The 113545-nt window shown below is 61.6% G+C and carries 111 protein-coding genes, 1 tRNA gene and 1 pseudogene (1 of these 113 cut by a window edge); 43 read left to right on the top strand and 70 right to left on the bottom strand.

Annotated features, from left to right (window positions below; all coding sequences use genetic code 11):
• Both NH195_RS13505 and NH195_RS13500 read left to right on the top strand, forming a co-directional pair.
• Positions 1–660 carry the 3' portion of an amino acid aminotransferase gene (locus NH195_RS13505; protein ID WP_066707833.1) on the top strand. 525 nt of this gene lie to the left of the window's left edge, so only the last 660 of its 1185 coding nucleotides appear in the window; its start codon lies beyond the left edge, outside the window; the stop codon is at positions 658–660.
• A 162-nt stretch (positions 661–822) separates the two neighbouring features.
• Entirely contained in the window at positions 823–1203 is a 381-nt protein-coding gene (locus tag NH195_RS13500; protein WP_066707830.1) for a rhodanese-like domain-containing protein, read from the top strand.
• A gap of 53 nt (positions 1204–1256) precedes the next feature.
• Here the strand turns inward: NH195_RS13500 and NH195_RS13495 are convergent, their stop codons facing one another.
• The 3 genes from NH195_RS13495 to NH195_RS13485 form a co-directional block, all read right to left on the bottom strand.
• A complete protein-coding gene (locus NH195_RS13495; RefSeq protein ID WP_066707827.1) occupies positions 1257–2012 on the bottom strand; it encodes a lysozyme family protein in 756 nt (251 codons plus the stop codon).
• Between the two features lie 151 nt (positions 2013–2163).
• Positions 2164–3498: an ammonium transporter gene (locus tag NH195_RS13490; protein WP_066707824.1), complete on the bottom strand. Its 1335-nt coding sequence runs from the start codon at positions 3496–3498 to the stop codon at positions 2164–2166.
• A gap of 35 nt (positions 3499–3533) precedes the next feature.
• Positions 3534–3872, bottom strand: coding sequence for a P-II family nitrogen regulator (locus tag NH195_RS13485; RefSeq protein WP_066708050.1), 339 nt, complete (start codon positions 3870–3872; stop codon positions 3534–3536).
• A 280-nt stretch (positions 3873–4152) separates the two neighbouring features.
• On the opposite strand from NH195_RS13485, the gene NH195_RS13480 reads away from it, so the two are divergent.
• Entirely contained in the window at positions 4153–6321 is a 2169-nt protein-coding gene (locus NH195_RS13480; RefSeq protein ID WP_066707820.1) for a transglycosylase domain-containing protein, read from the top strand.
• 53 nt (positions 6322–6374) lie between these two features.
• Here the strand turns inward: NH195_RS13480 and NH195_RS13475 are convergent, their stop codons facing one another.
• Both NH195_RS13475 and NH195_RS13470 read right to left on the bottom strand, forming a co-directional pair.
• Positions 6375–6959 (bottom strand): MlaC/ttg2D family ABC transporter substrate-binding protein, encoded by a 585-nt coding sequence (locus tag NH195_RS13475; RefSeq protein ID WP_066707817.1) that lies wholly within the window; start codon positions 6957–6959, stop codon positions 6375–6377.
• Positions 6952–7722 carry an MlaA family lipoprotein gene (locus NH195_RS13470; RefSeq protein WP_238379761.1) on the bottom strand — a complete coding sequence of 257 codons (771 nt, stop codon included), beginning with the start codon at positions 7720–7722 and terminating at the stop codon, positions 6952–6954. Before NH195_RS13470 ends, NH195_RS13475 begins: the two co-directional genes overlap by 8 nt.
• Before the next feature lie 196 nt (positions 7723–7918).
• Between NH195_RS13470 and NH195_RS13465 the strand changes: the two genes are divergently transcribed.
• The 7 genes from NH195_RS13465 to NH195_RS13435 are packed head-to-tail and all read left to right on the top strand — an operon-like array spanning position 7919 to position 14624.
• On the top strand, positions 7919–9685 hold the full coding sequence (locus NH195_RS13465; RefSeq protein WP_066707815.1) for a type I secretion system permease/ATPase: 1767 nt from the start codon (positions 7919–7921) through the stop codon (positions 9683–9685).
• Complete coding sequence (locus tag NH195_RS13460; RefSeq protein ID WP_066707813.1) at positions 9682–10986, top strand: HlyD family type I secretion periplasmic adaptor subunit; 1305 nt, start codon at positions 9682–9684, stop codon at positions 10984–10986. Before NH195_RS13465 ends, NH195_RS13460 begins: the two co-directional genes overlap by 4 nt.
• A gap of 45 nt (positions 10987–11031) precedes the next feature.
• Positions 11032–11490, top strand: a complete 459-nt coding sequence (locus NH195_RS13455; RefSeq protein WP_066707810.1) for a RidA family protein — start codon at positions 11032–11034, stop codon at positions 11488–11490.
• Positions 11490–12248 (top strand): glycerophosphodiester phosphodiesterase family protein, encoded by a 759-nt coding sequence (locus tag NH195_RS13450; RefSeq protein WP_066707808.1) that lies wholly within the window; start codon positions 11490–11492, stop codon positions 12246–12248. The genes NH195_RS13455 and NH195_RS13450 overlap by 1 nt, the downstream gene beginning before the upstream one ends.
• 52 nt (positions 12249–12300) lie before the next feature.
• Complete coding sequence (locus NH195_RS13445) at positions 12301–13479, top strand: GNAT family N-acetyltransferase (protein WP_066707806.1); 1179 nt, start codon at positions 12301–12303, stop codon at positions 13477–13479.
• Positions 13472–13774: a 4a-hydroxytetrahydrobiopterin dehydratase gene (locus NH195_RS13440; protein ID WP_066707804.1), complete on the top strand. Its 303-nt coding sequence runs from the start codon at positions 13472–13474 to the stop codon at positions 13772–13774. The genes NH195_RS13445 and NH195_RS13440 overlap by 8 nt, the downstream gene beginning before the upstream one ends.
• On the top strand, positions 13767–14624 hold the full coding sequence (locus tag NH195_RS13435) for a mechanosensitive ion channel family protein (protein ID WP_066707801.1): 858 nt from the start codon (positions 13767–13769) through the stop codon (positions 14622–14624). The genes NH195_RS13440 and NH195_RS13435 overlap by 8 nt, the downstream gene beginning before the upstream one ends.
• Positions 14625–14661: 37 nt before the next feature.
• Here NH195_RS13435 and NH195_RS13430 read toward each other — a convergent pair whose 3' ends face one another.
• Complete coding sequence (locus NH195_RS13430) at positions 14662–15150, bottom strand: peroxiredoxin (protein ID WP_066707798.1); 489 nt, start codon at positions 15148–15150, stop codon at positions 14662–14664.
• A 78-nt stretch (positions 15151–15228) separates the two neighbouring features.
• On the opposite strand from NH195_RS13430, the gene NH195_RS13425 reads away from it, so the two are divergent.
• Genes NH195_RS13425 through NH195_RS13415 form a run of 3 tightly spaced genes read left to right on the top strand, consistent with a single transcriptional unit; the run spans position 15229 to position 17638 of the window.
• A complete protein-coding gene (locus NH195_RS13425) occupies positions 15229–16434 on the top strand; it encodes an NAD(P)/FAD-dependent oxidoreductase (protein WP_066707795.1) in 1206 nt (401 codons plus the stop codon).
• Positions 16434–16994: a 16S rRNA (guanine(966)-N(2))-methyltransferase RsmD gene (gene rsmD / locus NH195_RS13420; RefSeq protein WP_066707792.1), complete on the top strand. Its 561-nt coding sequence runs from the start codon at positions 16434–16436 to the stop codon at positions 16992–16994. The genes NH195_RS13425 and rsmD overlap by 1 nt, the downstream gene beginning before the upstream one ends.
• Complete coding sequence (locus NH195_RS13415) at positions 16991–17638, top strand: HAD family hydrolase (protein ID WP_066707789.1); 648 nt, start codon at positions 16991–16993, stop codon at positions 17636–17638. The genes rsmD and NH195_RS13415 overlap by 4 nt, the downstream gene beginning before the upstream one ends.
• Positions 17639–17710: 72 nt before the next feature.
• On the opposite strand, the gene NH195_RS13410 is transcribed toward NH195_RS13415, so the two are convergent.
• The 3 genes from NH195_RS13410 to sfsA all read right to left on the bottom strand — a co-directional run bounded on the left by NH195_RS13410 (position 17711) and on the right by sfsA (position 20646).
• Positions 17711–18796: a TRAP transporter substrate-binding protein gene (locus NH195_RS13410; RefSeq protein WP_066707786.1), complete on the bottom strand. Its 1086-nt coding sequence runs from the start codon at positions 18794–18796 to the stop codon at positions 17711–17713.
• A gap of 213 nt (positions 18797–19009) precedes the next feature.
• Positions 19010–19885: a type I methionyl aminopeptidase gene (gene map, locus NH195_RS13405; protein ID WP_066707783.1), complete on the bottom strand. Its 876-nt coding sequence runs from the start codon at positions 19883–19885 to the stop codon at positions 19010–19012.
• 68 nt (positions 19886–19953) lie between these two features.
• A complete protein-coding gene (gene sfsA / locus NH195_RS13400; RefSeq protein ID WP_066707780.1) occupies positions 19954–20646 on the bottom strand; it encodes a DNA/RNA nuclease SfsA in 693 nt (230 codons plus the stop codon).
• A 46-nt stretch (positions 20647–20692) separates the two neighbouring features.
• On the opposite strand from sfsA, the gene NH195_RS13395 reads away from it, so the two are divergent.
• From NH195_RS13395 to NH195_RS13385, 3 genes are read left to right on the top strand one after another with little or no spacing between them, the layout of a single operon-like run.
• On the top strand, positions 20693–21430 hold the full coding sequence (locus NH195_RS13395; RefSeq protein ID WP_066707777.1) for a competence/damage-inducible protein A: 738 nt from the start codon (positions 20693–20695) through the stop codon (positions 21428–21430).
• The gene (locus tag NH195_RS13390) at positions 21430–22155 is read left to right on the top strand and encodes a GNAT family N-acetyltransferase (RefSeq protein ID WP_066707768.1); all 726 of its coding nucleotides are present in this window, start codon (positions 21430–21432) and stop codon (positions 22153–22155) included. The genes NH195_RS13395 and NH195_RS13390 overlap by 1 nt, the downstream gene beginning before the upstream one ends.
• A complete protein-coding gene (locus tag NH195_RS13385) occupies positions 22152–23072 on the top strand; it encodes an OmpA family protein (RefSeq protein ID WP_066707766.1) in 921 nt (306 codons plus the stop codon). Before NH195_RS13390 ends, NH195_RS13385 begins: the two co-directional genes overlap by 4 nt.
• A 33-nt stretch (positions 23073–23105) precedes the next feature.
• Here NH195_RS13385 and NH195_RS13380 read toward each other — a convergent pair whose 3' ends face one another.
• The 5 genes from NH195_RS13380 to NH195_RS13360 all read right to left on the bottom strand — a co-directional run bounded on the left by NH195_RS13380 (position 23106) and on the right by NH195_RS13360 (position 28262).
• Complete coding sequence (locus NH195_RS13380; protein WP_066707764.1) at positions 23106–24011, bottom strand: LysR family transcriptional regulator; 906 nt, start codon at positions 24009–24011, stop codon at positions 23106–23108.
• Between the two features lie 201 nt (positions 24012–24212).
• Positions 24213–26231, bottom strand: coding sequence for an NADPH-dependent 2,4-dienoyl-CoA reductase (locus NH195_RS13375; protein ID WP_066707762.1), 2019 nt, complete (start codon positions 26229–26231; stop codon positions 24213–24215).
• A 71-nt stretch (positions 26232–26302) separates the two neighbouring features.
• Positions 26303–26689 carry a hypothetical protein gene (locus tag NH195_RS13370; RefSeq protein WP_066707760.1) on the bottom strand — a complete coding sequence of 129 codons (387 nt, stop codon included), beginning with the start codon at positions 26687–26689 and terminating at the stop codon, positions 26303–26305.
• 24 nt (positions 26690–26713) lie between these two features.
• Positions 26714–27487, bottom strand: coding sequence for a DUF6478 family protein (locus NH195_RS13365; protein WP_066707757.1), 774 nt, complete (start codon positions 27485–27487; stop codon positions 26714–26716).
• A 112-nt stretch (positions 27488–27599) separates the two neighbouring features.
• Positions 27600–28262 carry a hypothetical protein gene (locus tag NH195_RS13360; protein WP_066707755.1) on the bottom strand — a complete coding sequence of 221 codons (663 nt, stop codon included), beginning with the start codon at positions 28260–28262 and terminating at the stop codon, positions 27600–27602.
• A 160-nt stretch (positions 28263–28422) separates the two neighbouring features.
• Here NH195_RS13360 and NH195_RS13355 point away from each other — a divergent pair, with 160 nt between their 5' ends.
• The 4 genes from NH195_RS13355 to NH195_RS13340 all read left to right on the top strand — a co-directional run bounded on the left by NH195_RS13355 (position 28423) and on the right by NH195_RS13340 (position 32730).
• Complete coding sequence (locus NH195_RS13355; RefSeq protein WP_066707753.1) at positions 28423–29319, top strand: CPBP family intramembrane glutamic endopeptidase; 897 nt, start codon at positions 28423–28425, stop codon at positions 29317–29319.
• 64 nt (positions 29320–29383) lie between these two features.
• Positions 29384–30349 (top strand): acetyl-CoA carboxylase, carboxyltransferase subunit beta, encoded by a 966-nt coding sequence (accD, locus tag NH195_RS13350; protein WP_066707750.1) that lies wholly within the window; start codon positions 29384–29386, stop codon positions 30347–30349.
• Positions 30346–31620 carry a bifunctional folylpolyglutamate synthase/dihydrofolate synthase gene (locus NH195_RS13345; RefSeq protein WP_238379760.1) on the top strand — a complete coding sequence of 425 codons (1275 nt, stop codon included), beginning with the start codon at positions 30346–30348 and terminating at the stop codon, positions 31618–31620. The genes accD and NH195_RS13345 overlap by 4 nt, the downstream gene beginning before the upstream one ends.
• 81 nt (positions 31621–31701) lie before the next feature.
• Complete coding sequence (locus NH195_RS13340; protein ID WP_066707748.1) at positions 31702–32730, top strand: LLM class flavin-dependent oxidoreductase; 1029 nt, start codon at positions 31702–31704, stop codon at positions 32728–32730.
• Positions 32731–32863: 133 nt separating this feature from the next.
• Here the strand turns inward: NH195_RS13340 and zapE are convergent, their stop codons facing one another.
• Positions 32864–33946: a cell division protein ZapE gene (gene zapE, locus NH195_RS13335; RefSeq protein ID WP_066707747.1), complete on the bottom strand. Its 1083-nt coding sequence runs from the start codon at positions 33944–33946 to the stop codon at positions 32864–32866.
• Positions 33947–34056: 110 nt separating this feature from the next.
• On the opposite strand from zapE, the gene NH195_RS13330 reads away from it, so the two are divergent.
• Positions 34057–35301 carry an MFS transporter gene (locus NH195_RS13330; RefSeq protein ID WP_066707746.1) on the top strand — a complete coding sequence of 415 codons (1245 nt, stop codon included), beginning with the start codon at positions 34057–34059 and terminating at the stop codon, positions 35299–35301.
• On the opposite strand, the gene NH195_RS13325 is transcribed toward NH195_RS13330, so the two are convergent.
• Genes NH195_RS13325 through mbfA form a run of 3 tightly spaced genes read right to left on the bottom strand, consistent with a single transcriptional unit; the run spans position 35293 to position 37382 of the window.
• Positions 35293–35916 carry an HAD family hydrolase gene (locus tag NH195_RS13325; RefSeq protein ID WP_066707744.1) on the bottom strand — a complete coding sequence of 208 codons (624 nt, stop codon included), beginning with the start codon at positions 35914–35916 and terminating at the stop codon, positions 35293–35295. The two genes, NH195_RS13330 and NH195_RS13325, sit on opposite strands and share 9 nt — an antisense overlap.
• Positions 35913–36371 carry a YaiI/YqxD family protein gene (locus NH195_RS13320; protein ID WP_066707743.1) on the bottom strand — a complete coding sequence of 153 codons (459 nt, stop codon included), beginning with the start codon at positions 36369–36371 and terminating at the stop codon, positions 35913–35915. The genes NH195_RS13325 and NH195_RS13320 overlap by 4 nt, the downstream gene beginning before the upstream one ends.
• Before the next feature lie 33 nt (positions 36372–36404).
• Positions 36405–37382, bottom strand: a complete 978-nt coding sequence (gene mbfA / locus NH195_RS13315) for an iron exporter MbfA (protein WP_066707741.1) — start codon at positions 37380–37382, stop codon at positions 36405–36407.
• A gap of 259 nt (positions 37383–37641) precedes the next feature.
• Between mbfA and NH195_RS13310 the strand changes: the two genes are divergently transcribed.
• The 3 genes from NH195_RS13310 (at position 37642) to NH195_RS13300 (ending at position 39181) form a co-directional block, all read left to right on the top strand.
• Positions 37642–38265 carry a TetR/AcrR family transcriptional regulator gene (locus tag NH195_RS13310; protein WP_066707739.1) on the top strand — a complete coding sequence of 208 codons (624 nt, stop codon included), beginning with the start codon at positions 37642–37644 and terminating at the stop codon, positions 38263–38265.
• Positions 38262–38549 carry an I78 family peptidase inhibitor gene (locus NH195_RS13305; protein ID WP_081423928.1) on the top strand — a complete coding sequence of 96 codons (288 nt, stop codon included), beginning with the start codon at positions 38262–38264 and terminating at the stop codon, positions 38547–38549. The genes NH195_RS13310 and NH195_RS13305 overlap by 4 nt, the downstream gene beginning before the upstream one ends.
• A gap of 278 nt (positions 38550–38827) precedes the next feature.
• Positions 38828–39181, top strand: a complete 354-nt coding sequence (locus NH195_RS13300; protein WP_066707736.1) for a DUF2794 domain-containing protein — start codon at positions 38828–38830, stop codon at positions 39179–39181.
• Here NH195_RS13300 and NH195_RS13295 read toward each other — a convergent pair whose 3' ends face one another.
• From NH195_RS13295 to NH195_RS13285, 3 genes are all read right to left on the bottom strand, one after another.
• On the bottom strand, positions 39182–39994 hold the full coding sequence (locus NH195_RS13295) for a C40 family peptidase (protein ID WP_066707734.1): 813 nt from the start codon (positions 39992–39994) through the stop codon (positions 39182–39184).
• Positions 39991–41373: a leucyl aminopeptidase family protein gene (locus NH195_RS13290; RefSeq protein ID WP_066707732.1), complete on the bottom strand. Its 1383-nt coding sequence runs from the start codon at positions 41371–41373 to the stop codon at positions 39991–39993. Before NH195_RS13290 ends, NH195_RS13295 begins: the two co-directional genes overlap by 4 nt.
• Before the next feature lie 126 nt (positions 41374–41499).
• Entirely contained in the window at positions 41500–41877 is a 378-nt protein-coding gene (locus NH195_RS13285; RefSeq protein WP_238379759.1) for a hypothetical protein, read from the bottom strand.
• Between the two features lie 170 nt (positions 41878–42047).
• Between NH195_RS13285 and NH195_RS13280 the strand changes: the two genes are divergently transcribed.
• Positions 42048–42695 (top strand): carbonic anhydrase, encoded by a 648-nt coding sequence (locus NH195_RS13280; protein WP_066707728.1) that lies wholly within the window; start codon positions 42048–42050, stop codon positions 42693–42695.
• A gap of 22 nt (positions 42696–42717) precedes the next feature.
• Here NH195_RS13280 and NH195_RS13275 read toward each other — a convergent pair whose 3' ends face one another.
• From NH195_RS13275 to NH195_RS13195, 17 genes are all read right to left on the bottom strand, one after another.
• Complete coding sequence (locus NH195_RS13275) at positions 42718–43005, bottom strand: hypothetical protein (RefSeq protein ID WP_066707726.1); 288 nt, start codon at positions 43003–43005, stop codon at positions 42718–42720.
• A gap of 28 nt (positions 43006–43033) precedes the next feature.
• Positions 43034–43249 carry a hypothetical protein gene (locus NH195_RS13270; protein ID WP_066707723.1) on the bottom strand — a complete coding sequence of 72 codons (216 nt, stop codon included), beginning with the start codon at positions 43247–43249 and terminating at the stop codon, positions 43034–43036.
• Positions 43250–43612: 363 nt separating this feature from the next.
• On the bottom strand, positions 43613–45265 hold the full coding sequence (locus NH195_RS13265; protein WP_066707720.1) for a DUF4139 domain-containing protein: 1653 nt from the start codon (positions 45263–45265) through the stop codon (positions 43613–43615).
• Between the two features lie 123 nt (positions 45266–45388).
• Positions 45389–45601 carry a hypothetical protein gene (locus NH195_RS13260; protein ID WP_066707717.1) on the bottom strand — a complete coding sequence of 71 codons (213 nt, stop codon included), beginning with the start codon at positions 45599–45601 and terminating at the stop codon, positions 45389–45391.
• Positions 45602–45942: 341 nt separating this feature from the next.
• Entirely contained in the window at positions 45943–46965 is a 1023-nt protein-coding gene (locus tag NH195_RS13255) for an aspartate-semialdehyde dehydrogenase (protein ID WP_066707714.1), read from the bottom strand.
• Positions 46966–47037: 72 nt separating this feature from the next.
• Positions 47038–48177 (bottom strand): capsular polysaccharide export protein, LipB/KpsS family, encoded by a 1140-nt coding sequence (locus tag NH195_RS13250; RefSeq protein ID WP_066707711.1) that lies wholly within the window; start codon positions 48175–48177, stop codon positions 47038–47040.
• Between the two features lie 256 nt (positions 48178–48433).
• Entirely contained in the window at positions 48434–50323 is a 1890-nt protein-coding gene (locus NH195_RS13245) for a polysaccharide biosynthesis protein (RefSeq protein ID WP_238379758.1), read from the bottom strand.
• A gap of 132 nt (positions 50324–50455) precedes the next feature.
• On the bottom strand, positions 50456–51061 hold the full coding sequence (locus NH195_RS13240) for a sugar transferase (protein WP_066707705.1): 606 nt from the start codon (positions 51059–51061) through the stop codon (positions 50456–50458).
• On the bottom strand, positions 51058–51936 hold the full coding sequence (locus NH195_RS13235; RefSeq protein ID WP_162265876.1) for an NAD-dependent epimerase/dehydratase family protein: 879 nt from the start codon (positions 51934–51936) through the stop codon (positions 51058–51060). The genes NH195_RS13240 and NH195_RS13235 overlap by 4 nt, the downstream gene beginning before the upstream one ends.
• A gap of 68 nt (positions 51937–52004) precedes the next feature.
• Entirely contained in the window at positions 52005–52826 is an 822-nt protein-coding gene (locus tag NH195_RS13230; RefSeq protein ID WP_066707701.1) for an energy transducer TonB family protein, read from the bottom strand.
• Positions 52823–53251 (bottom strand): ExbD/TolR family protein, encoded by a 429-nt coding sequence (locus NH195_RS13225; RefSeq protein WP_066707699.1) that lies wholly within the window; start codon positions 53249–53251, stop codon positions 52823–52825. The genes NH195_RS13230 and NH195_RS13225 overlap by 4 nt, the downstream gene beginning before the upstream one ends.
• Before the next feature lie 3 nt (positions 53252–53254).
• Positions 53255–53635, bottom strand: a complete 381-nt coding sequence (locus NH195_RS13220) for an ExbD/TolR family protein (RefSeq protein ID WP_066707698.1) — start codon at positions 53633–53635, stop codon at positions 53255–53257.
• A gap of 3 nt (positions 53636–53638) precedes the next feature.
• Positions 53639–54319, bottom strand: coding sequence for a MotA/TolQ/ExbB proton channel family protein (locus tag NH195_RS13215; protein ID WP_238379757.1), 681 nt, complete (start codon positions 54317–54319; stop codon positions 53639–53641).
• A 96-nt stretch (positions 54320–54415) separates the two neighbouring features.
• On the bottom strand, positions 54416–56362 hold the full coding sequence (locus NH195_RS13210) for a MacB family efflux pump subunit (protein WP_066707695.1): 1947 nt from the start codon (positions 56360–56362) through the stop codon (positions 54416–54418).
• Position 56363: 1 nt separating this feature from the next.
• Entirely contained in the window at positions 56364–57527 is a 1164-nt protein-coding gene (locus NH195_RS13205; RefSeq protein WP_066707692.1) for an efflux RND transporter periplasmic adaptor subunit, read from the bottom strand.
• A 159-nt stretch (positions 57528–57686) separates the two neighbouring features.
• Entirely contained in the window at positions 57687–59603 is a 1917-nt protein-coding gene (locus NH195_RS13200) for an elongation factor G (protein ID WP_066707689.1), read from the bottom strand.
• Between the two features lie 101 nt (positions 59604–59704).
• Entirely contained in the window at positions 59705–60631 is a 927-nt protein-coding gene (locus NH195_RS13195; RefSeq protein WP_066707685.1) for a LysR family transcriptional regulator, read from the bottom strand.
• Between the two features lie 145 nt (positions 60632–60776).
• Here NH195_RS13195 and ygiD point away from each other — a divergent pair, with 145 nt between their 5' ends.
• Together ygiD and NH195_RS13185 are read left to right on the top strand one after the other, a co-directional pair.
• Positions 60777–61595, top strand: coding sequence for a 4,5-DOPA-extradiol-dioxygenase (gene ygiD / locus NH195_RS13190; RefSeq protein ID WP_066707682.1), 819 nt, complete (start codon positions 60777–60779; stop codon positions 61593–61595).
• Positions 61596–61606: 11 nt separating this feature from the next.
• Positions 61607–62572: a glutathione S-transferase family protein gene (locus NH195_RS13185; RefSeq protein WP_066707680.1), complete on the top strand. Its 966-nt coding sequence runs from the start codon at positions 61607–61609 to the stop codon at positions 62570–62572.
• On the opposite strand, the gene NH195_RS13180 is transcribed toward NH195_RS13185, so the two are convergent.
• The 14 genes from NH195_RS13180 to atpD form a co-directional block, all read right to left on the bottom strand.
• On the bottom strand, positions 62569–63459 hold the full coding sequence (locus NH195_RS13180; RefSeq protein ID WP_066707678.1) for a transglutaminase family protein: 891 nt from the start codon (positions 63457–63459) through the stop codon (positions 62569–62571). The two genes, NH195_RS13185 and NH195_RS13180, sit on opposite strands and share 4 nt — an antisense overlap.
• Before the next feature lie 3 nt (positions 63460–63462).
• Positions 63463–65883 carry a circularly permuted type 2 ATP-grasp protein gene (locus NH195_RS13175; RefSeq protein ID WP_066707675.1) on the bottom strand — a complete coding sequence of 807 codons (2421 nt, stop codon included), beginning with the start codon at positions 65881–65883 and terminating at the stop codon, positions 63463–63465.
• A 30-nt stretch (positions 65884–65913) separates the two neighbouring features.
• The gene (locus NH195_RS13170) at positions 65914–69369 is read right to left on the bottom strand and encodes a transglutaminase family protein (RefSeq protein WP_066707672.1); all 3456 of its coding nucleotides are present in this window, start codon (positions 69367–69369) and stop codon (positions 65914–65916) included.
• 154 nt (positions 69370–69523) lie between these two features.
• A complete protein-coding gene (locus NH195_RS13165; RefSeq protein ID WP_066707669.1) occupies positions 69524–70903 on the bottom strand; it encodes an MBL fold metallo-hydrolase RNA specificity domain-containing protein in 1380 nt (459 codons plus the stop codon).
• On the bottom strand, positions 70900–71874 hold the full coding sequence (locus tag NH195_RS13160) for an LOG family protein (RefSeq protein WP_066707666.1): 975 nt from the start codon (positions 71872–71874) through the stop codon (positions 70900–70902). The genes NH195_RS13165 and NH195_RS13160 overlap by 4 nt, the downstream gene beginning before the upstream one ends.
• A gap of 12 nt (positions 71875–71886) precedes the next feature.
• Positions 71887–72726 (bottom strand): F0F1 ATP synthase subunit gamma, encoded by an 840-nt coding sequence (locus tag NH195_RS13155; protein ID WP_066707663.1) that lies wholly within the window; start codon positions 72724–72726, stop codon positions 71887–71889.
• Complete coding sequence (locus NH195_RS13150) at positions 72723–74237, bottom strand: F0F1 ATP synthase subunit alpha (protein ID WP_066707662.1); 1515 nt, start codon at positions 74235–74237, stop codon at positions 72723–72725. Before NH195_RS13150 ends, NH195_RS13155 begins: the two co-directional genes overlap by 4 nt.
• Positions 74230–74964 carry a F0F1 ATP synthase subunit B family protein gene (locus NH195_RS13145; RefSeq protein ID WP_066707660.1) on the bottom strand — a complete coding sequence of 245 codons (735 nt, stop codon included), beginning with the start codon at positions 74962–74964 and terminating at the stop codon, positions 74230–74232. Before NH195_RS13145 ends, NH195_RS13150 begins: the two co-directional genes overlap by 8 nt.
• Before the next feature lie 10 nt (positions 74965–74974).
• A complete protein-coding gene (locus NH195_RS13140) occupies positions 74975–75223 on the bottom strand; it encodes a F0F1 ATP synthase subunit C (protein ID WP_066707659.1) in 249 nt (82 codons plus the stop codon).
• Complete coding sequence (locus tag NH195_RS13135; RefSeq protein WP_202906506.1) at positions 75220–75915, bottom strand: F0F1 ATP synthase subunit A; 696 nt, start codon at positions 75913–75915, stop codon at positions 75220–75222. Before NH195_RS13135 ends, NH195_RS13140 begins: the two co-directional genes overlap by 4 nt.
• The gene (locus NH195_RS13130) at positions 75912–76181 is read right to left on the bottom strand and encodes an N-ATPase subunit AtpR (RefSeq protein WP_066707657.1); all 270 of its coding nucleotides are present in this window, start codon (positions 76179–76181) and stop codon (positions 75912–75914) included. Before NH195_RS13130 ends, NH195_RS13135 begins: the two co-directional genes overlap by 4 nt.
• A complete protein-coding gene (locus tag NH195_RS13125) occupies positions 76178–76462 on the bottom strand; it encodes an AtpZ/AtpI family protein (protein ID WP_066707656.1) in 285 nt (94 codons plus the stop codon). The genes NH195_RS13130 and NH195_RS13125 overlap by 4 nt, the downstream gene beginning before the upstream one ends.
• A complete protein-coding gene (locus NH195_RS13120) occupies positions 76459–76914 on the bottom strand; it encodes a F0F1 ATP synthase subunit epsilon (RefSeq protein WP_066707654.1) in 456 nt (151 codons plus the stop codon). Before NH195_RS13120 ends, NH195_RS13125 begins: the two co-directional genes overlap by 4 nt.
• Complete coding sequence (atpD, locus tag NH195_RS13115) at positions 76911–78344, bottom strand: F0F1 ATP synthase subunit beta (protein WP_066707652.1); 1434 nt, start codon at positions 78342–78344, stop codon at positions 76911–76913. Before atpD ends, NH195_RS13120 begins: the two co-directional genes overlap by 4 nt.
• Positions 78345–78533: 189 nt before the next feature.
• On the opposite strand from atpD, the gene ppsA reads away from it, so the two are divergent.
• On the top strand, positions 78534–80951 hold the full coding sequence (gene ppsA / locus NH195_RS13110; RefSeq protein WP_066707649.1) for a phosphoenolpyruvate synthase: 2418 nt from the start codon (positions 78534–78536) through the stop codon (positions 80949–80951).
• A 142-nt stretch (positions 80952–81093) separates the two neighbouring features.
• Here the strand turns inward: ppsA and NH195_RS13105 are convergent, their stop codons facing one another.
• The 8 genes from NH195_RS13105 to NH195_RS13070 form a co-directional block, all read right to left on the bottom strand.
• Positions 81094–82518 carry a gamma-aminobutyraldehyde dehydrogenase gene (locus tag NH195_RS13105; RefSeq protein WP_066708037.1) on the bottom strand — a complete coding sequence of 475 codons (1425 nt, stop codon included), beginning with the start codon at positions 82516–82518 and terminating at the stop codon, positions 81094–81096.
• A 30-nt stretch (positions 82519–82548) separates the two neighbouring features.
• Complete coding sequence (locus tag NH195_RS13100) at positions 82549–83358, bottom strand: ABC transporter permease (RefSeq protein WP_066707647.1); 810 nt, start codon at positions 83356–83358, stop codon at positions 82549–82551.
• Complete coding sequence (locus NH195_RS13095; protein WP_066707644.1) at positions 83348–84301, bottom strand: ABC transporter permease; 954 nt, start codon at positions 84299–84301, stop codon at positions 83348–83350. The genes NH195_RS13100 and NH195_RS13095 overlap by 11 nt, the downstream gene beginning before the upstream one ends.
• The gene (locus tag NH195_RS13090) at positions 84298–85281 is read right to left on the bottom strand and encodes an ABC transporter ATP-binding protein (protein ID WP_066707641.1); all 984 of its coding nucleotides are present in this window, start codon (positions 85279–85281) and stop codon (positions 84298–84300) included. Before NH195_RS13090 ends, NH195_RS13095 begins: the two co-directional genes overlap by 4 nt.
• A 56-nt stretch (positions 85282–85337) precedes the next feature.
• Positions 85338–86504, bottom strand: coding sequence for an ABC transporter substrate-binding protein (locus NH195_RS13085; RefSeq protein WP_238379756.1), 1167 nt, complete (start codon positions 86502–86504; stop codon positions 85338–85340).
• Positions 86505–86622: 118 nt separating this feature from the next.
• A complete protein-coding gene (locus tag NH195_RS13080) occupies positions 86623–87525 on the bottom strand; it encodes a LysR family transcriptional regulator (protein WP_066707638.1) in 903 nt (300 codons plus the stop codon).
• 121 nt (positions 87526–87646) lie between these two features.
• Positions 87647–89329 (bottom strand): flotillin family protein, encoded by a 1683-nt coding sequence (locus NH195_RS13075; RefSeq protein ID WP_066707635.1) that lies wholly within the window; start codon positions 89327–89329, stop codon positions 87647–87649.
• A 50-nt stretch (positions 89330–89379) separates the two neighbouring features.
• Positions 89380–90120, bottom strand: coding sequence for an OB-fold-containig protein (locus tag NH195_RS13070; protein ID WP_162265875.1), 741 nt, complete (start codon positions 90118–90120; stop codon positions 89380–89382).
• A gap of 188 nt (positions 90121–90308) precedes the next feature.
• Between NH195_RS13070 and NH195_RS13065 the strand changes: the two genes are divergently transcribed.
• A complete protein-coding gene (locus NH195_RS13065; protein ID WP_157779867.1) occupies positions 90309–91295 on the top strand; it encodes an AI-2E family transporter in 987 nt (328 codons plus the stop codon).
• Between the two features lie 31 nt (positions 91296–91326).
• Here NH195_RS13065 and NH195_RS13060 read toward each other — a convergent pair whose 3' ends face one another.
• From NH195_RS13060 to NH195_RS21240, 3 genes are read right to left on the bottom strand one after another with little or no spacing between them, the layout of a single operon-like run.
• Complete coding sequence (locus tag NH195_RS13060; protein WP_066707629.1) at positions 91327–93075, bottom strand: sensor histidine kinase; 1749 nt, start codon at positions 93073–93075, stop codon at positions 91327–91329.
• Positions 93072–93680: an RNA polymerase sigma factor gene (locus NH195_RS13055; protein ID WP_066707626.1), complete on the bottom strand. Its 609-nt coding sequence runs from the start codon at positions 93678–93680 to the stop codon at positions 93072–93074. Before NH195_RS13055 ends, NH195_RS13060 begins: the two co-directional genes overlap by 4 nt.
• Positions 93670–93822 (bottom strand): NepR family anti-sigma factor, encoded by a 153-nt coding sequence (locus tag NH195_RS21240; protein WP_155846176.1) that lies wholly within the window; start codon positions 93820–93822, stop codon positions 93670–93672. The genes NH195_RS13055 and NH195_RS21240 overlap by 11 nt, the downstream gene beginning before the upstream one ends.
• 121 nt (positions 93823–93943) lie before the next feature.
• Between NH195_RS21240 and NH195_RS13050 the strand changes: the two genes are divergently transcribed.
• Positions 93944–94756 carry a response regulator gene (locus NH195_RS13050; protein ID WP_066707623.1) on the top strand — a complete coding sequence of 271 codons (813 nt, stop codon included), beginning with the start codon at positions 93944–93946 and terminating at the stop codon, positions 94754–94756.
• 78 nt (positions 94757–94834) lie between these two features.
• Here NH195_RS13050 and NH195_RS13045 read toward each other — a convergent pair whose 3' ends face one another.
• On the bottom strand, positions 94835–95332 hold the full coding sequence (locus tag NH195_RS13045) for a Dps family protein (protein ID WP_066707620.1): 498 nt from the start codon (positions 95330–95332) through the stop codon (positions 94835–94837).
• Positions 95333–95385: 53 nt separating this feature from the next.
• Positions 95386–95559: a DUF1328 domain-containing protein gene (locus NH195_RS20905; RefSeq protein ID WP_081423923.1), complete on the bottom strand. Its 174-nt coding sequence runs from the start codon at positions 95557–95559 to the stop codon at positions 95386–95388.
• A 156-nt stretch (positions 95560–95715) separates the two neighbouring features.
• Here NH195_RS20905 and NH195_RS13040 point away from each other — a divergent pair, with 156 nt between their 5' ends.
• Both NH195_RS13040 and NH195_RS13035 read left to right on the top strand, forming a co-directional pair.
• Complete coding sequence (locus NH195_RS13040) at positions 95716–96042, top strand: ElaB/YgaM/YqjD family protein (protein WP_066707617.1); 327 nt, start codon at positions 95716–95718, stop codon at positions 96040–96042.
• Between the two features lie 8 nt (positions 96043–96050).
• A complete protein-coding gene (locus tag NH195_RS13035; RefSeq protein ID WP_066707612.1) occupies positions 96051–96383 on the top strand; it encodes a hypothetical protein in 333 nt (110 codons plus the stop codon).
• A gap of 22 nt (positions 96384–96405) precedes the next feature.
• Here the strand turns inward: NH195_RS13035 and NH195_RS13030 are convergent, their stop codons facing one another.
• Positions 96406–97152: a metallophosphoesterase family protein gene (locus NH195_RS13030; RefSeq protein WP_066707609.1), complete on the bottom strand. Its 747-nt coding sequence runs from the start codon at positions 97150–97152 to the stop codon at positions 96406–96408.
• 383 nt (positions 97153–97535) lie between these two features.
• On the opposite strand from NH195_RS13030, the gene NH195_RS13025 reads away from it, so the two are divergent.
• The 6 genes from NH195_RS13025 to NH195_RS13000 all read left to right on the top strand — a co-directional run bounded on the left by NH195_RS13025 (position 97536) and on the right by NH195_RS13000 (position 105048).
• On the top strand, positions 97536–99602 hold the full coding sequence (locus NH195_RS13025) for a YjbH domain-containing protein (RefSeq protein ID WP_066708032.1): 2067 nt from the start codon (positions 97536–97538) through the stop codon (positions 99600–99602).
• On the top strand, positions 99599–100252 hold the full coding sequence (locus NH195_RS13020; RefSeq protein ID WP_066707607.1) for a YjbF family lipoprotein: 654 nt from the start codon (positions 99599–99601) through the stop codon (positions 100250–100252). The genes NH195_RS13025 and NH195_RS13020 overlap by 4 nt, the downstream gene beginning before the upstream one ends.
• A 104-nt stretch (positions 100253–100356) precedes the next feature.
• Positions 100357–102432, top strand: coding sequence for a GumC family protein (locus tag NH195_RS13015; RefSeq protein WP_066707605.1), 2076 nt, complete (start codon positions 100357–100359; stop codon positions 102430–102432).
• A 147-nt stretch (positions 102433–102579) separates the two neighbouring features.
• The gene (locus NH195_RS13010) at positions 102580–103935 is read left to right on the top strand and encodes a polysaccharide biosynthesis/export family protein (protein ID WP_238379755.1); all 1356 of its coding nucleotides are present in this window, start codon (positions 102580–102582) and stop codon (positions 103933–103935) included.
• A 185-nt stretch (positions 103936–104120) separates the two neighbouring features.
• Positions 104121–104345, top strand: coding sequence for a hypothetical protein (locus NH195_RS13005; protein ID WP_066707603.1), 225 nt, complete (start codon positions 104121–104123; stop codon positions 104343–104345).
• 247 nt (positions 104346–104592) lie between these two features.
• On the top strand, positions 104593–105048 hold the full coding sequence (locus NH195_RS13000; protein ID WP_066707600.1) for a hypothetical protein: 456 nt from the start codon (positions 104593–104595) through the stop codon (positions 105046–105048).
• A gap of 116 nt (positions 105049–105164) precedes the next feature.
• Here the strand turns inward: NH195_RS13000 and NH195_RS12995 are convergent.
• Positions 105165–105241: transfer RNA gene (locus tag NH195_RS12995), tRNA-Arg, on the bottom strand.
• Positions 105242–105542: 301 nt separating this feature from the next.
• Here NH195_RS12995 and NH195_RS12990 point away from each other — a divergent pair.
• Both NH195_RS12990 and ilvD read left to right on the top strand, forming a co-directional pair.
• Entirely contained in the window at positions 105543–106601 is a 1059-nt protein-coding gene (locus NH195_RS12990; RefSeq protein WP_066707597.1) for a LacI family DNA-binding transcriptional regulator, read from the top strand.
• Positions 106602–106737: 136 nt separating this feature from the next.
• A complete protein-coding gene (gene ilvD, locus NH195_RS12985; protein ID WP_066707595.1) occupies positions 106738–108582 on the top strand; it encodes a dihydroxy-acid dehydratase in 1845 nt (614 codons plus the stop codon).
• Between the two features lie 58 nt (positions 108583–108640).
• On the opposite strand, the gene NH195_RS12980 is transcribed toward ilvD, so the two are convergent.
• Positions 108641–109552: an META domain-containing protein gene (locus tag NH195_RS12980; protein ID WP_066707592.1), complete on the bottom strand. Its 912-nt coding sequence runs from the start codon at positions 109550–109552 to the stop codon at positions 108641–108643.
• Between the two features lie 97 nt (positions 109553–109649).
• Positions 109650–109763, bottom strand: a pseudogene (locus NH195_RS21890) (hypothetical protein); the annotation flags it as partial.
• Positions 109764–110648: 885 nt separating this feature from the next.
• On the opposite strand from NH195_RS21890, the gene NH195_RS21700 reads away from it, so the two are divergent.
• From NH195_RS21700 to NH195_RS21230, 3 genes are all read left to right on the top strand, one after another.
• The gene (locus NH195_RS21700; protein ID WP_238379764.1) at positions 110649–111068 is read left to right on the top strand and encodes a metallophosphoesterase family protein; all 420 of its coding nucleotides are present in this window, start codon (positions 110649–110651) and stop codon (positions 111066–111068) included.
• 130 nt (positions 111069–111198) lie between these two features.
• Positions 111199–111765 (top strand): hypothetical protein, encoded by a 567-nt coding sequence (locus NH195_RS12970; protein WP_066707589.1) that lies wholly within the window; start codon positions 111199–111201, stop codon positions 111763–111765.
• Between the two features lie 27 nt (positions 111766–111792).
• Positions 111793–112119 carry a hypothetical protein gene (locus NH195_RS21230; RefSeq protein ID WP_066707586.1) on the top strand — a complete coding sequence of 109 codons (327 nt, stop codon included), beginning with the start codon at positions 111793–111795 and terminating at the stop codon, positions 112117–112119.
• A 789-nt stretch (positions 112120–112908) separates the two neighbouring features.
• Here NH195_RS21230 and NH195_RS12955 read toward each other — a convergent pair.
• A partial coding sequence (locus NH195_RS12955) for an IS3 family transposase (RefSeq protein WP_066701789.1) occupies positions 112909–113545 on the bottom strand: 637 nt, incomplete at its 5' end.

Below are 113545 nucleotides of genomic sequence, written 5' to 3'. Positions count from 1 at the left end.
GGCTGCTGTCACAACCCGACGGGCGCGAACCTGACGCTCGAACAATACGGTCTGGTGGCCGATCTGATCGCCGAGAAAGGCGCGACCGCGCTTGTGGACATCGCCTATCAGGGCTTTGGCGACGGGCTTGAGGAGGACGCGGCGGCGACCCGTCTTCTGGCCTCCAAACTGCCGGAACTTCTGGTGGCGTCTTCCTGTTCGAAAAACTTCGGCATCTACCGCGAGCGCACCGGCTGCCTGATGGCGATCTCCGAGACAGCCGAGCAGACCCCGGTGACCCAAGGGACGCTCAACTACCTGAACCGTCAGAACTATTCCTTCCCGCCGGATCACGGCGCGCGTCTGGTGTCGATGATCCTCACCGACGAAGCGCTCAAGGCCGACTGGATGGCAGAACTCGAAGAAGTCCGCCTCGGGATGCTGGGGCTGCGCCAACAGCTCGCCGACGAGCTGAAACGCCTGACCAACAGCGACCGGTTCGATTTCATCGCCCGTCACCGCGGCATGTTCTCCCGCATCGGCGCTTCCCCGGAAGAGGTTCTCAAAATGCGCGAAGACTTCGGCATCTACATGGTCGGCGATTCGCGGATGAACATCGCGGGCCTCAATGCCGAGACCGTGCCGCTTCTGGCCGCTGCGATCGCCAAGACCTGCAAATAAGCACATGCAAAAATTTACGGTCAAAAGCGCGCTTCGGCGCGCTTTTTTCATATCTTCCGTGCTAAATTAAATGTGTCGCATCGCGTCACGATAAGATGACTTTTAAATGCAACTTATTCGCATATGTCTGGATACCGGACAGAACCACCAAAAGGAAACGCTATGAAAACCGAAACCAACGATGGGCTGACCTTCGAGACCTGGACCGTGGACGAGGTCGCCAAGGCTTTCGACGCCAACGAGATTGCCGTGATCGACGTGCGCACCCCGCAGGAATATGCCTTCGAACATATCGAAGGCGCGCTGCTGATGCCGCTGTCTTTCTTCTCCGCCGAGAAATTGCCGTCGCAGGAAGGCAAACGCATCATCTTCCATTGCGGCTCCGGCGTCCGCTCCGGCAAGGTCGCCATGGCCTGTGCCGCCGCAGGCATCAGCCCGGTCGGCCACATGGAAGGCGGCTTCGGCGCCTGGAAAGCGGCGGGCAAGGCCTACACCGGCACCGACATGGCAACCGGCGCGCCGAAAAAGGTCCCGGCCCAGTAAGAACCTCCCCCCCTGTCATTCAGACGAGCGCTCTCCGGGGCGCTCGTTTTCGTTTAACCGGGAAAAGCCTCCGCCATGGCCCGATCGAACTCTGCCCAGGAAATCGTCGCCTTGTTGCCTGCGTAGCCATGGTAATGCGACTTGCCCGACGTGGTCGGCAACCCGGCCCAGATCCGCGCCAGATTGTTCATGAAGCGCTGCCGGGTGATCTCGCCCGCGCGCAGTTCGTAAATCCCGGCATCGGCCAGCAGGATATCGGCCAGACGGTCCTGCACGGCAGGGGTAAAGATCACCTCCGGCCCGAGATCCAGTTCGGTGACCAGTGACGCCAGTGTCGAAGGAATGAACTGGTAGTAACCGATAGCATGAGGCTGGCCGGGCGTGGCGTCGATCCAGGCGAAAATCTCACCCAGCGTCATTTGCGTCGGTTTCTTCGCAGGCCTGCGCGTCGCCCCGTGCTGCACCGCATCGTAGCCGTCACGTGGACTTTCCGCCCGCCCGATCAAGGCGCGGATGCGAAGAATATCCGCAGACGCATGCATGACACCGCGAATGCGCGCACGGTCATCCGGGCGCGGCGGCAGAGGCTCGAAGAAACTGCCCTCCGCCCGTCCGGCAAACAGGCTCGGCCCAAAACTCTCCGCGCCGTTCAAAGGCGTGGACAGCGGCTGCGGCAGGCTGGCGACAAGAGGCTGGCGCTCGAGATCCCAGGCCTGCCCGCTGGGCCGCAACAGGGACACCGGCTCGGCCAGCAACGTATGCGGCCAGAGCAGAATGATCACCAGCAGAACGCACGTTTTGCGCGACATCGGGTCCTCGACGTTTTGAAAGGGTCGACGACCGGTCTAGGTCAGCTTGGTTGAGAAATCGTTAGGACCAAACTCCGGGCCTGAAAGAGGAGACATGAAAAAGCCCGGGCGCTTGTGACGCCCGGGCCTGTTTTTCAGACTGAGGAAGGGATCAGCCTTTGTAGAACTCCGGATAGGCTTCCATGCCAAGCTCGCCTTTGTCGAGACCCATGATCTCTTCTTCTTCGGAGACGCGGATGCCCATGACCATTTTCAGGATGAACCAGACGATGGCGGACACCACGAAGGTGAAGACACCGACGATCGCGATGGAGATCAACTGACCGCCAAGGGTGGCATCGGGGTTGGTGAAGACCACGGCGATGGTGCCGTAGATACCGCAGAAGAGGTGGACCGGAATGGCGCCGACGACATCGTCGATTTTCAGCTTGTCGAGCAGCGGCACGGCGAAGACCACGATGATACCGCCCACGGCACCGATCAGGGTAGCTGCACCCAGGGTCGGGGTCAGCGGTTCGGCGGTGATGGACACGAGACCGGCCAGCGAGCCGTTGAGCACCATGGTGAGGTCGACCTTGCCGTAGACAAGCTGGGTCACGATCAGAGCGGCAATCGCACCACCGGCAGCCGCGGTGTTGGTGTTCGCGAAGATGCGAGAGATGTCAGCCACGTTGCCAGCAGTGTCCATGTAGAGTTGGGAACCGCCGTTGAAACCGAACCAGCCGAGCCACAGGATGAACGTACCGAGCGTTGCGAGCGGCAGGTTGGAACCCGGGAAAGCGGTGACTTTGCCGTCTTTGTACTTGCCGATACGCGGACCGAGGATGAGGGCACCGGCCAGAGCGGCCCAGCCACCCACGGAGTGCACGACGGTGGAGCCAGCGAAATCGAGGAAGCCGTAGTTCGCATCGAGGAAACCGCCGCCCCATTTCCAGGAGGCCTGGATCGGGTAGATGAAGCCGGTGAGAACCACGGTGAAGACCAGGAACGGCCACAGTTTGATGCGCTCAGCGAGGGTCCCGGACACGATGGACGCGGTGGTGGCACAGAACATCAACTGGAAGAAGAAGTCGGAACCGACGGAGGCATAGGTCAGGTCGGTGTCGGGGGAACCGCCCACCGGCTCAAGCACGGTCATCGAGAAGGCGCCGAGCACGTTGGTGATGGACCAGGCATCGCCCGGGTACATCAGGTTGTAACCGATGATGTAGTACATCACGGCGGCGATCGCGAAGAGCGCGATGTTCTTGGTCAGCTGCATCGCCACGTTCTTGGAACGCACGAGCCCGGCTTCGAGCATGGAGAAGCCCGCGCCCATCCACATCACCAGGAAACCGGTGACGAGGAACATGAAAGTGGTGAAGATATAGCCGATTTCTTCGTTCGGCGGCGTCATGTCGGCCGCCATTTCGGCCTCTTGCGCAAACCCCATGGCCGGCAGCGCGACGAGCGCGGCGGCAAGGGGAAGATATTTGGTGAGTTTCATCTGTCTCAAGTCCCTTTCGTTTCGGGTAAGCGCGATTAGATCGCGTCGTCGTTGGTCTCGCCGGTACGGACGCGGGTCGCGCCTTCCACGTCGAGGACAAAAATCTTGCCGTCGCCGATCTTGTCGGTCTTGGCGGTGGTTGCGATGGTCTCCACCACCTGATCGGCCATGGCGTCGGCCACGACGATTTCGAGCTTCACCTTCGGCACGAAGTTCACGGCATATTCTGCGCCGCGATAAATCTCGGTGTGACCGGACTGCGAGCCAAAGCCCTTGATCTCCGTCACCATCATGCCGCGCACACCGATACCGGTGAGTGCTTCGCGGACTTCTTCAAGCTTGAACGGCTTGATTGCAGCAATAATGAGTTTCACGTTTTTCCCCTTCCGTTTGAGCGGGCGGCGTCCGAAAGACAGCCACGGGGTCAGCAAAACGGTGTTCAGAGTTGCTTCACAAGGAATCCGCGCTGGAATCCTGTGTCATTTTCAGGAGCTCCTGCTCAAAGATTATACATTTTGTGCGCGCAGATTAAAAAATGGGCGCAAAATAAAGAGGCAAAGGCGACTCATTTCGTCTTAACTTTCCCCTCAACATCCAGAGGCCAAGTCTTTACACTCACCGCAACCAAGAACGGATCGAGATCGAGCAAGAGACATGACCGGACCAAACCGGGGAAAGCCCAGGCTGGTGGCGGATAGACGCTATCCCGCGACCCAGAAGGCCCAGAAAAAACAGACAAAGCCCAAGGGACCGCAAAAGCCCAGGGCACCGAAAAAACCGCGCGCCAACCGCACGCGCAAGCGGTCGTCCAATATCTTCCTGCGCCTTATCGGCGGCCTCTGGCGGCTGATCTGGATCACCCTCACGCGGGCCGGAATCGCGCTTGCCGTGATCATCGGCATCGCGGTGTTCTACCTTTACTCGAGCCTGCCCCCCTATGACTCGCTTCTGGACGGGCGGGCGCGCGGCTCGGTCACCCTCCTGGATCGCGACGGATCGGTCTTTGCCTGGCGTGGCGAACAATTCGGCGGGCAAATCACCGCCGACACCGTGTCGCCCTATCTGAAAGAGGCGATCGTCGCCACGGAGGACAAACGCTTCTATCGCCATTTCGGCGTCAGCCCGCGCGGCATCGCCTCCGCCATCCGCATCAACCTCTCTGAGGGGCGCGGGCCACTGTCCGGGCACGGGGGATCGACCCTGACCCAGCAGACCGCGAAGCTTCTCTGTCTCGGCGTGCCCTACGATCCGAAGAAGTGGAAGACCCAAACCGAATACGAGGACGACTGCCGGGAAACCACGATTGCGCGCAAGCTCAAGGAAATGGTCTTCGCCATGGCGATGGAGGCGCGCTATTCCAAGAACGAGATCCTGTCGATCTACATGAACCGCGCCTATCTCGGCGCCGGCGCGAACGGCTTCGAAGCCGCCGCCCAGCGCTATTTCGGCAAATCCGCCGCCGAGGTGAACATCTCCGAGGCCGCCATGCTCGCGGGTCTGTTGCAGGCCCCCACGCGTTATGCCCCGACGAACAACCTGCAACGCTCGCAGGAACGGGCGGGGATCGTGCTCCTGCTGATGAACCAGCAGGGCTACATCACGGACGAGGAACGTGCCTATGCCAAGGCCCATCCCGCCGAACTGTCTGAAACGGCGGAAAAACGCGCGGGCGGCTATTTCGCCGATTGGGTGATGGGCGCGGGGCCGGATTTTCTCACCCGCGACACGACCGAGGACGTGGTGATTGAAACCACCTTCGACCAACGCATTCAGGCCGCGGCCGAAGAGGCGCTGATCTGGATTTTCGAGAACAAGGTCCGCGAAGGATCGGAGGCACAGGCCGCCATCGTGGTGATGTCCGCCGACGGCGCGGTCCGCGCCATGGTGGGCGGACGCAAACTCAAGGTTTCGGGCGCCTTCAACCGGGCGACACAGGCGAAACGCCAGCCCGGCTCCTCGTTCAAACCCTTCGTCTATGCCACGGCGCTCGACATGGGCTGGTCCTATGACGATGTGGTGGTGGACGAACCGATCACGCTCAACATCCCCGGCTCCGGCCCCTGGTCGCCGCAGAACTACGACCGCAAGTTCCACGGCGCCGTCACCCTGACCGACGCGCTCAAGCACAGCTACAACATCCCGGCAGTGGAACTGGCGATGGATGCGGGGCTTGAGAACGTGCGGACCGTGGCGTCGAGCTTCGGGATCGAAAGCGATCTGGCGCAAGGCCCGGCTCTGGCGCTCGGCGTGTCGGAAACCACACTGCTGGAGATGACCGGGGCCTATGCCGGGATCCTGAACGGCGGCTCTTCCGTGGCGCCCTACGGTCTCAAATCCCTGCGTCTCAAGGGCGACAACACACCGCTGATGGGGCAGGAAGGCGGGCTTGGCGAGCGGGTCATCACCCCGGACAGTGCCCAGCAACTCATCTACATGATGTATAACGGGGTTCAATCCGGCACCGGTGCGCGGGCACAAATTCCCGGCTATGAGGTCGCGGGCAAAACCGGCACGACGCAGGCCGCGCGCGATGCCTGGTTCATGGGCTTTACCGCCGATTACGTCGCGGGCGTCTGGATGGGATACGACGACAACTCGCCCTTGACCGGGGTAACCGGTGGCGGGCTCCCCGCCGAAATCTGGCAGCGGACCATGGCGCAGGTGCAAAGCGGCCTTGAGCCCAAACCTCTGCCGATGATCCGCCCCGCCGCCCCTCCCACGGTGCAACGTGCGCAACCCTCGGGCAACGGCCAGCGTGGCAACGACAAGGCCGACAACGTGCTGCTCGATCTTCTGGGGGCGATTTTCGGCAACGGCAACTGACAAAAAAACGCGCCTTCCGGGGCGCGTTTTTCCATTCACTCTTTCGGGGGCGGTCAGGCCAGCGATGCCGTCAGCTTGTCGATCGACCCACCGGCCTTGTCGAGCATCGCCCCGATCTCGGCGCGTTCGGATTTCAGAAGCGAAATCCCCTCGATCTGAAGGTCGATGAACTTGCCCGCCTTGTCATGCACGATGAACGAGATGTCGAAGGGGGCTTCGCCCTGCAGGATCGCGGTGCAGCGCACATCGTAGATCGAGTTGATCTTCTGGCTGCTGTTGACTTGGATCTTGCCACCGATGAATTCGCGGAAACGCGAACCGTATTTACGCGCAATATAGGTCTGGAACGCCTTGGTGAAGGCGCTCATCTGCGCCCCCGAGGCAGAGCGGGCGGGCGGGCCGAGCACCGAGCGGGCGATGTTGGGCATGTCGGCATAACGCACCAGCACCTTCTCGAACTCGACATACATCGCCGCTTCGGACCTGCCCGAATTGATGATGGTATTGATGTCCGCCACCGCCTTGCCGATCAGCGCCTCCGCCTGAGACGTGGAAAAGGCCAGCGCCGCGCGGGGCAGCACCAGAGCTGCGCCGAGCGCGCCGAGAGTCATGCGGCGGGTGAACCCGAAGTCACTCATAGAAGTCCTCATAAATATCATAGGTCGCGGCCTGATCCGCCCCCTCTTCGCCCGCGACGATAGGTGTGCCGAGCTCATAGCGGCGATTGTCGAGATAGGTCAGGCGCATCTGCGTATAGCTGTCGGCGCTGTCATACATCAGCGATTCATACAGGTCCGAGTAACGATAACGTGTGTCGGCCAGATCGGCGACTTTCAGCCCCGTCTTGTAGCTCGCCTCCGGGTTGCCCAGAAGGTTGCCCACCGGATCCAGCGCGATATCGACGATCAGGCCGAACGCATCGCGCTCCGTCGACGGCCCGTAGACCGGCAGCACGACATAGGCCCCTTCGCCCACACCCCAAGTGTAAAGCGTCTCGCCGAAATCGGAATCGCGTTCCTCAAGCCCCATCCCCGTCGCCGGATCGAACAGCCCGCCGATCCCCACGGTCGCGTTGACCGCGAAGCGCGCGGTGTTGTGCAGCGCATCCCCCAGTCGCAATTGCAGCACGTCGTTCACCACGGTGCCCGGAATGCTCAGCGTGTCGGAGACATTCGACAGCCCCTTGCGCAGCGGATCGGGCACCACCGTACCATAGGCGGTCGACACAGGTTTGATCACGCTGCGGTCGAGCGCCACGTTGGTCTCGTGCCAGCTGCGGTTCACCTCCTCGTAGGGATCGTTGATCCCGCCCCCTTGCGGCGCGGCGGTACATCCCACCAGCACTCCGAGGGAAAGGACCGCGATCAGCGGCAGGAACCGGGTTTGGAAAACTCGCATCATGGCAGACTTTCGGTTCAGAACGTAACAAGACATTCGCGTCGTGGGTATATGCCCAGATAGTATGACACGAATGAAAGCCCAATATTAACCCTCCGGGTGTTATGAGTCTGTGACATAGTTTCAACAAAGCGTGCACGGTTGCGCAGCCCTCCTGTCAAACCCCGCACATATCGCGAAAACCGGATAAGACAGCCACATGAGTGAACAAAACCGCATCGGACGAGGGGAGTTGATCGACGCCCGCGGAGAATCGCGTGGCCTGTTCTGGGCGGCGGGGCTGTTTTCCGTCTGCATCAACCTTCTGATGCTCACCGGTCCGCTTTTCATGTTGCAGGTCTACGACCGGGTGCTCGGCTCCGGATCCGAGGCCACCCTGCTCGCGCTGTTCTCGATCGTCGGTTTTCTCTACCTGATGATGGGCCTGCTCGACGGCACCCGTGCGCGGCTTCTGTCACGGATCGGGGCACGGTTTCAGAGCGCGCTCGAAGATCGGGTGTTCCACGCCGCTCTGGGTCATGCCGCACTGACCCCGCGCGAGGCAGGCAAGAGCCGCGCCATGGATCAGCTCTCCGCCCTGCGCCGGTTTTTCGGCTCCACGGCCTTTGCCGCGCTTTACGATCTGCCGTTCACCCCGATCTTTCTTCTGGGGATTTCTCTGTTTCATCCCTATCTCGGACTTCTGGCCACGGGAGGAGGTGCGGTTCTGGTCGCCGTTGCCCTCTGGCATCGCAGCCTCGCCAGACCCGCAAAGGACGCGATGATCCGCGCCGAAGCCGAAGCCAGCCAGACCGCCAGAAGCATGGGTGCATCCGCCGAGGCGCTCACCGCCCTTGGCATGCGCGAGGCCGCCTATCGGCGCTGGCTCAGGATGCGCGACACGGCCCTTGAAAAGACGGTCATCAGCGAGGACACGACCCACGGTTTCGCCGCCGCCTCCCGCACGCTGCGCCTGTTCCTGCAATCCGCCATACTGGCCATGGGGGCCTGGCTGGTGCTCGAACGTCAGGTCACACCGGGCGCAATGATCGCCAGCTCCATTCTGCTGGGCCGGGCGCTGCAACCGGTTGACCTTCTGATCGGACAATGGACCATCGTGCAACAGGCACAGCGTGGCTGGTCAGATCTTTCCGAGCTTCTGGGGAAGACGCCCCAAGCGAAGCCGCGCACCGAACTACCGCGACCTCATGCACAGCTAACGGTGTATCAGCTCTTCGTCATGCCCCCGGGCCAGCACCAAGCCGCGCTCCGGATGATCGGTTTCGATCTCGCCCCCGGCGAAGCGCTTGGCGTCATCGGCCCCTCGGGTGCCGGCAAGTCGACATTGGCGCGCGCCCTGACCGGGGTCTGGCAACCGGCCAGCGGCTCGATCCGGCTCGATGGCGCGACGCTGTCGCATTATGCCCCCGAAGCGCTCGGCAATTACATCGGCTACCTGCCGCAACAGGTGCAGCTTTTCGACGGCACCATCGCCGAGAACATCGCCAAACTGTCGTTGAGCCCCAATGCCGAGGCCGTCGTTGCTGCCGCGAAAAAAGCCGATGCGCATGATTTGATCCTGTCGCTGCCCGAGGGGTACGACACGCCGGTCGCTTCGGCAGGCGGGCTTCTGTCCGGTGGGCAGATGCAGCGCATCGGCCTGGCCCGCGCCTTTTACGGCGACCCGGTGATCGTCATTCTCGATGAGCCGAACGCCAACCTCGACAACACCGGTTCTCTGGCGCTGAACGCCGCCATCCGCCGCCACAAGAAGGACGGCGGCGCCGTGCTGATCATGGCGCACCGGCCTTCGGCGATTCAGGAATGCGAAAAGCTCCTCGTGCTGGATGGCGGCATGCGCCGTGCCTTCGGCCCGCGCGATCAGGTGCTGTCCGACATGGTGAAGAATTCCACCGAGATTCAGAAAGCCCGCACAGAGGCCGGGCCCCGAAGCGGCCCGACCTCCGGCATGGGGGGCGTGCAATGACCCCATCCACGGCCTGGCCCGCCCGCCGCATCGTGCTCTTCGGCCTGTTCTGTGTCACGCTCTTGCTCGGCGGCTTTGGTGGCTGGACTATTTTCGCCCGGATCGACGGGGCCGTCGTCGCTTCGGGTCAGGTGCAGGTCGAACAGAATCGACAAGCCGTGGCGCATCGCGACGGCGGGGAGGTGGCCGCCGTACATGTCTCCGAAGGGGACCCTGTGACCATGGGAGCGCTTCTGATCTCGCTGTCACCGGACGAATATCTCAGCGACCTAGCCCTGATCGAAACCCAGCTTTTCGAATATATCGCCCGCGCCGCGAGGCTTGAGGCCGAACGAGACGGGGCGGATACGCTGACCCTCGCACCGGAACTCGTGGCACGTATGGCGGAGGACCCGCAGGTGGCCCGTTCGGTGACCGGTCAGCGCGATCTGTTCACCGCACGGCGCGAGACCGCCCGCGCGGAAATCGACCAGCTCGGCAAACAACGCAGCCAGATCGAAGTGCAGATCGGCGGGCTTGGCCGCCAGAAAGCCGCCCTCTCCAAACAGCTTGACTTGCTCGAAGAAGACCTTGCCGCGCAAAATGCCCTGCTCGACCGCGGGCTGACCCAGCAAAGCCGGGTGATCGGGTTGCGCCGGGATGCGGTGAGCCTCGCCGCCGAAATCGGCCGCATCGACACGTCCGAGGCACAGGCACAGGTGCAGATCACCGAAATCGAGTTGCAAATCCTCAAGGCGGCCAGCGACCGGCGCGAAAGCGCCATCACCGAGCTGCGCGACATTCAGGCCGAGATCGGCAGCCTGCGCGAGCAACGCAGCGCGCTTGAAGCGCGGCTCGCCCGGCTCGACATCCGCGCCCCGGTGGCGGGCGTGGTCTATGGCCTGACGGTCTTCGGCCCCGGCGCCGTGGTACAACCCGCACAGCCCGTGCTGTTCATCGTGCCACAGGATCGTCCACTGATCATCACCGCCAGCATCAGCCCGACCCATGTCGATCAGGTCTACCCCGGACAACCGGTGCGGCTGCGCTTTACCTCCTTCGACCGCCGCGCGACGCCCGAGCTCGAAGGTCAGGTCATGCGCATCTCGCCGGACGCCTTCACCGACGAGGCCACGGGCGCGCGGTATTACCGTGCCGACATCCATATCCCCGAGGACCAGCGCGCCCGCTTGCCCGAAGGCTCCGTGCTCATTCCCGGCATGCCGGTCGAGGCCTATATGGCGACCGGAGAACGCTCGCCCATCGCCTATCTGACGAAACCGCTCACCGATTATTTCACCCGCGCCTTCCGCGAAGACTGAGGGTGTATTAAGACCACTTCAGACGACTCAGAACAAGGACTGACCATGGACCTCTCCGCCAAGCTTTCCGACCTCGGCCTCACCCTGCCCGATGCCCCGGCGCCCGCCGCCAATTACGTGCCCTTCGTGCAGAACGGCCAGCAGCTTTTCATCTCCGGTCAGATTTCCTCCGGCCCCGCCGGGCTGATCTGCGGCAAGCTCGGTGCGGATCTCGACACCGAAGCCGGGGCCAAGGCCGCCGAGCGCTGTGCTCTGGCGCTTCTGGCGCAGGCCAATGCCGCCGTCGGCGGGGATTTCTCCAAGGTGAAGCGGCTGGTGAAGCTGGTGGGCTTCGTCAATTCGACGCCCGAGTTCACCGAACAGCCGAAAGTGATCAACGGCGCTTCCAATCTCATGGTTGCCGTCATGGGTGAGGCCGGGCGTCATGCCCGCTCCGCCGTCTCCGCCGCCAGCCTGCCGCTGGGTGTCGCGGTCGAGATCGAAGCGATTTTCGAGCTGGTCTGATGCCCACTCTCGATCCTGCCTTTTTCAAGGCCCCGATTGCCCACCGCGCTCTGCACGATGGCAATCGAACCCGTGCCGAGAACAACATGAAAGCCATCGAATCCGCCATCGCCGGCGGATTCGGCATCGAGATTGACTTGCAACTTTCCTCTGACGGGGAGGCGATGGTGTTTCACGATTACAGCCTGCACCGGCTGACCGAGGGCTCCGGACCTTTTGCGCAACGCAATGTCACCGAACTTACGGAGCTGCGGTTCAAAACCGGCGAGGTCGGAGTTCCGACGCTGGAACAGGTGCTCGATGCCGTGGCCGGGCAAGTCCCGCTTTTGATCGAGGTAAAGGACCAGGACGGCGCCATGGGGCCTAAAGTGGGCCTTCTTGAGGAAGCTGCCGCGCGGGCACTTGCGGGCTATCAGGGGCCGGTGGCGCTGATGTCCTTCAACCCGTATTCGGTGGCCAAACTGGCCGAGCTCTGCCCGGAGATCCCGCGAGGCCTGACCACCAGCGCCTGGTCCGGGAACGGAGACAAGATGGTTCCGGAAAGCCGCCGTGCGGAACTCCGGGAGATCCCGGATTACCACCGGGTGGATGCCTGCTTCATTTCGCACCAATGGGACGACCTGTCTTCGCCGCGCGTGGCCGAGTTGAAATCGACGGGTGCGCATATTCTGTGCTGGACGATCAAAAGCCCGGAGGCCGAAGTACAGGCACGCCAGATTGCGGAGAATATCACCTTCGAGGGATACCTCCCGACTTGACGCCCGGAGCCTGCGTGCCAGTTTCTAGACGAACGTGGCGCGCGGGACTTCCATGACGGATCAGATCGAAATCAGCCTGATGAGCAGCCTCGACGCGATTGCGTCGAAGGACTGGGATGCCTGTGCCGCCCCCGGCGACGGACGGCCCGAGGACCCGTTTGTCACGTATCGGTTCCTGATGGCGCTTGAACGCTCCGCCTCGGTCGGTCCCGGCACCGGCTGGCAACCGAGCTACCTTGTGGCGCGGGCCGAGGAACGGGTGATCGCCGTCGCACCGATGTATGCCAAAAGCCACAGCCAGGGCGAATATGTGTTCGATCACAACTGGGCCCATGCCTACGAGCGCGCTGGCGGGCGGTATTACCCGAAACTCCAGATCGCCGTGCCTTTCACGCCGGTCACAGGACGTCGGCTGTTGACCCGCCCGGGGTTCGAGGACATCGGTCAAGCGGCACTGGTTCAGGGCGCGGTCGAGGTGGCGGATCAGAACCGGCTCAGCTCCCTGCATCTGACGTTTTGCACCGGAGAGGAGGTCGCCGCGGGCAAGGCCATGGGTTTGCTACATCGCACCGGGCAGCAGTTTCATTGGGACAACGCCGACTATACCACGTTCGACGATTTTCTCGCCGCGCTTTCGTCGCGCAAGCGCAAGAACATCCGCAAGGAACGCGCGCAGGCGCATGGATTTGGCGGCGAGATCATTCAGCTCACCGGCGACGACATCAAACCCGAACATTGGGATGCGTTCTGGGCATTTTATCAGGACACCGGCAGCCGCAAATGGGGCTCGCCTTACCTGACCCGGGCGTTTTTCGATGAGCTGCATGAGACCATGAGCGACGACGTTTTGCTGGTTCTGGCGCTCCGCGACGGGCACCCTGTTGCGGGCGCTTTGAATTTCATCGGGCGCGACCGGCTCTTCGGGCGCTATTGGGGCTGTACCGAATATCACCCGAGCCTGCATTTCGAACTCTGCTATTATCAGGCCATCGACTATGCCATCACCCAAGGCTTGAGCCGCGTCGAAGCAGGCGCGCAGGGCGAACACAAACTTGCGCGCGGCTATCTGCCCAACACGACGCATTCGCTGCACTGGATGCGCGATCCCGGGTTTGCTCGCGCCGTGGGCGAATATCTCGAAGCCGAACGCACCGCCGTGGCCGAGGAGGTCGAGGTTTTGACCGCCTACGGCCCGTTCAAATCCACCGCCGAGGAGGACGACCATGACTGAGCTTTTAAAAGGCACCGCCCGCGACAAGGCCCTTGCGCCGCTCGTTGCACAGGGTTGGACAGAGAATTCCGACGGAACCGCGATTGAAAAGCGTTTTGTATTCCGGAACTTCGTCGAGGCCTTCGCGTTCATGACACGGGTTGCGCTGCTCGCCGAGAAACGCGATCACCACCCGGATTGGCGCAATGTGTACCGCACGGTCGAGGTGACGCTTTCGACCCATGACGCGGGCGGATTGACCGTGAAAGACATCGAATTGGCACAGAAAATGAACGAGGCAGCCGCATATGTTTGAACAGATCCTGAACCACGAGATTTACAACGGGCACACCGTGGGCGACTACCTGTCGCTCGAATTCCTCGCGGGGATCGCCGGTTCCATCCTCGGCGCCTTGCTGCTTCTGGTCGCCGGGATGATGATTTCCGGCTGGATCGGACGGCGGATTCGCGCCATCGGGCTCAGATATCAAAGCCTCGACGACACGCTGTTCAATTTCCTCGCCAATATCGCACGCTATGCGGTTCTGGCCTTCACCGTCCTGATCATCCTCAACACCTTCGGCATCCAAACCACTTCCATCGTCGCCGTCATCGGTGCCGCCGGTCTCGCCATCGGTCTGGCACTTCAGGGCACGCTGTCGAATATTGCCGCCGGGGTGATGATCATCCTGTTCCGACCCTTCAAGATCGGCGATTTCGTCGAGGTTGCGGGCAAGTCCGGGACCGTAAAGGACATTTCACTGAACTATACCGAGCTTGCCGATCTCTCCAACGTGCAGGTGATCGTGCCGAATTCGCAGGTCTGGGGCAATATCATCACCAATTACTCCACCAACCAGACCCGGCGCGCGGAATGGACCTTTGGCGTGGGCTATGGCGCCAATCTCAAGACCGCCGAAGAGGTGATCCGCAAGACCATCATGTCCGACCCCCGCTCCCTCAGCGATCCGGAGCCCTTTATCCAGGTCAACAATCTCGGCGATTTCTCGGTCGATTTCCTCGTCCGGGTCTGGGTCAAATCCGCCGATTTCTTCCCGTATCAGGCCGACATGAAGCGCAAGGTCAAAGAAGCGCTGGACGAGGCCGGGGTGGACATTCCCTTCCCGACGCGAACGCTGATCAACACCGCTGCGGCCGCCGAATGACGAAAACGCCCGGGGTATCCCCCCGGGCGTTCATCTGTCAGAGTTTTTCCAGAAGCGACTCGCCTGCGGAAATCGTGCATTCACCCGGGCTGGCCTCGACCTCCAGAACTTTCACAACCCCGTCTTCGGCATAAAGCGCGAAGCGTTTGGAGCGGTTGATCAGCCCGGCAGGCGGCGCGGTGAAGTCGAGACCCAGCGCCTTGATGAACCCGGCCTCCGCATCGCCCAGCATGGTGATCCCGGCCACATCCGCGCCGGTGTCCTTGGCCCAGGCGCCCATCACGAACGGATCGTTGACGGAGACACAAATCACTTCATCCACACCCTTATCTTTGAACTGCGGCATGGTGCGAATGAAGCTCGGCACATGCGCCGTGGTGCACACGCCCGTATAGGCCCCCGGCAGACCGAAGAGCACAACCTTGCGCCCCTTGAACTTGTCCGCAAGCTCCACGTCCGCGGGTCCCTCCGCCGTCATTTCGAGCACGCTGCCGCCGGGCAGGCTGTCTCCAACCGAAATCGTCATCTTTGTGATCCTCTGTGCGTTGTCATTCTGTCTTTCGACGATATAGGGTCGGGGCGTTTCGCGACCAGAGGAAAGATCATGAGCCACTTCATCGTTATCGGAGCCGGGCAGGCAGGCCAGAGCATCGTCACCACCCTGCGCGGGCAAGGTTTCGAAGGCGAGATCACCCTGATCGGCGAAGAGCCCGTGCCGCCCTATCAGCGTCCTCCGCTGTCGAAGGCCTATCTCTTAGGCGAGATGGAATTGGATCGGCTGTTCCTCCGGCCCGAGAGCTATTACGCGGATGAAAACATCCGGCTGCGGATGGGCACCAAGGTGACCGGCATCGACCCGGTGGCGAAGACGGTGTCCATCGGTGATCAGACACTCAACTATGACAAGCTGGCTTTGACCACCGGCTCCGCCCCGCGTCTGTTGCCTGCCACCATCGGCGGCAATCTTGGCGGGGTTTACGCCATGCGCACCCTTGCCGATGCCGATGCGATCGAGCCCGAGTTTCGCGAGGGTGCCTCTGTTCTGATCGTCGGCGGAGGTTACATCGGGCTGGAGGCCGCAGCGGTCGCAGCCAAGAAGGGTCTCAAGGTCACGCTCGTCGAGATGGCCGACCGGATTTTGCAGCGCGTCGCTTCGAAGGAAACCTCCGACTATTTCCGCGCTCTGCATCAGGCGCATGGTGTCGACCTGCGCGAGGGCGTGGGGCTTGTGAAACTGACAGGTGAGGATCGCGTGAAATCCGCCGAGCTGACCGACGGCACCACACTCGACGTGGATTTCGTCATCGTCGGGGTCGGCATCACGCCTGGCACGGAACTGGCCGAGATGGCCGGGCTGGCCTTGGAGAACGGCATCAAGACCGATCTGCATGGCGCGACCTCCGATCCCGATATTTTCGCGGCGGGCGATTGCGCCTCCTTCCCGCATGAGGGCGCGCAAATTCGTCTCGAATCCGTCGGCAATGCGATTGATCAGGGGGAGGTGGTCGCGAAAAACATGCTGGGTCAGGATGTAACCTACGCGCCAAAACCGTGGTTTTGGTCGGATCAATATGACGTCAAACTTCAGATCGCGGGGCTGTCCACAGGCCACGACCGGGTTGTGATCCGCGAGGGCGAAGGCACGCATTCGCATTGGTATTACAAGGATGGCCAGCTCATCGCCATCGACGCGATGAACGATCCGCGCGGTTATATGGTCGCCAAGCGCCTCATTGAGAGCGGAAAAACCGCCGATCCCGACAAGGTGGCCGATCCCGCCACCGATCTCAAAGAGTTGATGCGCGGCTGATGCGGATCATTGCCGGAGAATTTCGCGGGCTGGCACTGGCCTCTGTCGGAAAAGGCGACGCGGGCGCGCATCTGCGCCCGACCACGGACCGCGTGCGCGAGAGCCTGTTTTCCGTTTTGACCGCCGGCAAATATGGTGATGCCGTCGAAGACGCGCGAGTTCTGGACCTCTTTGCGGGCACAGGCGCGCTCGGCCTTGAGGCCCTGTCGCGCGGGGCGGAGTGTGTCACCTTTGTCGATGACGGGCGCAAGGCGCAGAGCCTGATCACCGAGAACATCGGGAAATGCCGCGCTGAAGCCCGCTGCGATCTGATGCGGATGGATGCCACGCGTCTGCCCATGAACCCGTCTGAACCCTACGATCTGATCTTCCTTGATCCGCCCTATACCAAAGGCTTGGGCGAGGTGGCGATTGCCGCCGCAATTGCCGGGAACTGGCTGACAAAACGTGCGCTTGTGGTCTGGGAAGACAGTGCGGAAATCACACCACCTGATGCGCTTACTCTTCTGGACACGCGCAAATATGGCGACACAAAAATCAATTTTCTGGAGCCGAAATGACACCGAAAGCCGTGATTTTCGATTGTGACGGGGTCATCGTCGATAGCGAGCCGCCGCTTTTGGAGTTTCTGCAAAAGGACTTCGCGCGCTTTGGGCTCGACATCACGCTGCATGAGTTAGAGACCAAATATGTCGGCGGCACCATCGCGCTTGTCGGCGAGCGTGCACGCGCCGCAGGGGCCGCCCTGCCCGACGATTGGCAGGTCGAGGTTTACCCCCGCGTCTTCGACATGCTGCGCGCGGGCGTGCCGCTGATCCCCGGCGTTGAGGCCGCTTTCGACGCGCTGGACGCGGCGGGCATTCCCTATGCGGTCGGCTCCAACGGACCGATGGAGAAGATGGACGTGACGCTGGGCGCGCACCCCAAGGTCTTCGCCCGCCTCAAAGGTCGCATTCACTCTGCGCATACTTATGGGACCGCGAAACCCGAACCGGGGCTCTTCCTGATCGCCGCCGAACAGCTTGGCGTCTCCCCCGAAGACTGCGTGGTGATTGACGACAGCCCCTCCGGCTGTATCGCCGCACGTCGTGCCGGGATGCGCTGCTTTGGTTTTGACCCGCATGGCGACGGCGCGCGGCTGATCGAAGAGGGTGCCGAGCACCTCTCCGACATGCATGATCTGCCCACCCGTCTCGGCCTCTAAGTCTTCATTGCAGTCAAATACTCAAACAAAAAGGCCGCCCAAAGGCGGCCTTTTCTCAAATGATCACAGACATCATTCCGTGGCGATCGTATAAGCCGCGCCCCGCGCGTCGACCCAGGGGGCTGCATCCTGCGCATGCTCCATGGCCGCTTTCACATCCGCCACAAGCTTTTCACCATCGAAGCCCTTCTCATCCATCTCGGCGATCCAGTCGGCCACGACCTCGTCGCCCAAGGCGGTGATCTTCGCGGTCTCTTCCTCACTCAACACGTTCACCGCATTGTCGCTCGCCGCGATGACTTTCACGCCGTCGTCGTCGCCCATGTCATAGGCGATGCCGGACCAGCGCGAGGCCATCAGGCCGGAGTTGCGGTCGATCACCTCTTTCAGATCATCCGGCAGGCTATCGTATTTCGCCTTGTTCATCGCCCAGAGGAAATAGAGGTTGTAGAACGACCGATCCCCCGCCACGTCGGTTTCCGCATCGGTCAGCTCGTCGAGCTTCAGTGACGGCGACATGGCAAAGGTGATGATGCCACCGTCCAGAACGCCTTTGGACAGTGCTTCGGGGAAGGCCGGGACCGGCAGACCGACAGGCGTCGCGCCCATTTTTTCGAGCAAAAGCGTCGAAGTGCGGGTTGGCGCGCGGAGTTTCAGCCCTTCGAAATCCTCGACCTTGCGGATCGGATCGCCCTTCTTGTGAACCAGACCCTCACCATGGGTGTGAGCCGCCAGAATATGGATGTCTGCGAAATCATCCAGAAGGTGCTCCTGGGTGAATTCCCACGCCGCCATCGACGACAGTTCCGCCGATTTCAGCGAGACAAACGGCAGTTCGATGGCCTCGGTTTCCGGGAAACGCCCCGGCTGATAGCCCGGAATGATCCAGCCACCGTCGATGGCACCATCACGGATCAGATCGTACTGGTCCGGGGCCTTGCCACCAAGTTGCATCAGCGGGTAGATCTCGACCTTGATGCGACCACCGCTGTCCTTCTCGACCTTGCGGGCCCAAGGCTCCATGAAATAGGTGGCGGAGCCGGCTTTCGGGGAGACGAAATGCTGGAACCGGAGGGTGACCTCCTGTGCGGCCGCCGAAAGCGTCCCCGTGACAGACACAAGAGCCGCAAGGGCTAGGGTTTTCAAAAGGGAGTTCATGGGCAAGCCTCCTCGGGCAGTGAATGCGGCCCGGTCGGGCCGCAGCCTTGATGACGTGGCGATTTGCTATGATAGCTGAAAGTCGTTCGCAACAGGCAGAGCCCATCTTTTATCTGACCATCCGGTCAGCCAATTGAAATGCAAGTGAAAAAGGAAAAGGCGGGGAAGACCCCGCCCATCCGGAAATAGCTCAGGGAACCGGCGTTTTTCGCCTCAGACCTTGTAGGTCGGATGGAACAGACCGCCCGGCGACACGGTGAAAACCTCGCACCCGGTTGCGGTCACCCCCACGCAATGTTCATATTGCGCCGACAGTTTCTTGTCGCGCGTCACGGCGGTCCAGTCGTCAGAAAGCACCTTGGTTTCAGGGCGCCCGAGATTGACCATCGGCTCGATGGTAAAGATCATGCCCTCTTCAAGAACCGCGCCCATGCCCGGACGACCGTAATGCAGAACATTCGGCGGCGCGTGGAACACCCGCCCCACGCCATGACCACAGAAATCGCGCACCACGGACATGCCCTGATGCTCGACATGATTCTGGATCGCATAACCGATGTCGCCAAAGGTATTGCCCGGCTTGACCGCCTCGATGCCCAGCATGAGACTGTCATAGGTCACCTGGATCAAACGCTCCGCCTGACGGCTCGGCTTGCCCGCGACATACATGCGCGAGCTGTCCCCGAACCAACCGTCCTTGACCACGGTGACGTCGATATTGAGGATATCCCCGTCTTTGAGAACATCGTCCTGACGCCGCTTTTCCGGGTCTTTCGAGATGGTTTCATCGCTGCTTTTCGGGATCGGCGCGCCAGGGATGCCATGGCACACCACATGGTTCACAGAGATGCAGGAGGCGTGTTTGTATCCGTTATAACCGATCGTCGCAGAGGTCGTACCCAGCTCGACCACACGACGATTGATGAAATCGTCCAGCTCCCCCGTGGTCACACCCGGCTTCACCAGTGGCGCAACTTCGTCGAGAATCTGCGCCGTAACCTGACAGGCCGCACGAATACCCGGAAAATCCGCGTCCTCGTAGATGCGAATTCCGTCTTTGGTGATGCGGCCGCGATGCGTCTCGTCCAAGAGTCCAACTCCTTTGTCTGATCCGGCTCATATAAGCCCTTGAAGGCGAAAGGGCCAGTGCCGGAAGGTTAAAGCGCGTGCACAGGGGTTGCGTCGAAAGTCACCGCCTCGGATGTCGCCCGGATCGGAAAGATCATGACCTCGATCCCCGCCGCCTTTGCCATGCGCTCCGCCTCGGCATAGGTCGGATCAATGTCGGCGGCAGGGGCAAAGCGGGTGCAGTCGTCGCGGGACACCAGATAAAGCATCACGGCGCGGTCGCCCTCGGCCACCCGCGCGGCAAGCTCGCCCAGATGTTTCGCCCCGCGTGCGGTTCTGGCATCGGGAAATTCGGCAAGGCCGGGCTGGCGTGAGAGCGTCACGGATTTCACCTCGACCCAGATGTTCCGCCCGCCTTGGAGCACGAGGAAATCGGCCCGCGAGTTTTCGCCGTATTTCACCTCGGCCCGCACCTCGCCTTCGAGTCCGGGCACCTGCCCTGCCATCAAAGCTTCCTTCACCACACGGTTGGCGATGCCTGTATCGACCACCACCATCGCATCCGGCAACTCCACCAGACGCAGCCCATATTTGAGTTTCTTCTTCGGATCGTCATTCGGCTCAACCCAAACGCGCGTGCCGTCCTCCGCCAGCCCCATCATCGAGCCGGGGTTCGGGCAATGCGCCGTGACCTCGCGCCCGTCCGGCAGGCGGATGTCCGCGAGGAAGCGTTTGTACCGACGCAAAAGGGTGGCGGGGATCAGGTCCGATTGAAAGCGCATGGTCAGAGGCCTATACCGTTTGGGAAACAGTCTCAAGGAGACCGAGATGACCCGCACCGCCAACCCCACCGCCGCAATTTTGATCATCGGGGACGAGATCCTTTCCGGTCGCACCCGGGATGCAAACATGTATCACCTCTCGGGCGAGCTGACGCGGGTGGGGATCGACCTCAAAGAAGCGCGGGTCGTGCCAGACGATGCGCCGATGATCGTCGCCACGGTGCGCGAGCTTGCGGGAAAATACACCCATGTGTTCACTTCCGGCGGCATCGGGCCGACCCATGACGACATCACAGCCGATTGCATCGCCGAGGCCTTTGGTCTCCATATCGACATCCGCGACGACGCCCGCGCGCTTTTGACCGCGCATTACGAAGGGCGCGGCGTCGAGTTCAACGAGGCTCGCATGCGCATGGCCCGCATCCCCGACGGTGCGACGCTGATTGAGAACCCGGTGTCGATTGCGCCCGGTTTTTCGGTCGAAAACGTGCATGTCATGGCCGGGGTGCCGAATATTTTCGAGGCGATGGTGGCGGGGCTTTTGCCGACGCTCACAGGCGGCAAGCCCCTGCTGTCGCAGAGCTATCGCATCGACCGCCCCGAAAGCGCCGTGGCCGAACCGCTTGGCATGCTGGCGAAGAAATATCCGGAGCTGTCGATGGGCTCCTACCCGTTCAACCGCAACGGCGCCTTTGGCACCAATATCGTGATCCGCGGTCAGGACGGCGCAGAGATCGAAGCCGCGCTGCTTGAACTTGCCGCGCTGTTTCCCGTCGACGCCTGATGCCCGATCCCGCCGCCCTCTTTGCCGCTTTCGAGGCCACCTGGCCGCCTTTAACGCGCGAGGCGCTTGGCCCTTTCACCTATCGCTACGGGGCGGGAGGCGGCAGCCGGGTGTCGGCGGCCACGCTTGATGGGACGTTCTCGCCGGCGGCATTGGAGGCTGTCGAAACGCGGTTTGTCGCGGATGGTCGGGATGCCCTGTTCCAGATTCGCGACAGCGAAGAGGCGTTCGACGCAGAGCTGGAGAGACGCGGTTATCGCATGTTCGATCCGGTCGCCTGCCTGATCGCGCCGCTTGACGCCTTTCCCGCGTCGGACCCGAAAACCGGCTATGCCTGCTGGCCGCCAGTGGCGATTCAGCAAGAAATCTGGGCCGAAGGTGGGATTGGGCCTGCGCGGCTTGCGATCATGGAACGTGTCCCAAGCCCCAAATGCACCCTGCTCGGGCGCTTGGGCGATACGCCTGCGGGCACCGGATTCGTTGCGATCCATCAGGGTATCGCAGCCCTCCATGCGCTTGAAACCTCTGCTGCACACCGTCGCCAGGGCCTGGCCCGGGCGATGATGGCGCTCGCGGCCGATTGGGCCCGCGCACAGGGGGCAAACAGCCTCGCTCTGCAAGTTACCCGGGCCAACACCGGCGCTCTGGCTCTGTATTCTTCTCTTGGAATGCAGCAGGCGGGACAGTACCACTACCGCACGAAACCCCTTTCCGAGTTCCAATGATCCGCCCGATTTCATTCGCCTGTTTCCTCATCCTTGCTGGCGCGGCCTCGGCGCTCGACCTGCCCGGTGCGGCAAGCGAGACGGATCGGCGCGAGGAGTTCTCCTCCGCCCAGCCCTTCCCGAGCGGCGCGTTTCAGGGCACGGAAACGCCCCGGATCATGGCTGAGGGCGATATCGAACAGGTGGCCTACAAGCTCAACGGCACCTCGCTGACCAGCTACCAGATGATCGAACCGCTGCGCACCCAGCTTGAGCAGGACGGGTTCACGACGCTCTATGCCTGCGCCGACACAGAATGTGGCGGGTTCGACTTCCGCTATCTTCTCGACCTTCTGCCGGAGCCCGCGATGCATGTGGACCTCGGCGATTTTCAGTATCTCCTTAGCACCCATGCGGACGGGCGGTTCGTCTCCGTCCTGAGCAGCAAGGCACGGGATGCGGGCTACCTCCAGATCAGTACGGTGATCCCGTCTGACGCGCCCGAGGTCGAGTTGCACGCCCCCTCCGCGCCGGATGCGGGCGTGATGTCATCGACAAGCGAGGACCTGATTGCCCGGCTGGAAACCCGTGGGCGCGTGGTGCTGGAAGACCTGACGTTCGAGACCGGGGCCTCGAACCTCGGCGAAGGCCCCTTCGCCTCGCTGCGGCGCCTGTCCGAGTATCTGAAAACCCACCCCGAAGTGCGCATCGCCCTTGTCGGGCATACCGACACTGTCGGCGGGTTGGAGGGCAACACCGCGCTGTCGCGCAAGCGTGCCGAGGCGGTGCGACAGAGATTGATCCAGTCCTATGACATCGCCCCCGGCCAGCTCAGCGCCGAGGGCATCGGCTATCTCGCCCCGCGAACGTCGAACGCCACCGAGGAAGGTCGCGAAAAAAACAGAAGGGTCGAAGCGGTGATCGCCTCGACCCAGTAAAGGCTTTCGCCCTCTCTTCCACGAGAAGTCAGTCTACCACTTGTCCGGGCCTTTATCGGCAAAGGCATGGACGAGGAAGTCAATGAAGGCGCGCACCTTCGGCTGGGTGAACCGGCCCGGCGGGTAGACGGCGTAGATCCCCTGTGTTTCCGGCGGCAGATCGGGAATCGCCTCCTCGATCAGACCCTTTTCCATCGCATCGGCGTAGAGGAAGGAGGGCAGGTAGGCGATGCCGAGGCCGGAGATGCAGGCATTGAGCAGGGACTGCCCGTCATTCACCGTGAGCCAGCCTGCGGTACGGATCTGACGCTTTTCACCCGAGGGGGCGGTGAGTTTCCACACGGCACCATTGGCCTGATTGGAATAATGCAAAAGCTTGTGCTCGTTCAGATCGTCGATCTTCTGCGGGCGACCGTATTTCTCGAAATAGGCGGGGGCACCGACCATGCGCTTGGTGGTCTCGGTGAGCTTGCGGGCGCGCAGCGTGCTGTCTTCCAGTTCGCCGATGCGCACGGCCATATCGAAGCCTTCGGAAATCAGTTCGACATAGCGGTTGTTCAGCACCATGTTGACCTGAATGTCGGGGAATTCGGACAGGAATTCGCCCAGCACAGGGGAAAGATGGTTGACGCCGAAATCGGTGGCGACCGAAATACGCAACAGGCCCGAAGGCGCGGATTGCATCGAGGTCACGAGCGCATCGGCCTCTCCGGCATCGTTCAGGACCCGGCGCGCGCGGTCGTAATAGGCCAGACCGATCTCGGTCGGCGAGACCCGTCGCGTGGTACGATTCAGGAGACGGGCCCCCAGCCGGGCTTCAAGCGCAGAGACATGTTTGGAAACGGCGGACTTGGAAATCCCCATCTTCTTGGCTGCATCCGTGAAACCGCCCTGATCCACAACCGTGGCAAAGGCTTCCATTTCCGTCAGTCGGTCCATTTAATCTTACCTACAAATCTTGGCCCCTAGGGAAAGGGTTATCCCTCCGAAATCGGGCAAGAATGGGGAAGATGGGGGACAATAGCGTGGTCTCTCGGTGATCGTTTTGGGTCCGGAAACGCGGAAACAATCACGAGAGGCAGTGCATGTCCCGCCGAACGAGGCCTCCGGCGGGAGTATTTCTGCAACAAAGGAAACGGGTTAGAAGCTGGCTGCGAGGCGTGCGCCCTGGTCGATGGCACGTTTGGCGTCAAGCTCGGCGGCGACATCCGCGCCTCCGATGACATGGCAGGGTTTGCCCTGTGCCTCCAACGCTTCGGCAAGGCTGCGCTCCGAAAGCTGCCCGGCGCAGAGCACGATGGTGTCGGCCTCGATCAGCTGCGGCGTGTTGTCCTTGGTGATCCAGAGCCCTTCCGGCGTAATCCTGTCGTAGCTGACGCCGCCCATCATTTTTACGCCCTTCATCTGAAGCGTGGCACGGTGAATCCAACCGGTGGTCTTGCCAAGACGCTTGCCCGGCTTTTCCGCCTTGCGCTGCAACAGCGTGACCGCGCGCGCGGGCGCCTCCGGTTTCGGTCCGTCGGGCGACAGCCCGCCGCGATCTTGCACCGGATCGGTGATGCCCCATTCGGCCTTCCAGTCGGCAAGGGTCAGCGTCGGGCTTTCGGAGGTGGTCAGGTACTCGGCCACATCGAATCCGATGCCCCCGGCCCCGATGACGACAACGCGCGGCCCCGCGGTAACGCGGCCCGTCAGGATGTCGATATAGCTCACGGTGTTGCCATGCTCATTCTGACCGGGGATTTCCGGATCGCGCGGGGCGACACCGGTGGCGATCACCACCTCGTCGAACGACGCGAGCATGTCGGGCCTGGCCTCTGTCCCGAGTTTCAATTCGATGCCGGAGGTCGTCACCATGGTTTTGAACCAGTCGACGAGGCCGAAGAACTCTTCCTTGCCGGGCACCTGTTTCGCCATGTTGAGTTGACCGCCAATCTCGCTCACCTTGTCGAACAGCGTGACCTTGTGCCCGCGTTCAGTGGCGATGATGGCCGTCATGACACCGGCGGGACCGGCCCCGACCACCGCAACGGTTTTGACCACCTCCGCCGGAGCGTAGGTCAGATCGGTTTCGTGGCAGGCGCGCGGATTGACAAGACAGGAGGTCAGCTTGCCGGAGAACGTATGGTCCAGACAGGCCTGATTGCAGGCGATGCAGGGCGCGATCCGATCCGCCTTGCCCGCCGCCGCTTTGACGACAAAGTCGGGATCGGCAAGGAACGGCCGCGCCATGGAAACCATGTCGGCACAGCCCTCGGCCAACACATCTTCGGCAACCTGCGGATGGTTGATGCGGTTCGAGGTGATGACGGGGATCGAGACCTCCCCCATCATGCGCCGGGTCACATCGGCGAAAGCCGCGCGCGGCACGGAAGTCGCGATCGTCGGAACGCGGGCCTCGTGCCAGCCGATCCCGGTGTTGAGGATCGTCGCTCCAGCTTTCTCGATTTCTTTGGCGAGTTGTACGACCTCCTCCCAGGTCGAGCCATTGGGCACCAGATCGATCATGGAAATCCGGTAGATCACGATGAACTCCGGCCCGACCGCCTCCCGCACGCGCTTCACCACTTCGATGGGAAAGCGCATCCGGTTTTCATAGGACCCGCCCCAGCGATCTTCGCGCCGGTTGGTATGGGTGACGAGGAACTGGTTGATCAGATAGCCTTCGGAGCCCATCACCTCGACGCCATCGTACCCCGCTTGCTTGGCGCGGGCGGCAGCGGTCGCGTAATCGGCAATCTGTTTTTCGATCCCCGCCTCGTCCAGCTCGGTCGGCTTGAAGGGCGAAATCGGCGATTTGATCGCGGAGGGGGCAACACAGTTGGGGCCATAGGCATAGCGCCCGGCGTTGAGAATCTGCATCGCGATCTTGCCGCCCTCGGCATGAACACGCTCCGTCACCTTGCGGTGGTTTGCGATGTCCCGATCCGTAAACAGCCCCGCCGCACCGGGAAACACACCGCCTTCGACACTGGGGGCCATGCCTCCGGTGACGATGATCCCCGCCCCACCACGGGCGCGGGTGGCGTAGAATTCGGCCACCGCCTCCCAGTCGCCCCGCTCCTCGAGCCCGGTGTGCATCGACCCCATCAAGGTCCGGTTGCGCAGAGTGGTAAAGCCGAGATCGAGCGGCGCAAGAAGATGCGGATAGTGGGTCATGTGACGGGCCTCCCTTTGCGCGCCAAAATGCGCAAGGGGGGGACGCATGTCACGCAAGACGCCGCGTCAGATCAGTTCGAGCCGGTCTCGATGCAATGGCGGCGGAAGGCGCGTTTGAGCATGTCGAGTTCCTGACGCAACAGATCCATCTCGGCACGGATGTCCTCGGCCAGCACATCCCCCGCCATCAGGGTCAGGGAATTGAGCACCCGACCGCTCTCGCGATCCGAGAAGACGAAGGTCTGGACACCGTCGTTCAACAATTCGGAGGGCACGGCGAAACGAAAGAACCACACACCTTCGCGCTCCGCATCCTCGCTCAGCGTATGGCCCTGCACCGGCTGGTCGAGATAGGTCACCTCGATCTCGGGCAGCGCGCCGACCGCCTCCGGCACATGCAATTCGCCTTCCCAAATCCCTGCCTGGAGCCGGGTTTTGACCAGTGTCACCTCATCCATGTCCGTTCTCCGTCAAAATCGGCATCAAAGTTCCGCGCGCGGACGGCGCGAACAGGTCAGGTCCCGCAGGACGATCTGATTCATCTCCGGGTCTTCGAAAATCAGGTCGATCCAGAGCTTTTCCACCCGTTTCTCGTTGAGTTTCGTATAAGCCAGATCGAATTCGACATAGCCCTCGTCGGTATGCAGCGGCAGTTCGCGCACCACCTGCTCCATGTTCGGCCCGTGTTTCACGTTCAGCCGGGCAAAGATCTCGATGCCTTTTTCAAGGTCGATGGAATAGTCCATCCGCACGAGATGACGTTTGCTAAGGCCGTGACAGGCCTCGTCCGGCAATTCCACCGAAAGCGACAGGAAGGAGCCATCGAACCGGAACACGTCGAGACGCAGCCCGAAGGGCGAGAGGTCCTCTTCGGAGGTGTTGCGCACCTGACGATAGGTCAGTTCGGAGATCTGGCAGTCGTGATAAAGCGTCGCCTCGGACCCGATCAGCGTCTTGCTTGGCACCGCGGAGGCCCCCTTGAGCGGGATCGGCCCGCGCCAAAGCTCCGGGCGGTGCGACCAGTCGGTGTAGAGCGGCAATTGCATCGCATTCGACCCGATCAGCGGCAGTGCCAAGCGCCCGTCGGCCACGAAGAGAAACCGGTCGATCTCCCATCTGAGCCCACGCGCCTGTCCGCGCAACCGGCGCAGCGTCGGAAGCGACAGACCCTCGGCCATCGTCGCGCGTCGCGCCCAGCGCCGCGTGGCCAGCGCGTTGATCCGCGTTTCGATCATCTGCTTGAGTCGCCGCCGCATCGCGCAACCTTTTCCTGCTCTTCCGGGCCTTACTATGACCGACAAAGGTTTCCACTCAACAAACGCGGAAAAATTCCGCAGTTTGGTTCCATTTCAGCAACAGTTTCAGAGCTCAAGACGGGTTGCGGCGTTTCAGTTCGATGACGAAACGATCCAGCAGGGCACGCAACTGCCCCCCGGACATCGGTGCCTCGGCAAAGGGCGTGGCGGTTGCGGTAACAAGCCTACCGTCCAGAAGGAAAAGCGCGCGCCAATATTCCCGACCCTGCCCGCGCAGGGTCATCGGGGCGCTGTCGCGCACATGCAGGAGCACCATATCGCCCCGTGCCTCGCTTTCGATGAGCTGCACGGTCTTGGCCGATCCGCTGCGCGACAAAGCGCGGCGTCCGGTCTCGGAGGCGAAATAGGCCTCATAGCTCGGCGGATCGAACTCTTCCGTCTCCGTCATCGGCGGAGCAACCGAGAGGGTCAGGACGGCCGTCTTACCCTTCAGCGCGGGATTGTTGCGCCCGCTCAGACCGGTGCAATTGCCCAGAAGCGCGAAACTGCCCCTGGCGCTGTCACGCACCGAAACCGGATCGACGCAATAGCCCGAGGGCCCCGCGACGCTCACTCCGCTGAGCGGCAAGGTGACGGCACGCACCGGGCGGCGCGCCGGATCCACGGAGGTGCCAGTCGCCCCCATGTCCATCTCGCAGCCCGCAAGGCCGAGCATCACCCCCGCCGCAATCGCCACCTTCGCAACCGTTCTCGCCGGGCGCATCACCGATACCATGTCACTCTCCTCGCAGTCTGGCGTCGCCTATAGCGCGCGCTTCCGGCGCTTCCAAGTCAGGCGGGTTCACGGATCGGCGAGTTCCTGCGCGTTTCCGTCGCTTTCACACCGGGGCCGCGCATGCTACCTCTGCCCCGACATGACCGCGACGAGAGACAGCATGCCGCAACCGACGCACCCCTACGCCCCGATCATCGCCTCCGCGATGCGCCGTCCCGAACTTTGGCGAGTGGGGATCACGCTTCTGGCCGGACTGGTGATCAGCGTAGTGGTCACACCGCTGTTCTATCTCGTCGTCGGACGCCTTGCGCCCTCTCTCATGCCCTTTCAGTTCGGCGCCAACGGCCCCATGGTCGGCACCACCCCGGGCGGCTTGTTCACCATCCTTGCGGGGTTTGCCCTTTTACTCGTGGGCGCGATCAAACTGGCCGAACGGCTGCACGCCCGGCACCTGCGCGATCTGACCGGCCCCGCCCCCGTCTTGCGCGCGCAGTTCTTCGTGACGCTCAAATGGATCGCGGGCTTCACCTTTCTCACCCTGCTTTTGCCCTGGGACGGCCCCGCCGAACCGGTCGCAAACCTGCCGGGTGGGATGTGGCTGTTCTGGGTGCCCTTCGCGGTGCTGGGGCTGATGGTTCAGGTCACCGCCGAGGAGGTGTTCTTTCGCGGTTATCTGCAAAGCCAGATCGCCGGGGCCACGAACTCCTACGCGCTCGGTCTCGCCGCCTCCGCCGTGCTTTTCGGGCTGTTGCATCTGAGCGGGACGAACGAAGGCATCGCGGCCCTGTTCCCCGTGCTCTGGGCCATTGGCTTTGGCGTGCTCGCGGGCGATCTGACCATGCGCTCGGGCACGCTCGGCCCGGCCATTGCGCTGCATTTCATGAACAACTTCACCGCCATGCTGTTTGCCCCGCAACAGGACATGATGTCGGGTTTCGGACTGTTCATGCAGACCGACAGCCCGGAAGTGCTCTATTCCGACCCGAAAGCGCTGGTCTTCCAGAGCCTCTTGCTGGTCGTCACATGGCTCGTGGCGCGGCTTGCGATCAGGCGTTGATTGCAATTCGTGACAGAGGAGCTTATCTGAGGCCCCAAGTAACGTAACGTCCAAAGGCGCACCCATGAACTGGATCTCGAACTACGTCCGCCCGAAGATCAACTCGCTCTTCTCGAAACACGACACGCCGGACAATCTTTGGACGAAATGCCCGGAATGCGGCACCATGCTGTTTCACCGCGAGCTGGCCGAGAACCAGAACGTCTGCACCAATTGCGACCATCACATGCACATCACGCCGCGTGCGCGGTTCAAGGCGATGTTCGACGGCGGCATTTTCTCCGAGGTCAAGGTTCCCGAACCGATTGAAGACCCTCTGAAATTCCGCGATCAAAAGAAATACCCCGACCGCATGAAAGCGGCGCAGAAGTCGACGGGCGAGAAAGAAGCCATGCTGGTCGCCGAGGGTGAGATCGGTCGCACGCCGGTCGTCGCTGCGGCGCAGGATTTCTCCTTCATGGGGGGCTCCATGGGCATGTATGTCGGCAACGCCTTCATCAAGGGTGTCGAGCGCGCGATTGAGCTGAAACGTCCGTTCATCATGTTCTCCGCCGCCGGTGGTGCCCGGATGCAGGAGGGGATTCTCTCGCTCATGCAAATGCCGCGCACCACTGTGGCGATTGAAATGCTGAAAGAGGCGGGTCTCCCCTATATCGTCGTCCTGACCCACCCGACCACAGGTGGTGTGACGGCCTCTTACGCGATGCTGGGCGATGTCCAGATCGCCGAACCCAACGCGCTTATTTGTTTCGCCGGTCCCCGTGTGATCGAACAGACGATCCGCGAGAAACTGCCCGAAGGCTTCCAGCGCGCCGAATATCTTCTCGATCACGGCATGCTCGACCGCGTGACGCATCGCATGAAGATGAAGGACGAGCTGGTGACCATCCTGCGCATGCTGGGCAACCTGCCGCCCGCCGTGGTCGGAGACCTTCCGGCTCCCGCGCCGGAAGACAAAGGCGCTGCGCCGAAAATCGCCCCAGAGGCCGCAGTTCAGGCCAAAGTTTCCGCGAAGGACGCGAAAAAGTGACCACCCAGAATTCCGACGTCATCCTCGAGAGGCTGATGTCCCTGCATCCCAAGGTCATCGACCTTGTGCTCGACCGTGTCTGGCGCCTGCTCGATGCCCTCGATCATCCGGAGCGCAAATTGCCGCCGGTAATCCATATCGCGGGCACCAACGGCAAAGGCTCGACCCAAGCGATGATCCGTGCAGGATTAGAGGCCGCAGGCAAGACGGTTCATGCCTACACTTCGCCGCATCTGGCGCGGTTTCATGAACGTATCCGCCTGGCGGGCGAGCTGATTTCCGAGCCTGACCTGATGGCCGTGCTCGAAGAGTGCGAACGCGCCAATGGCGGCGAACCGATCACCTATTTCGAGATCACCACCGTGGCCGGCATCCTCGCCATGTCGCGCATGCCTGCGGATTACACCCTGTTGGAAGTGGGCCTCGGCGGGCGCCTCGACGCAACCAATGTCGTTGAGTCGCCTGCGCTGTCGATCATCACGCCGATTTCCATCGACCACACACAATTCCTCGGCGAAACGCTCACCGCGATTGCCACGGAGAAGGCCGGGATCATCAAGCGCGGTGTGCCCTGTGTCGTCGGACCGCAACCGGACGAGGCTTTGGACGTGATCGAAGCCACCGCCGCCCGTCTCGGCGCGCCTCTCCTGCGCCACGGACAGGAATGGCATGTCTGGGAAGAACGCGGGCGTCTGATTTTCCAGGATGAAACCGGACTCCGCGACCTTCCGATGCCGCGTCTGATCGGCCAGCATCAGGTTCACAACGCCGGGGCCGCCCTCGCAGCGCTGCGGCACATGGGCTATGACGACACCGCGCTCGAGGCCGCCATGACAGAGGCCTTCTGGCCCGCCCGCATGCAACGTCTCAAGACCGGGCCGCTCACGGACGCCGCTCCTGACGCAGAGCTCTGGCTCGATGGCGGTCACAATCCCGCGGCAGGGGAGGCGCTGGCGCTGGCGCTCGACACTTTGCCGGAACGTCCGACCTACATGGTTTGCGGCATGCTCAACACCAAGGACATCGCGGGCTATCTGCGTCCCTTGCAACGGCACGCCAGGGAACTCATCGCCGTGTCGATCCCGGAGGCGCAAGCCACCCTGCCCGCCTCAGAGACCGCGGCAGTGGCCCGGGCCGAAGGGTTCGATGCCATGGAAGCCGACAGCGTTCCCGACGCCATTGCGCAGATCGTCGCCGCGCATCCGCAGGCCCGCATCCTGATCTGTGGCTCGCTTTATCTCGCGGGACACATCTTGCAGACCAACGGCTAGACGAACAGACCCTGTGCGCCTGCGCGGGTTTTCCCGCCCCGGGCCCGTGCATATTTCGGGCCCGAAACAGGAGACTCGGATATGGCTTTGGAATTTGGCATCGACACGTTTGGCGACGTCACCTGGGATGCGGCGGGCAATGACCTGCCGCAGGGTCAGGTCATTCGCAACGTGATCAAGGAAGGCATTCTGGCCGATCGGGTCGGGATCGACGTTTACGGCATCGGCGAACATCACCGCCCCGATTTCGCTGTTTCCGCGATTGAGCCGGTGCTCGCGGCGATTGCGGCGCAGACCTCAAAGATCAAACTGACCTCTGCGGTGACGGTCCTGTCCTCTGACGATCCGATCCGGGTGTTTCAACGGTTCTCGACGATCCAAGCGATCTCGAACGGGCGCGCAGAGATCACGTTGGGGCGTGGGTCATTTACCGAAAGCTTCCCGCTGTTCGGCTATGATCTGGCGGATTACGAGATGCTGTTCGAAGAAAAATTCGACCTCTTCAAACGGCTTACGACCGAGGAGAAAGTCAGCTGGTCAGGGCGCCATCGTCCGCCGCTCGAGGCACAGACCGTCTATCCCCGCCCCGAACGTCCGATCCCGGTCTGGGTCGGTGTTGGCGGAAGCCCCGACTCGGTCGTGCGCGCCGCCACCAACGACGTCTCAATGACGCTCGCCATCATCGGTGGCAGCCCCGTACGGTTCAAACCCTTTGCCGACCTCTATCGCGACATCCGCGACAGGATGAGCGCGCCGCAATTGCCGATCGGTTGTCATTCGCCGGGCCATATCGCCGACACCGATGCAGAGGCACGGGAGCGCTATTTCGAGGGCTACCGGATCATGCATCAGCGCATCGGCCAGAGCCGTGGCTGGCCACCGCTGACTCGCGAGGCGTTTGAGCGCGAAGTGGATCACGGAGCCCTGTTCGTCGGGTCGCCCGAGACCGTCGCACAAAAGATTGCGGCAACTGTTGCGGTTCTGGGTCTCAACCGATTCGATCTGAAAATCTCGTCGGGCCCGGTGCCGCACGAGGCGCTGATGGACACCATACGGCTGTACGGCGAAGAGGTCGCGCCGCGCGTTCGGGAGATTTTGGCGAAGGGCTGATCAGTCTTTCGCCTGTATCATCCCCGGGGCTCCACCCGCTCGTCGCTGAAATCAGTCCCCCGGACTGATGTCCGGGCGCTTCAGTTCCGGGGCTGACGCCCGCAGCACGCACGAAAGGTCCCCCGGACCTTTCTTATTCTGCGTCCTCACCCCAATCCTTGTCCTGCATTTCCCGCAGACGCGATGCCGTGCGCTCGAACTCGAACGCACCCGCGCCTTCGATATAGAGCCGCTCCGGTTCGTCGACGGCAGAACAGACCGTGCGCACCTTGGCCTCGTAAAGCGCGTCGATCAGCGTGACGAAACGTTTGGCCTCGTTGAAATTGTTGCGCGTCAGGCGCGGAATGTCTTCTAGGATCAGAAGTTTGACCGCATCCGCGATAACAAGGTAATCGCCCGGCCCGAACATCTGACCGCAGAGATCCCAGAACGTCGCCCGCGCGATGCCGTTGTGAAACTTCGGCAAAACCACGTCGCGGCCTTTGACCTTCAGCGTCAGGCTTTCGGTCGCACCGCCCGTCAGATCGTTCCAGATGTCGTCCATCGTGGCGCGCACATCGGGCGTCACAGGGTGAAAGTAGACCGGCGTCCCGGTCAGACGGCCTTGGCGATAGTCCACCGGCGAGTGCAGGTGATGCACCTCGAGCCGCTGTTTGATGATCTCGATGAAAGGCAGGAACAGTTGCCGGTTCAGCCCGTCCTTGTAAAGGTCGTCCGGCACCCGGTTCGAGGTCGTGACCACGGTCACGCCCTTGGCGAACAGCCCCTCGAACAGGCGTCCGACGATCATCGCATCGGCAATATCCGTGATCTGCATCTCGTCGAAGCACAGAAGCCGGATGTCCTGTGCGATCTTTTCCACGACGGGCGCGATGGCATCGGCGGTTCCGGCCTTGCGCGCCGCCTCGATGCCGCCCTGCACCTCCTGCATGAAGGCATGGAAATGCACACGACGCGCGGGCACGGGCGCATGGTCGTAGAACAGGTCCATCAGCATGGATTTGCCACGCCCGACCCCGCCCCAGAGATAGAGCCCCTGCACCGCTTCGGGCTTTTTCCGTCCGCCGATCAGGGACAGGAGCCCCTTTTTCACCGGTTGTTGTGCCAGATCGGCGCGCACCCGCTCCAGAAGCGGCAAAACCGCAACCTGCGCCGGGTCTTCGCGCAACGTGCCTGCGGCCACCCGGGCCGCGTAGATGTCCATGAGCGTTTCCATGCTTCTCCCTTACTGCGCCGGATCGCATAAGGAAAGATGATGCGAGTCATTGCAATCATTCGATTGACCGCAGCAGGGCCATCCCGGAGGATGGCGCAAAGGAGACAGACATGTCCGACACGCGCACGCCCCTGTTCACCCCGGTTCTGCTTGCCGGTTGCATCGTCATCGTCGTGAGTTTCGCGATCCGCGCCTCCTTTGGCGTGTTCCAGATACCGATTGCCGAGGAATTCAACTGGCCACGGGCGGAATTTTCCCTGGCGATTGCGATCCAGAACCTGTTCTGGGGCATCGGTCAGCCGATCTTCGGCGCACTCGCAGAACGGATCGGCGATCGCAAGGCGATCATCCTTGGCGCCGTGACCTATGCGGCAGGGCTGGTTCTTTCGTCTTTCGCGGTCTCTCCTCAGGCGCATCAACTCTATGAAACTCTGGTGGGCTTCGGCATTGCCGGCACCGGGTTCGGCGTCATCCTCGCCGTCGTGGGCCGTGCCTCCTCGAATGAGAACCGCTCCATGTCGCTCGCCATCGCAACGGCTGCGGGATCGGCCGGGCAGGTGTTTGGCGCTCCTCTGGCGGAATGGCTCCTGAGCTTTATGTCCTGGCAAAACGTCTTCCTGCTCTTCGCTGTCGCCGTGCTCACAACCCTTCTGGCGCTGCCAATGATGCGCAGCCCTGCTCTGGCCTCCAAGGCGGAGTTGGAAGAGAGCCTCGGCGCGATCCTCGGCAAAGCCTTCCGCGATCCGACCTATACGCTCATTTTCCTCGGCTTCTTCTCCTGCGGTTATCAGCTTGCCTTCATCACCGCACATTTCCCGGCGATGGTGACGGAGATGTGTGGCGCCATCGACCCCTCCGGGACGCTCGCTTCTCTCGGGGTGTCGACCACCTCGGCTTTGGGAGCGATCTCGATCTCCCTCATCGGGCTTGCCAACATCGGCGGCACGTTGTTGGCGGGCTGGCTCGGCAACCGGTTTTCCAAGAAATACCTGCTCGCCGGAATTTACCTCGGGCGCACACTGGCCGCGGCCCTGTTCATCGCGCTGCCGATCACGCCGACCTCGGTGCTGATCTTCTCCGTCGTCATGGGCGCGCTGTGGCTCGCCAGCGTACCGCTGACCTCCGGTCTCGTCGCGCATATCTACGGGCTGCGCTACATGGGGACGCTTTACGGCATCGTATTCTTCTCTCACCAGCTCGGTGCATTCCTGGGCGTCTGGCTCGGCGGCCGGCTCTATGACCTCTACGGCGACTACACCGCCGTCTGGTGGGTCGGCGTCGGCATCGGCGCGTTTTCGGCCATCGTCCATCTTCCGGTGAAGGAAGTGCCGCTAGGCCAACGCGCCCTAAGCTGAGGCCTCACGCGGGGTCAAAAGCCCCTCCTCGACAAGGCGCCCGGCCCACCCCAGAGGCCCGTCGAACAGATGCGTCTGCCAGCCGCGTGCCTGCGCCGTGTCGATATTGTCCTGCCGGTCGTCGGTGAACAACAGGTTCTGCGGCGGAATTTTGCAATCCGCCTCGACCATCTCATAGATGATGGAATGCGGTTTGACACAGCCCATCCGCCCGGAGACATAGCGCCGGTCGAACTCGGTCAGGAACGGGTATTGCGTTTCGGCAAATTCGAAACTCTCGATGCCGAAATTGGTCAGCGCAAAGACCGGCACGCCTTTCTTGCGCAGCGCCCGCAGCAATTTCACGGAATGCGGAATCGCGGGCTGGGCCATCCTGATCCAGTCATAATACCACATCATGATTTCACTCTTGAATTCAGGATGTTGTGCTGCGGCGACCTCGATCGTCGCGCGAAAATCATAGCCCTGATCGACCAGATCGTTCATCGCGTGCAGATCGACCGTCTCGAACATGGTCTTGCGCCGCTCGACCCCGACCGTCGCATCGTAATGCCGTTCTGGCTGCCATTCGATCAACACGTTGCCGATGTCGAAAATCACCGCGTCTACAGTCATGCGTTCTCCCGTTTCGCGGCTTGAATCGCCCGCTCCAAGGCGTCCAGAAAGCGCGACCGGTCGGCTTTTGTAAAGGCCTTGCCGCCGCCTTGCCGAAACGGATCGGCGGCACGCAGATCGTACATCAGATCGCGCATCGCAAGCGCATTGCCGATATTGGCGGGGGTAAATGCCTCGCCATCATGTTTCAAAACCCGCGCCCCGGCCTCCACGGCCTTGGCGGCCAGGGGAATATCCCCCGTCACGACCACATCGCCCCGCCCGGCCCGCTCCGCGATCCATTTGTCGGCCTCGTCCGGCCCGTCAGGGACGATTACAAGCTCCATGAACGGGTTCTGCGAAGGCCGCAGCCCCCCATTGCAGACCAGAAGGCAGGGCAAACGATGCCGCGTTGCCACTTTTTCCGCCTCGGCCTTCACCGGGCAGGCATCTGCATCGACATAGATTTTCGTCACGACATCCGTCTTCTTCTTGGCAAAACTACTCGATCAGCCGCCGCCGATGAGCGCCCCCGCAGCGAACACCAATGCGCCACCCAGCACAACCTGGAAAACGGCTCTCAGGAACGGCGTTTCCATGAAACGGTTCTGAATCCAGGCAATCGCCCAGAGCTCGATAAAGACCACGGCAAAGGCGATGAAGGTCGCCGTCCAGAAATCCGGGATCAGATAGGGCAGCGCATGGCCCAGCCCGCCCACGGCAGTCATGATCCCCGAGGCCAATCCGCGCTTGATCGGCGAACCACGACCGGAAATGACACCATCATCATGCGCCGCTTCGGTGAAGCCCATGGAAATCCCGGCCCCGACGGAGGCCGCGAGACCGACGAGGAAGGTGGTATGGGTGTTTTGCGTGGCAAAAGCGGTGGCGAAGATCGGCGCGAGCGTCGAGACCGAACCATCCATCAACCCGGCCAGACCCGGCTGAACCCAGGTCAAAACGAACTGGCGATGCGCGTGCTTGTCTTCCTCCGAGCGGGTGTCGTCGTCGAGAAACTGGTTCTCCAACTCCTCGGCCCGCCGCTCGTGCCCGGCTTCCGCCGCCGCGAGGCGCCCCAGAAGCGCACGCGTGTCGGCATCCTGCGTGCGCTCGGCGGCCTTGCGGTAAAAGGCTTCGGCACTCTGCTCCATGGCCTGCGCCTCGTCGCGCATGCGTTCGAGGCCCAGATTCTCGATCAGCCACACCGGATTGCGGGCATAATAGCCCGACACATGTTCGCGCCGGATCAAGGGGATGACATCGCCAAAGCGGCGTTTGTGCAGGGAAATCAACGCCTCGCGATGTCCGTCCTCCTCAACGGCCATGCCGTCGAAAATTTTTGCGCTGTCGGGAAAATCCTTGCGCAGCTTTTCGGCATACTGGCGATAGATTCGAGCATCGTCTTCCTCGGACGAAATGGCGAGCGCGATGATTTCCTGTTCCGACAGATCAGAAAAACGTCTGCGATTGGCGAGTACCGGGAGCATGTTGGACCTCAATTTAGAACGGTTCTAAAATAGCGACCGCTTCGCTTTCTGCAACCCATTATATGCGATGCAGCATCTCTGTCATTGCGCTTACGCCTTGCCGAAGTGAACCATTCGGTTTAGATTGGCCCGAGCCGCGTGTCGTGTGCGGCCGATCGACATCCCTGTCGAGCACTGGGGCAGGCCGACGGCCTGCCTTTTTTCTGGCATTGGCGCGTCACTGCGAACACATTAAGCTCGGCCCATCGGGGAGAAAACCATGGACCAGACAGAGGCCATCATCAAGAAGGGCCGCAAATACGCCCAGGTGATCGAAGGTGCGCGAACCGTGTTTCTCAGGGACGGGTTCGAAGGCGCCTCGGTCGATGACATCGCCCGCGAAGCCAAAGTCTCGAAAGCCACGCTCTACAGTTATGTGCCCGACAAACGTGTGCTGTTTCTCGAGGTGGCCGCTCTCGAAGCCGCGCGTCAGGCCGACGCCTTCACCGAACGCATGGACGAAAACCAGCCACCACATACTTTGCTACCCTCCGCCGGGCGCAAGATTCTCGATTTCCTGCTCTCCGATTTCGGCACAGCCGTCTATCGTATCGCTGTGGCCGAAAGCCTTCGGTTTCCCGAGGTCGGCCAGCGGTTTTACGACAGCGGGCCGGGTCTCGTGAAAAAACGCCTGTCGCAATATCTCGCCAGCGCCACCGCGCGCGGCGAATTGCAGATTGACGACATCGAACTGGCGGCGGAACAGTTCGCCGAACTGTGCAAGGTCCGCCTCGTACCGATGCGCACGTTCCAGATGTCGTTCGAAATTGACGACACCCAGAAACAGGACATCGTCGACAGTGCCGTCGCCATGTTCCTTGCCCGCTACGGAGCCACGCAATGACCCGCCTTTCCAGCCTCCTCACGCTGTCCCTGCTTTCCTTGAGCGCCTGCAAGGAGAACGCTCCGAACGTGACCGAAAATACGCCCCCCGCAGAGGAAACCTGCGCCGCAGCTTTGATCACCCCACTGATCGGCGAACCGCAATCCGCGCTTGACGCTCTTACGGTCCCTGAACCTCTGCGCATCATCCTGCCCGGCATGACGGTGACCATGGATCACCGTCCCGAGCGGACCAATATCGAGGTAGATGACACGGGTCGCATCAGCCGTGTCTGGTGTGGCTGATCCCCGCCCCACAAAGGAAAAGCCGAGACAGATCAACTGCCTCGGCCGAGAAAGTTGGGTGAGCAAGATCCCCGGTGCCGCGAACTGGGTGGGGGCTGTTGAACCGCGACACCGGGGTAAAGCGTTCTCGCTCTGTCCCCATTTGTGACCTCAGAAGCAGGCCAAATGAGGGGTCGAGCAAGGAATATTCCGGGCGATTTCACGCCCGAAATGCGGCAATCCACAGGGCACTCACGAGTTTGCTTGATTTGCGCCGGAAATGCGCCCACTCTCGACCCATGAATGTACAAACGCCGACGCCCTTCCCGGGCCCTCAGCCACCCAGCCCACCGGACAAGGTCGCTTTCGACCGCCATGAGCTTGGGGCCATTCTCGGACTTTACGGGCGCATGGTCGCGGCGGGCGAATGGCGCGATTACGGCATGTCCTTTCTCAAGGATGTCGCGGTCTTCTCGGTGTTTCGCCGCACCGCCGAGCATCCGATCTATCGCATCGAAAAACGCCCGAAACTGCGCGGTCGACAGGGCATGTATGCCGTGATCGGCATGGATGGCCAAATCCTCAAACGCGGTGCCGATCTGCGCACCGTTCTGCGAGTCTTCGATCGCAAACTGATCCGTCCGGTTGAGTAATCACACCCGGCGATGCGCCGCCACCGGCCCGTCGCCCTGCGCCTCGATCCGCGTAATGGCGCGTTCGATCGGCTCGTAAGCCACTGCCATATGATGCGCATTCGCGTGGATCAAAACCTCCGCGTCGACGCACATCGCGACATGGCCTTTCCAAAACAAAAGATCGCCGCGCCGATACCCGCCTGTCGCCTCTGAGCCGAGGCTCATCTGCATGTCGCTGTCGCCGGGGCACATGACCCCACAGGCCAGCAAACCGGCCTGCACCGTGCCGGAACAATCAATGCCAAAGGCGGAGTTGCCGCCCCAGAGATAGGGCGTGCCGAAAAAGATCTGCGCAATGGTCACGGGATCGGAAAACGGTCGCCCGATAGGGCGTACATGCGCTTTCGGCACAAACAGCCCGCCCTCGATCTCCACAAATTTACGCCGCTCGTCGACCACCTTGATCCGCGAGCCGAAAGCCAGGCTGGTCACCGCCTCGGTCTTGAAATCGTCACGCGGATAAAGATGCGTGGCACGAGCGGAAATCGTGTGCGTCGGGGTCCGTTCCCGTTCCAGATCGGCTTCCTCGACATAACCGACATAGCCATCGCGTGCGGCAATGCCAAAGGCCCAGCCATCACGCAGTTCCAAAACATCGAACCCCTCGCCCCAGAGGAGTTGCCGGTCTCGCGCCCCCCCGGGAGACGCACGCAGATCGGCCACAGGCAAGGAAATGGTGTAACGCATCGGGGTGACTTCGGCCTGCCCGTTCAAGGCATGGCCGGAGAGAGCAACGCGCGCATTGACGGGGGTCAGACGACGATCGCTCATAGCTTCAGAAGCTCCGGAAGTGCGGCGAGAATCGCCCGCGCGCCCTGCCCCACCCCGCCTTTCGGACGGGCCGGAAGCGGCGATGGGCACCAGCCATAAATGTCGAAATGCATGTAGCGCGGCGTCTCGGTCACGAACCGGCGCAGGAACAATGCGGCGGTGATCGCCCCAGCCATGCCACCCGAAGGCGCATTGTCGAGATCGGCGATCCCCGGCTCGATCATCGTCTCATAGGGCTCCCAATAGGGCAATTGCCAGAGCGGATCAGCGACCTTTGCGGAGGCCTGCGACAGGGTCGCGGCATCCCGCATATCGGTGGCAAAGAACGGCGGTACGTCGGGACCGAGTGCCACGCGCGCAGCGCCGGTAAGCGTCGCCATGGAGATCATCAGATCGGGCGGCGTTTCATCGGCCAGTGCCAGAGCATCGGCCAGAACCAGACGCCCCTCCGCATCGGTGTTGTTGATCTCGACCGTCAGCCCCTTGCGCGAAGTCAGGATGTCCTGCGGACGGAAGGCGGAGCCGTCCACCGCATTCTCCACCGCAGGGATCAGCACCCGCAATTGTAGCGGCAGGTCGAGCGCCATGATCATCTTCGCGAGGCCAAGCACCGTGGCCGCACCGCCCATGTCCTTTTTCATCAACCCCATGGACGCACCCGGTTTGAGATTGAGCCCCCCGGTGTCGAAACACACACCTTTGCCCACAAGCGTCAGCTTCGGGCCGCTTTTCCCCCAGCGCATGTCGATCAGACGCGGATCGCGCGGAGAGGCACGCCCGACGGCGTGAATCATCGGGAAATTCCCGTCCAGCAACTCCGAACCCGTGGTCACGGCAATCTCTGCGCCATGCTCTTTTGCCAAAGCACGCGCGGCAAATTCAAGCTCCGCAGGCCCCATGTCGTTGGCGGGCGTATTGATCAGATCGCGGGTCAGCGCCTCACCCAGGGCAATCGTTTCAAGCCGCGCGGCATCGACACCTTCGGGGGCCAGAAGCTCCGCCTCCGGTGCGTTTTTTTGTGCATAAACATCAAAGACATATCCGGAGAACAGCCAACCGATAAGCTGTTCGTCGAGCGCGTCGTCCGCAAGCTCCGTTTCCAAACGATACGTCCCTTTCGGCAGTTTCGCCCGCACTGCCCCGAGGATGAATCTCTGACGCGCGCGCTCTTGCGAACGGCCCAGACCGGCCAGGGCACCCGCAATCCCGTCCGGCCCCGGCAGGAGGCACAGGGTCCCGGCGCTCGCATTGAACCCCTGCGCCCGGGCCCACTCCGCTTGAGCAGGGTCGAGACGCACCAGCGTCGCCTCAAGCTCTTCGGGCGCAATCAGATAAATCGGTAGGGAGGATGTGCCGGGTTTGGCAAAGGAAAGTGGCATCGGATGGGCCTTTCATGACGATCACGCCAAACTTAGCTCATCCGATGCCACCTGCAAGCCGAAGCGTCCGGGGACGTCTTTGAGTGCGGCAAGGGACATCCGCACCCGTCTCGCCCCTGACCCGCTTCAGAGAGAGGCCCCCTGCAAATCCCAGACCGCCAGAAGGGAATTCTCACCGATCCGCATCAGTCGCTCGACACAGGCGGCCAGCGCCGTGCTGTCATCGGTCAAGGCCAGTGCCTTCACATCCCCCGCGACCCGGGCGAAAGTGACCATGCCGATCTGTTCCGAGATCGCGATCATCGAACGCGCCGCCCGCTGCATCTCCGCGAACTGGCCCTTGCGATAGCTGCTGTCGACCTTGGCCAGTCGCACCGCCAGCTCTTCCATCGCGCGCGAGACAACGCCGTCCGCGCCGGAGGTTCCCAACTGACTGTACAATTGATCCAAACGATCACGATCCACCTCGACCGTCCCGTCCGGCCGCAACTTTGACACCACCATGTCTCTACCCCACAAATCTCATGCGCCCCCACGCGCTATGCAGAAACTTTGCAACAAGACCCTCAAGAAAAGGTTTAATGCAAAGCAGTTTCTCACTCGAATTCCCCGAAAACTCTCATTACATTCGCGGCAATTTGGCAGCAGACGTCTGAAAAGGAACGTTTCACCCGATGAAATACGCACGCCCCCTCCCGAACTACATGGTCCAACGCTATCACGGCTGGAAGGCCACGACCTTCAACGACAATCGCACCTGGTACAAGAAGCTCGCGGAAGAGGGACAGCGCCCCCGCGCCTTCATCATCGCGTGTTGCGATTCCCGTGTGCATGTGACCTCCATCTTCGGGGCGGATCAGGGCGAATTCTTCATTCACCGCAACATCGCGAACCTCGTGCCGCCCTTCACCAACGACGGCGACCACCACGGCACATCGGCGGCGGTGGAATACGCCGTCACCGCGCTGAAAGTGGCCCATATCGTGATCCTCGGGCATTCCAACTGCGGCGGCGTTCAGGGGTGCTATGACATGTGCTCGGGCCATGCGCCGGAACTTGAAGAAAAGTCCTCGTTTGTCGGTCGCTGGATGGACATCCTCCGCCCGGGTTACGAACGTGTCCTCGACGTGCCGGAAGAGCAACGCAAGGATGCTCTGGAAAAGGAATCCATCCTGATCTCGCTCGAGAACCTGATGAGCTTCCCCTTCGTCCGCGAGGCCGTCGAAACAGGCAAACTGACCCTGCACGGCCTCTGGACGGACATTGGCGACGGCGATCTTCTCCAATACGATCCCGAGACCAAATCCTTTATCCAAGTCTGATCCCCGCTCTGATCCCAACGGATCAGGCCACCAGACGCAGCACGTTTTCAACAGCGTGCTCTTCGGTCAATACGAAGGGCGCGTTGGCGACCTCTTCCGGGCGCGGCGCCTCGATCAGCGCACTGGGGTGCACGGAAACGGAGCGCACGAACATCGGTTTGCTCATCTGCGTCACCACATGACGACTCGTCGGACGCTCGGTCGAAACGATCTCATCGAGCTCTTCCGGAAAGAACATCACGGCACCGCTCTGATACAGGTTCAGCGCAATGATGCGGCCTTGGCGGGCTTTGGCGAAATAGTCGGTCATGGATCTGTCCTTTCTGAATGTCTGACGATCAGGCGGCCAGCGCGAGGCGGGCGCCGAGATCCGGGCGATAGTCCGGATCGTTACGATATCCCCCGAGCAGGACCACGTTCGAACGACGTGCCTCCCGTGTCAGGTTGTGATTGGCGGGACGGCCGGTCGCCTCAAGGACATGCACCTCCCAGTTGAAAAGGATCGCACCCTTGGCCTCGACGGACTGGCCTGTGGTCTTCATCAGCTTGATCATGTTTCCATCCTTTCGGTCCGTGCCCCCGGAACCCTTAGGACCATGGGAGCACAGCCACACCACCAGCGAAATTCAAGCATGGAAACAATTTAAGACAACTGCGGCGGGACGGCCGCTCATGGAATTTATTTTTTATGAAAAACAGACATTTAATCTTCTCGCACACGAGGATTTCCAAAAATTAAAATTCATCCCATCAGCGATGGGATGGTTAATTTCAATTGAGACCCGTGACGAGGGTCTGGCGGGGTCGAGGCAACTTTGGGGCAGCTTTGTGACGGCGCCCGCGTTCCCCTCGAATACCCCGAATCACAGCCCGACTAGGAGAAGAATATTCGCCCCTTGGTTGTGCCTAAACATCCCTCATTGCAGTTCCTTTCCCTCCGGCCAACGCAGGTTTTCGCCCAGAACGATCTCCTGTCGCGCCCCCGCATCAAGATCGAAATGCCAGGCCAGCACCCCGCGTTTATCGTCGCGCCCCTCGACATCCGGCGCGGGGCGGGCGGTCCAGTCGATCTTCAACTCGTCCTGTTCGGACACGGACACACGGTCCACGACCTCCACCGGCCAGCTCCGCCCCGTGTGGTTCTCCACGCTGATGCGCCATTCGCTCGCCGCCTCGTTAGACTTGGAAATCACGCCCCGGTCGCCCTCGTTGCGGGTCAGGAGAACGCGATCCACGGCAATGCCATCCACCGCCCCGAAGGCCATCTCGGTGTCCGCCCCGTTCACCACGGTCTCGAGCATCACTGTGCCAAGGCTTACCCCGTCCCGGATCAGCCGAACCTCGCCGGGCACCAGCATCTCGCCGGTGTCATTGGTGAAGCTGGCCATGAGATAGCCGGTGTTCTCATAGAGCGGCACGGCGCGCACAACGATCTCCGGCGACAGCGCCAGAGAGGCCAGCATGAATTCGCGCCCTTCCGTGTCGGAATAGAGACTGGCGGGTTCAGACGCCTCATAGGTCTGGCTCAGCCCCGTCAGATTAGCCCGCATCTTGACCATCGGCGCGGCCTCCATCACCGGTTCGGCATAGCCGTCCATCTCAACCGAAACACTTGCCGTGGCGCGCATCAACGGCTCAACGGGGCGCGGTTCATAGACCCGGCGCACATATTCGTAGACCTCGTTCGGAGCCGGTTTGCGGTTCGGATTGTCGGTCGCAAAGCGCAGCGCCACGTCGAACCACGGTTCCCGCGTGTTCTGTTCGACAAAGACCGAACGCACCAGTTCCATCGTACCCGCATCCGTGTCGAGCCGGGCGGTGTAACGCGGCTGCCAGGAAGCGTCTTCGGACATGTAGGTGAAACCGACCTGCACCTCGCCCGCCTGCTCCATACGGACCGGAAGCGTGATCGAAATCCGATCCTCAGTGCTCGGCACCAAAAGATCGAGGGCGATTTGCGCCTCCGTCAGTTCATGCTCAAGCGTTTCAAGCGCCTCATTCGCCGCATCGACACGACGTGACGCGTCGAGCCCTGCAAGACGCGCAGCAAGCGATTCCTCACGGATCATCCGGGCGGTCGCGGCGGTCTGTTCCGCATCCTCACCCGCATTCAGGCTCCCGAGATAGGCAAGAACATCCTGCGCCGCATCGTCTTCGAAACCGATCTTCATGATCTCACTGCGCCGCGCGCTGATCTCGTCCTCAAGCGCATCGACACGCGCCTTGGCGGCTTTCTCCGCCTCGGAGCGGAACAAAAGCGCCTCCGTGATCGGCGCGACACCATAGGACACGGGCCCGAGAGCGCCGCCGTCCACCCGGATCTGCAAACTCCGCTCGATCTCAAGCGGATCGTAGCCCTGCGGAATGTCGACAAAAACGATCTCGTGCTGGCCCGCTGGCAGGGTCACGGTCGCATTGCGGGTGATCATCGCGCCTTGCGGGTAGAGTGTCGCCTCGGTGACGAGGCTGCGCGCCTCGAACCGCTCCGCAAAGGCTGGCAGCGCAATCAGAGCGCTCCCCGCCAAACATGAAAGGGTCAGAATGGAACGGGTGCTGAATTTCGGGAACATGATTTCCTCCTTACCGGTCAGAGGAAAGGTCCAATGCAACGCCGCTCTGCGCAAGGGGAATTCAGCCCAAGGCAGGGCAACATCCCCAGCATGGCGAAAGCTCGCCGATCCCCCGACATCAGGTCAGGCGACCGTCTTGGTGTCGCGGTTGCACCCATCGTGAAACTTCTCGTGGAAGGTCCTGCACAGGTCTTCCTTGGTGAGCTGCGGATGGGGCTTGGCCAATTCCTCCGCCCAGTCGCCCAAACGATCTTCCAGACGGTCCGATGCCCCCGCGCCAGATTTTTTGATCTCGTGATGCCGCATGGCGCCAAGATCTATTTTCACTCGAAACATCACCCTACCCCTTCGTTGCATGGCTCTGTCGTCAGGCCGAACTAAGCATAACAGCGTCACATATGCGCCGCGTGTATGAATAAAGTTTAAAGTTAACACATGCCCCGAGCAACTCTACCAAGGATTTCAATACGATTTCAGTGGGTTGAATGTTTAAAAATAGCTGCTTTTCACGGCAGAACCCGCCCACAATACAGGCCGCTCCTTTCCGGTTTCCCGGAAACGCCGTGAACATGCCCTCAATTCGGCGAATCGACGCCACGAACCTCAATGAAAAAGGGCGCCCGCAAGCGCCCTTTCGTTAAGAGTTTAGTTACCCTCTTTCACCCAGGCCGGACGTCTCAGCCCTTCTTGAGCACCCGGCGACCGAGCAGTTCGGCAATCTGAACCGCGTTCAGCGCCGCGCCCTTGCGCAGGTTGTCGGAGACGCACCACAGATTCAGACCGTTCTCGACGGTCACATCCTGACGGATACGGGAAATGAAGGTCGCGAAATCGCCGACGCATTCGACCGGGGTCACGTAACCGCCGTTCTCGCGTTTATCGACCACGAGAATCCCCGGCGCGGTGCGCAGGATTTCACGGGCTTCATCCTCGTCGAGGAAGTCCTCGAACTCGATGTTAATGCTCTCGGAGTGACCGACGAAGACCGGCACGCGCACGCAGGTCGCGGTAACCTTGATCGCGGGATCAACGATCTTCTTGGTCTCGGCGACCATCTTCCACTCTTCTTTCGTGTCGCCCGAGTCCATGAAAACGTCGATATGCGGGATCACGTTGAAGGCAATCTGTTTGGTGAATTTCGACGGGGCGACTTCCTGACCCGGCACATACATGCCCTTGGTCTGGTCCCAAAGCTCGTCGATCCCCTCTTTGCCGGCGCCGGACACGGATTGATAGGTGGAGACCACAACGCGTTTGATCTTCGCACGGTCATGCAGCGGCTTCAGAGCCACAACCATCTGCGCGGTGGAACAGTTCGGGTTCGCGATGATGTTCTTGTTCTTGTACATCTCGATCGCATCCGGGTTCACTTCCGGCACGATCAGCGGAATCTCCGGATCGTAGCGATAGAGGGACGAGTTGTCGATCACGACACAGCCCGCCGCCGCCGCTTTGGGGGCGTAGGTTTTGGTGGCGTCGGAACCGACCGCAAACAGGGCGATGTCCCAACCGGAGAAATCGAACGTGTCGAGGTCCTTGGTGGTCAGGGTCTTGTCGCCAAAGCTCACTTCGGTGCCAAGAGATTTGCGCGACGCCAGCGCCACAATCTCATCGACAGGAAACTCGCGCTCGGCGAGGATGTTCAGCATTTCGCGGCCCACATTGCCCGTGGCGCCCGCGACGACGACCTTATAGCCCATTTGGCACTCCTCATTCGTCCAGGGTGACTGGCGCGGAGCCTTACTCGAAAGGGGCAGGAGAAGAAAGGGGGTTTAGCGCCGCGCGGCCGCTCTGGCGGCCTCAATTCGCGCTTGTGCGGCCTTTTGGTCGATCACGACACCCGCAATAGGGTCGTCCGATACATGCGGAAAATGGACCTGATCAAGATAGCTCATGAATGCCGCCCTGAGTTCGGGATCGAAGGACAGTGATTCCGCCTGATAGAGCGCGCCACTGAGGGCCTCTGCATTCCCGGCCACGCGAACGAGTCCCGGCAGGGCAAAGAACGCCTGCCCCAGAACGATCACCGGCTTGTCATAGAAAAACGCCTGCAACCCGACGGAAGAGTTGATGGTGATCACGCCCCGGCTCGCCCGGACCTGTTCGAATGTGTCGGTCTGGTTGTCGACCACGATCCGCCCCTTTGCCGCCTCGACGGCACGCGCCAATGGCCAGGCGAGCGAGGTCTTGGCAGAGGGATGTTCCTTGACACGGATATGCCAGCCTTCGGGCAGGGAAGACGCCGCTTTCGCCAGTTCGGCCAGCATGTTCGGCACCGATCCGACCCAGCCGGAAAACAGGGTGATCTGGCTGTCGTTCGGAACCTGCAACGGCACGAAGAGAAATTTCTCCCCGGCAAGATCGACGCCGGCCGCCTGCCCGACATCGGCACGCTTTGACGCCCGTGCCGTCAGATTGGCCCCCAGGTGCCGCCACCCGTCATCCTGCCGATCCGCACGCCCCGCCGCCCAGGAGGTATAGAACCGGGGATCGCACGGCAGGGAGCCAAGCGCATTGACCCCGCTGTGATCGAGCTGCATCCGCCCGGGAAAGGGCGCCAGTTCGGCGTAAAGCGTCGGAACGCCTGCGTCCTTTGCCCCCTCCATGAACACCCGCCGCGATCCGGTGATGCCGTTCCAGCACAGCGCCACCGTCTCGCGATGCCGCGTGAAATAGCGCCGCGATCCATTATATTGCAGCCGGATAAGCAGACGTTTGAGCGCACGCCCTATCGGCCCTCTCGGCTGACGTTTGGCGACCGCCAGCGCCGCATCGACACGCGCGCGGGTCTCCGTAAAATCACGCAGCGACATGGGGATCGTCCAAAGCACCTGAGCACCACCATCGGCCTCAGCCACGGAGGACATGAAACTGTCCTTCTTTTTCGCATAGCCCTTGAGATAGGTGATCATCGCGCCCCGCCTTTCTCTGTCCTCTACTCTTACCTATGCGAGCCGAGGTAAGGCGACAAGATCGGGCTGACGTCCGCTGGGCTCACAGGCCGGATCGCGCCATGGCTCGAACCCTCGTGGATGATCTCCTTACACGCCCCTTTCAGCGGTGCTTTGCGCATGGAAACCGTCGGCAACGTGCATGGGTCACGTTGCACGAAAACCGTTCCGGTTGTCTTCATCGCCTTGAAAGATCTAAACCGCCCGGTGCGTTGAGCTAGACGGCTCCAGTCCGAACCTCCCGCGTCGGGTCATGCCGGTGTGCGTACCCCATCACAATCCCGCGCAGTTTATCGCAATTAGCGGCCTCGATCGCCGCCTGGATCTCCCGCAACAGGCCGGCAACCTCGATCTGGCTCAGACAATGCTCCTCCGCCCGCAGAATTTTCGGGTGTGGCGTTTTGCGGAGATCGTCCAGATCGACAAACAGCTCCTCATAAAGCTTTTCGCCCGGACGCAGACCGATGATCCTGATCTCGATGTCGCCTTGCCCGGTCAGAGGGTCTTTGACACTGCGCCCGGAAAGCTGGATCAACTTGCGCGCCAGGTCCATGATCTTTTGCGGTTTGCCCATGTCGAGCACGAACACATCGCCACCTTCGGCATAGGCCCCGGCCAGAAGCACAAGCCGCGATGCCTCTGCAATGGTCATGAAGTACCGGCGCATCTCGGGATGGGTGACCGTCACGGGCCCACCGCTTTCGATCTGGGCCTGAAACAGCGGCAAGACCGATCCGGACGAGCCCAGAACATTGCCAAACCGGACCATCGAGAATTTGGTGCGGGGCGCGCGGCTCTGAATGTCCTGAACGATCAGTTCGGAAATCCGCTTCGTCGCCCCCATGACGCTGCTCGGCCGCACAGCCTTGTCGGTCGACACGAGAATGAAGCGCTCGACCCCTTCCTGCACCGCCATATCGGCAAGGATTTTCGTCCCCATGACGTTGTTGCGTGTGCCTTCGATCTCGTTGTTTTCGACCAGGGGAACATGTTTGTAGGCGGCCGCGTGCAAGACGATCTCCACCCCGTGCTGGCGCATAACATGGCGCAGGCGCCCGGCATCCGTCACCGTGCCAAGGCAGGGCAGAATCTCGATGTCGCGGGCCAGGGCGCGGGATCGCAACTCGAGATCGAGCGCGTAAAGATTGTATTCGTTCTGCTCGAACAGGACGATCTTGTTCGGCTGGCAATTGAGCAACTGGCGACAAAGCTCCGACCCGATGGAGCCCCCGGCCCCCGTCACCATGATCACCCGTCCGGCATAGCTCTTGACCATCTCAGGCGTATCCAGATCGACCTTGCCACGCCCCAGCACCTCGTCGGGGTCCACCGTCCGCAATCGCGCATTCCCGCGCTCGACCAGCATATCAATGAAAGAAGGCAGAATCTGGACCGGGATATCGACCCGCTCACACAGATCGACAATCGTATCACGCCGCTTGCGGGCACTGTCCGGCAGGGCAATCATCACCTCGGAAATCGCATTGCGAAAGACATCCTGCACCAGATTCCCGGAGGGCAGAACCGGTATCCCTCCGATGTCCATGCCCTGCATTGCAGGATTGTCATCGAAGAAGGCCACCACCCGTCGATCCGGCGATTGCCCCATGGCCGACGCAAGCTGCACCCCCGCAGCACCGGCCCCGAAAATCGCCACGCTCTTGCGCCTGTGCAAATGCTCGCGCAGTCCGCTGAGGATCGAAACCGCGATGGCACGCGAGACCACCAGACCCGCAAAGACGAAGATGCCGAAAGTCAACACCGCGGCCCCGGAATGCGGCACGCCGAGCGCAACGCTCGCAGCCCAGAGCACCAGGGCGATGCCGAGGCTGAACCGAAAGATGGTCATCAGGTCCCGTGAGTTCAGCATGACCAGTTTGATCCGATCCAATCGGAATATCACATTCAGCAACAGCCCCCCGGTCATCAGCGCACCGCAAAGCCAAAGCAGGGTCACGTTGTCTCCGGCCACCTCCATTCCAGGCAAAAGCTGCAGGCTCAGGAGAAGCGAGAGCGTCAGTACCAGAAAATCGGACATCAGGATCACCGCGCGGATCACATTGCGCGGCAGAGACGTCAAACCTACGATAAGTACTTTCCTGTACACGACCAACTCGCCTTACAGTGTGTTTCCATCCCACTTTTCTCAAATTAGTCAGAGTAAAGTTAACAAGCCAATAACAGCGCCGAAAACGTCTGACGGAAATCGAGGCATCGTCAGCGGCATGCCAAAACGGCGCTACCTCAGCACGCCAAGCAAAGTTTTTATAATAATCTTCACGTCAAAACAAATGCTTGCGTTTTTCTTATAGAGCAAATCCAGACGTGCTTTCCGGGGCACGCATCTGCGGGAATAGACCGCATCCGTCGCCTCAGGTGTAACGCAATCGACCAAAAGACGCGCCTCGTGGGCATGAAACGTCAGGGTTGCAAGCCCTGTCACCCCCGGCCTGTTCTGCAACACGGTCCGGTAAAGTTCCGGGTGACGCTCGACATAGAGCCGCAGGGGAGGACGTGGCCCGACAAAGGACATGTCACCTCTGAGGATGTTCCAGAGCTGTGGCAGTTCATCGAGCCGGGTGCGACGCAGAAACCCGCCTGTGCGGGTGATGCGATCTGTCTTGTCGCCACCGGACACACCGCTGTCGGTCGCCGAAAGGGTCATGGTGCGAAACTTGACCAACTGAAAGCCCTGTTCCGGCGTTTTCATCCGCTCGGACAGGAAAAACACCGGTCGCCCGTCGCGCAGCAGGATCACTGCGGCCAGAACTCCGATCACCGGCAGCGACAGCAGCCCGAGACACACAGCCAGCGACAGATCGAACAGGCGTTTTCCAAAGCTCATGTTCCGGCCCTCACAGCATTCCATTCGGCAACAATCTCTTGCGCCGAGGCTTTCAGTTCAATCTCGGGGCACAGCCGCGCCAGACGGGATGTCGCCAGGGAAATCTTCTGATGTCCGGCATCGGTCCTCGGGCGCGCAGTCCAAGGCACCCCCGCCGCATCAAGCAGATCGGACATGGCCACAGGGCGCGCGCCCGCAAGATTGAGCACCGGCGGGAGGCTCTGGAGCGTACTCAAGGCACGCAACACGCGCAGCAGCGTCACCGGGCCGATATAAGACCGCTCAGGGCTGTGCCCATCCGGGAAGATATCGAGCGACAGGCTGGCACCCGCACGAGACCGGGCATTGCCCAAAAGCATATCCGCCCCGGCGACATTGCCGATCCGCAGAGCACAAATCTCGATCCCCTCCATCGCGGCGCGACGGGTGCAGAGGGTTTCCATCTCGGCCTTGGCATGGCCATAGGCATTGATCGGCGCGAGGAGATCCTCTTCGCGAAACGGTTTGCCCCGGCCCGGGCCATAGACGGCGGAAGACGAGGCCACAAGAAAGCGTGACACCCCGGCACGCAGCCCCGCCGTGATCGCATGATCGACAGTGGTGACATGGACTCGCATCGAATCTGGATCGTCTTTATCCCCGCTTGCGCCAGAAAATATCAAAATACAATCGAAACCATGCTGGCTCCGCGCAGCAACCAAAGGCGCGGGGTCGCGGAAGTCCGACCAAAGGAATGAGTTCTCAGTGCACGAGTCCGCAGCGCGGTATTGCCAGAGACATCCTGGGGCGTCCTCCGGAAATAGCCGTTCCGCCACGCGAAGAAGCCCCCCGATCCGGCCGGAAGCCCCGAGATAAGCGGCACGATGGTCTGGCATGGCGGCTCCCGTGGAAAGCGTCCGCATCATGCTAGACGCTTAACCCCCATCAGACCAGTGCCCTCGGCTCAGCCAGAGAATCTGATCGGCAGGCTCATCGGATAGCTGGCGTCGGTCAACTCCGCTGGCGCCGCCGGGAAGCGGCCAGCCCGTTTCACCGCCTCGACCGCCGCCGCGTCGAGAGCCGGATTGCCCGAGCTTTTCGCCACACCGACGCTCAGCAAAGCGCCCTCGCGGCTGACCCGGAAACTCACGGTCACGATCCCCGCGCCGGCCCCACGCGGCGCCCGCTTGCGACGTTCGATGCGTGAGCGGATGCTTGCCCCCCAGCTCGACAGGGCCGACTGGCGCTTGGCCGCACTGAGCCCCGCACCTTGCGACGCACGGGCCTCGCCCGCCTGCTGTCCTCCGCCACGACCTGCGGCACGGGCTTCCTCGCTGGAGCGATCGCTACCCTGCACAGCGCGTTGCGCCTGCTGCGACTGTTGTGCTTTCGGAGCGGGTTTCGGTTCCGGCTTCGGCGGTTCCGGGGCTTTCGGCGGTTCCGGCGCATCAAACGCATCCGCCTGTTCCACGGGCTGCATCGGCACCGGAAGCGCCATGGCGTTCGGAGCCAGATCGAGTTCGGGAATATCCTCCAGAGCCTCCATGACCGGTTTGGGCGGTTCCGGAGCCCTCGGCAGATCGGGGGCCATTTCCGGCACCTCTTCCCAACGCTCGACCATGGCCGCCAGCGCCACGTTCGAGGCCTGAAGCGACAGGAGATCCTCACCGCCTTCGCCAGAGGCCGCCGTGCCAGCGGAATGATCCATCAATGCCACAGCGGCGACCGCAAGATGCGCACCGAGCGCGAGCGAGACAAAGAGCGTGCCGGTCAGAACACGGTTCATGCCCCACCTCCTGCCCGGGTCACCAGTTCCACCTTTGGAAACCCGAGTGCCGCCAGTTTCGGCAGAAGCGCGGCCAGTGTCGCGGCCGAGACCTCGCGATCCGCACTCATGGCAATCGACGGCCCGCTCGCGCCCTCACAACCGCCATCGGCACAAAGCGCGATGCGTTCCAACTCGAGCGCCCGCAACACCGCCTCCTCGCCCTGCACATCCCGGAAAGCGAGCGTGCCGTCCCTGCCCAAATAAAGCGGCAGGGGGGCGGTGATTTCGGCCTCGACGCCAGCGTCCGGCAGATCGAGTTCAAGCGGATCGGGTGGCGCGATTTCCGCGGTCATCAGGAAGAAGATCAGCAGCAGGAAGACGACGTTGATCATCGGAACGACGCTCTCAGAGGCCTGCGGGCGGGGCGTTTCAGAGAAATCCATCGCTCACTCCACCAGAACCAGATTGGTGAACCCGGCCTCGCCCAACCATTCCATCACACTCACAAGCCTTTGCAGCGGAACCTCGGCATCGTCGGGTCGCAGCACCACGATATCCTCCGGGCTATCCACCAACTCCTGCAAACGGGCGACCAGCGCCTCTTCGTCCTCAACCGCACCGTTGAGTTTCAACTCTTCCGCACCGACACGCACCAGACGCGGCGGACCGGAATAGCCCTGCGCCGCGCCGCCGCCGAGCGTCAGGGACAATTGCGCCGGAGAACCAAAACGCGAGGCCAGCATGAAGAACACCAGAAGCAAGAAGACCACGTCGATCATCGGCGTGAGCGACATGCGGTGCTTGCGCCGGGGTGCGCCGAACTCCATGGGTCACTCCGCCGCTTGCGCCATCGGGACCGGTTGCTGCGCCACGTCGCGCGGGCGCAGGTAGATGCGGGTCGCCATATCCTCGAACTCGTGACGCAGACGGTCGGCAACCGCCTCGAAGCCGGTAAACGCGATGGAGGCCGGGATTGCCACGGCCATCCCGGCGGCGGTGGTCAGAAGCGCCTCCCAGATGCCACCCGCAAGCAGCGCCGGATCGGCCTTGGCCCCCGCTTCCTGAAGCGTCTGGAAGGCGGAGATCATACCGAGCACGGTGCCAAGAAGACCCAGAAGAGGCGCAATGGTTGCGATCAGTTCGAGCGGACGCAGACCGGACCGCGCACGGGCGAGAAAGCCCTTTGCGATCCGCGTTGTTTCCGCCTCAGCCCCGGTATCGTCATAGGCGGAATTGCCATGGGCCTCGAAAGCGGCACGGATGAAGCGCGAACGCAGCCCCTTACGCCCGGCCAGACGGGCTTCGGCTCCGGCGACGTCACCTCTGGCCCAGAGAGCAATCGCCTCTTCTCCGGCGGACGTGCTGCGCCAGGCCCCGAGATAGGCCAGATCCCAGAGCTTCCAGAAGATCAGCGCCAGCGTGATCACCGACAGCGCCGCGATCGCCCAGATCGAGGGACCGCCCTTGGCAAGAAAGTCGAACAGAGAGGCAAAGAGAGCCGAATCATCCATGTCAGTCACCATACTATGCGTGTAGCTGGCTGATCCATTCAGCTGGCGTTTGCCCTCGGATAGATTATCCTAGTTTTTTAGTCAAGATATGTGCACTCATTCCCGGCTCAGCGCCACCACCGGATCGAGCCGTGCGGCATTGCGGGCTGGCAGGAAGCCGAAGGTCACGCCGATCAGGGTCGACGACAGAAATGCCACGACAATCGCGGTGGTCGAGAAACTCAACCGCACGCTGGAGGCGAATTCCTCAATCAGATAGCCGCCGGTCAGCGCGCCTAGAATACCGAGCACACCGCCGACGAGACAGACCATGACCGCTTCGATCAGGAACTGGCTGACGATATCCGAACGCCTGGCACCAATGGCGATGCGCACGCCGATTTCCTTGGTCCGTTCGGTGACGGAGACGAGCATGATGTTCATCACGCCGATACCGCCGACAACAAGGGAAATCACCGCGATCATCGCCACGAGATAGGTCAGCGTCTGAGTCGTCGACGTGATGGTTTCGCGAATCGTGTCGGAGTTCGACAGGAAGAAATCCTTGGTGCCGTGACGTGCGGTCAGAAGCGCGGTGATTTCCACCTCGGCCTGATCCATGTCGTAATCGTCGGCAACCCGGACACCGATGCTGCTCAGGTTATCCTGGCCGGAGACCCGCGCCATAGCCGTGGTATAGGGCACCCAGACATTGAGCGACGAAGGGCCGAAGGTTGCGCCGGTGGAGCGCACGATGCCGATCACCCGAACCGGCACGTTGCCGAGGAAAATCACCTCGCCGAGCGGATCGGTGCCTTCATCGAAAAACGTGTCCTCTGTGTCCTCGTCGATCACGGCAACCTGCGTGTAGCCCTCGATGTCCTCATCGCCGAACGCGGAGCCTAGGATCGTCTCATAGGCATGCACCTGAAAGTAATCGCCGGACACGCCATTGATCGACGCCGAGGCTTCGGTATTGCGATAACGCACCGTCGCGGAGGACGAGACGGCAGGCGAAACGCTGTCGGCAAGATCCATGAGCGCCAGCGCATCGGCATCCGACGGCACGAGCGTCTCGATCCGTCCCTGATCCCGCGCCCCGAAACCGGAGCCTGCCCGCACGGTGATCGTGTTCGTCCCGAGCGAGGAGATGTTCTCCAGCACCTTCTCCTGCGACCCGTTTCCGAGCGCCACCACCAGAACCACCGAGGCGATGCCGATGATAATGCCCAGCATGGTCAGGAAAGACCGCGTGCGATGGGCCAGCATGGCTTTGAGCGAGATGTTGAAGGCTTCGGTCAGGCGCCGGAAAGAGGCGCCCAGCCCGGCGGCCTGTTTCATGGGACGTTCGATTGTGGCCCGTGACGATGCGCCATCTTCCTTGCGCGTGTCGGAAATGATCCGCCCGTCGCTGATCTCGACGATCCGATGGGCGTGTTCGGCCACCTTTGGATCGTGTGTCACCATGACGATGGTGTGGCCCTTGGCATTCAGTTCCAGAAGCAGGTTGATCAGGTCTTCGCCGCTTTTGCTGTCGAGCGCACCTGTGGGCTCGTCGGCGAGGATCACCTCACCGCCGTTCATCAGAGCGCGCGCAACAGAGACCCGCTGTTGCTGGCCACCCGACAATTCAGAAGGCCTGTGATCGAGGCGGGTGTCGAGCCCCAACTGGGTCAGAAGCTCTTTCGCATGCTCGCGCCGCGCCGCCCGACCGGCCCCGGCGTAGATCGCGGGGACTTCCACGTTGCCCACGGCATCGAGATCGGGAAGCAGTTGATAGCGCTGGAAGATAAAACCAAAATGTTCGCGCCGGAGCTGCGCCAACTCGTCGGGTTCGAGATCGCTCACATCCTTGCCACTGAAACTGTAGGTCCCGGAACTGGCCCGATCGAGACAGCCAAGGATATTCATCAGCGTCGACTTCCCCGACCCCGAAGCGCCGATGATCGCGACCATCTCGCCCGGATAAATGTCGATATCGACATCGCGCAGCACGGTGATGGTTTCGTCCCCGGCCTGAAACGAGCGGCTGATGCCACGCGCGGAAATAAGCGGTTCGGTCATCTCAGAACATCCCTCCCGGCCCCATCCGGGTGCTGCCGGTCGCGGCGCTCACCGCCGCACCTGTCACCACGAGATCGCCCTCGTTCAGGCCCGACGTGATTTCCGCGATTACCTTGTTGTTCAGGCCAACCTCGACCTGCCGGGCTTGGCGCGTGTTGTCGGCTGCGTCGTAAATCTCGACCGTGTAACGCCCGTCCGCCCCGCCGCTCAGCGCCGAAGACGGCACGGTCAGCACATCGACCGCCTCGTCCAGCACGATGGACACTTCGGTCGTCATGCCGATGCGCAACAGATGGTCGGGGTTCTCAACCTCGAGCCGCCCGTTGTAATAGATCGCCTCATCCGTGCTGATCGTGTCGCTGTCCTCAATCTCGGACGGCGCAGGCTCGACGTCACGCACGGTGGCCTCGAACGCCTTGTCCGGTTCGCCCAGGATGGTGAAGCTAACCCTCTGCCCCGGCGCGACATGCACGACATCGGCCTCGGAAATCTCCGCCTTGACGATCATCTTGTCGAGATTGGCAAGCTTCACAATGGTCGGGGCATCCATGCTGGCGTTCACCGTCTGGCCCGCGTCCACCACAACGGCGACCACCGTTCCGGCCATGGGCGCGGTCACTTTCGTCCGGTCCAGCGCGATCTGCGCTGTCGAAACCTTGACCTCAGCACTGGATCTTTGCGCGTTCAAGGCATCGAGTTCGGCCTGATAGACCTCAAGCGTCGCCTCGGCCGCCTCGACATCTTCCTGCGACGCGTAATTCTGGGCATGAAGGCTGGTGACCCGGGTCAGGCTCAGTTCCGCCTGTTTGATATTGGCGCGCTTCGCCGCGATCTGTGCCTCGATATTGGCGAGATCCGCCTGCGCCTGCAAAAGGTCGTTCTGCTGATCTTCGCTGTCGATCTGCGCGATCAGATCGCCTGCCGCCACGGTATCGCCCAAGGCAACCGCCAGTTCCTCGATCTGACCCGAGGTCCGCGCGCCGACGCTGACCAGTTGGCTCGCCTCAATCACACCGGAGGCCAGGACGGTTTGCTGCACCGTGCCGCGGGCCACCTCCGCCGTCTGCGGTGGCGCAACTTCGGCATCCCCCCTGTACCAGGTCCAACCGAAATATCCGGCCACAACCACAAGAGCGACGATCAGCAGGCGCAACGGGGTTTTCATGACAAACCTTTCAAGCGAAACAGAAACGGGCCGTGAAACCCGCATTTAAGACATGATACGCAGATAGGCGCACACTCCGTCGCGTCCACCGGAAAATCATCACGAAAAACCGCCGGAACCCGAAGTCCCGGCGGTTTTGTCTCATGCCCATGCGTCACTTCATCCCGCAGGAACAAGCTGTGCCAAAGGTTCATAGGTTTCCTCGTAATGATCGAGCTCCGCCTCGAACCAAGCCGTACCCCGGGTCGCACCGCCCAGGGACTGGAACAGCTCCCCCTCGGCCATGGCGGGCAGGAGCGCGTTGAACACATCCCAGCCAGCGGCATCGGGATGGGCGTCAAAGCCGAGCACCTGCCCTTTGAGCCCGGTCACCATCGGCATCAACCCGCCGGAATAGACGCTCGGCACGTGAATCGCGATCTTGTCGATCGGTTGCAGCACCACCGGTTTGCACGCGGCCAAGGCCTCGCGCACCGCCGCCTTCGCCGCCGTCCGGAAGGCGAAGTCTGAACTGTCCACGGCATGATGCTTGCCATCGGTGAGCGTGACTTTCACATCGACGACCGGCAGACCGTTCGGTCCTTCGGCCAGCGCATCGCGCACCCCCGCCTCGACGGCGGACATGTAGTTGCGCGGCACGGCGCCGCCTTTCACGACTTCCTCGAAGACAAAGCCTTCGCCACGGGCCAGCGGCGCGACCTCGATCACCACATCGGCGAACTGCCCGGCACCGCCGGATTGTTTGCGGTGGCGATAATGCGTGCCGCCGGGTTTCGAGATGGTCTCCCGCAACGCGGGCGGGATAGGTTGGGTGTCGACGGGAACACCGAACACCTCGGTGAGTTTTTCGAGCACACGCCGCTGATGCAACGCCCCCTGGGTGGCCAGAACCGCCTTGCCGCTTTGCGCATCCTGTTCAATGGCCAGACCGGGGTCGATGTCCGCCAGCTTGCCGAGCGCCGCCGAAAGCCGCGCCTCGTCGCGTTCGTTTTGCGGCGCCAAAAGCACCCGGTTCTTCGGTTTGTGCGGCACGGCCCAGTCGGGCGTGTCGATGGCCTCCGAGGCGCCATAGATCGGCGCGCGCAAGCCGAGATGATCAGTTTTCACGGTCAGCCCGATGGCTCCCGGAGCCAATTTGGAGAGCGCGGTTTTCGTGTCGATGTCGACCAGTGATCCAATGGTTTCCCCCATCAGCACAGAGCCCGGTTTCAACGTCTCACCCACGGCACGGATCAGAACGGTCTTGCCAAGGTGTTTGATCTGATCGGCAAAAATCCCGACGGCCACCGGCGTCGCACCGAAGCGTTCGGTGAGTGTATCCACCGCAGGCACCTCGTGACGCAGGCTTTTCATCAGCCGCGTCAGCCCGTTGGCCCCCGTCGCGGAGCCGAGAAAGGCGGGGATCAGGTCATGATGCTGCAACACTTTCGTCGCCACGTCGTAAAGCTCATCGGACATCGGTTTCTGATCTTCGATCAGCTCTTCGAGCAGTCGATCATCGAAATCGGCGAGATGTTCCAAAAGCTCGGCGCGGGCCTCCGCTTCGCGCGCGCGGGCGGAATCCGGCATTTCGACCAAAGCCGAACGCTCGCCTTCCTTGAAGGCCCAGGCGCGTTCGGAAATCAGATCGACCATGCCGGTGATCTCGCCATTTTCGCGGATCGGCACTTCGCGCAACACGATGCCATGGGCAGAATAGGCCTGAAGCGCCGCTGCAATCTCGGCGGTGCGGTCGGTGGCGGCATCCACCTTGTTGATGAAAACAAGCGTCGGCAGGCCGGACGCCTCCAGCAGCCGCAAATACGGCGCAGCCAGAACCGCCGCCTCGGCTTCCGCCGGAACGCAAAGCACGGCAGCGTCGCTCACGGCAAGCGCCGCACCGGCCTGCGCCAACCCTTCGGCCCCGCCAGGGCAATCGAGAAGCGCCCAATCCTCATCGAGATAACGAAACAGGGTCACCGCGGTCTCGCCGAACAGGCTCAGAGAACGGGGCTTGCCCGTATCGAGCCCGGCAAGCGCCGCGGCCAATGCCGATTTGCCGGATTGTGACGGTCCTAGAATGGTGACGGTTTTCATGGCTATGTCTCCCGAGCTGCCCCGCGGACCCCGAATGGGCCCGCAATGGGTCGTGTCGGAGTGAAGCTACAGGTCAGGATGCGCCCTGACCTTGGCTCAGGTCAAGTTTGCGGGTTTTCTTCCGTCCCGTTCGCCAACCCGCCGGTGCGTCGGAAATCCACCAAAGCAAAGTCGATCAGCGCCCGCACCTTGCGCGGCAGGGTGCGCCCTTCGAGATAGACGACGCTGACCGGATGCTGAGGCCCGACACTCTCCGGCATCAAGGCCACAAGTCGCCCCGCCTCGAGATCGTCGCCCAGAACGAAGGTCGGACAAAAGGCGACGCCATGCCCGGCAACCGCCAGATCGCGGGCGGCGCGGGCACTGTTGACCATAAACCGCCCCGGCACCTGTATGAACACCTCCTGCCCCTCCGGCCCGAAAGGCCAGCGCATCGGATTGCGCCGGTTGGTATCGAGAATGCATTGGTGATCTATCAGGTCTTCGGGCTTTTCCGGAATGCCCTGGGCGTCGAGATAGGCCGGGGACGCCACGAGCACCGAGCTCAGCATGCCGAGTTTGCGACGTTTGAGCGAGGACACGGCCGAGGCCCCGATCCGAAAGGCCAGATCAATGCCCCCGGACGCGAGATCGACATAGGCGTCGCTCAGCCGCAGGTCGATGATCAGTTCCGGATGCGGCGCTGCAAAGCGCGCCAGCAGATCCTTGACGTAGACCTCGCCAAAGGTGACGGGAGCCGAAATGCGGATCGTACCGGAAAATCCGCGCGTGTCTTCGGTGACCTCACCCAGCATGGCGTCGAGATCGTCGAGAAGCGCCGGCGCACGGGACAGGAGATCTTCCCCCGAAGAGGTCAGCCCCACTCGTCGCGTGGTTCGCTGCAACAGGCGCACGCCAAGGCGCTCTTCCAATTCGGCCACATATTTCGAGGTCAGCCGGTTGGAGATCCCAAGCCGGTCCGCCGCCCCGGTAAAAGACCCGGTCTCCGCCGTGGCGACAAAGGCGCGCAATCCGTCGATCAGATCCATGGCATCCTCATTAAGAACAATATGGAGAAAGTTATTCCACACCTTCGCCATTCTATTCGATCCGCGCAAGTGCCATCTTCTATGCAAGACATCAGACCGCTCGCGCCCCGATCCCAGATCGGAAGAGCGATGAAAGGAGACGACCATGAGCATCGTACAACAGCTTCGTCAGCTCAAAGACAGCCTGAAATCCTCCGACCGCATGCCGGTCGTGTTCCTCGGCCATGGCAGCCCGATGAACGCCATCGAAGACAACGAATATTCCCGCAGCTGGTCTGCGCTCGGCAATGCCCTGCCGCATCCACAGGCGATCCTCGTGGTCTCCGCGCACTGGATGACCCGGGGCTCGACGCTGGTGGATATTTCGCGCATGCCGAAAACCATCCATGATTTCTATGGCTTCCCGGACGAGCTTTTCGCCCAGCAATACCCTGCCCCCGGTGCGCCCGATGTGGCGAAAGAAGTGGTGAGCCTGCTGGCCAGCCACCATGCCGCAGGCGACGACACTTGGGGGCTTGATCACGGCGCGTGGTCGGTGTTGAAATTCCTCTATCCGGGCGCCGATGTGCCGGTGTTCCAACTGTCGATCGACATGACCAAGGACCTGCCGCATCATCTTGAGATCGGACAGGCACTCAAGGAGCTGCGCAATCGCGGCGTGCTGATTCTGGGTTCCGGCAACGTGGTTCACAACCTGCGCACCATGCGTTGGGGCGGCAAGCCCTATGACTGGGCCGAAGAATTCGACGATCTCTTTGCCGACCGTCTGCAAATGCGCGACCACGCCACGCTGAGCGACCGGCAAGGGCTCGGCAATCTGTTGAAAATGGCGCACCCGTCGCTTGATCACTACCTGCCTGCGCTCACCATCGCGGGGGCTTCGGACAAAGACGACCATCTGCTGTTCATGAACGACTCGATCGACATCGGCTCCGTCTCGATGCGCAGCTTCGTCTATTACTGAGAGGGCCGATCATGCTTGTTGAAGGCGTTTGGACGAAAAACTGGACCCCGGTTCAGAAGGCCGACAAGAAAGGCCGCTTCGTGCGGCAAGTGTCGAGCTTTCGCAACTGGATCACGCCGGACGGCTCTGCGGGGCCGACGGGTGTGGGCGGTTTCAAGGCGGAAGCCGGGCGTTACCGGCTTTTCGTCGCCTATATCTGCCCCTGGGCCTCGCGCACTCTGATGGCGCGGGCCCTCAAAGGGCTCGAAGAAATCATTCCCGTGACGGTGCTGAACCCGACGCTGACCGATCAGGGGTGGCAATTCGGCGGCTATCCGGGCGCCGACGTGGCCAATCCGCTGTATGGGGCCGCCTATCTTCACGAGCTTTACACCCGCGCCGATCCGCATGTGTCAGGGCGGGCCACGGTGCCGGTTCTGTGGGACACCAAGACGGAAACCATCGTCAACAACGAGAGCGCCGACATCATCCGCATGCTCGACACCGCGTTTGAACATCTCGTGCCCTCGGATGTCCGGCTCTACCCGGAGGAGCTCGCAGGCGAGATCGACGCGCTGAACCCGCAGATCTACGACAAGCTCAACAACGGGGTCTACAAGGCAGGGTTTGCCTCTTCGCAGGAGGCTTACGATGAGGCGGTCGAGGGCGTGTTCGAGATGCTGGAAGCGTTGGAAGACCGGCTCACCGGCACCTACCAGTTCGGCGAACATCTGACCGAAACGGATATTCGCACCTTCGTGACCCTGATCCGCTTTGATGCCGCCTATCACGGCATCTTCAAATGTAATCGCAAACAGATCGCGGATTACCCTCGCCTCTCGGCCTATATGGAGCGCATTCTGCGCCTTCCGGGCATCCGGGCAACGGTGAATATGGATCACATCACGCGAGGCTATTATTCGATCAAGGCGCTCAATCCCACCGGCATTCGCCCCACAGGGCCGGCGCATATCGAAGCCCTTCTGGCGTCGGTCTAAGCCGCGCCTTCTTCGATCGGCAGCACATCGACCGCCTGTGAGGTTTCATGCCCGCCGGAGGTGCGCATCGCGCCCCGGACGGGGGCCACGTCCTCGTAATCGCGGCCATAGCCGATGGTGATGTAATCCGTCCCGGCGAACTGATTGTTCGTCGGGTCGAATTCAATCCAGCCCAATTGGTTGCCAACCCAGGCGCGCACCCAGGCATGCATCGCATCCGCGCCTTCGAGCCTCGGCTGACCCGGCGGCGGGAAGGTGCGCAGAAAACCCGAAACGTACCCCGCCGGAATGCCAATGCCGCGCAGGGCCGCAATCATCACATGGGCGAAATCCTGACAGACGCCGTGGCGTTTCTCAAACGCCTCCTCGGGCGGCGTATCGACATCGGTCGCCTCCGGATCGAAAGCCATGTCGCGATTGAGCGCCCGCCCAACGGCCTCGACCGCACCCAAGGCGGTCACGCCTTCGTTCAGGCACTCCCAGGCATACTCCGTAATCGCCCCCGAAAGCGCGACGCGCGGCGAGGCGGCGATGAAATGATGCGGCGCTTCCGGGGCGAGAGACGGCACCATCAACAGCTCATGATGCAACTCGTCGAGCGGCGGTGAGAAGTCGAAAATCGGTGCCGGTTCAAACCGTTCGATCCGGGCGGTCAGTTGCAGTTTCAGCGCGTCAATCGGCCGGTGCCACGCCACCATACTGGTTTCGTTGAGGAAAAAATCGCGCCCGTCGCGGCGCTCCTGCGGGCGCGGATGGACCGTTAGCAGTCTTTGCCGCACGGTCTGCACGCCGGGGATATCGGAGGGCAAAAGCCGCAGGATGTTACGCGTCCGGTCGGAGGCGGCATCATAGCTATAGTCGATGGTCAGGCTGACATCATAAAGCATGGCTTACCTCAAATAGATCGAGGACAGCAGATCGGAGATGCGCGCCAACTCGCCCCGGATCGCATTGAACCGCGCCACCGTCATTTCCTCGGTCCGGGCACAGGCGATCCCGGTCTCAAGCGGCAGGATCACCCGGAGCAATTCCGACGGACGGCCATGCAGCTGTGCGTTGGGAAAAGCCTCGGCATGTTTGCGCAGTTCCCGCACGAGGAACAACAACCCGCGCGGGTTGTCGGCATCGAGCGCCAGAAGATCGACCACCGTGTCGCGATTGCTCTCAACACGATACCGACGCTGGTGGGTGATGATCGAATCGCCCACCTCGACCGCAAGATCGAGCGAGCCTTCGGGCGCTTTCGGATCGGAAAACGCCGCCAGAAGGGCGGCCATCGCATCGGCACGTTCAAGGGCACGCCCGAAACTCAGAAACCGCCAGCCCGCAAAGCGATACATGTTTTCATGCACGAGCCCGGTGATCCCGGCGATCTTGCGCACCAAAACCGACATAGCCCGCGCACTGTCATCGCCGGGCTGAACCGTTTCAAGCATCCGCGTCGCGGTTTTCAACAGATCGCCAAGCGCCGACATGCCATCGGTCGAGAACCGGTCCCGCACCCGCATGGCACAATTGCGCGCCGCCGCGATCCGGGTGATCAGAGCTTCGGGCATGGGCTGAGCAAGGTCGATACCGAAGCCTTCGAGATAGTCGCGCAACATCTTCAGACGCGGATCGTTGCGGTTGTCGGTCGCTGCCAGCCGCAGATGATAGGCCCGTACCAGACGCGCGGCATCCTCGGTCCGCTCCATATAGCGCCCGAGCCAATACAGATTGTCGGCGGCGCGCGCCGGAAGCACGCCGGGGCTGACGCGGCGATAATTGCCTTCCACCTGACGCTTCGGACCTTCCTTCGGCAGAGGCCGGTCGGAGACCACCCAAACGTCGGCCACGGACCCGCCGCGCTGCATCGCAAGCGCCGTGGCGTCGTCGGAACTGCCGATCCGCGCGTAGCCGCCCTTCATGAAATGCCAACCCAGCGCAGTCCGCGCCGCAAAGACCCGCACGGTCATCGGACGCGGCACGAGGCTTCCGCTTTCACCATCGTCATCCCAAGCTGGGGTGGTCGAGAGCGTCACCGCCTCCTGTCCCACCAACCGGTCGCCTTCGCGATCGAGCCAGTCAGCAATAGACCCCATAGCCGTGCCGCGGAACTCGCCGCCCAGCGCCGTGGTCGCGCCAAGATCAAAGGGCAAGTCCACCGCATCCGCCGGGCTGATCAGCATGTTTTGGGCATTGTCTCGCACATAGTTGCGCTCGTTCACACCACCGCACCACCACGTCGCGATGTTCGGCAGTTTGAGAGCCTCCCCCATCAGCACCTCGCTGATCCGGGGCAGAAACGCCATCATCGCCCGCATTTCCAAGACACCCGAGCCAAACGCATTGGCCATCGCCAGATGCCCGGTGCGGACGGCCTCCATCAGACCGGGCGTGCCGATCTGCGAGGTGGGGTTGAATTCCAGCGGATCGGCGAACAGGGCGTCGATCCGGCGCCAGAGCATGCCAAGCGGCTGCAACCCCTCGATGGTCCGCACCATGGCCTCACCATTCTCGACCACGATGTCCTCGCCTTCGAGCAGCATCATGCCGAGGTAGCGCGCGATATAGGTATGTTCGTAATAGGTGTCGTTCGACGGTCCGGGCGTCAGGATGCCGCTCATGCGCGGGTGTTTGTAGGACGGCGAAGCCAGCTCCTCGGTCGCCTCGCGGAAGGCGCTGAAGAACCCGGCCAGTTTGTGAATATGCGCGCGCGGGAAGCGTTCGGGGAAAATCCGCCCCGTCGCCATCCGGTTTTCAAGCGCAAAGCCCGCCCCCGAAGGTGCCTGCGTGCGATCGCCCAAAACGAACCACGAGCCATCCGGCGAGCGCCCGATCTCGAAGGCGATGAAATGCAGATAATGCCCGCCGCGCGGCTCAACCCCCACCATCGGGCGCAACCATTGCGGCGAGCGCGCCACCAGTTCCGCGGGCAAGTGGCCGTCACTGACAAGGCTGCCGGGGCCGTAAAGATCGGCCATCACTCGTTCGAGCAGATCGGCGCGTTGCGTCAGACCCGCGCAGATATGCTCCCATTCCAGCTCATGCAGGATCACCGGAATATGCGACAGCGGCCAGGCGCGTTCGGCGAGGGGATCGTTGGAATATTGCCGAAAAAACACGCCCGCATCGCGCAGGTATTGATCCCCGCGCTCAAAGCGGGCGCGGATGTCTTCAGGAGACAGCCGGGAAAACCGATCGACAAAACGGCGCCACACGGGCCGCATCTGGCCCGTGGCGTCGAACAGCTCGTCGGCCACACCGGAGGTTTGCCCATAGGAGGCAAACAGGTCCGGCTGGGCGGAGACCCGTATCGGGTTTTGCGTCATTGCGAAAGTCCGGTCTCGTCGTCAGATACCTCAGATGAGCCCAATGGGCCGTCTGAGGTCAAGCGTCAAGGGGAACTCCGGGTGCGGCACTTCGGTTCCCGGCGTATAGCTTCCGGGGGTATGGCCATAAGGTTCGAACCGCGCCAGACGCCGCGCCTCTGCCTCGTTACCATTGACGGGGAAGGTGTCGTAGTTCCGCCCGCCAGGGTGCGCGACGTGATAGGTACAGCCCGCAATCGGACGCCCGCTCCAATCGTCATAAATGTCGAAATGCAGCGGCGCATTGACCGGCAACACCGGGTGCAGCGCTTCAGGCGGTTGCCAGGCTTTGAACCGAACGCCCGCGACCGAAACACCGGAGGTTTGGGTTTTCGCCAAAGGCACGGGGCGGCGGTTGCACATGATCCGATAGCGGTCCTGATGCAGCGTCGTCATCTTGACCTGAAGTCGCTCGACGGAGCTGTCCGTGTAACGCACCGTGCCGCCGATGGCGCCGGTTTCGCCCAGCACATGCCAAGGCTCAAGTGCTTGGCGGACCTCAAGATGCACGCCTTCCGCTTCGATCTGACCGCAGAAGGGGAAACGGAACTCGGCCTGCGCCTTGTACCATTCCGGGTCCATGTCGAACCCGTGATGTTTGAGATCGGCCAGAAGCGAGAGCAGGTCATCCCAGAGGTAATGCGGCAACATGAAGCGGTCGTGCAGCACCGTGCCCCAGCGCACCGGCTTGCCCTCAATGGGCACATTCCAACAGCGCGCGATGATGGCGCGCAACAGAAGCTGCTGCGCCAGAGACATGCGCGGGTCCGGCGGCATCTCGAAACCGCGGAATTCGACAAGGCCCAGACGGCCGGTCGGCCCATCGGGGGAGAACAGTTTGTCGATGCAAATTTCTGCCCGGTGGGTGTTGCCGGTCACATCGGTGAGCATGTTGCGCAAGAGACGGTCGACCAGCCACGCGGGCGGCACGGCGGCCTCGGAGGGCGGTTTGATCTGCGACAGCGCGATTTCCAGCTCGTAGAGCGTGTCGTGGCGGGCTTCGTCGATGCGCGGGGCCTGAGAGGTCGGGCCGATGAACAGACCCGAGAACAGGTAGGACAGCGACGGGTGCCGTTGCCAGATCAGGATCAGCGACTTGAGCAAATCCGGACGCCGCAGGAAAGGCGAGTCCGACGGCGTCGCGCCACCGACCACAACGTGGTTGCCGCCGCCTGTGCCGGTGTGCCGCCCGTCGATCATGAACTTGTCGGCGCCAAGCCGCGACTGGCGCGCCTCTTCATAGATCGCTTCGGTCGTCGCCACACAATCGTCCCAGCTATGGGCCGGATGAATGTTCACCTCGATCACACCCGGATCGGGGGCGACGCGAATGACATTGAGACGCGGATCGTGCGGCGGGGAATAGCCCTCGATATGGATCGGCAGGCCAAGCTCCTCGGCGGTGGTTTCCGCCGTGGCGAGCAGTTCGAGATAATCCTCCAACGTCTCACAGGGCGGCATGAACAGGCACAAACGTCCGTCGCGCGGCTCGATGGTGATCGCGGTCCGCACCTGACCGCCTTTCGGATCGACGCCCTGCGCCATGATCCTTTGCCGTTCCACACCGTCGCTCTGCGCCTCGGACACCGGCTGACTGCGCTCGCCCGTGGTTTCGGGCAGCATCTCGGCGCGCTCCTTGGCCTCCAATGCGATGCGCGCGGCCTCTTCCCGTTCCATCTGGGCGATCTCTTCGCGCACCTTTTTGCGGCGTTCGTCGAGTGCGGCATGGAAATCCGGCAGAGGCGCGTGATCCATCATCGGATCGGCGGGGTAGGAATAGGGATAGGCGGCGGGCGGGATATAGGGCAAGGCATTGAGCGGCAGGCGGAAGCCCACCGGGCTGTCACCGGGGATCAGAAACAGATGCCCGCGTCGGGTTTTCCAAAGCTCGGAGAGCCAGCTCGACCCCGCTTTCGATTGCCACCGCTGGATCGGCAAAACATAGCCCGACGGTTCTGTCAGGCCACGGGAGAACACGCGGGCGAAACGCGCGCGATCTTCGGGGTTTTTGAGCTTGTTGTTCTCCGGCGTGACGTTTTCCGGCAGGAGCGATTCCTTCAAAATCCACTCGCCGGGGTCCTCATAAGCAGGCTGGGCATTCTCCGGATCGACGCCAAGGTTCGCCGCAAAGCTTTTCATGAAATCGCCCGCTTCTTTCGCCCCGGCGGGGGCAGGCGTGTCTTCCTTGGCGATCAGATCGGGATTCTTCCAGACCGGTTTGCCGTCATGACGCCAATAGAGTGAAAAGGTCCACCGCGGCAGGCTTTCGCCCGGATACCATTTGCCCTGCCCGTAATGCAGGAAACCACCGGGCGCAAAGCGATCCCTGAGACGCCGGATCAGCTTGTCGGCCAATCCGCGTTTTTGCGGCCCGACGGCGGCGGTATTCCATTCATCGCTCTCGAAATCGTCGATCGACACAAAGGTCGGCTCGCCGCCCATGGTCAGGCGCACGTCGCCCTCTTTCAGCGCCTCGTCCACCTTGTGTCCCAGCGCGTTGAGCCGATCCCAGCTTTCCTCCGAGAAGGGTTTGGTGATCCGGGGATGTTCGGCCACGCGTTTGACCTGCATGTCGAAATCGAAGGTGACCTCGGGCGTGCCGACCGAGGAAAAGCCCCCGGCGATGGGCGCTGCGTTGCGATAATGCGGCGTCGCAGCCAGAGGAATATGGCTTTCCCCGGTCAAAAGCCCGGAAGTCGGATCGAGCCCGATCCAGCCCGCACCGGGAAGGAAGACTTCGCACCAGGCGTGCAGGTCTGTGAAATCGTGATCCGTACCGGAGGGCCCATCGAGCGCCTCAAGATCGGGTTTGAGCTGAATGAGATAACCGGAGACGAAGCGCGCGGCAAAACCCAGATGGCGCAGCACCTGCACCAGCAACCAGGAACTGTCGCGGCACGACCCGGATTTGCACGACAGCGTCTCATCCGGCGTCTGCACCCCCGGTTCCATGCGGATGGTGTAATCCACGAAATCGGAAATCCTGGCGTTCAGCCCGACAAGGAAATCGACCGTGCGGACCTTTTCCCCATCTTTCGGGAAATCGAGCGCGCCCATGAATTGCGCCAAAAGCGGACCTTCGGGCTCCGGCGTGCGGTAGATCACCAGATCGTCCTTGAGATCGTCCGGGTATTCGAACGGCCAATGTTCCGCACTTTCCTCGACGAAGAAATCGAACGGGTTATAGACGGTCATATCCGCGACCAGATCGACCTCGATCTTGAATTCGCGCACCGGTTCCGGGAAGACGAAGCGGGACTGCCAGTTGCCGTAAGGGTCTTGCTGGTGGTTCACGAAATGCCCGGCGGGCGTCACCTTGAGCGAATGCGAAATCACCCGGGTGCGCGAATGCGGCGCGGGGCGCAGGCGGATGATCTGGGGGCCAAGCTCGACGTTGCGATCGTATTTGTAATGGGTGACGTGATGAATGGATGCGTAGATCGCCATAGTCCTGCCTTCGCCCTTTCGCAGTCTGGTTTGCAGCCAGATTAGAAGGCGGTCCCGATGGCTTCACGGCGAAAACGCAACGCCCTGCCGGAATCGCGGGAGATTCGGGCAGGGCGCCTAATTTTTCATCGCCACTTTCGTCGACGGTCTCACCTCAGAGATCGAAACTCTGCCCCACGGTGGGCATCTCGATCTCCGGCACATCCAGCGTCTCGGCAAAGGCCTTCATCGCGCGGGCCTCGCCATGGACGAGGAACACACGTTCCGGCGTGCCGGTCTGCCCCAGCCAGTGCCGAAGATCGTCGGCATCGGCATGGGCGGAAAATCCGTTGATCGTATGGATTTGCGCCCGCACAGGGATCATCTCGCCGAAGAGTTTCACCTCTTTCGCCCCGTCGATGATGATCCGCGCCAAAGTGCCCTCGGCGGCGTAGCCCACGAAAATCACGGAACAATCCGCCTGTGACAGGTTATGACGCAGGTGGTGACGCACCCGCCCGCCAGTGCACATGCCCGACCCCGCCATGATCACCGCACCGGAACGGATGCGGTTGAGCGCCATCGAATCCTGCGCCTCACGGGTGAAATGCAGCTCCGGCAGATCGAACGGGTCCTTGCCCGCGCGAAACTGATCGCGCAGCTCCGGGCGCATGACATCCTGATGGCGTTTGAAAATCCGCGTCGCAGAGATCGCCATCGGCGAGTCGAGGAACACCGCCATCGAGCGCCGGATGCGCCCCTTGGTCATACCGTCGCGAAGAAACCAGAGCAATTCCTGCGCCCGTTCCAAAGCAAAGGTCGGGATGATGACATTGCCGCCACGGGCATCCGCCGCATTGACCGCATCGTAGAACTCCTCGACCGAGGCCTCCAGACTGCGGTGATCACGATCGCCGTAAGTGGTCTCCATGATCACCACGTCGACATCGTCCGGCGGCACCGGGTTGTTCAGAAGCGGACGCTCCTGTGGTCCGAGATCGCCCGAGAACAGCACAACCTTGCGCCGCCCGTTCTCCGACAGCTCCAATCGGATTGAGGCGGAGCCAAGGATATGGCCCGCGTCGAAATAGGTCGCCGTGATGCCGGGAAAGAGATGAATCGGCTGGCGATAGGCCGCGTTGCGCCCGAACAGGTCGACCGCATCGAGCGCATCCATCGTGTCATAGAGCGGCTCGTTGTGACCGCCCCGCTCGCCATGACGATGGTGCCGCCGCGCCTCTTCTTCGTGGAGATGCGCGGAATCCATCATCACAAGCCGCGCCAGATCGCGGGTGGCCGATGTGGCGATGATCTCGCCGTCAAAGCCGCGTTTCACCAGCAAGGGCAAACGCCCGCAGTGGTCGAGATGGGCATGGGTCAGCAACACCACGTCGATGTCTTTCGGATTGAATCCGAACTCCGCGGCATTATCGTCATGAAGCTCATGCCCACCCTGAAACATGCCGCAATCGACAAGGATCTTCTTGCCCCCGCATTCGATCAGATGGCACGAGCCCGTCACCTCGCGGGCGGCTCCGTGGAAGGAAATTTTCATTCCGGTCTCCTTTCAGGCGGGGCGACGAGATCGCGCCCGGTGCGCGCATACCAGCGCAGGATGTCGTCCCAGATCTCCTGCGCCTCTTCCGCGAACCAGAACAGATCGCGGTCTTCAGGGTCGATCACGCCTTCCTCCATGAGGAAATCGACATCGAACACCCGGCTCCAATAGTCCCGCCCAACGAGGATCACCGGTACGGGGCGGATTTTCCGGGTCTGGATCAGGGTCAGCGTCTCGAACAGCTCATCGAGCGTGCCATAGCCGCCAGGAAACACCACCAATGCCCGGGCGCGCAGCAGGAAATGCAGCTTGCGCAGGGCGAAATAGCGGAACCGGAAACACAGGCCCGGCGTGATATAGGGATTCGGGAATTGTTCGCGCGGCAGGTTGATATTGAGACCCACGGTGCGCGACCCGGCCTCGCTTGCGCCGCGGTTCGCCGCCTCCATCATCCCCGGCCCGCCGCCCGTGACGACGACAAGACGGTTGCCGTGCGGTCCTTCCTCGGCACCGACGAGACGCCCAAAGTCGCGCGCCACGTCGTAATACCGGCTTTTCGCCGCCACCCGCTCGGCAATCGCGAGTTTCTGTTTCAGCTCCGCATCCCCGGGACAGGCCGCACATTCGCGTCGCAGTTCATCCACCCTCGCTCGCGCCACGTAGGGCTCCGGAATGCGCGTCCCGCCAAAGACCACGATGGAATGGGCAATGCCCTGCTCCTGCAACAGCATTTCCGCCTTCTGATAGTCGAGCATCAGCCGCGCGCCGCGCATCTCGTCTTCGTTGAGGAAATCCACGTCCTCGTCCGCCAGGCGATAGTTCGGACTAGCCATGATGCGGCGGATCAGCTCCGGCGCCTGCACGTCCTCCTGCTCCGATTTCGGCAGGCACTCCGGCAGTTCGATCTCCCGCATGTCCTCCCGCACGGGCAAGGGTTTGCGCGCGCGGATGTCCTCTGTCTTGGCCATCGGCCCTCCTCCTCAGGCCTGCATGAGGCTTGCGGTCGCAAGCTCCACGATCTCGCCTGTAATCTCTTCCTGCCGAAGCCGCCGCGAGGTCTTGATCATCTCTTCCAGCGTCTCCTCGGTGTTTTCCTGCGCCGCGATCATCGCCCGCATCCGGGCCTCGTTCTCCGCCGCGAAGGAGAGCATCACCGCCTCGCTTAACTCGGAAAAAATGTATTCTTCCACAAGGCTTTGCAAGAGTTTCCCCGGCGGCAGGGTGATCTCCGGTGCCACCCGTGTCTTGGGTTCTGGAAAGCGCCCGTAATCGAAGGGCACCAGGGTTTTGATCGCAATCTTCATCTCTTCCGTGCCCCCGGGACAGGCATGGATCAGACTGACGCGCGTGAGCCCCTGTTCGGCAAAGATCGCCTCCGTGATCTTCGTGGCCAGCGTCGCGGTCTGGGCCGCATGCAGGATCATCGGCGCGGACCAAGCGACGCTCAGCCCCCGGTCCTCCGCCACCGACAGGCCACGATCCCCGATCAGGAACAACTCCGCCTCCTCCGAAAGCGCCCCTTTCGCCACGTCGAACACCCGCTCGGAATAGGTCCCGGCAAACCCCTGCTCGGCAGCGAACACCAGAACCGCGTTACGGCCCGTCCTGCCCGCACTGCCCCCGGCATCGGGCGGCGGCAGAAGCGTCAACGCCTGTCCGATCGCCGCGCCGATGGTGGCGGCATAGGTTCGGATGCTGTCAAGATGCTGATGCGCGTCCTGCACCCGCGAGGCCGCGATCCCGCGCATCGCCGTGATCACCGACGACAGCTTGTGAACCGTCTCGATCCGCGCGGAAATCTCGGCAAAGCGTTCACTCATGACGGGACCTCGAGTGTCTGCACTAACGCCTTGACCGCCGCCACCAGAGGGCCACGCACCTCCTCGTCGAGCTTGCCACTTTGCATCACCGCCGTGACCTGTTCCGGCGCTGTCCGGTCGAGCCAACCGGGAAGCTGCGACTTGAACACCGGGATTGCCTCCGGTGCAATCTCGTCCAAGGCGCCATCGGCCAGGGAGGCCAGCAAGGCCACCTGATCGGCCAACCGCAAGCCGCTGTAGCGCGGTTGGGTGAGAAGGCCGCGGATGCGTTCCCCGCGCGCGATCTGTGCCTTGACCCGCGCATTGGAAATCCCGCCGAACCGGGTGAACATTTCGAGTTCCAGAAACTGCGCATAATCGAGCCGAACCCGGCCCGATACCGCCCGAAGTGCAGGTTTCTGCGCCTTGCCGCCGACCCGGCTGACCGACAACCCGACATCGACGGCGGGACGTTGGTTGGCGGAGAACAGATGGGTGTTCAGAACGATCTGACCGTCGGTGATCGAGATCAGGTTGGTCGGAATATAGGCCGACAAGTTGCCCGCATCGGTCTGGGCGATGGGAAGCGCCGTGATCGACCCGCCGCCAAGCTCGGGCGACAGTTTCGCCGCCCGTTCCAGAAGCCGGGCGTGGAGGTAGAAGATGTCCCCGGGATAGGCCTCCCGCCCCGGCGGTTCGCGGGTGAGCAAAGCCAGTTCGCGGTGTGTCGCGGCATGCAGCGTCAGATCGTCGATCACGATCAAAACGTCCTCCCCCTTGTCGCGGAAATATTCCGCCATGGTCATGCCCGCAAACGGCGCCATCCATTGCAGACCCGCCGGGGCAGAGGACGTGCCGACCATGAAGATACACCGCTCCGGCGCGCCATGTTCGCGCACTGCGGAGACGACCCGCTCGACCGCCGTGGCGCGCTGACCGACGGCGACGTAGATGCAGATTACATCGGTGTTCTTCTGGTTCACGATAGCATCAACGGCGAGCGCGGTCTTGCCCGTCGCGTGATCGCCGACGATCAGCTCACGTTGACCCCGGCCCAGCGCAAACAGGCTGTCGACCACCAGAACGCCGGTTTCCAGCGGCTCGGAGACCAGATCGCGCTCGATGATCTCCGGCGCAGGGCGTTCGACCGGCAGGGTTTCCGTGGTCTGCGGCGCGGGGCGACCGTCCATCGGGCGCCCCAATGGGTCGATGACACGCCCCAAAAGCGCCTCTCCCACCGGCACACGCAGCACATCGCCGGTGTCGGACACCCGTTCACCCACCGCCACCAAGGCGGTATCGTCGAGCAGGACAGCCGCGATTTCGTCACGATCGAGACTATGCGCAAAGGCATAGCCGCCGTTCTCGAACCGCAAGAGAGCGCCCAACGCGACATCCGGCAGGCCGGTGACCTGCGCAATGCCGTCGGCGACACGAGCGACCCAGCCGACGGGCTCGGCCTCCGGCGCCAGAGCGGTCTGCGCCAGTCTCACACGTTTCTCGTCGAGCCAGTTCTCCGGGGTCTCAGTCATGCTTGCGCACCTCCGCCGTGATACGATCCAGATCGGCGCGGAAATGGTTGCGCACGATGGCCGTGGCCGTGTCGAGTTCGAGACCGGCAATCAGTTCGGGAGCCTCCGTCACTTCGATCTCGACCGCGCGCCCAAGGGTCGTGTCAAGCCCAGCGCGCAGTTGGGCGATCTCTGCCTCCGTCGGCATCTGCGCCGCCCGAAGCGGCACCGGACCGTGCAACCCGATCCCTGCCCGCGTGCTCTCCGGCAATTGCGCCACGGCCTCCACAAGCCCGTCGATGAACCCCGCCACGCGCGCCTCTTTCGGCAGACGCGCCAAAAGCCGGTCGGCAATGTCACCGGCCAGCACCCCGGCCTGTTCCGACAGCGCCTCTTGCTGTGCCCTGCCTTGGCGCGCCAGCTCGTCTTTCGCCTGCCCGCGCGCCTTGTCCAGTTCGGCCTGGACCTCTGCCATGAGGCGCTGTTTCTCGGCCTCGGCGTCCTTGCGCACCTCGGCGATTTTCTCCGCACGCTCCCTCAGAACCGCCTGCCTGGCGGCCTCCGCTTCGGCACGGGCGGCTTCTGCGGCGTGTTTCGCCGCCTCGGCCTCATCCAGCGCCGCATGCGCGGCAGCCTGACGCTCCGCGATGATCTTCGCCACGGGACGGAACAGGAACCGCGCCAGAATCCACAAAAGGATCAGGACGTTGACGGTCTGAAGACCTAAGGTCCACCAGTCGATGGTCATAAAATGCCCCTCAGACGAAGGGGTTGGCGAACAGCACCAGAAGCGCGATCACCAGCGCGTAGATGGCCATGGTCTCGATCATCGCGAGACCGACGAACAGTGTTCGGCTGAGCGTCCCTGCGGCTTCGGGCTGACGGGCGATGGCGTCCATCGCGGCGGCCACCGCGCGGCCTTCGCCCAAAGCGGGACCGATAGAGCCGAGACCGACGGCAATGGCCGCGGCCAGAACCGAGGCGACTTCGATGAGATTTTCGGTCATTGGGATATGTCCTCCTTTGACTGGGGGGATGGAGTCTCGGCGACGGCCGCGCCGATGAAGACCGTGGCGAGAATGGCGAAGATATAGGCCTGCACCGTGCCAGTGAGCAGATCGAGCGCCATGAGCGGGATCGGCACAAACAGACCGGCAAGAGAAAGCACGATGCTGATCACGAAGACCCCACTCATGACATTGCCGAAAAGGCGCACGATGAGGGAAAAGGTGCGGGTGATCTGTTCGACGATGTTGAGCGGGATCATCACCCAGGTGGGCTCTGCGAAGGTGGCGAGATAGCCCCTGACCCCGCGCGACCCGATGCCGAACCTGAGAATGGCGACGAAAACGATGAGCGCCAGTGCGGCGTCGGTTTCGATATGCGCCGTGGGCGGCTCGATCCCCGGAATGAGCGAGGACCAGTTGGCCACAAGAATGAACAGGAATATCGTCCCGATCAACGTGCGATAGGGTTTCGGATCGCCATTCATCACATCGCGCACCTGCCCCTCGATGGTGGTGACGAAAAGCTCCAGAACGGTCTGGGTTTTCGTGGGGACGATCCTGAGATGCCGCGTGGCGACATAGGAAAACACCCCAAGCGCCAGCATGATCGCCCATGTGACCACGACCGGCTGGGTGATGGGCACCGGGCCGATGTGGAAAAGCGGCTCAATGGAAAGCGGGTTGTCCATCATCCCTCCTTCCGGCTGCGGCGCAGGATGACGATGCGGGCAAGGAGCAGCCCCCCCGCCCCGGCCAGCAAGGGCAGCGCGCCTTTCAGCGCAAGGAACACGAGCAGAGCGGCAACCAGAACGAGGCGCCCAAGTTGCAGAATGATCGCGCGCGCCGTGGAGGTGCCCGACAGATACATCGCCGTCACGCGTCTGAGCGAGGCGAAATGCAGAAGACCAACGGCAAAGCCGAGAAGCAGGCCGAGAAGGATATAGGTTTGCTCGGTCATTGGCTGTGCATCCATTTCCATGCGCTGTAAAACCCGATGCCTGCACCGATAAAGATCGCGGGCGCGGTAAAGAAAATCCCCGTCTCGAAATGCCGATCCGCAAGGCGTCCCAAAACGATACCGATCAGGATCGGCGTCACGATGGCCCAGCCGAGAATGCCGATCTGCCCCAAACGGGCGCCGAGCGAGGGTTCCGGCACGGCGCGGCCCATTTTCTCGCGTGCGACGGCGCGGCGGGCGGCCTGTTCGACATCGTCATGCGGGGGGCGGGGGGCGGTCATGTCTCGCCCCCTGTCGGTGTCACGGAAGGCGGATGGTCGAGCACACCGGGCCGGTCGGGGCGCAGGAAGCGCATCATCTGGCGCACGGCATTGGCATGAAGCCGCATCTGTTCGACACGCGCCTGACGATCCGCCTCCGTCTCTCCTTGCTTGAAATGCCGAACCTCCTGCTCGAGCACCTCCAGCGCCTCTCCTGGGATCGCCTTGCGGCAGGCAATATCGACCCGGTCTCCACCGGAAACGGTCAAAAGACCGGGGCCGACGGCACAGAACCCCGCCTGTCCTTCGGCGGTTTTCCAGCGCAGCACGGAGGCGGTCAGAACGGTCAGGACATCGCTGTGACCGGGCAGAATGCCGAAACTGCCACTTGCGTCCTCGGCCCGCAGAGAACGCACCGGCAGATGATCGACCAGCACCTCCATCGGGGTCGTGATCGTCAGTTCGAGCGTCATGCGGCACTCTGCCCCTTGCGGGCAGCCTCCTCTTTTTCGCGCGCCTCTTCGATGGTGCCGATCATGTAAAGCGACGCCTCGTCCCACTCGTCCGCCTCGCCGTCGAGAATGGCACGACATCCGGCGATGGTGTCCTTGAGATCGACGGAACGCCCCTTCATGCCGGTGAAGGCCTCGGTGACGGAAAACGGCTGGGTCAGGAAACGTTGCAACCGTCTGGCACGCTCGACGATGCGGCGATCTTCGCGGCCCAGCTCCTCCATGCCCAAAAGCGAGATCACATCCTGCAATTCGCGGTAATGTTCGATGGCGCGACGCACATCCGTCGCCACCGCAACATGGTCCTCGCCCAGCAAAAGCGGATCGAGCAACACGGACGAAGAGGCAATCGGATCGACCGCCGGGTACATGCCATCGGCGGCCATCGCGCGCGACAACACCACCATGGAATCCACATGCCCCGCGATGGTCGTCACCGCTGGGTCGGTGAAATCGTCGGCGGGCACATAGACGGCCTCGACAGCGGTCACGGCGGCACTGCCCACGGAGGCGATCCGCTCCTGCAACTGCGCCACTTCGGTCGCGAGCGTCGGTTGATAGCCCACACGCGACGGCAGACGCCCCAAAAGCCCCGAGACCTCGGAGCCCGCCTGCACAAAGCGGAACACATTGTCCATCAACAGGAGCACATTCTTTTGCTCCTCATCCCGGAAATGCTCGGCAATGGTCAGCGCCGTCAAAGGCACCCGCCAGCGCGCGCCGGGCGGTTCGTTCATCTGTCCATAGACGAGGACAGTCCGATCCAGAACTCCGGTCTGGGTCATTTCCAGCAACATCTCATGGCCTTCGCGCGACCGCTCGCCAATGCCGGAGAACACCGAAATCCCGTTGTAGCCCGCAACCATGGCGCGGATCAGTTCCATGACCAAAACGGTCTTGCCGACGCCCGCCCCCCCGAACATCGCAGCCTTGCCGCCCTGCGCCAGAGGGGTCAGAAGGTCGATAACCTTGATGCCCGTCCGGAAAATCTCCGCCGCACCGGCCTCGGCGCGAAACGGCGGAGGATTTCTGTGAATGGGTTTGCGAGGCGCATTGTCGGGCAGCGGCTCTTTCTTGTCCCCGGCCTTGCCCGTGACATCGAGCAGACGCCCAAGCACGGCCTCCCCCACAGGCACCTCGATCGGCCCTCCGAGCGCCAGAGCGTCCGCCCCCCGCCGCAAGCCGTTGGTCGATTGCAGCGCGATACAGCGCACGGTTTCATCGTCGAGCTGCGATTGAACTTCGAGGATCAAGGCCGGATCGTCGATACGCAGGGCGTCGTTGAGGGCAGGCAGCGCCGCCTTCGGAAAAGCGACATCCACAACCGCCCCGCGGACAGCCACCACAGTCCCTGTCACAGTCTGGCCTGTTTCGCCCAGTTCACCGGTCATCGCGCGACCTCCAAAGCCCGAGTCTTTGGTAACTATATGGGGAGGTTTCAGAATTTCACACTGTTTCCTCCGCGTCCGACCTGCGCAAAAATGGAGCAACTGAGGTAAAATACTCGTGAATTGACGCACGTCATACCTCGAAAACCGGAACTCTGCTATGGTCCCACCCGAAAAGACGGGAGGAAGATCATGACCTATTCTGATGTGAAATCGACCAGCGACACGCTCATATGGCTTGAACATCTCAAACGCGGCGATGTCGCCAAGGTTGGGGGCAAAAACTCATCTTTGGGCGAAATGCTGCACTCCCTGAGCGCGGCGGACATTCGTGTGCCACCGGGGTTTGCCACCACCGCAGAGGCCTATCGCATGTTCCTCGGGGCCAATAATTTCGGTGACAAGCTTGAGCAAGAGCTTGGCAAACTGGCCGATGGGCGGTCGACCCTGGCCGAAGCCGGGAGTGCGATCCGGGCGATCATCCGCTCCGGGTCTTGGCCGAAACAGATCGAGACTGACATTCGCGAGGCCTATCGTGAGTTGGGGCGTCGTGTCGGGCGCGAGAACCCGTCGGTCGCGGTGCGGTCCTCTGCGACCGCCGAAGACCTTCCGGACGCGAGTTTCGCCGGGCAACAGGAAACCTTCCTGAACGTTGTCGGTGAAGAGGCGCTTCTGTCGGCCTGTCGACGGTGTTACGCCTCGCTGTTCACCGACCGCGCGATCACCTATCGCGAACTCAAGGGGTTCGACCATCTCGATGTCGCGCTCTCCGTCGGCGTGCAACTCATGGTGCGCTCTGACATCGGCGGCTCGGGCGTGATGTTCTCGCTCGACACCGAAAGCGGCTTCGACAAGGTCGCGCTCATCACCGCCGCTTGGGGGCTTGGCGAGAATGTGGTGCAAGGGGCCGTGAGCCCGGACGAATATCAGGTCTACAAACCCTTCCTCGACAAGAAAGGCACCACGCCGATCATCCACAAGGCGCTCGGAGCGAAAGAGATCAAGATGATCTACGGCACAGGAAAGGACAGCGGCAAGAATGCCGCCACGCGCAATGTGCCAACCTCGCTTGCGGAGCGGGAAAGCTTTGTGCTGAACGACGCTGAAATCCTCGAACTCGCGCGCATGGCGACGACCATCGAGGCACATTACGGATGTCCGATGGACATGGAATGGGCGCGTGACGGCGAGGACGGCACACTCTACATTGTGCAGGCGCGTCCCGAAACCGTACAGTCGCATGCCAAGGCCGGGGCGATGAAATCCTACAAGGTCGGCGATCATGGCAAGGTACTCGCCAAAGGTCTCAGCGTCGGGGAGGCGGTTGCCACCGGCGAGGTCTGCATCATCAAGAGTGCCGAACATATCGACCGTTTCGTCGACGGATCGGTGCTTGTGACCTCGACGACCGACCCCGACTGGGTGCCGATCATGAAACGCGCGTCCGCCATTGTGACGGACCATGGCGGACGGACCTCGCATGCCGCGATCATCAGCCGCGAACTGGGGGTTCCGGCCATTGTCGGCACGGGCGATGCGACCCGTGTGCTGCACGACGGTCAAAGCATCACCGTTTCCTGCGCCGAGGGCGAGGACGGGGTGATTTACGAGGGCAAAGCCGAGGTCTCCGTCAGTGAGATTCATCTCGACGACGTGCCCGAAACGAAAACCCGCGTCATGCTCAACCTCGCCAACCCGGCCGCCGCAATGCGGTGGTGGCGGCTGCCTGCGGAGGGCGTGGGTCTCGCACGGATGGAATTCGTCATCAACAACGAGGTGAAGGTCCACCCGCTCGCGCTCACCCGCTACGACCAGCTCCCGACCAAAGAGGTCAAGGCGCAGATCGACGCGCTGACCTGCGGCTATGCCGACCGGACGGAATATTTCGTCGACAAGCTCGCCATGGGCCTCTCGCGGATTGCCGCCGTCTATTATCCGACGCCGACCATCATCCGCATGAGCGATTTCAAGACCAACGAATATGCCGACCTTCTGGGCGGCGCGACGTTCGAGCCCAAGGAAAGCAACCCGATGATCGGGTTCCGGGGCGCATCGCGGTATTATTCGGACGCCTACAAGGACGGTTTCGCGCTTGAATGCAAAGCGATCAAAAAACTTCGCGAAGACATGGGGTTCGATAATGTGATCGTGATGATCCCGTTCTGCCGCACCCTCGACGAGGCCGACAAGGTGCTTGCCGTCATGGAAGAAAACGGGCTGAAACGCGGCGAAAACGGGCTTCAGGTCTATGTGATGTGCGAAATCCCCTCGAACGTCATCAGCGCCGATGCCTTTGCCGACCGGTTCGACGGCTTCTCCATCGGATCGAACGACCTGACGCAGCTCACCCTCGGCATCGACCGCGATTCGGAGGCGCTCGCAGATCAGTTCGACGAACGCGATCCTGCGGTGCTCTGGATGATCCGCACGGTGATCGAGAAAGCCCATGCCAAAGGGCGCAAGGTCGGTCTCTGCGGTCAGGCGCCGAGCAACGATCCGGGCTTTGCGCGGCTTTTGGTCGAGGCGGGGATCGACACGATTTCCGTCACACCGGACAGCTTCCTGTCGGTGAAAGCCAATGTGAAAGCGGCGGAAGACACCGGGAGTTGAAACCGGCTTTGACCACGACAAAGGGTACCGAAACCGGTGCCCTTTTCATGTGCAATGAAGGCCGGATCGGGCTGGTGCTGCACGCCCCCCCCCCAAAGAAACACCAGACGGGCGGTGCCTGACATCGCCCGTCAGCGTCCCGTCAATGCGCGACCATCACATGACGCACGACCGAATAGTCTTCGAGCGCGTAAGACGACATATCCTTGCCATAGCCCGATTGCTTCATGCCCCCGTGCGGCATTTCGTTGGCGAGCATGAAATGGGTATTCACCCAGGTGCAACCGTACTGAAGCTTGGCCGCGACCTGCATGCCCTTGGAGACATCCTTGGTCCAGACCGAGGAGGCGAGGCCGTAATCGCTGTCATTCGCCCATTTGATCGCCTCTTCCGGCTCGTCAAACCGGGTGACGGACACCACTGGACCAAACACCTCGCGCCGCACAATCTCGTCGGTTTGGAGCGCACCAGCGACCACGGTCGGTTTGTAGTAATAGCCCGGACCCTCGGGAATCTCGCCGCCGGTGGTGATCTCGATATGATTGGCCTCGCGCGCACGCGCCACGAAACTCGCCACCCGGTCGCGTTGCCGCAAGGAAATCAGCGGGCCGATCTCGTTGAGGCTGTCGTCCTCGTTGCCAAAGGGAATGTCGGCGACCGTGTCGGTCAGATCGGCGACGAATTTGTCGTAAACCTCGCCTTGAACATAAATGCGGCAGGCGGCAGTACAGTCCTGACCCGCATTGTAGAAGCTGAACGCACGAAGCCCCGCCACCGTAGCCTCAAGATCGGCATCGTTGAACACGATGACCGGCGCTTTGCCGCCCAGTTCGAGATGGGTGCGTTTGATCGTCTTGTTCGCGGCTTCCAAAATCTTGCGCCCTGTCGCGATGTCGCCAGTGAGCGAAATCATGGCCACTTTCGGGTGGTTGATCAGAGCGGAACCGACCGTCTCACCACGTCCGAGAATGATATTCACCACACCTTCCGGCAGGACCTCGGCAAAGATTTTCGCCATGGCAAGGGCTGTCAACGGGGTCTGCTCGGAGGGTTTGAACACCACCGTGTTGCCCGCCCCGATGGCGGGCGCGATTTTCCATGCCATCATCATCAGCGGATAGTTCCACGGCGCGATGGAGGCGACGATCCCGATGGGGTCACGGCGGATCATCGAGGTATGGCCCGCAAGATATTCGCCAGCCACAGGCCCGGTCATGCAGCGCACAGCACCTGCGAAAAACCGGAAACAGTCGATGATCGCGGGCAACTCGTCGCCCAGCGCCATAGGACCGGGTTTGCCGCAGTTGAGCGCTTCGAGCGCGGCGAGGTTTTCCGCCTCCGCCTCGATCTTATCGGCGATCTTCAACAGATAGCCGGAGCGCTCGGCGGGCGTGGTGCGGGACCAGCCTTCAAAGGCCTTCTCGGCCGCCGAAACCGCCTCTTCGACCTGCGCCAGCGAGGCCTCCGGCAGGGTCGTGATGATCTCTCCCGTGCGCGGATTGAGGATGTTTTCCTCGGTCTCGGTGCCGGAAACGAGTTTCGCGCCGATCAGCATTTGCGTGCTCATGAGGGTCGTCATGGGGGTGTCTCCCTGTTCTTATTTCTCGGAACCGGCGGTGTGTTCGCCGTCTTTGGTCAGATAATAGGCCGCAAGGATCGGAAGGACCGTCACGATCACGACCGCCATGGCGACCACATTGGTCACAGGGCGTTGGCGCGGGCGGACGAGCTCTTCGAGCATCCAGATCGGCAAGGTGGTCTGGTTGCCGGCGGTGAATGTGGTGACGATGACCTCATCGAAACTGAGGGCAAAGGCCAGCATCCCCCCCGCCAGCAAAGCGGTTGCGATATTGGGCAGGATCACGAGGCGGAAGGTCTGCAAGCCATCCGCCCCCAAATCCATAGAGGCGTCGATCAGCGCGCCGGAGGTCCGCCGGAACCGGGCCACCGCGTTGTTGTAGACGATCACGATACAAAAGGTCGCGTGCCCCAAAACGATGGTCCAAGTGCTGAACGGAATGTCCAGAAGCGAAAACGCGGACCGCAGTGAAATCCCGGTGATGATCCCCGGCAAAGCGATGGGGAGGATCACCAGAAGCGAAATGGTTTCGCGTCCGAAGAATTTGGACCGGGCCACAGCGGCAGCAGTCAGCGTGCCGAGGAGAAGCGCCAGAACGGTCGAGATCGCGGCAACTTTGACGGAAAGTCCCATGGCCTGCCACACATCCGCGCGCCCCAAGGTGACGCCGATCCATTTGGTGGTGAAACCGGGCGGCGGCCATTGAAAGCTCTTTTCTTCGGTCGAAAACGCATAGAGGAAGATGAGCGCGATGGGAGCGAGGAGAAAGAACAAGCCTCCGAAGGCGGCAATTTTCAGGCCCAGAGGTGAACGGGTGTCAGAGTGCATCGAAAGCCCCCATTTTGCGCGCGCCCCAGAGATAAATCCCCATGATCACGATCGGCACCACGGTGAAAGCGGCGGCGAGCGGGATGTTCCCGGCGGTGCCCTGTTGGGTATAGACCGCCTGCCCGATGAAGAGGCGCGAGTTGCCGACGATCTGCGGCACGATGTAATCGCCGAGCGTCAGGGAAAAGGTGAAGATGGAACCCGCCACAACACCCGGAAGTGCGAGCGGAAACAGCACCATGCGAAAGCTTTGCTTGGGCGTCGCGCCCAGATCGGCGGCGGCTTCGGTCAGGTCTTTGGACACACGTTCCAGAGAGGCCTGCACCGGGATGATCATATAGGGCAGCCAGATGTAGAGAAACACGAGGAAGGTGCCGATATAGCTCACGGACAGGGAATTGCCGCCAATCACCGGGATCGACAGGACCCCGTCCAAAAGCCAGGTCAGATGCAGCTTGGCAAAGACCCAGTTCAGAATGCCCTCCTTCGCGAGCACAAGTTTCCAAGCGTAGACCTTCACGAGATAGCTTGACCACAGGGGCAGCATCACGCCGATATAGAACAGCGCCTTCCATTTCCCCTTGGCGTAACGCGCCGCGAAATAGGCGATGGGAAAGGCGACAATCGCGGCGGCTACAGTAACGGCCGCGGCCATGCCAACCGTGCGCAGGATGATGTCGAGGTTATAGGGCCGCAAAAGCTCGCCATAGGTCTTGAGCGTGACCTCATGCACGATGATGCCGGAGAACTCGTCGATGGAGAAGAAACTCTGGATCAGAAGCGCGATCAGAGCCCCGATATAGACGATGCCCAACCAAAGCGTGATCGGCAGCACCATGAGGAAGGTGAACATCCGCGGGTGACGGATGATCCAGTCGACCGTGCGCGCCAGCGGGCCGGAACGCGGGGCAAAAATGGCCGCATTTGAGGAGAGATCGCTCATGCGCCCTGCCCCATCACATGCACGCGGGCCGGGTCCCAGGAAATCTTTGTCGTCTCACCGATCTCGGGCGCATCCTCCCGGGCCGGGATCAGGGCGGTGAGGCTCTGGCCCGCCAGATCCAGCGAGAGCTTCGTGACACGCCCGTGGAAATAACGCCCCGTCACCGTGGCTTCACGCCCGGAGGCATCAAGCACAACATCTTCAGGACGCAGAGAGGCCCATTGCCCCGACGCGCCCGCCCCCACCAGATCAGCGGGAAGCACATTCGACGAGCCGACGAAATCCGCCACGAAGCGGGTGTTGGGACGGCGATAGATGTCCTCGGAGGTGCCGACCTGCTGGATTTTACCCTCGGCAAACACCGCGACACGATCGGCCATCGACAGGGCCTCGTCCTGATCGTGGGTGACGAACACGAAGGTCAACCCCAAAGCGCGCTGCAATTTCCGCAGCTCTTCCTGCATCTGTTCGCGCAGCTTGAGATCGAGCGCGCCCAGAGGTTCGTCGAGCAAAACGACGCGCGGTTTGTTGACCAGCGCACGGGCCAGAGCCACGCGTTGACGCTGCCCGCCCGAAAGCTCGCCTGCACGACGATTGCCATAGCCGCCCAGCTCGACAAGCTCCAAAGCCTCTTCCGCGGCACGGTGACGTTCGGCGCGGCCGACGCCCTTGACCCGAAGCCCGAAGGCCACGTTGTCGCGCACATTCATATGCGGGAAGAGCGCGTAGTTCTGGAACACAGTGTTCACATTGCGCAGGTAAGGCGGCACACCCTCGGCGCGTTCGCCGAAAATCTCGATATGGCCCGCGGTCGGCTGTTCGAAGCCAGCGATCAGGCGCAGGCAGGTGGTCTTGCCGGAGCCCGACGGCCCGAGCATGGCAAAAAACTCGCCATCGCGGATCGAGAGATCCACCTCATCCACGGCTTTCACAATTCCGAAATGGCGCGACACGCCCCGGAAGGTTACTGCATCAGTCATCTTTGGTCTTTCAGGGAGGGCGCCCGGACCGCTCCTGGGTCCGGGCGGTTTTAAGATCAGCGGCCGCCGATCACACCGATGTAGTCGGAGACCCAGCGGTAATAAGGCACACAGCTACCCTGGCTTTCACAGCTCGACACAGGAGTTTGCCAGAAGCGGATCTTGTCGAAATCGTCGAGGCCGTTCTCGGAACAGCCCTCGGCGGTCTGCATGCCCGAACCGTCGGCACAGGCCTCCGGCACGGACGGTACGGCGCCGAACCAGACGGAAAGGTCGGATTGCAGGTTGGAGTTCAGGGAGTGCTCCATGAACATATAGGCACAGTTCGGATGCGCCGCCTCGCTATGCAGCATGAGCGTATCGGCCCAGCCCGTCGCGCCCTCTTCCGGGATCACGGAGGCGACCGCCACACCGTCAGCCTTCAAGAGATTGACCATGAAGGGCCAGGACGACGAAGCAACCATACCTTCGTTCTTGAAGTCATCAATCTGGATGAAGGCGTCATGCCAGTAGCGCGACACCAGTGTGCGCTGGGTGCGGAGAAGATCGAGTGCTGCGGCGTATTGATCTTCATTGAGTTCATAGGGGCTGGTGATGCCCAGCTCCGGCTGATGCGCCATCAGGTACATCGCGGCGTCGGCCACATAGATCGGCCCGTCATAGGCCTGCACCCGGCCCTTGTTGCTTTCGCCATCGGCAAGAGTCATCTCTTCGAACACCACGCTCCAGCTCGTCGGCGCTTCGGGGAAGGCTTCGGTGTTGTACATCAACACATTCGGCCCCCACATGAAGGGTGTGCCGTAATGCGTGCCTTTGACGGTGTGCCAGGGCGCATCTTTCAGGCGGTCATCGACCCGCGCCCAGCTCGGGATCAGATCAGTGTTGATCGACTGAACCCGCCCGCCCGCGATGAGGCGCAGCGAGGCGTCGCCGGAGGCGGTCACAAGGTCGAACCCGCCTTCGTTCATCAGTGCGACCATCTCGTCGGAGGTGTTCGCGGTCTTGATCTCGACCTTACAGCTGGTGGCCTCTTCGAATTTGGTCACCCAGTCAAAGGCCGGATCGGTTTCACCGCGCTCGATATAGCCCGGCCAGGCGACGATGGAGACGGCGCCTTCGCCCGTTCCAAGCTCGGTCATCATATCGGCGGCCTGGAGCGGAACGGCGGTGGCCGCGGTGAGCGCGAGGCCCGACACGCAGGCCTTGAAAATCTGTGTCATCATGGCTTTCCCTGTTGCGATGGGAGGTTGCTCTCCCTTGCGCACAAGCCTGTGAAACTCTTATCGGTTTCACAAATTCAATTCTCAGGTTTTGGGTATCGGAAATTTTGATACCGTAATTTTACTTTGTGTTTTTATGGGTTTGTGCCGCCAGAATAAATTCGCGCGTCACCCGCGTGAGGGGCGCCCCCTTGCGCCAGACGATTCCAACCTGCACAACAGGTAGGCTTCCCGAGACATCTCTGGACACAATGCGGTCCCCTTCGAGAGACCAGCGGCGATACACCATCTCCGGCAAAAGCGCGATTCCCGCCCCCGTCGCGACCAGCGACCGCACCGCCTCCACCGACCGGGTGCGAAACGCCACGCGCGGACGCGCCCCGAAAGCCGACAGGAGTTTGCGCGTCGCCTCCTCGATCTCGTCGATCCTGAGCATGATCATCGGCTCATCCGTCAGGTCCTCAATCGACACTGATGGACGAGTCGTCAACTCATGCCCGTTCGGCAGCCAGAGCTGATAGGGCGAGGTGTCGATGATCTCGGTCTGAAGCGCCATGCGGTCGCGCATATTGGTGGTCACCATCACCGCCACATCCAACTCGCCACCGACCAAAAGGTGCTCAAGATAGTCGCCCGTATCCTCCAGCGCCGTCACCTCCACCTGCGGGTTGGCGCGGCGAAATCGCGCGAGAATATCCGACAGGACATAGCCCGCCACGAGCGAAGTTACCCCGACATGAAGCGTCCCCGTCAGGTCTTCACTCTCCTGCGTCAGGGCGTGGCGCGCATCCGACACGCCCGCCAGAATCCCGGTCGCGTGACGCAGGAACTGATGCCCCTTGTGGGTGATGTCGAGACCGCGCGGATGGCGAGTGAAGAGCGGCACACCGAGATCCGCCTCCAGCTCCCGGATCGCCTCCGTGACGGCGGATTGCGAAATTGCGAGCGCCTGGGCCGCACCCGACACGGTGCCGCTCTCGGCGACCGCGATGAAATAGCGAAGCTGTTTGAGTGTGAAGGCCATGCGATGTCCTTAACGCGCGCCGGACCGCCCTGTCTATTGCCTTGGCGGAAAGCAAACGGTCGCGAAGGGATCTCTCCCGTCGCGACCGCCCATCATATCCGTGAAACCAGCGGAATGAGGCTTATGCCTCCGGAACCGCCGGTTTTTCGGCGGCTGTCGGCGCGGGCGTCACAGGCGCTGGCACGTCGAGCACATCCGCCACCATCTGGCCCATGCCCTTTTCCATGTTCAAGCCGACCTGCTTGCCGATCGCATCGAGCGCCGGAAGCTGGAACGCCATCTTGCGCATCTCGTCGAAGGCCTGATTGACCAGCCCGTCGCCCCCGGATTTCGGCGCCTCGACACCCGAGACCCCGCCACCGGTCAGGCCGTCGACCTTGTGAATGGTGATACCGCCGATTTTCTCCGCCGGTTTCACCATTTCGGCGACGATCTGCGGCATGGCTTCAAGCCGCGCCTTGGCGAGACGGAAGTCGATGATCGCCGCCGACAAGCCGTTTTCCGCCTCGGCCAGCGCCCGCGTCCCTTCGGCCTCGGCGAGTTTCTGGGCGCGCATCCCGTCGGCCTGGGCAAGCTGTTCGGCCTTTTCGGCCTCGGCGCGGATCGTCACCTTGTCGGCTTCCGCCTGCGCCAGTTCGCGCATCGCCGCCGCCCGGTCGTCCGCCGCTTCGCGTTCGGCCTTCGCCGCCACCCGGATCGAGGTCGCGTTTCTCTCGGCCTCTTCCTCTGCGGCAAGGATGGTCAGGCGTTTCTGACGCTCCCCTTCCGCCACGCGACGCTCCGTTTCGATGGATTCGGTCGCCTTGATCGCATCGGCCTTCGCCAGATCGGCGCGCGCGCGGGCCTGGCTTTCGGCCTCGGATTTCTCGGCCACCGCGATCTGACGCTCCTGTTCGGCGATCTCAATCGCCTTGCGGCGCTCCTGCTCGGCGATCTCGATGGATTTCTCGCGCGCAATCCGGGCCTGTTCGGCGGCTGTCGCGGCTTCTTCATGCTTGCGGGCTTTCTCGGCAGCTTCTCGCGCGCCGAGTTCTTCCATTTTCACACGCTGGGCAACGCGGGCCTCTTCCTGCTCACGCTCGACCTCGTAGCGTTTGACCTCCGCTTCCTGACGCGAGCGTGCCACGGCAACCTCAGCCTCCGCCTCAATGGCCGCACGCTGTTTGCGGCTGTCGGCGATACGCTCCGCCTGGTTCTTCAAACCTTCGGCGTTGAACACGTTGTTCTCATCAAGCCCATCGAGCGGAGTCTGATCGAGCGCGGTCAGCGACACGGATTCGAGTTCGAGACCGTTCTTGCGCAGGTCTTCGGTGACCGTCTGCTGCACCTGCTGGACAAAATTCGCCCGATTCTCGTGCAGATCGTCGAGATCCATCTTGGCCGCCACGGCACGCAGACCATCGACCAGCTTGCCCTCGACCATCTCGCGCAGCGCGCGTTCGTCGAACGTCCGGTCGCCCAGCGTCTGGGCGGCGCGCGCGATGCCCTCTTCGGTCGCCTGCACCGTGACGTAGAATTCCACGCCGACATCGACCCGCATACGGTCCTTGGTGATCAGAGCGGAATTGCCGTCGCGGCGCACCTCAAGCCGGGTGGTCCGCATGTTGATACGGGTGACCTCATGCAACACCGGCACCACCAGAGTGCCGCCGTCGATGATCACCTTGCGCCCGCCCGTACCGGTTTTCACAAGGCTGACCTCGCGGGTGGAGCGTTTGTACATGCGCGCGAAGGCCAGCGCCACGACGAGGAACGCGACGATGATGAGCAGGAAGGGCATGGCAACGCCAAGAATGAGATTCATCTGGAATATCCTGTTTCAAGAGTGTGGTGGGTCATAAGTCTGAGGATGTGTCACCCGAGCTGAACGAGGCGCAACTCTCCACCGCGCGGTCGCAGGACGAGCACTTCCGCCCCTTGCGGGATTTCGTCCCTGTCGGAGAGCGGCTCCAGCATGGCGTAATGAGTGTTGCCGTAACCGTCGGTAATCCGCACCTGCGCCGGACTGCCGCGCCGGGCGGTCCCGACGATGACGGTGCCGCGTCGGCGCCCGAGGCTGCGCTCGGAAATCGCGGCGGTTTCATCGCGCGGGATCAGACGTGCCAGTGCGCCGGAGAGGGTCCGGGTGAGCCCAAGCGCGGGGATGAGCGCCAGCGGCACGGCGGCGAGGCGCGGCAACATCTGACCGAATACGGCCATCATCCCGGATTGCAGCGCAAGCCCCGTCCCCGCGAAGAGCGCGAGGAAAATCGCCAGCCAGATGGTCAGGGGTTGCTTGCGCAGTCCGAGAAAATCGGGAAGCCCACCGGAAGACGGGACCGAGGCGCCCTCACCGGACACTTCGGGAAGCTCTGCCTCAGCCAGTCCGATCTCGATCTCGGCGGCCAGATCGACCGGCACCTCCAGTTCGGCCGCCAACTCCGGCGCACTCATCCCGGCAAGGTCCACATCGAGATCCGGCATCTCGCCCAATTCCGCCGCGGGCGCCCCGCTCGACAGGCCGGTTGTCAGCAACAGAAGTTCGAGGACCAGAAGAAACAGGACAAGCCCGGCAGCGATCAGAAAGGGGAAAATCTCGGGTTCGAGAAAAGACATATGAAACAGCACCATCCTAGCGTCGGCCCAGCGCAATGGGAGCCTGACGGTCTGCGTTGAAGTTATGGTCTCGGCAGGCCGCAATCAAGCTGCGATCGACCGTGCTTCGGAACCCGGCCGCCGTGCCGCGCGTTGTGATGCAAAATGGAGACCATAATATGACGCGAAGCGCGCGAGGGCATTGGGCCTTGATCATCTTGACGCTCATTGCCGTGATCGCGGCACTTGATCTGTCGCAAGCCCTGCTTGCGCCCTTCGTCCTAGCTTTTGTCTGTGCCGTGGTGCTCTCGCCGGTCTCCGCCTTCTGGAAACGTCTCGGTGTGCCGCCGGCGATGGGCGCGCTGATGAGTTTTGCCTCCGTGCTGGCACTGATCGCGGCCCTGTTCTTTCTGGCCGAACCGGTGGTCGAACAGGCCTATGCGCAAATCCCGAGTATCAAATACGAGTTGAGAGAGGGCCTCAGCCACCTGCGCCAGGTGTTTCGCGGGATCAGCGACGTGACCAAGGAGGTGCAGGACACGATCGCGCCCGACACCTCCGGCTCGGACGGGGCACAATCCGTGGCCCTGCCCTCACTCGGAGATGCGCTCTTTGCCGCCCCCTCGCTGATCGCCCAGATTCTGCTCTTTGCCGGTGCGCTGTTCTTCATCCTTCTGTCGCGGGACGAGGTTTACGCGGGGCTTGCAAAACTGCATCCCGAAGGACCGTCGCTCGATTGTCTGCACGATGCGGACGCGCGGGTATCGCGCTATTTCCTGACCATCACGTTGATCAACACCTGTTTCGGAGCGATCGTCGCCGGGGCCTTTGCGGCCATGGGCCTTCCGGGCGCACTGCTCTGGGGTGTCGTTGCAGCACTGATGAATTTCATCCTCTATATCGGCCCGGCGATGGTCGCCGTATCGCTGCTGATCGCGGGCATCATGGCCTTTGACGGAGCCGCATCATTGCTGCCGCCGCTGACATTCGTCGCGCTGAACACCCTCGAAGGGCAATTCGTTACGCCGACACTTGTCGGACGACATATGCAGGTCAATCCGCTCCTGGTGTTTCTGTCGCTGTGCTTCTGGCTCTGGCTCTGGGGGCCGGTCGGCGGGTTTATCGCCATTCCGCTTCTGGTCTGGGGATTGGCGGTGTTCCGGGGGCTTGGACCCGAAACACCGTACACGTCCTGAGGCGCCCGGTTCAGCGCGCAGCCTCCGTGGCTCAGTCCACTTCGACGATCTCGCTGTCCCTTTGCGCCTCGTCAAAGGAAGCAATCGGGAAATCCACGACGACGCTAAAGAAAACATCACCGTCCTCGACCTCCAGCTTGCCGCCAAGCTGCTGGGCGAACGCCTTGATCAGATTGGTGCCAAGCCCTGTGCCGCTCACCTGTTCGGGTGGCAAAAGCGGCGTCCCCTTGGTATTGGACACGATCAAACGCGCAGTGCCCGGTTCGAGCGTCTTCAGCCGCACCTCGATCCTGGGCATGCCCTCCTCAGGGCGACCGATGTATTTCAGCGCATTGGTCGTGGCCTCGGTGGCCAACAGGGACAAAGGCACCGCCTGATCGGGATAGAGCACGACCGGATCATACTCCTCCGTGCTTTTCAGATGCGCCTCATTGGCGACGCTGGCGCTGACCAGCTTGCCGATGGTACTGCGCATCAGCTCGTCGGCGCGCACCCGGCCTTCGGTCGTGGTCTCATACAGACTACGGTGCACCGTCGCGATGCTCATCACACGGCCCTGCACCTCCTTGAGGGCAAAGCGCGCCTCGGGGGTTTTCGCCTTGCGCACCTTCATGTTCACGATGGAGGCGATCAGTTGCAGGTTGTTCTTGACCCGGTGATGGACCTCCTTGAGCAACACGGATTTGTCGTGAATCGTGTCCTCGAGCTCCGCCTCGTCCCTTATCACGGTTTCCGCCAGATTGTGCCAGGTTTGGTCGATTTCGCGCAGCTCACGCGGCAGTCCGGTGTCCCGGGAACGCTGTTCGTGGCGCCGCGTGACGGCGAAATCGCGCATGTCACGGCTCAGGCGACGGATCGGCTTGATCACCAGCCGGTGCACCGCGAAATAGGCCACACCGAGACTGGTCAGCCACATGGCGATCGGAAAGAACATCGGCGAAGCAATGGACAGACCCGGCGCAACCGAGAGCCGCTCCTGCGGCCAACTGCCGATGGCGTAAACCTGATCGCGCAGGATCGGAACCACGGCAAAGACCCGCTCCTCGCCATCGTTGGTCTGACCTGTGAAGGAAAAGCGATACTGCCCGGCCAAACCGACGAGCGGACGCCCGGCGGGTAATTCCCCGACCACGCCCTGCAATCCTCCGGCCGCACTCAAAATTTCGCCCTCATTGTTGAAGGTGATGAGATCCACCGGTCGGTCGACCGGCTGGTTCTCCAGCTTCATTCGGGTTTCGTTATGTGGCAGGGAAACGGTCACATAGCCATCGAAGGCGCCGTCGCGATAGACCGGCGCGGACAGGACGATGACCGATGTCTTGCTGATCGGCGCATTGAAAATCAGATCGCTGCGCGGGCCGGGATGCTGCATCATGCCCTGATAGACTTCGCGCCCCTTGAAATCGTAACCGACCGCGCTCGATCCGCATTTCAGGATACCATCCGTCCCGACATAGCCGGCAAAGGAAAACGCCTGATTATCGGCAATGAAATCCACGAAAATCCGATTGCAGGCCGACGTGTCGGCCTCGATCGACGGGATCACCGCCGCGAGCGCATCCGTGGAACCGAAGCCGGTGCGGATCAAGGCCTCCTCCCCCGCTGCGGCCTGCGCCGTCAGCGCCAGCAGGTTGCTTTGCGCCCGCTCGTCTGCGGCCTCGGAAAACTGATGCGTGATCGAAACGGCGATCAAACCGATCGGGAACAGCGCAATCGACAGCAGCGCCGCGATGCGCAATCCCAAACCGTCGACGTAACCACGCCAGTTTTTCGCCGTCACGCAGCAGTCCCCCGGCTCGGCACGGCGGAACTCATCACGGCCATGGTCTCCTGATCGGTCAACTCAAGGGTTTCACCTTCTTCGAGTTCCATCAGTTCCGTAAGCCGCTGCCGCGCGCGGTTGACCCGGCTCTTGATCGTGCCCACCGCCACGTCACAGGTCTCGGCGGCTTCCTCATAGGAAAAGCCCATCGCGCCCACAAGCATCAGTGCCTCACGCTGTTCGGCCTTGAGCTGCACGAAGGCGGCTTCGAAATCGGCCATTGCGAGGCGCCCGTCATGATCCGGCTTCTTGGCAAGCGTGGCCGCGAAGACGCCATCCGTGTCCTGCACCTCGCGCTTTCTCTTGCGCCGGTCGGAATAGAAAGTGTTGCGCAGGATGGTGAAAAGCCAGGCCCGCATGTTGGTGCCGACCTGAAAGGACGACAGGTTCTTCCAGGCCTTGATCACCGCATCCTGCACAAGATCGTCCGCTTGCGACGGATTCCGGGTAAGGCTGAGGGCAAAGGCACGCATTGCGGGCAGATGGGTGACGATCTCCTCGCGCGGATCGAGTGCGGCGCCGTTATCAAGGCCACTCCGGGTCGAACTGTCCTCACTGGTCATTCTGGGCATCCTGTTCCTTGAGTTTCTCAAGCAGGTCAAGAAACCGGTCAGGAATCTCTTCTTCCAGCGTCTTTTGATAAACTCTTTTGAGGTTTGCCTCGATTTGCTCGTCGAGCTCGTGTTTTGATCTGTGCTGCGCCATTGTCTTTCCCGTCTCGGGCCACCTTGGGAGATGACATCCCGAAAAAATTAACACCCTTTTGGGAACCAAACGCGTCTCCTTTGCGTTCGGTTCCGAGAAAATCGAAAAAAGGACGAAATTTATGTCGACAGCTCCGACAGAGAAGAAACTGTCCCTGGTTGTGGCCAGCCTTCTACCCTATCTGCGCCGCTATGCGCGTGCGTTGACCGGAGACCAGCAGACCGGGGACAAATACGCGGCGACCACGCTTGAGGCGCTGCTGAGCGATCGTTCGGTGTTCGATCAGATCGAAAGCCCGAAAGTGGCTTTGTTCCACGCATTTCACCTGATCTGGTCGAGTGCCGGTGCGCCGACGGGCGAGGACGAGACAGGGCTCGCCAAACGCGCCCAGGCCCACCTGCGCCGCCTGACGCCCAACACCCGCGAGGCGCTTTTGCTACACACAATCGAGGAATTCACCCTCGACGAGGTGGCCGAAATCATGGGCACCGATGCCGATGAGGTCGAACACCTGTTGAGTGTCGCGGAAACGGAAATGGTCGACAGCATTCAGGGCCGCGTCATGGTGATCGAGGACGAAGCCATCATCGCGCTCGATCTTCAGGGCATCGTGGCGGACATGGGCCATCAGATCACCGGTGTGGCCAGCATCGCCAGCGAAGCGGTGAAACTTGCTGCGGAAACCCGCCCCGATCTGATCCTTTCCGACATCCAGCTCGCCGATGGCTCGTCGGGCATCGACGCCGTGAACGACATCCTCAAGAGCGCCGCCGACATTCCGGTGATCTTCATCACCGCCTTCCCCGAACGTCTTCTGACCGGCGAACGCCCGGAACCGGCTTTCGTCATCACCAAACCCTACAGCGAGGAACAGGTGCGCTCCGCCGTGTCGCAGGCAATGTTCTTTTCGAGCACGGAAACCCTGGTGTCCTGAGCGACACCGATCCGTTCGACATGAAAACGCCCCGTCGGTCTCCCGGCGGGGCGTTTGTTATGACAGGCGTTCAGGACGTTACGATTTCGCAATCGCCCGAAGCATCCAGGCCGCTTTCTCATGAAATGCCGCGCGCGCGGTCGCCAGATCGGCCGTCACATCGTCATCATGCTCTTCCGCGAGCTTGATCAGCTTGTGCATCTGGGCCGCGAGATGTTCGTGGTCGGACGCCAAATCGGCCACCATGTCATGGGCGCTCGGCGACTTGGGCGCGTCCTTGAGTTTCGCGCCCCCCAGAACATCGCTCACCGACATCGGCGCCAGTTGCCCAAGCGCGCGGATGCGTTCGGCCAACTCGTCGGTCGCCGCGAACAGTGCATCGTATTGTTCCTCGGTCAGCGTGTGAATGCTGTAGAACAACGGGCCTTCGACGTTCCAGTGATAGATATGGGTCTTCAGGAGCAGCGTGTAGGTGTCCGTCAGCACCTGCGCGAGACCCGTTGCCACGGGTTTCGGGGATTTCACCCCGGTTTTGACCGATGTCGCTGCGGGAGTTGTTTCAAGAATATCTGCCATGATGCGTTCCTTTCAAATGTGATGTTGGCGAAGGGGGACAGGGGTGCACCGGATCAAACCGGCGGCTTGCCCCGAACCGCACGCGCGACCATCGCCAGAAGGAACAGGGCGATGAAGATGAAGAACAGGATTTGCGCGATCCCGGCGGATGCGCTTGCGATGCCACCGAAGCCAAAAACCCCGGCGATAATCGCGACGATCAGAAAAGTAAGTGCCCAGCCAAGCATGGGAGCCTCCTAAGTTGCGATTGTTTGGTGCGTCAACTGACGCGGTCTGGGGAGTCAACGCAGGCTTTCATGGATTGGTTCCGAACGGGTTTCCCGGAACATTCTGATCGGTCTGCGCGTTGGGTCGGCAACATGGAAACGAAAAGGAGACTGATCATGGCTCGCGTTCAAACCAATGATGCCGTCGAACAAACGTCTGCAGATCTTTCGGCTCAACTCGAAACCCTGAAAGCCGATGTGGCGGCGCTGACCAGCACGCTGGCAGACTATGGCCGCGCTCAGAAAGAGCAGATCGGCGCCACCGCGGAAGAGACCTATGAAGCCGCGAAGAAGAAAGGCGCGGAAACCGCCCAGCACGCCCGCAAACAGGCCCGCGACGCCTATACCGGCGCGGAACAGGCAGTGCGTGCCAATCCGGCGGCCTCGGTCGGAATCGCGGCGGGTGTCGGCTTTCTCGTCGGCCTTCTGACCGCGCGTCGCTGAGGCCTCTCATGCTGAACGCCGTTCACACAAGAGTGGCCCGGGGCGCACGTCGTGCGGCCTGGGCCTCGGTCGGACTGCTCCTGCTTTTGGTCGGGACCGGTTTTCTGACCGTCGCAGCCTGGCTCGTGCTTTCCGCCCTGCACGGCGCACAATTCGCCGCTCTCGTGATCGGGCTGCTTTACGTCGGCGCCGGCCTCATGGCCCTGGCTCTCGCCACGAAACGTCAGACGCCCCCGACACCGCTCGCGTCCCCCTCCGGTCCAACGCAACAAGATCTCTTCGCACGTATCGCTCTGGCGTTCGGAGAAGGGGTCCAGGCCGGCAGATCCATGCGCAGATGAACGCTCAAGAGGCTCCGACGCATCACTGCGCTCGGGCCTGCACGAATTCGACATGGCCGTCGGCGATCAACGCTGCCGTCAAACGCCCCGTCGCATAGGCCCCGGTGTCTATGGAAATGACACCGTTCTTCTCCTGTGGCAGATCGACGATTGTATGGCCATGCACGACCCAGACACCGTCTTTGCGGGCCTGCTGCCCAAAAGCGCGGTGCCCCCATGTCAGGGACTGATCCTTTTGCAATCCCATCGGCGTCGCGGGATCGGCCCCGGCGTGCACCACGGCCACATTGCCGCTTTCGAACCACCGCGGTCGCCCGGCGAGCCAGGTCTGCAACCCCTCGGGCATGACCTCCACAAGCCGGTCCCGCGCGACGCGCAACGCCTCGGGCGCATTTTGCACCCCAAGCTGGAACGACCCGAAACTTGCCATGGTCTGCAATCCGCCATGGCGCATCCAGCGGTTCCCAGCCTGTTCAGGGTCCCTCAGGAAAGCCAGCATCATCTCTTCGTGGTTGCCGAGGAGGAACACCGTGTCGGGACGGTCCGATTCGAGCGTCCTGAGACGGTCGAGGACCTCGGCGCTGTGGTCCCCGCGATCAATGAAATCACCGACGAAAATCCAGCGCGACGATCCGGCGCGCTCGGACAGTTGGTCGATCATCCTGTCCAGACAGGCAAGCTGGCCATGAAGATCCCCGACAATGGCCAGCGCCCCCTCGGGCACCGGAGCGCCCCCATCGAAACGCTGCGGGAGCGGCGCCTCCGTCATCTGGGGCCTGCTGCGGCGGAACAAATGTCTGAGCACTAGGGCGGTCCTTTCAGCTCGGCTTTCGACGGGGCAGCCCCCATCGCCTTCTGCCTGCAAAAGCTATGGTCTCTGCGCACGGGTTTCCAGAGGTCCTTTCCCCTGTTTCAACACCGGGCGCGCCCCCCCTGCCGCAGACGCCAACGACATTTCTCCGCTGAATTTAAGAGCGAAAAAGCGCCGACCGATGCAAATGACACAATATGACCTGTTTGACGGCACATCCTCTGCCGCACAATATAGAGGAGAGTTTTCATGTCGGGTCAGGCAAGCTATACGACTCCAAAAGCTTGAGGTGCGGAGTGACGTTTCATAAATATTTTCATGGGCTTTGGGTCTCCGCAGCCATGTCCGCCACACCCGCTCTGAGCCAGGATGTGGAACTCAAGTTTCCGGTCTCCGAGTTCGGTACTCCCGGTCTCATCGACATGCCCTCCGGCGATGTCTTCGAAGATGGCACCCTGCAACTGTCGACGGCTTTCCATAGCGGCACGCAGAAGTACAACCTCAGTTTTCAGATCACGCCTCGGGTTTTCGGGAGTTTCCGTTATGCGATTGTCGACGCCTTCGATGGGGCGGGCACCACGCGATACGACCGGAGCTTCGATCTGGGCTATCTTTTCGCCGTGGAAACCGAGCTGCGCCCTTCGATGGTGATCGGCCTCCGCGACTTCGGGGGCACCGGGCTATACGGGTCGGAATATATCGCGGCCACCAAACATTTCATGGACGACCGCCTGGCGGTCACCGGCGGGATCGGTTGGGGGCGTCTGGGCAGCTATGGCGGCTTTTCGAACCCTCTGGGCGCGCTCTCCGACAGTTTCAAGACCCGTTCTGAGGTGCAAGGCGCAGGTGGCGACACCGGGCAGCTCGACGTGGACCAGTGGTTCCATGGCGATGCGGCGCTGTTTGGCGGGCTGGCCTATCAGATCAATCCACGCCTGTCCTTCAAACTGGAATATTCCTCCGATGCCTATGAAACCGAGGTCGCGAATGCCGGTTTCCAGCACAAGACCCCCGTCAATGCCGCGCTGTCCTACGGGTTCGACAACGGGGCGGATCTGACGGTCTATGCGCTGCACGGCTCCGAGATCGGCTTCATGGCCAGCCTGCCGATCAACCCACGGACCCCCGCCTATGCCAGCGGCATCGAAGAAGCCCCGCCAGCCCTCATGCCGCGCCAGAGCGCCGCGGCGCTGTCTTGGAATGAAGGCAGTGTTCAGACCGGCAACAGCCCCCTGTCCGCCGCGCTCCGGGATCAGGGCATCACGCTCGAAGGCATCACGGTCGAGGGCGCGACCGCCACGGTGCGCATTGCCAACGGGCGTTATCCGGCCGAGGCCCAGACGCTCGGCCGCACGGCCCGGGTTCTGGCCAATCATCTGCCCGAGACGGTGACGACCTTTCGCGTGGAAAGCACCGCGAACGGGATGACCACCGCGCGCACCACCCTGCGCCGCGACGATCTCGAAGCGCTGGAATACGATCTCGATGGCAGTTGGCGCAGCTATGCCCGCGCCGGTTTCGAGGACGCGCCCCGTACGGAGGCTGCGACGATTACCGGGACCTATCCCAAATTCGACTGGCGTCTGAGCCCCTATCTCGACCCCGCGCTGTTCGACCCCGACAGCCCCCTGCGCGCCGATCTGGGTCTTCAGGCCGAAGCCGCCTTCAAGCCGATGCGCGGGCTGATCTTTTCCGGGGCAATCCGGCAGCCGGTCATCGGCAACCTCGACGAAAGCACCCGTCCGTCCAATTCGGTCCTGCCCCATGTGCGCACCGATATCGTCGAATATGCCAAGCAATCCGATCTGGAGATCAAGCATCTCACGGCGGAATATTTCTTCCGCCCCGGCAAAAACCTCTTTGGCCGGGTGACCGCGGGTTATCTGGAAACCATGTATGGGGGCCTGTCCACGGAACTGCTCTGGAAACCGGTCAACGGTCCGCTCGCGCTTGGTGCCGAAGTGAACTACGCGAAACAGAGGGAATTCGATCAGCTCTTCGGATTTCAGGAGTACGACATCGTGACCGGCCATGCCTCGGTCTATTACGATTTCGGTCGCGGCTATCTCGGCCAGGTCGATGTCGGGCGCTATCTCGCCGGGGATTATGGCGCGACGTTTTCTCTCGACCGCGAATTCGACAATGGCTTCCGGGTCGGCGCCTTTTTCACCCTCACCGATGTCTCCTTCGACGATTTCGGCGAAGGCTCCTTCGACAAGGGGATTCGCTTCACCGTCCCGATCGACTGGCTGAGCGGCGCGCCGGTGCAAGGCGGCTATGGCACGACCATCCGCCCGGTCCAGCGCGACGGAGGTGCGCGGCTCGATGTGCGCAACCGGCTTTACGAGGTGGTCAGGGCCAGCCAGACAAACGAGCTGGAAGACCGTTGGGGGAGGTTCTGGAGATGAGCGTGAAGACCCGCATCGCACTCCTGCTCGGCTTTGTCGCGGTGCTGAGCGGCTGTTCGTCGGACCCGAACCAGTCCGCGCTCGCCCAGCAATTCTTCAACCGTTCCAAAGGGTTCGAACCCGGAGCCGACTTTCTCGCGGCCCAACGCTCAGGAGCCCCGGGCTATGTGGCCGGGCTTCAGAACGGCGAAAACGCCTACACGATCTTCCTGCGCCAGACGGTCAATGCCAGGGGCGAGGAAACCTGGATTTCTCCGGACCGGCTGTCTCTTGGGATGAAGGACGGGATGTTGATTGCCACGCGCGGCTTCGGCGACGATCAGCTCGCGGCGGATGCGCGAGCCACGCGGGCGGCCCTCACATCCGGGCGGGAAACTGTCACCGAACGTTTCGTCACCCTGCTCACCGAAGGAAGCACCGCCGAGACCTTTGCCTTCCGCTGTCAGATCACCCGCGAGAAACAGGAACCCGTTCAGCTCAGCGAAAGTTACACCGCGGACACAGAGCTGTTTTATGAAACCTGCCGGAACGGCCAGATGGCTTTTCGCAATCTGTTCTGGGTGGAGCGCGGCACCCGGACCATCGTACAGTCACGTCAGTGGGTCAGTACGGAGACCGGTGAATTGGCCCTCCGGCTCATCAAACCTTGAAACTCAGTCCTGCGACAAAAAGGGGTATGGCCGAAACACAGTTGCCGTCCTCTCGGTTTTCGGATTGATCTCAAAAAGTATCATGTAAAAGGAACAAGTTAGCGTTGCCCTCCTCCCCGAACATCTCCGACGACGACGTGATCGACCTTGGCGCCTTGCTCAGCGTGCTCTGGCGCAAGAAACTGTGGATTCTCGCAAGCATCGTGGCTTGCGCCCTGATTGGTGCCGTTTACGCATTTGCAATTGCGACCCCGAAATATCGGGCCACCTCCGTGATCCTGCTCGATTCCTCTGGTGAACAGTTGCTGGATCTCGGCGCGGTCTTGCCAAGCCTCGGAACCGATTCCGAAGCCATCAACACCGAAGTCGAGGTGCTCAAAAGCCGCCGCCTGCTCGAGCGCGTCGTCACTGCCGCGAAGCTGACGGAAGACCCCGAGTTCAACGCCACCCTTGTGCCACCCGGCCTGAAAACCAGGCTCAGGAATGTTCTGACCGGCTCGGAGCGCGACAGGCCGACGCAAGACCAGCAGACCACTCTGGCAATCAACGCCATGCTGGAACGCATGTCCGTGCGCAACGTGCCCAATACCTATGTCCTGCAAGTCACGGTCGAAACCGAAGCTGCGGAGAAATCCGCCCTGCTCGCCGATACGATCGCGGAACAATACATTCTCTATCAGATGGATGTGAAATTCGAAGCGACCCGCGATGCCTCAGAATGGCTCACGACACGGGTCGCGGACCTCAAACTGGAGCTGGAACAGGCCGAAGCGCGTGTCTCGGAATTCTCGGCCAATTCGGAAGTCGTCAGCATCGAAACCGTCCAGGCGCTCGAACGTCAGCTCAAGGAGTTGCGCGAGCGGCTTCAGACCATGCGCACCTCCCTGCAAAGCGAAACCGCACGGCTGGACGCGTTGAACGCGGCGAAAACGGCCTCCGCCGGACAGAAAGCCGAAGTTGCGGGCGATCCTCGTCTGGCGACACTGTATCACGAAACGGGTGAGGGCGCCGCGTTCGACGCCCGGTTCAACCAGCTTGTGATGCAAGCCTCCACGCAGGTGCAGCGCACAGAGGCACAGGTGCAATCCCTCGAAACCAGCATCGCGATGCGTGAGGCGGATATCGCCAGGCAAAGCGACGAGCTGATCCAGCTTCAGCAGTTGACCCGCGAAGCCGAGGCCAGCCGGTTGCTGTACGAATATTTCCTGAGCCGCCTCAAGGAGACATCGGCACAGGAAGGCATTCAACAGGCGGACAGCCGTATTCTGTCCAACGCGGTATTGCCCGACGGACCTTCAGAGCCACGCAAATCGCTCATTCTGGCCATGTCGATTATTCTTGGCGCCATGATCGGCGCGGCTTTGGCCTTGCTGTGGGAAATGCGGCAACACGGCTACCGGCAGGCCTCCGATCTTGAGGCGGAAACCGGCCTGTCCGTGATGGGACAAATCCCGCTTCTGCCCTCGAACAACCGTCGCGAAGGGTTGGAATATCTTGCGGACAAACCGGCCTCTGCGGCGGCCGAGGCGGTCCGCAACCTTCGAACCTCCGTGATGTTGTCCGGGCTGGACAAGACACCGCAAATCATCATGCTGAGCTCCTCTCTGCCCGGTGAAGGGAAAACCACGGTTTCCTTCGCGCTGGCCCAGAATTTCGTCGGGCTCGGGAAAAAGGTCCTGCTGATCGAAGGCGATATCCGACGCCGTGTGTTCAGCCAGTATCTCGACGTCAAGGACGCCAAGGGGATCATGGCCGTTCTCGCCGGGGAGATCTCCCTCGAGGAGGCCGTCATGCACGATCCGGTGATGAAGGCCGACATCCTCATCAGCGAACCCTCGAACGTCAATGCCGCAGATATCCTGTCCTCCGAGAGATTCGCAGACTTCCTTGAAACCGCGCGCAAAGCCTATGACATGGTCATTATCGACACGCCGCCGGTCCTCGTCGTCCCCGATGCGCGGGTTGTCGCTCAACATGCCGATACGGTGCTCTTCACCGTCCATTGGGACAAGACCACGAAGACCCAGGTGCGGGACGCGCTGCGGATGTTCGAGACTGTCGGAGTGAGTGTCACCGGGCTGGTGCTCAACCAGATCGACCCGAAAGGCATGAAACACTATGGCTACGGGGACTCCTATGGGGCCTACGGCTCTTATGGCGCCAAGTATTACACAAACTGACCGAATCTCAGGACATCTCCCATGATCTGCCTCGGTTTCGAGGCGCCTGACGCGCTTCCCCATCGCCAAAAGGAAAACCGAATGGTTGCGCGCGTTATTTTTCGTTATGACAGCTCTAAGCTGTGCATTTGAACAAGGACTGACCCGTTGCGTATCGCCGTTGCTTTCATCACGACCCTGGCACTCTCCTCCTGTGGTGCCGCATATCACAGTCAACGCGTGGTTTCGGGCACCACAGATGAGGCCAAGGTTCGGGTGGTGCAGGTCACGCCACAATCCGTGTTGGTCGCCAACCGCTCCGCCTACACCCCCCATGACCTTCCCGCCGCCTTCAAGGCGACGGCAGGCACGGGTAGCGGTCTGCGCGGAACGGGGGCCGTCCCGGAACCGGCCTATACGGCGCAGAACCGCCCCGATGCGCTTGAGACACGTCTGCCCCCGTCCGTGACGCCCCAGCCTTACAAGATCGGCATTGGCGATGTGGTGCTGCTGGCGACCCCCGCAGGCACATCCGTCGCAGAACTCTCCGGCCTCCTGGCCGCCCAGAACAGCCGCCAAGGGTATACGGTGCAGGATGACGGCAGCATCGCCATTCCCGATGTGGGCCGGGTCGCCATTGCCGGGCTGACGCTCGAGGAGGCGGAAGCGACCCTGTTCCAAAGCCTGGTCGCCGCACAAATCGAACCGACATTCAGCCTTGAGATTTCACAGTTCAACTCCAAGAAGGTCTCGATCGGCGGCGCGGTCTCCACGCCCGGCGTGATCCCGGTCACGCTGACACCGCTGTATCTCGATGAGGCACTGGCTCAGGTTGGGGGCACCACGGCCGCAAATCTCGATTACACCTCCGTACGGATTTACCGCAACGGCACGATCTATCAGGTGCCGCTCGAATCGCTTTACGCCAACAGTCGCATCCAGAAGATCCCGCTGCTGGCCGGCGACAGTGTCTTTGTCGATGACGCCTATCAGCTGGACCAGGCCTCCGCCTATTTCGCCCAGCAGATTCAACTCGCCGAATACCGCCAGAATGCCCGCACCGCTGCCCTGTCGCAATTGCAAACCGAGGTCGCCCTACGCCGCGATCAGCTAGAGGAAGCCCGGAGCAATTATCAGGCACAGGTCGCGCTGGATGCCACGGATCGGGACTATGTCTACCTGACGGGCGAGGTCAAACAACAGGGGCGTTTTATCCTGCCCCTCGGCCGACAAGCCAGCCTCGCCGACGCGCTTTATGAGGGCGGCAAGGGGCTTGCGATTCAAACTGCGGATCCGCGGCACATCTACGTGCTGCGCACCTCGGACGATCCGATGGAATTCGATGCGCTCACCGCATGGCAGTTGAACGTCAAGAACGCGGCAGAGCTGGCCCTGGCCGCGCGGTTCGAGTTGCGCCCGAATGACATCGTCTTTGTCGCTGAACAGCCGGTCACCAAATGGAACCGCACGATCAGCCAAATCACCCCCTCCCTGATCACAACAGGGATTGCCGCAATCGACTAAGCATCGCGAAACATCATCGGCCAGGCCTGTGCTAGTTTTTACGCACACTCGGCAAAACGGCACCGAAATAAACGAACCATAAGTTTTTTCGATGTAATCTGACGCTGAGTCGCGTATGCTATCGTTAAAGTTGAACTGTTTCCCTGATCATTCCGGGGGACTTCCATCAATATAGTGAGTACACCATGTCCAAATATGCAATTTTGCTGATGTCCGCCCTCGCTGTCACCGCGCCCGCAGCCTTCGCTCAGGAGGCGACCGGCGACGAGCAGGTGACTCTGCCGCCCGCAGGCGATGTGCAGAACTTCCTCCCCCTGCTTGCGCCAACCATCGGTCTTCTGGGGGTGGCGCTGGCGAGCGGAGGCGGCAGCTCGTCGACCAGCACCACCAGCACCACCTCAACGAACTAAGTCACTCGAGACGCTTTCAGAGAAGATAGAAAAAAGCACTCCAGCCGGAGTGCTTTTTTCTTTGCGGCCCCTGCAACCAGAGGCTCAATACTTCTTTAGGTTTTCTCTGCTCTAATCTCACCTGAACCGATGGGGATCGGTGTTCCGGGGTGAGAACACCCCAGGCTTGTCACGTGGGGTGATTTTCATGTTTTCCAATCGAACCGGTCGTGCGCTCGCAGCGCGCGCCCAAGACTTATACGCGTGTATGGCGCCCTTTCTCGCCATCTCCCTTTGCCTCTCCATCTGGGGCACGGAGGCCAATGCCGCCCGGCCAAGATCGCAACAGCCAGGTGCGACAATTGTCATCAATGGCGATCCCGGGGGAAGCGTCCGCGCCCGTCACGACGAGATCGAGGAGATCAACAGGCTCGGGCAACGTGTCGAAATCCGCCGAGGCACCTGCATGTCGAGCTGCACGATGTTTCTCGGCGCCGATAACGTCTGTGTCTCGCCACAGACCAGCTTCGGCTTTCACGGCCCCTACAGGTTCGGCGAGAAACTCAGTCAGACCGAGTTCGATCAATGGTCCCGCATCATTGCCTCTTATTACCCCGCAGCGGTCAGGGACTGGTATATGACGAAAGCCCGCTACAAAATCTACACAGCCACACGACTTTCCGGCGCAGAGCTGATACGCTTAGGTGTTCCGAGATGCCCATGATCATCACAACCTACACAGGAAGTAGTCAGGCGGGTCGCAGCTCATCTGCCAAACCATTACTTGGTCACACTGGATCACATGCACGGGACATGCGCCCGGAAGAGACAGCAGAATGATGGTGATCCCGGCAGGATTCGAACCTGCAACCTGCCCCTTAGGAGGGGGCTGCTCTATCCAGTTGAGCCACGGGACCACACGGGACTTACTTAGCCGGGCGCGGGGTTTGGAGACAAGAGGCGAAGCGCGAAATGTGAAAAGGGGGAGCAAGTTGGCCCACCGCTCCCCCTTTTGCGATCCGCATATTCCCTCCGCGACGAAGCGTGGGTGACATGCAAATATTTTGCACGACTGAGAGCCATTCGCCACCTCGTTCAGCCAGAATGCGCACAATCAAATTTTTTAGCGATAACATACCGCGTGCACAACGCGTGGACAAGGCCGTTTTATGATGTAAACTTAAGGAAATAATTCAAAACATTCAGGAGGGTCACGTCATGTCGCAGGGTTCCGGAAATACGCCCCCCAAGCGCCCATTGACGTTGCGCGACGTGTCCGAGGCCTCCGGCGTGTCCGAAATGACGGTCAGCCGGGTGCTGCGTAACCGTGGCGATGTTTCGGAAAGCACCCGGGCCAAGGTGCTCGAAGCCGCACGAGAGCTTGGCTATGTGCCGAACAAGATCGCTGGCGCACTGGCATCTTCACGCGTCAACCTCGTTGCGGTGATCATTCCCTCCATGTCGAACATGGTCTTCCCCGAGGTGATGACCGGGATCAACGATGTGCTTGAGGAAACAGAGCTTCAACCCGTTGTCGGCATCACCAATTACAAACCGGAGCGCGAAGAGGCGGTGCTCTATCAGATGCTGTCCTGGCGTCCCTCCGGCGTGATCATTGCCGGGCTTGAGCATACAGAAGCCGCCAAGGCGATGCTCGGCGCCGCGGGCATTCCGATTGTCGAGATTATGGACACGGACGGCGAACCGATCGACTCGGCCGTGGGGATTTCACATCGTCGCGCCGGACGCAAAATGGCGCAGGCCATCATTGATGCCGGATACAAACGCATCGGCTTCCTCGGCACCAAGATGCCGCTCGACCACCGTGCCCGGAAACGCTTCGAAGGTTTCACCGAGGTGCTGGCCAAAGCGAAACTTGAGATCGCCGACAGCGAATTCTACTCGGGCGGCTCCGCGCTCAAGAAGGGGCGAGAGATGACCGAGGCGATCCTCAAGCGTAACGAGGAGAACCCTCTGGATTTTCTCTATTATTCCAACGACATGATCGGGGCGGGCGGGCTGATGTATTGCCTAGACAACGGCATCGACGTGCCGGGGCAGATCGGGTTGGCCGGGTTCAACGGCATTGAGTTCCTCGACGGCTTGCCGCGCAAACTTGCCACGATGGACGCCTGCCGTCTGGAGATCGGGCGCGCCGCTGCGGAAATCATTGCCAAACGGGTCGAAACCCCTGACGCGCCCGGCGGCGAGGTGGTCACGCTCGAACCCTCCCTTGCCTATGGTGACACGCTTAAGCGCAAGAAAAAGCCGATCTGATCCCTTCCAGGAGGGTTTTCAGCAACTTTATTCAAGATCGCACAGGCCATCGTGACTGGAAATGACGCTCCGAAAGATTTAAGGAGCGTCAACGCCCGTTTTGCCGGGCGATCAGTCGTAGCGGAAAGAACAGAAGATGCCACATTACAGATCCCGTCGCTCCACCCATGGTCGCAACATGGCCGGCGCCCGCGGCCTTTGGCGCGCAACCGGCATGACCGACAGCGATTTCGGCAAGCCGATCATCGCCGTGGTGAACTCGTTTACGCAATTCGTCCCCGGTCACGTCCATCTCAAGGACCTCGGGCAGATGGTGGCGCGCGAGATCGAGAAAGCCGGTGGTGTGGCAAAAGAGTTCAACACCATCGCGGTGGATGACGGCATCGCCATGGGCCATGACGGCATGCTCTACTCCCTGCCCTCCCGCGAAGTGATCGCGGATTCGGTCGAGTATATGGTCAACGCACATTGCGCCGATGCCATGGTCTGTATCTCCAACTGCGACAAGATCACCCCCGGCATGATGATGGCCGCGATGCGCCTCAACATCCCGGTGATCTTCGTCTCCGGCGGCCCGATGGAAGCTGGCAAGGTGCAGATCGGCGATCTGGAACGCGCCGTCGACCTCGTGGACGCCATGGTTGCCGCCGCCGACGATCAATACACCGACGAACAGGTGGATGCGTTCGAACAGAATGCTTGCCCGACCTGTGGCTCCTGTTCCGGGATGTTCACCGCGAACTCGATGAACTGTCTCGCCGAGGCGCTGGGTCTGGCGTTGCCGGGCAACGGGTCGACCTTGGCAACACATGCGGATCGCAAGAACCTCTTCCTTGAGGCCGGGCGCAAGATCGTTGAGATCACCAAGCGTCACTATGACGATGAGGAAAAGGGGCTTCTGCCGCGCGAGATTGCGACGTTCGAAGCCTTTGAAAACGCCATGTCCCTCGACATCGCGATGGGCGGGTCGACCAACACGGTTCTGCACCTTTTGGCCATTGCGCATGAGGGCGAGGTGGATTTCACCATGCAGGACATCGACCGTCTGTCGCGCAAAGTGCCGGGCATCTGCAAGGTCGCGCCGAACATTCACAACGTCCATATGGAAGACGTCCACCGCGCCGGGGGTATCTTTGGCATTCTGGGCGAGCTCTATCGTGGCGGGTTGCTGCACGGCGATGTGCGCACGGTGCATTCCGATACGATGGCGCAGGCGATCTCCAAATGGGACGTGACAGTTGCCAATGACCCCGAAGTCGAAACCTTCTTCCGTGCGGCCCCCGGTGGCGTCCGCACGACACAGGCGTTTTCGACCGAGAACCGCTATAAGGAACTCGACACCGACCGTGAAAACGGCGTGATCCGTTCCGTTGAACATGCGTTCTCGAAAGACGGCGGTCTCGCGGTTCTGTTCGGCAATATTGCGGAACGTGGCTGTATCGTGAAAACGGCGGGTGTCGATGACAGCATCCTGAAATTCTCCGGCCCGGCGCATGTGTTCGAGTCTCAGGACGACGCCGTTGAAGGCATTCTGACGCGCAAAGTCGAGGCCGGTGAGGTCGTCATCATCCGCTATGAAGGCCCACAGGGTGGTCCGGGGATGCAGGAAATGCTCTACCCGACATCTTATTTGAAATCCAAAGGTCTGGGCAAGAAATGCGCGCTTCTGACCGATGGGCGGTTCTCCGGCGGCACCTCTGGCCTGTCGATCGGCCACGTCTCTCCCGAGGCGGCTGAGGGCGGTCTGATCGGTCTGGTGGAAACCGGCGATATCGTCGAAATCGACATCCCGAACCGCTCGATCAACCTCAAGGTGGATGACGCCACTCTGGCGGCCCGTCGCGAGGCCAAAGGCCCGCTGCCGTGGAAACCCGCTGCGCCGCGCCCGCGTGCCGTTTCGACCGCGCTCAAGGCCTATGCGATGTTCGCATCGTCGGCGGACAAAGGCGGGGTGCGCATCCTGCCCGACGAGGCAAAATAAGGCTCTGATCCAGCCCAAAAGACACGAAACGCCGCTCCATCCGGGGCGGCGTTTGCATTTAGCGGCGGGCGGTGATCACCGCCTCGTCGAGGCCATAGAGCACCAGCGCCCCGGTCTCGTCGATGTCGAACCGATCCACGGTGGACAGCAGCTCGAAATAGCGGGCTTCCTGCACCATCAGCGCCTCCGGACACATCATCCGGGTCGATGCCAGCGGCCCGAATGTCAGCCCCTCTCCGGTCAACTCCACCCCGCCGGTATAACGATTGCAACCGGCCTGCCCCGACACCTGTCCTTCGGGAGAGACAGTCAACGTCACATCGCTCGCGTCAATCACGCCCTGTCCGGCAATATCCTCGATACGCCAGCCCGATCCGCTCAAAAGCGCGAGAGGTGCACCGCCGCACCCGCGCAGCACCTGTTCACCACGTTTCAGTGTCACGCTTTCGGGATAGGGCATGCCCGTCATGTCGTCATGGCAAAGGGTCGGACGCAGAAACAGGGCCAAATCCGGCCAATCGTACCACAATGCGCCGTCGAAAAGCCGGGCCTCAGGCAGGTCCTTGTCAAAACCGGTTTCGCCATAATCGAGAAGCGCCTCAAGTCGCCCCTCCGTCACACCGATCCGCCAGCCTGGCTCATTGCCACCGGCCGTCCAACCCAAAGCCTCCAGGCTCAGAAGACACGCCTGCTCCGTCCCGCCAGCGACCAAAGAGGCCTCATCCCCCTTGATCCAGAACACCAGATCGCCCGCTTCGGTTTCATATTTCGCTCCCGACGCCGAAACCGACTGATGCAGGTGGGAAACCTCCCCTCCCAGATCGAGAACCGCCGCTCCCTCGACGAACCCGACACGCCCGGCGACCGTTTCGCATGCGACCTGTGTCGAAAAACCGAAAGGAAGGTCGCCGGAAAAAGCCGGAGAAGCCGACAGTACGGCAATAAGGAAAACAGATTCTCTGAACAACATGACACAATCTCCATTACAACTTGGCGCCATCACAGTGACGTGGTCCCGGTTTTTCGGACAGTTTCGCAGCGTTTCTAAGGTGGATCGGGTTTAGGTTTCATGCTGCTTTTTGCTTTGCCAAGCCAGCCCAATATGCGTCGTCCAGAGTTCGCCGATCAAGAGCGGAATGAGGTCGCTTGGTATTGTAGAACATCGTCCAATCCTTGATTACGTGACGGACCTAGAAACCATCACTGATCTCTTCGAGATAGACTGCTTCCTGCTTCAATGACCGTCACAGACGCTCGATGAAGATGTTGCCGAGATAACGCCTGCGTCCGTCCATTGAAATGCGCACGCCCGCTTCGGCACCTCTTGTCGCATTGCAGACGACAACCGGTGCTCTGGATTCGGATAGCGTTTCCCCAGCCAGATTTGCGCAAAGCGCACCGCCGGGCAGGAGAGGGCAGCATCTGGCGACCCGCGGTCTTCCCCGCTCTTTCGGCGGGGTTCCCCCAGAGGGGGGCTATCTTGACGAAAAAGGAAGCAAACCATGCTAAAAAGGAAACTAATCCTGATTAGTCACAATAATGGTGTGACGAATCAAGATTTCATGCGGGCAGGCCGTGCTTATGCGCAAGGCCACGGAACTGGGCGTAACGAACCTCGATGTGGTGCTCTTCGCGCTGGCCGATTACGGTATCGCCAGGGAATATGTGGCGTGAACGGGTGCGATGGCGCGGTTTCTGGTCTGGAGCGACCTGCATGACGAATTCTGGGGTGGCTTCGAACTGCCCGACCTGTCCGCGCCGGTGGACGGAGTTCTGATCGCGGGCGATACGCACACGCGGGGCCGCCATCTGGAGATCCCGGCGCGGGCGCCGCGCAAATACGACTGCCCTGCCATCGTGATCTGGGGCAACCATGAACCCTATGGCTCGGTCTGGTCGGAACTGTTGGCGGACGAAGAGCACCAGCTTGCCGTTTTGCGCGCCGAAAGCCTCGATATCCGCGTCTGCATGGCGCGACCACCGAGATCGCGGGTGTACGCATCATTGGTGCAACGCTCTGGACGGACCTGCGGCTCTATCCAGAGTTCGACGACCTCGCGGGGATCATGGTCTCGGCCGACATGCAGGACTACCGCGCCATTCGCACCGCGCCCGATACCTGTTTTACCATTGACGATATGCTGGAACGTCATGCGCAGAACAAGGCTGCGATCCTCGCCGCCCTGCGCACGCCATATGAAGGCCCAACCGTGGTCATGACCCACCACCTGCCGCTGCGCGAGCTGATCGCCCCGTGGCGCATCATCGGCGGCCACGAGAAGCGCGCGATGAATAACGGGTTTGCCTGCGATCTCTGGGACGAAATACGGGGCCTCGATATCCACGCATGGATCTGGGGGCACAGCCACGAGGGAGAAAGTCGAACGCTCGAAGCCGACCACGGTCCGATCCGCTTTGTCACGAACCAGCGGGGATATCCAGACGAGGAGGTCGAATTCGATCCGGCCTTCGTACTAGAGTTCTGAGCCCCACCCCACGACTACCCCTGGCGCGTTTTGTTCTTTCGTTGAAGGTTGGTGAAGAGGTATATCTTCAGACATACTCGCTGATCACGAACCCACCGAACAGGAAAACAAATTGTACCCGGAAATGGGAATGAACCACTTTTTTCATATTCCGCGCACACTGCTCGTTGGGGATAAGTCGATTTCGGAAGAGGTTCTTTTTGCGGATTTCAAAGTAGTCGTCGTTTTAGCCGAACCGGGCGGCGGCAAGACATCTCTTCTGGAGCATATTGCTCGCCAAAAAGGTGTGGGCGTGCGCTATGGCCCGCGACAGGTCAGCATCGGACGCACCGGCTTCTGCGTCGATATTCTGGCCCCTGAGTTTGAACTGACGCCGGAGAACTTTGTGATCCACAGCCACACGAACCGGGCGGATCATTTGACGCCCGAAGACCACACGCGCAGTAATGGAAAATCCTGGCGCTTCACCTCTGTCACCGTTGGCAAAATGCCGGGGCGACAGGTCACCATCTATGACAAGCGTCTCGAAGTCACCGACAAGCGCAAGCCGATCTGGTGGGAATTGTGGAATGCCAATCTCAATTCCGAGGGCTTACCCCCTCTGGACCCGAAAGACCGTTCAGAGAGCCAAATCTGGCGCGTGGAAGTGCGGGCGGGCAAGCGGATCATGAAAGATCGCTGGGGCATCACCACATGAGAGGATTTCGACGCCAAATTCGGCGACGTGATCGCGGAAGCCTTTGAGAAAATCCGCTATTGCGAACCGGACCCGATGGACACGAACCGCGCCCGCTGGCCGAACCACGCGATTTGGGACTTGGCAAAGGTGGACGCCGACAAAGACCTGACCGAGCTGCGCAGCCATGTGGGCGCCAGCGCCGTGAAGGAAGTCCACAAGGCCGATCAGATCAAAATGATCCTCGCCCTTACCTTGGGCAATTGCACCACCCTATCCGTCTACGACGTATCGCACGAGGATTTCCGTCAGCTCATCATCCGTAAATACGGCAAGTGCTTCGGAAGGGTAGTCGCCACGCTCTACGACATTTGAGAACGTCCGACCTGACAACCAAGGCATCAGTTGGACGCCGAAGGTTCTGAAAACACGTTCCACGGTGGCCCGCATTTCGGCGAGTCCGGCAGGAGGGGTTTCGACAGTTGCGCCAAGATCGGTCACGGCGGTGCGAAACAGGTCGGAAACGAAGGAGGGCCCTTGGTCCGACAGCAAAGCGCCGAAACCTCCAAACTGATCCCAAGGCGACTCACAACCGGCAGCGTCAGAGATGGCCGTCTTGTCGACGGTGATGAGCTCCAGAGAGCGAACCGCGTCCTCGGGTGTTGGATTCTCGCAAAGCCGCATCGAGAGGATGCAGCGTGTGGCAACATCAATGGCGACATAGAGCCAGCGACGTCCTACCCGAAAACGATCCCTCAACCCCGATGGGGCGCCGTCAAATGCCCCTCCTTCATCAAGGAGCGTCATAAGATCAATGCGCCACTCGTCCATCTCGATCCGTTCCAGTGGAGCTAGCGTCGAGACACCGGTCCGATAGGGCCGAAATTTCTTACGAGCACCCACCAGTGTCAAGACTTCGATAGCTCATCCACCGAAACTTTCATTGCGGCTAAGCAACATCCCCTGTTGTGGCTATCTACCCCCCTGACCCAGCCCCCTGAAATCGGGCTGCTGAGTTGTTAGTGTTCTGTTCGAGAAGAAGCTGCGCGTTTTGAGGATGAGAATGCTCGGCTGATGCGGCTTCTTGCCCTGGAGAGGTTCGCAGTGGACCATTAGAAGCTGTTCGGTAATCCCCCCATTTTTAGAGGGGCGTATCAGTAGAATCTAAGCTGCTGTCAGTTTCTGTATCGGGGTCATGCCGCCGATGCCCATGTTTGGTCTTTCGTTGTTGTAAGTCCAGAGCCATTTCGTTGCGTGATCCTGCACGTCTTCAATGCTTTCGAAGTGGTATCGCCCGAGCCATTCGGTGCGAACTGTCCGATTGTAGCGCTCGATATAAGCGTTCTGCTGGGGCTTGCCCGGCTGGATGTAAAGCAGCCCGATCCCCGCCTTCTCGGCCCATGTTTGGAGCCTGCCACTGACATATTCCGGGCCGTTATCTACGCGAATGGCCAGAGGTTTGCCTCGCCAGGCGATGATCTGGTCCAGCGCCCGAACAACGCGCTCGGCGGGCAGTGAGAAGTCCACTTCGATGGCCAGGCCCTCGCGGTTGAAGTCATCAAGCACGTTCAATGTGCGGAATGCCCGACCGTCAGCCAGCTGATCGGCCATAAAGTCCATCGACCACACCTCATTCGGGGCCTCAGGCACGACCAGCGGTTCCGGTTTCTCGCGCTGCAGCCGCTTCCGAGGCTTGATCCGCATGTTCAGCTCCAACTCGCGGTAGATGCGGTACACGCGTTTGTGGTTCCAGCCAAAACCTTTGACGTTCCGCAGATGCAAAAAGCACAGACCAAACCCC

Source organism: Celeribacter ethanolicus (assembly GCF_001550095.1).
Taxonomy (GTDB): domain Bacteria; phylum Pseudomonadota; class Alphaproteobacteria; order Rhodobacterales; family Rhodobacteraceae; genus Celeribacter; species Celeribacter ethanolicus.
Note: the sequence above shows the minus strand (reverse complement) of the source record. Positions and strands in the feature narration are given on the sequence as shown.

Bases quoted from the DNA above. Each gene is read 5' to 3' on its own strand.
- NH195_RS13500 (WP_066707830.1), top strand. From the start codon at position 823: ATGAAAACCGAAACCAACGATGGGCTGACCTTCGAGACCTGGACCGTG.
- NH195_RS13495 (WP_066707827.1), bottom strand. From the start codon at position 2,012: ATGTCGCGCAAAACGTGCGTTCTGCTGGTGATCATTCTGCTCTGGCCG.
- NH195_RS13490 (WP_066707824.1), bottom strand. From the start codon at position 3,498: ATGAAACTCACCAAATATCTTCCCCTTGCCGCCGCGCTCGTCGCGCTG.
- NH195_RS13480 (WP_066707820.1), top strand. From the start codon at position 4,153: ATGACCGGACCAAACCGGGGAAAGCCCAGGCTGGTGGCGGATAGACGC.
- NH195_RS13475 (WP_066707817.1), bottom strand. From the start codon at position 6,959: ATGAGTGACTTCGGGTTCACCCGCCGCATGACTCTCGGCGCGCTCGGC.
- NH195_RS13470 (WP_238379761.1), bottom strand. From the start codon at position 7,722: ATGATGCGAGTTTTCCAAACCCGGTTCCTGCCGCTGATCGCGGTCCTT.
- NH195_RS13465 (WP_066707815.1), top strand. From the start codon at position 7,919: ATGAGTGAACAAAACCGCATCGGACGAGGGGAGTTGATCGACGCCCGC.
- NH195_RS13460 (WP_066707813.1), top strand. From the start codon at position 9,682: ATGACCCCATCCACGGCCTGGCCCGCCCGCCGCATCGTGCTCTTCGGC.
- NH195_RS13455 (WP_066707810.1), top strand. From the start codon at position 11,032: ATGGACCTCTCCGCCAAGCTTTCCGACCTCGGCCTCACCCTGCCCGAT.
- NH195_RS13450 (WP_066707808.1), top strand. From the start codon at position 11,490: ATGCCCACTCTCGATCCTGCCTTTTTCAAGGCCCCGATTGCCCACCGC.
- NH195_RS13445 (WP_066707806.1), top strand. From the start codon at position 12,301: ATGACGGATCAGATCGAAATCAGCCTGATGAGCAGCCTCGACGCGATT.
- NH195_RS13440 (WP_066707804.1), top strand. From the start codon at position 13,472: ATGACTGAGCTTTTAAAAGGCACCGCCCGCGACAAGGCCCTTGCGCCG.
- NH195_RS13435 (WP_066707801.1), top strand. From the start codon at position 13,767: ATGTTTGAACAGATCCTGAACCACGAGATTTACAACGGGCACACCGTG.
- NH195_RS13430 (WP_066707798.1), bottom strand. From the start codon at position 15,150: ATGACGATTTCGGTTGGAGACAGCCTGCCCGGCGGCAGCGTGCTCGAA.
- NH195_RS13425 (WP_066707795.1), top strand. From the start codon at position 15,229: ATGAGCCACTTCATCGTTATCGGAGCCGGGCAGGCAGGCCAGAGCATC.
- rsmD (WP_066707792.1), top strand. From the start codon at position 16,434: ATGCGGATCATTGCCGGAGAATTTCGCGGGCTGGCACTGGCCTCTGTC.
- NH195_RS13415 (WP_066707789.1), top strand. From the start codon at position 16,991: ATGACACCGAAAGCCGTGATTTTCGATTGTGACGGGGTCATCGTCGAT.
- NH195_RS13410 (WP_066707786.1), bottom strand. From the start codon at position 18,796: ATGAACTCCCTTTTGAAAACCCTAGCCCTTGCGGCTCTTGTGTCTGTC.
- sfsA (WP_066707780.1), bottom strand. From the start codon at position 20,646: ATGCGCTTTCAATCGGACCTGATCCCCGCCACCCTTTTGCGTCGGTAC.
- NH195_RS13395 (WP_066707777.1), top strand. From the start codon at position 20,693: ATGACCCGCACCGCCAACCCCACCGCCGCAATTTTGATCATCGGGGAC.
- NH195_RS13390 (WP_066707768.1), top strand. From the start codon at position 21,430: ATGCCCGATCCCGCCGCCCTCTTTGCCGCTTTCGAGGCCACCTGGCCG.
- NH195_RS13385 (WP_066707766.1), top strand. From the start codon at position 22,152: ATGATCCGCCCGATTTCATTCGCCTGTTTCCTCATCCTTGCTGGCGCG.
- NH195_RS13380 (WP_066707764.1), bottom strand. From the start codon at position 24,011: ATGGACCGACTGACGGAAATGGAAGCCTTTGCCACGGTTGTGGATCAG.
- NH195_RS13375 (WP_066707762.1), bottom strand. From the start codon at position 26,231: ATGACCCACTATCCGCATCTTCTTGCGCCGCTCGATCTCGGCTTTACC.
- NH195_RS13370 (WP_066707760.1), bottom strand. From the start codon at position 26,689: ATGGATGAGGTGACACTGGTCAAAACCCGGCTCCAGGCAGGGATTTGG.
- NH195_RS13365 (WP_066707757.1), bottom strand. From the start codon at position 27,487: ATGCGGCGGCGACTCAAGCAGATGATCGAAACGCGGATCAACGCGCTG.
- NH195_RS13360 (WP_066707755.1), bottom strand. From the start codon at position 28,262: ATGGTATCGGTGATGCGCCCGGCGAGAACGGTTGCGAAGGTGGCGATT.
- NH195_RS13355 (WP_066707753.1), top strand. From the start codon at position 28,423: ATGCCGCAACCGACGCACCCCTACGCCCCGATCATCGCCTCCGCGATG.
- accD (WP_066707750.1), top strand. From the start codon at position 29,384: ATGAACTGGATCTCGAACTACGTCCGCCCGAAGATCAACTCGCTCTTC.
- NH195_RS13340 (WP_066707748.1), top strand. From the start codon at position 31,702: ATGGCTTTGGAATTTGGCATCGACACGTTTGGCGACGTCACCTGGGAT.
- zapE (WP_066707747.1), bottom strand. From the start codon at position 33,946: ATGGAAACGCTCATGGACATCTACGCGGCCCGGGTGGCCGCAGGCACG.
- NH195_RS13330 (WP_066707746.1), top strand. From the start codon at position 34,057: ATGTCCGACACGCGCACGCCCCTGTTCACCCCGGTTCTGCTTGCCGGT.
- NH195_RS13325 (WP_066707744.1), bottom strand. From the start codon at position 35,916: ATGACTGTAGACGCGGTGATTTTCGACATCGGCAACGTGTTGATCGAA.
- mbfA (WP_066707741.1), bottom strand. From the start codon at position 37,382: ATGCTCCCGGTACTCGCCAATCGCAGACGTTTTTCTGATCTGTCGGAA.
- NH195_RS13310 (WP_066707739.1), top strand. From the start codon at position 37,642: ATGGACCAGACAGAGGCCATCATCAAGAAGGGCCGCAAATACGCCCAG.
- NH195_RS13305 (WP_081423928.1), top strand. From the start codon at position 38,262: ATGACCCGCCTTTCCAGCCTCCTCACGCTGTCCCTGCTTTCCTTGAGC.
- NH195_RS13300 (WP_066707736.1), top strand. From the start codon at position 38,828: ATGAATGTACAAACGCCGACGCCCTTCCCGGGCCCTCAGCCACCCAGC.
- NH195_RS13295 (WP_066707734.1), bottom strand. From the start codon at position 39,994: ATGAGCGATCGTCGTCTGACCCCCGTCAATGCGCGCGTTGCTCTCTCC.
- NH195_RS13290 (WP_066707732.1), bottom strand. From the start codon at position 41,373: ATGCCACTTTCCTTTGCCAAACCCGGCACATCCTCCCTACCGATTTAT.
- NH195_RS13285 (WP_238379759.1), bottom strand. From the start codon at position 41,877: ATGGTGGTGTCAAAGTTGCGGCCGGACGGGACGGTCGAGGTGGATCGT.
- NH195_RS13280 (WP_066707728.1), top strand. From the start codon at position 42,048: ATGAAATACGCACGCCCCCTCCCGAACTACATGGTCCAACGCTATCAC.
- NH195_RS13275 (WP_066707726.1), bottom strand. From the start codon at position 43,005: ATGACCGACTATTTCGCCAAAGCCCGCCAAGGCCGCATCATTGCGCTG.
- NH195_RS13270 (WP_066707723.1), bottom strand. From the start codon at position 43,249: ATGATCAAGCTGATGAAGACCACAGGCCAGTCCGTCGAGGCCAAGGGT.
- NH195_RS13265 (WP_066707720.1), bottom strand. From the start codon at position 45,265: ATGTTCCCGAAATTCAGCACCCGTTCCATTCTGACCCTTTCATGTTTG.
- NH195_RS13260 (WP_066707717.1), bottom strand. From the start codon at position 45,601: ATGTTTCGAGTGAAAATAGATCTTGGCGCCATGCGGCATCACGAGATC.
- NH195_RS13255 (WP_066707714.1), bottom strand. From the start codon at position 46,965: ATGGGCTATAAGGTCGTCGTCGCGGGCGCCACGGGCAATGTGGGCCGC.
- NH195_RS13250 (WP_066707711.1), bottom strand. From the start codon at position 48,177: ATGATCACCTATCTCAAGGGCTATGCGAAAAAGAAGGACAGTTTCATG.
- NH195_RS13240 (WP_066707705.1), bottom strand. From the start codon at position 51,061: ATGAGCTTTGGAAAACGCCTGTTCGATCTGTCGCTGGCTGTGTGTCTC.
- NH195_RS13235 (WP_162265876.1), bottom strand. From the start codon at position 51,936: ATGCCAGACCATCGTGCCGCTTATCTCGGGGCTTCCGGCCGGATCGGG.
- NH195_RS13230 (WP_066707701.1), bottom strand. From the start codon at position 52,826: ATGAACCGTGTTCTGACCGGCACGCTCTTTGTCTCGCTCGCGCTCGGT.
- NH195_RS13225 (WP_066707699.1), bottom strand. From the start codon at position 53,251: ATGGATTTCTCTGAAACGCCCCGCCCGCAGGCCTCTGAGAGCGTCGTT.
- NH195_RS13220 (WP_066707698.1), bottom strand. From the start codon at position 53,635: ATGGAGTTCGGCGCACCCCGGCGCAAGCACCGCATGTCGCTCACGCCG.
- NH195_RS13215 (WP_238379757.1), bottom strand. From the start codon at position 54,319: ATGGATGATTCGGCTCTCTTTGCCTCTCTGTTCGACTTTCTTGCCAAG.
- NH195_RS13210 (WP_066707695.1), bottom strand. From the start codon at position 56,362: ATGACCGAACCGCTTATTTCCGCGCGTGGCATCAGCCGCTCGTTTCAG.
- NH195_RS13205 (WP_066707692.1), bottom strand. From the start codon at position 57,527: ATGAAAACCCCGTTGCGCCTGCTGATCGTCGCTCTTGTGGTTGTGGCC.
- NH195_RS13200 (WP_066707689.1), bottom strand. From the start codon at position 59,603: ATGAAAACCGTCACCATTCTAGGACCGTCACAATCCGGCAAATCGGCA.
- NH195_RS13195 (WP_066707685.1), bottom strand. From the start codon at position 60,631: ATGGATCTGATCGACGGATTGCGCGCCTTTGTCGCCACGGCGGAGACC.
- ygiD (WP_066707682.1), top strand. From the start codon at position 60,777: ATGAGCATCGTACAACAGCTTCGTCAGCTCAAAGACAGCCTGAAATCC.
- NH195_RS13185 (WP_066707680.1), top strand. From the start codon at position 61,607: ATGCTTGTTGAAGGCGTTTGGACGAAAAACTGGACCCCGGTTCAGAAG.
- NH195_RS13180 (WP_066707678.1), bottom strand. From the start codon at position 63,459: ATGCTTTATGATGTCAGCCTGACCATCGACTATAGCTATGATGCCGCC.
- NH195_RS13175 (WP_066707675.1), bottom strand. From the start codon at position 65,883: ATGACGCAAAACCCGATACGGGTCTCCGCCCAGCCGGACCTGTTTGCC.
- NH195_RS13170 (WP_066707672.1), bottom strand. From the start codon at position 69,369: ATGGCGATCTACGCATCCATTCATCACGTCACCCATTACAAATACGAT.
- NH195_RS13165 (WP_066707669.1), bottom strand. From the start codon at position 70,903: ATGAAAATTTCCTTCCACGGAGCCGCCCGCGAGGTGACGGGCTCGTGC.
- NH195_RS13160 (WP_066707666.1), bottom strand. From the start codon at position 71,874: ATGGCCAAGACAGAGGACATCCGCGCGCGCAAACCCTTGCCCGTGCGG.
- NH195_RS13155 (WP_066707663.1), bottom strand. From the start codon at position 72,726: ATGAGTGAACGCTTTGCCGAGATTTCCGCGCGGATCGAGACGGTTCAC.
- NH195_RS13150 (WP_066707662.1), bottom strand. From the start codon at position 74,237: ATGACTGAGACCCCGGAGAACTGGCTCGACGAGAAACGTGTGAGACTG.
- NH195_RS13145 (WP_066707660.1), bottom strand. From the start codon at position 74,964: ATGACCATCGACTGGTGGACCTTAGGTCTTCAGACCGTCAACGTCCTG.
- NH195_RS13140 (WP_066707659.1), bottom strand. From the start codon at position 75,223: ATGACCGAAAATCTCATCGAAGTCGCCTCGGTTCTGGCCGCGGCCATT.
- NH195_RS13135 (WP_202906506.1), bottom strand. From the start codon at position 75,915: ATGATGGACAACCCGCTTTCCATTGAGCCGCTTTTCCACATCGGCCCG.
- NH195_RS13130 (WP_066707657.1), bottom strand. From the start codon at position 76,181: ATGACCGAGCAAACCTATATCCTTCTCGGCCTGCTTCTCGGCTTTGCC.
- NH195_RS13125 (WP_066707656.1), bottom strand. From the start codon at position 76,462: ATGACCGCCCCCCGCCCCCCGCATGACGATGTCGAACAGGCCGCCCGC.
- NH195_RS13120 (WP_066707654.1), bottom strand. From the start codon at position 76,914: ATGACGCTCGAACTGACGATCACGACCCCGATGGAGGTGCTGGTCGAT.
- atpD (WP_066707652.1), bottom strand. From the start codon at position 78,344: ATGACCGGTGAACTGGGCGAAACAGGCCAGACTGTGACAGGGACTGTG.
- ppsA (WP_066707649.1), top strand. From the start codon at position 78,534: ATGACCTATTCTGATGTGAAATCGACCAGCGACACGCTCATATGGCTT.
- NH195_RS13105 (WP_066708037.1), bottom strand. From the start codon at position 82,518: ATGAGCACGCAAATGCTGATCGGCGCGAAACTCGTTTCCGGCACCGAG.
- NH195_RS13100 (WP_066707647.1), bottom strand. From the start codon at position 83,358: ATGCACTCTGACACCCGTTCACCTCTGGGCCTGAAAATTGCCGCCTTC.
- NH195_RS13095 (WP_066707644.1), bottom strand. From the start codon at position 84,301: ATGAGCGATCTCTCCTCAAATGCGGCCATTTTTGCCCCGCGTTCCGGC.
- NH195_RS13090 (WP_066707641.1), bottom strand. From the start codon at position 85,281: ATGACTGATGCAGTAACCTTCCGGGGCGTGTCGCGCCATTTCGGAATT.
- NH195_RS13085 (WP_238379756.1), bottom strand. From the start codon at position 86,504: ATGATGACACAGATTTTCAAGGCCTGCGTGTCGGGCCTCGCGCTCACC.
- NH195_RS13080 (WP_066707638.1), bottom strand. From the start codon at position 87,525: ATGGCCTTCACACTCAAACAGCTTCGCTATTTCATCGCGGTCGCCGAG.
- NH195_RS13075 (WP_066707635.1), bottom strand. From the start codon at position 89,329: ATGAATCTCATTCTTGGCGTTGCCATGCCCTTCCTGCTCATCATCGTC.
- NH195_RS13070 (WP_162265875.1), bottom strand. From the start codon at position 90,120: ATGTCTTTTCTCGAACCCGAGATTTTCCCCTTTCTGATCGCTGCCGGG.
- NH195_RS13055 (WP_066707626.1), bottom strand. From the start codon at position 93,680: ATGACCAGTGAGGACAGTTCGACCCGGAGTGGCCTTGATAACGGCGCC.
- NH195_RS21240 (WP_155846176.1), bottom strand. From the start codon at position 93,822: ATGGCGCAGCACAGATCAAAACACGAGCTCGACGAGCAAATCGAGGCA.
- NH195_RS13050 (WP_066707623.1), top strand. From the start codon at position 93,944: ATGTCGACAGCTCCGACAGAGAAGAAACTGTCCCTGGTTGTGGCCAGC.
- NH195_RS13045 (WP_066707620.1), bottom strand. From the start codon at position 95,332: ATGGCAGATATTCTTGAAACAACTCCCGCAGCGACATCGGTCAAAACC.
- NH195_RS20905 (WP_081423923.1), bottom strand. From the start codon at position 95,559: ATGCTTGGCTGGGCACTTACTTTTCTGATCGTCGCGATTATCGCCGGG.
- NH195_RS13040 (WP_066707617.1), top strand. From the start codon at position 95,716: ATGGCTCGCGTTCAAACCAATGATGCCGTCGAACAAACGTCTGCAGAT.
- NH195_RS13035 (WP_066707612.1), top strand. From the start codon at position 96,051: ATGCTGAACGCCGTTCACACAAGAGTGGCCCGGGGCGCACGTCGTGCG.
- NH195_RS13030 (WP_066707609.1), bottom strand. From the start codon at position 97,152: ATGACGGAGGCGCCGCTCCCGCAGCGTTTCGATGGGGGCGCTCCGGTG.
- NH195_RS13025 (WP_066708032.1), top strand. From the start codon at position 97,536: ATGTCCGCCACACCCGCTCTGAGCCAGGATGTGGAACTCAAGTTTCCG.
- NH195_RS13020 (WP_066707607.1), top strand. From the start codon at position 99,599: ATGAGCGTGAAGACCCGCATCGCACTCCTGCTCGGCTTTGTCGCGGTG.
- NH195_RS13005 (WP_066707603.1), top strand. From the start codon at position 104,121: ATGTCCAAATATGCAATTTTGCTGATGTCCGCCCTCGCTGTCACCGCG.
- NH195_RS13000 (WP_066707600.1), top strand. From the start codon at position 104,593: ATGGCGCCCTTTCTCGCCATCTCCCTTTGCCTCTCCATCTGGGGCACG.
- NH195_RS12990 (WP_066707597.1), top strand. From the start codon at position 105,543: ATGTCGCAGGGTTCCGGAAATACGCCCCCCAAGCGCCCATTGACGTTG.
- ilvD (WP_066707595.1), top strand. From the start codon at position 106,738: ATGCCACATTACAGATCCCGTCGCTCCACCCATGGTCGCAACATGGCC.
- NH195_RS12980 (WP_066707592.1), bottom strand. From the start codon at position 109,552: ATGTTGTTCAGAGAATCTGTTTTCCTTATTGCCGTACTGTCGGCTTCT.
- NH195_RS21700 (WP_238379764.1), top strand. From the start codon at position 110,649: ATGGTCTCGGCCGACATGCAGGACTACCGCGCCATTCGCACCGCGCCC.
- NH195_RS12970 (WP_066707589.1), top strand. From the start codon at position 111,199: ATGAACCACTTTTTTCATATTCCGCGCACACTGCTCGTTGGGGATAAG.